107 protein-coding genes (2 of these 107 running past the window's edge) are annotated in these 113,952 nt (G+C 71.0%); 70 read left to right on the top strand and 37 right to left on the bottom strand.

What is annotated here, in order from left to right; genetic code table 11:
* From EER34_RS00800 to EER34_RS00775, 6 genes are all read left to right on the top strand, one after another.
* Positions 1-26, top strand: the 3' end of a protein-coding gene (locus EER34_RS00800) for an ABC transporter ATP-binding protein (protein ID WP_127472692.1). 1,708 nt of this gene lie to the left of the window's left edge; the window shows 26 of its 1,734 coding nt (coding positions 1,709-1,734); its start codon lies beyond the left edge, outside the window; the stop codon is at positions 24-26.
* Positions 23-2,068: an ABC transporter ATP-binding protein gene (locus tag EER34_RS00795; protein ID WP_127472691.1), complete on the top strand. Its 2,046-nt coding sequence runs from the start codon at positions 23-25 to the stop codon at positions 2,066-2,068. The genes EER34_RS00800 and EER34_RS00795 overlap by 4 nt, the downstream gene beginning before the upstream one ends.
* 51 nt (positions 2,069-2,119) lie before the next feature.
* Positions 2,120-2,938: a PP2C family protein-serine/threonine phosphatase gene (locus EER34_RS00790; RefSeq protein ID WP_240642056.1), complete on the top strand. Its 819-nt coding sequence runs from the start codon at positions 2,120-2,122 to the stop codon at positions 2,936-2,938.
* A 65-nt stretch (positions 2,939-3,003) separates the two neighbouring features.
* The gene (locus EER34_RS00785) at positions 3,004-5,856 is read left to right on the top strand and encodes an FtsK/SpoIIIE domain-containing protein (RefSeq protein WP_127472690.1); all 2,853 of its coding nucleotides are present in this window, start codon (positions 3,004-3,006) and stop codon (positions 5,854-5,856) included.
* A gap of 31 nt (positions 5,857-5,887) precedes the next feature.
* The gene (locus EER34_RS00780; protein ID WP_127472689.1) at positions 5,888-7,453 is read left to right on the top strand and encodes an APC family permease; all 1,566 of its coding nucleotides are present in this window, start codon (positions 5,888-5,890) and stop codon (positions 7,451-7,453) included.
* A 211-nt stretch (positions 7,454-7,664) separates the two neighbouring features.
* Positions 7,665-8,495, top strand: a complete 831-nt coding sequence (locus EER34_RS00775) for a serine protein kinase RIO (RefSeq protein WP_127472688.1) — start codon at positions 7,665-7,667, stop codon at positions 8,493-8,495.
* A 96-nt stretch (positions 8,496-8,591) separates the two neighbouring features.
* Here EER34_RS00775 and ald read toward each other — a convergent pair whose 3' ends face one another.
* Positions 8,592-9,707, bottom strand: a complete 1,116-nt coding sequence (gene ald / locus EER34_RS00770) for an alanine dehydrogenase (RefSeq protein ID WP_127472687.1) — start codon at positions 9,705-9,707, stop codon at positions 8,592-8,594.
* Between the two features lie 56 nt (positions 9,708-9,763).
* Positions 9,764-10,753 carry an asparaginase gene (locus EER34_RS00765; protein WP_127472686.1) on the bottom strand — a complete coding sequence of 330 codons (990 nt, stop codon included), beginning with the start codon at positions 10,751-10,753 and terminating at the stop codon, positions 9,764-9,766.
* Between the two features lie 51 nt (positions 10,754-10,804).
* On the opposite strand from EER34_RS00765, the gene EER34_RS00760 reads away from it, so the two are divergent.
* Positions 10,805-11,281 carry an OsmC family protein gene (locus EER34_RS00760; RefSeq protein ID WP_127472685.1) on the top strand — a complete coding sequence of 159 codons (477 nt, stop codon included), beginning with the start codon at positions 10,805-10,807 and terminating at the stop codon, positions 11,279-11,281.
* A 12-nt stretch (positions 11,282-11,293) separates the two neighbouring features.
* Here EER34_RS00760 and EER34_RS00755 read toward each other — a convergent pair whose 3' ends face one another.
* Positions 11,294-12,010, bottom strand: coding sequence for a lysophospholipid acyltransferase family protein (locus tag EER34_RS00755; protein WP_240642210.1), 717 nt, complete (start codon positions 12,008-12,010; stop codon positions 11,294-11,296).
* 192 nt (positions 12,011-12,202) lie between these two features.
* Between EER34_RS00755 and EER34_RS00750 the strand changes: the two genes are divergently transcribed.
* Complete coding sequence (locus EER34_RS00750) at positions 12,203-13,156, top strand: FKBP-type peptidyl-prolyl cis-trans isomerase (RefSeq protein ID WP_127472683.1); 954 nt, start codon at positions 12,203-12,205, stop codon at positions 13,154-13,156.
* 20 nt (positions 13,157-13,176) lie between these two features.
* Complete coding sequence (dxr, locus tag EER34_RS00745) at positions 13,177-14,268, top strand: 1-deoxy-D-xylulose-5-phosphate reductoisomerase (RefSeq protein WP_127472682.1); 1,092 nt, start codon at positions 13,177-13,179, stop codon at positions 14,266-14,268.
* Positions 14,269-14,338: 70 nt separating this feature from the next.
* On the opposite strand, the gene EER34_RS00740 is transcribed toward dxr, so the two are convergent.
* From EER34_RS00740 to EER34_RS00730, 3 genes are all read right to left on the bottom strand, one after another.
* Positions 14,339-16,003, bottom strand: coding sequence for a Mur ligase family protein (locus EER34_RS00740; RefSeq protein WP_127472681.1), 1,665 nt, complete (start codon positions 16,001-16,003; stop codon positions 14,339-14,341).
* 98 nt (positions 16,004-16,101) lie between these two features.
* The gene (locus EER34_RS00735; protein ID WP_127472680.1) at positions 16,102-16,815 is read right to left on the bottom strand and encodes a YcnI family copper-binding membrane protein; all 714 of its coding nucleotides are present in this window, start codon (positions 16,813-16,815) and stop codon (positions 16,102-16,104) included.
* Positions 16,816-16,919: 104 nt separating this feature from the next.
* Positions 16,920-17,504 (bottom strand): hypothetical protein, encoded by a 585-nt coding sequence (locus EER34_RS00730; RefSeq protein WP_127472679.1) that lies wholly within the window; start codon positions 17,502-17,504, stop codon positions 16,920-16,922.
* An 83-nt stretch (positions 17,505-17,587) separates the two neighbouring features.
* On the opposite strand from EER34_RS00730, the gene EER34_RS00725 reads away from it, so the two are divergent.
* From EER34_RS00725 to EER34_RS00715, 3 genes are all read left to right on the top strand, one after another.
* On the top strand, positions 17,588-18,934 hold the full coding sequence (locus EER34_RS00725) for a M50 family metallopeptidase (RefSeq protein ID WP_127472678.1): 1,347 nt from the start codon (positions 17,588-17,590) through the stop codon (positions 18,932-18,934).
* An 86-nt stretch (positions 18,935-19,020) separates the two neighbouring features.
* A complete protein-coding gene (locus tag EER34_RS00720) occupies positions 19,021-19,389 on the top strand; it encodes a YciI family protein (protein ID WP_127472677.1) in 369 nt (122 codons plus the stop codon).
* Between the two features lie 9 nt (positions 19,390-19,398).
* On the top strand, positions 19,399-20,655 hold the full coding sequence (locus EER34_RS00715) for an RNA polymerase sigma factor (protein WP_127472676.1): 1,257 nt from the start codon (positions 19,399-19,401) through the stop codon (positions 20,653-20,655).
* 6 nt (positions 20,656-20,661) lie between these two features.
* Here EER34_RS00715 and EER34_RS00710 read toward each other — a convergent pair whose 3' ends face one another.
* Both EER34_RS00710 and EER34_RS00705 read right to left on the bottom strand, forming a co-directional pair.
* Positions 20,662-22,599 carry an anthranilate synthase family protein gene (locus EER34_RS00710; RefSeq protein WP_127472675.1) on the bottom strand — a complete coding sequence of 646 codons (1,938 nt, stop codon included), beginning with the start codon at positions 22,597-22,599 and terminating at the stop codon, positions 20,662-20,664.
* Positions 22,600-22,773: 174 nt separating this feature from the next.
* Positions 22,774-24,009 carry a low temperature requirement protein A gene (locus EER34_RS00705; RefSeq protein ID WP_127472674.1) on the bottom strand — a complete coding sequence of 412 codons (1,236 nt, stop codon included), beginning with the start codon at positions 24,007-24,009 and terminating at the stop codon, positions 22,774-22,776.
* A 76-nt stretch (positions 24,010-24,085) separates the two neighbouring features.
* Between EER34_RS00705 and ispG the strand changes: the two genes are divergently transcribed.
* Positions 24,086-25,237, top strand: a complete 1,152-nt coding sequence (gene ispG / locus EER34_RS00700; protein WP_205791297.1) for a flavodoxin-dependent (E)-4-hydroxy-3-methylbut-2-enyl-diphosphate synthase — start codon at positions 24,086-24,088, stop codon at positions 25,235-25,237.
* Positions 25,238-25,261: 24 nt separating this feature from the next.
* On the opposite strand, the gene pcp is transcribed toward ispG, so the two are convergent.
* Entirely contained in the window at positions 25,262-25,903 is a 642-nt protein-coding gene (gene pcp / locus EER34_RS00695) for a pyroglutamyl-peptidase I (RefSeq protein WP_205791295.1), read from the bottom strand.
* Between the two features lie 88 nt (positions 25,904-25,991).
* Here pcp and EER34_RS00690 point away from each other — a divergent pair, with 88 nt between their 5' ends.
* From EER34_RS00690 to EER34_RS00675, 4 genes are all read left to right on the top strand, one after another.
* A complete protein-coding gene (locus EER34_RS00690; protein ID WP_127472673.1) occupies positions 25,992-26,822 on the top strand; it encodes an aminoglycoside phosphotransferase family protein in 831 nt (276 codons plus the stop codon).
* A complete protein-coding gene (locus EER34_RS00685) occupies positions 26,819-28,009 on the top strand; it encodes a benzoate/H(+) symporter BenE family transporter (protein ID WP_127472672.1) in 1,191 nt (396 codons plus the stop codon). Before EER34_RS00690 ends, EER34_RS00685 begins: the two co-directional genes overlap by 4 nt.
* Positions 28,010-28,114: 105 nt before the next feature.
* Positions 28,115-29,911, top strand: a complete 1,797-nt coding sequence (locus tag EER34_RS00680; RefSeq protein ID WP_127472671.1) for a proline--tRNA ligase — start codon at positions 28,115-28,117, stop codon at positions 29,909-29,911.
* A gap of 196 nt (positions 29,912-30,107) precedes the next feature.
* Positions 30,108-32,171: a PhoX family protein gene (locus tag EER34_RS00675; protein ID WP_240642055.1), complete on the top strand. Its 2,064-nt coding sequence runs from the start codon at positions 30,108-30,110 to the stop codon at positions 32,169-32,171.
* Between the two features lie 61 nt (positions 32,172-32,232).
* On the opposite strand, the gene EER34_RS00670 is transcribed toward EER34_RS00675, so the two are convergent.
* From EER34_RS00670 to EER34_RS00660, 3 genes are all read right to left on the bottom strand, one after another.
* Complete coding sequence (locus tag EER34_RS00670) at positions 32,233-32,760, bottom strand: pyridoxamine 5'-phosphate oxidase family protein (RefSeq protein ID WP_127472669.1); 528 nt, start codon at positions 32,758-32,760, stop codon at positions 32,233-32,235.
* A gap of 61 nt (positions 32,761-32,821) precedes the next feature.
* Positions 32,822-33,643: a DUF1206 domain-containing protein gene (locus EER34_RS00665; RefSeq protein ID WP_127472668.1), complete on the bottom strand. Its 822-nt coding sequence runs from the start codon at positions 33,641-33,643 to the stop codon at positions 32,822-32,824.
* Between the two features lie 48 nt (positions 33,644-33,691).
* On the bottom strand, positions 33,692-35,191 hold the full coding sequence (locus EER34_RS00660; RefSeq protein WP_127472667.1) for an alanine/glycine:cation symporter family protein: 1,500 nt from the start codon (positions 35,189-35,191) through the stop codon (positions 33,692-33,694).
* Between the two features lie 164 nt (positions 35,192-35,355).
* Between EER34_RS00660 and nusA the strand changes: the two genes are divergently transcribed.
* The 4 genes from nusA to rbfA all read left to right on the top strand — a co-directional run bounded on the left by nusA (position 35,356) and on the right by rbfA (position 40,088).
* Positions 35,356-36,345: a transcription termination factor NusA gene (gene nusA / locus EER34_RS00655; protein ID WP_127472666.1), complete on the top strand. Its 990-nt coding sequence runs from the start codon at positions 35,356-35,358 to the stop codon at positions 36,343-36,345.
* A 32-nt stretch (positions 36,346-36,377) separates the two neighbouring features.
* Positions 36,378-36,650, top strand: coding sequence for a YlxR family protein (locus EER34_RS00650; RefSeq protein WP_127472665.1), 273 nt, complete (start codon positions 36,378-36,380; stop codon positions 36,648-36,650).
* A gap of 77 nt (positions 36,651-36,727) precedes the next feature.
* Positions 36,728-39,526, top strand: coding sequence for a translation initiation factor IF-2 (gene infB, locus EER34_RS00645; protein ID WP_127474216.1), 2,799 nt, complete (start codon positions 36,728-36,730; stop codon positions 39,524-39,526).
* Between the two features lie 70 nt (positions 39,527-39,596).
* Positions 39,597-40,088, top strand: a complete 492-nt coding sequence (rbfA, locus tag EER34_RS00640) for a 30S ribosome-binding factor RbfA (protein ID WP_127472664.1) — start codon at positions 39,597-39,599, stop codon at positions 40,086-40,088.
* 84 nt (positions 40,089-40,172) lie between these two features.
* Here the strand turns inward: rbfA and EER34_RS00635 are convergent, their stop codons facing one another.
* Positions 40,173-41,039, bottom strand: coding sequence for an HhH-GPD family protein (locus EER34_RS00635; protein ID WP_127472663.1), 867 nt, complete (start codon positions 41,037-41,039; stop codon positions 40,173-40,175).
* Between the two features lie 73 nt (positions 41,040-41,112).
* Here EER34_RS00635 and EER34_RS00630 point away from each other — a divergent pair, with 73 nt between their 5' ends.
* Genes EER34_RS00630 through EER34_RS00620 form a run of 3 tightly spaced genes read left to right on the top strand, consistent with a single transcriptional unit; the run spans position 41,113 to position 43,051 of the window.
* Positions 41,113-41,799 carry a nucleoside/nucleotide kinase family protein gene (locus EER34_RS00630; RefSeq protein WP_127472662.1) on the top strand — a complete coding sequence of 229 codons (687 nt, stop codon included), beginning with the start codon at positions 41,113-41,115 and terminating at the stop codon, positions 41,797-41,799.
* Positions 41,799-42,686: a tRNA pseudouridine(55) synthase TruB gene (gene truB / locus EER34_RS00625; RefSeq protein WP_127472661.1), complete on the top strand. Its 888-nt coding sequence runs from the start codon at positions 41,799-41,801 to the stop codon at positions 42,684-42,686. Before EER34_RS00630 ends, truB begins: the two co-directional genes overlap by 1 nt.
* Complete coding sequence (locus tag EER34_RS00620) at positions 42,683-43,051, top strand: hypothetical protein (RefSeq protein ID WP_127472660.1); 369 nt, start codon at positions 42,683-42,685, stop codon at positions 43,049-43,051. The genes truB and EER34_RS00620 overlap by 4 nt, the downstream gene beginning before the upstream one ends.
* A 9-nt stretch (positions 43,052-43,060) precedes the next feature.
* On the opposite strand, the gene EER34_RS00615 is transcribed toward EER34_RS00620, so the two are convergent.
* Positions 43,061-44,101 carry a peptidoglycan DD-metalloendopeptidase family protein gene (locus EER34_RS00615; RefSeq protein ID WP_127472659.1) on the bottom strand — a complete coding sequence of 347 codons (1,041 nt, stop codon included), beginning with the start codon at positions 44,099-44,101 and terminating at the stop codon, positions 43,061-43,063.
* 160 nt (positions 44,102-44,261) lie between these two features.
* Between EER34_RS00615 and EER34_RS00610 the strand changes: the two genes are divergently transcribed.
* The 7 genes from EER34_RS00610 to EER34_RS00580 are packed head-to-tail and all read left to right on the top strand — an operon-like array spanning position 44,262 to position 50,219.
* Entirely contained in the window at positions 44,262-44,711 is a 450-nt protein-coding gene (locus EER34_RS00610) for a hypothetical protein (protein ID WP_127472658.1), read from the top strand.
* On the top strand, positions 44,708-45,667 hold the full coding sequence (locus EER34_RS00605) for a bifunctional riboflavin kinase/FAD synthetase (protein WP_127472657.1): 960 nt from the start codon (positions 44,708-44,710) through the stop codon (positions 45,665-45,667). The genes EER34_RS00610 and EER34_RS00605 overlap by 4 nt, the downstream gene beginning before the upstream one ends.
* Positions 45,664-46,437 carry a hypothetical protein gene (locus EER34_RS17370; RefSeq protein ID WP_164743409.1) on the top strand — a complete coding sequence of 258 codons (774 nt, stop codon included), beginning with the start codon at positions 45,664-45,666 and terminating at the stop codon, positions 46,435-46,437. The genes EER34_RS00605 and EER34_RS17370 overlap by 4 nt, the downstream gene beginning before the upstream one ends.
* Before the next feature lie 33 nt (positions 46,438-46,470).
* Complete coding sequence (locus EER34_RS00595; RefSeq protein WP_127472656.1) at positions 46,471-46,857, top strand: hypothetical protein; 387 nt, start codon at positions 46,471-46,473, stop codon at positions 46,855-46,857.
* Between the two features lie 43 nt (positions 46,858-46,900).
* The gene (gene deoC, locus EER34_RS00590) at positions 46,901-47,908 is read left to right on the top strand and encodes a deoxyribose-phosphate aldolase (protein WP_127472655.1); all 1,008 of its coding nucleotides are present in this window, start codon (positions 46,901-46,903) and stop codon (positions 47,906-47,908) included.
* A gap of 8 nt (positions 47,909-47,916) precedes the next feature.
* Complete coding sequence (locus EER34_RS00585) at positions 47,917-49,359, top strand: aldehyde dehydrogenase family protein (protein WP_127472654.1); 1,443 nt, start codon at positions 47,917-47,919, stop codon at positions 49,357-49,359.
* On the top strand, positions 49,356-50,219 hold the full coding sequence (locus tag EER34_RS00580) for an aldehyde dehydrogenase family protein (RefSeq protein ID WP_127472653.1): 864 nt from the start codon (positions 49,356-49,358) through the stop codon (positions 50,217-50,219). The genes EER34_RS00585 and EER34_RS00580 overlap by 4 nt, the downstream gene beginning before the upstream one ends.
* 106 nt (positions 50,220-50,325) lie before the next feature.
* On the opposite strand, the gene EER34_RS00575 is transcribed toward EER34_RS00580, so the two are convergent.
* Positions 50,326-51,042: an NRDE family protein gene (locus tag EER34_RS00575; RefSeq protein WP_127472652.1), complete on the bottom strand. Its 717-nt coding sequence runs from the start codon at positions 51,040-51,042 to the stop codon at positions 50,326-50,328.
* A gap of 48 nt (positions 51,043-51,090) precedes the next feature.
* Between EER34_RS00575 and coaBC the strand changes: the two genes are divergently transcribed.
* The 6 genes from coaBC to EER34_RS00545 all read left to right on the top strand — a co-directional run bounded on the left by coaBC (position 51,091) and on the right by EER34_RS00545 (position 58,755).
* Positions 51,091-52,317: a bifunctional phosphopantothenoylcysteine decarboxylase/phosphopantothenate--cysteine ligase CoaBC gene (gene coaBC, locus EER34_RS00570; protein ID WP_127474215.1), complete on the top strand. Its 1,227-nt coding sequence runs from the start codon at positions 51,091-51,093 to the stop codon at positions 52,315-52,317.
* Between the two features lie 79 nt (positions 52,318-52,396).
* The gene (locus EER34_RS00565) at positions 52,397-53,296 is read left to right on the top strand and encodes a glycerophosphodiester phosphodiesterase (RefSeq protein ID WP_127472651.1); all 900 of its coding nucleotides are present in this window, start codon (positions 52,397-52,399) and stop codon (positions 53,294-53,296) included.
* A gap of 88 nt (positions 53,297-53,384) precedes the next feature.
* Positions 53,385-54,041, top strand: coding sequence for a hypothetical protein (locus EER34_RS00560; RefSeq protein ID WP_205791291.1), 657 nt, complete (start codon positions 53,385-53,387; stop codon positions 54,039-54,041).
* 200 nt (positions 54,042-54,241) lie between these two features.
* A complete protein-coding gene (locus tag EER34_RS00555; RefSeq protein WP_127472650.1) occupies positions 54,242-56,398 on the top strand; it encodes a DEAD/DEAH box helicase in 2,157 nt (718 codons plus the stop codon).
* A gap of 106 nt (positions 56,399-56,504) precedes the next feature.
* Complete coding sequence (locus EER34_RS00550; protein ID WP_127472649.1) at positions 56,505-57,533, top strand: ATP-dependent 6-phosphofructokinase; 1,029 nt, start codon at positions 56,505-56,507, stop codon at positions 57,531-57,533.
* Positions 57,534-57,831: 298 nt separating this feature from the next.
* The gene (locus EER34_RS00545) at positions 57,832-58,755 is read left to right on the top strand and encodes an endonuclease domain-containing protein (protein WP_127472648.1); all 924 of its coding nucleotides are present in this window, start codon (positions 57,832-57,834) and stop codon (positions 58,753-58,755) included.
* A 253-nt stretch (positions 58,756-59,008) separates the two neighbouring features.
* Here the strand turns inward: EER34_RS00545 and EER34_RS00540 are convergent, their stop codons facing one another.
* Complete coding sequence (locus tag EER34_RS00540) at positions 59,009-61,132, bottom strand: S9 family peptidase (RefSeq protein WP_127472647.1); 2,124 nt, start codon at positions 61,130-61,132, stop codon at positions 59,009-59,011.
* A 187-nt stretch (positions 61,133-61,319) separates the two neighbouring features.
* On the opposite strand from EER34_RS00540, the gene EER34_RS00535 reads away from it, so the two are divergent.
* The 5 genes from EER34_RS00535 (at position 61,320) to EER34_RS17365 (ending at position 66,131) form a co-directional block, all read left to right on the top strand.
* The gene (locus tag EER34_RS00535) at positions 61,320-62,624 is read left to right on the top strand and encodes an inorganic phosphate transporter (RefSeq protein WP_127472646.1); all 1,305 of its coding nucleotides are present in this window, start codon (positions 61,320-61,322) and stop codon (positions 62,622-62,624) included.
* Entirely contained in the window at positions 62,621-62,950 is a 330-nt protein-coding gene (locus EER34_RS00530) for a peptidase (protein ID WP_127472645.1), read from the top strand. The genes EER34_RS00535 and EER34_RS00530 overlap by 4 nt, the downstream gene beginning before the upstream one ends.
* Positions 62,951-62,982: 32 nt before the next feature.
* Positions 62,983-63,948, top strand: coding sequence for a phosphodiesterase (locus tag EER34_RS00525; protein ID WP_420845956.1), 966 nt, complete (start codon positions 62,983-62,985; stop codon positions 63,946-63,948).
* Positions 63,949-64,082: 134 nt separating this feature from the next.
* Positions 64,083-65,555, top strand: coding sequence for an aspartate ammonia-lyase (locus EER34_RS00520; RefSeq protein WP_127472644.1), 1,473 nt, complete (start codon positions 64,083-64,085; stop codon positions 65,553-65,555).
* 108 nt (positions 65,556-65,663) lie between these two features.
* Positions 65,664-66,131 carry a DUF4190 domain-containing protein gene (locus tag EER34_RS17365; RefSeq protein WP_164743408.1) on the top strand — a complete coding sequence of 156 codons (468 nt, stop codon included), beginning with the start codon at positions 65,664-65,666 and terminating at the stop codon, positions 66,129-66,131.
* Between the two features lie 94 nt (positions 66,132-66,225).
* On the opposite strand, the gene EER34_RS00515 is transcribed toward EER34_RS17365, so the two are convergent.
* Positions 66,226-67,089, bottom strand: coding sequence for a fumarylacetoacetate hydrolase family protein (locus tag EER34_RS00515; protein ID WP_127472643.1), 864 nt, complete (start codon positions 67,087-67,089; stop codon positions 66,226-66,228).
* 64 nt (positions 67,090-67,153) lie between these two features.
* Here EER34_RS00515 and EER34_RS00510 point away from each other — a divergent pair, with 64 nt between their 5' ends.
* Together EER34_RS00510 and EER34_RS00505 are read left to right on the top strand one after the other, a co-directional pair.
* Positions 67,154-68,371 carry a PrsW family intramembrane metalloprotease gene (locus EER34_RS00510; protein WP_127472642.1) on the top strand — a complete coding sequence of 406 codons (1,218 nt, stop codon included), beginning with the start codon at positions 67,154-67,156 and terminating at the stop codon, positions 68,369-68,371.
* Positions 68,372-68,576: 205 nt separating this feature from the next.
* Positions 68,577-68,945: an FKBP-type peptidyl-prolyl cis-trans isomerase gene (locus EER34_RS00505; RefSeq protein WP_127472641.1), complete on the top strand. Its 369-nt coding sequence runs from the start codon at positions 68,577-68,579 to the stop codon at positions 68,943-68,945.
* Between the two features lie 66 nt (positions 68,946-69,011).
* Here the strand turns inward: EER34_RS00505 and EER34_RS00500 are convergent, their stop codons facing one another.
* Positions 69,012-69,659 carry an NAD(P)-dependent oxidoreductase gene (locus EER34_RS00500; RefSeq protein WP_127472640.1) on the bottom strand — a complete coding sequence of 216 codons (648 nt, stop codon included), beginning with the start codon at positions 69,657-69,659 and terminating at the stop codon, positions 69,012-69,014.
* Between the two features lie 116 nt (positions 69,660-69,775).
* Here EER34_RS00500 and EER34_RS00495 point away from each other — a divergent pair, with 116 nt between their 5' ends.
* Together EER34_RS00495 and EER34_RS00490 are read left to right on the top strand one after the other, a co-directional pair.
* Positions 69,776-70,726: an AraC family transcriptional regulator gene (locus tag EER34_RS00495; RefSeq protein ID WP_127472639.1), complete on the top strand. Its 951-nt coding sequence runs from the start codon at positions 69,776-69,778 to the stop codon at positions 70,724-70,726.
* A gap of 115 nt (positions 70,727-70,841) precedes the next feature.
* Complete coding sequence (locus tag EER34_RS00490; protein WP_127472638.1) at positions 70,842-71,408, top strand: YceI family protein; 567 nt, start codon at positions 70,842-70,844, stop codon at positions 71,406-71,408.
* A 28-nt stretch (positions 71,409-71,436) separates the two neighbouring features.
* Here the strand turns inward: EER34_RS00490 and EER34_RS00485 are convergent, their stop codons facing one another.
* Together EER34_RS00485 and EER34_RS00480 are read right to left on the bottom strand one after the other, a co-directional pair.
* Positions 71,437-72,432: a DMT family transporter gene (locus EER34_RS00485; protein WP_127472637.1), complete on the bottom strand. Its 996-nt coding sequence runs from the start codon at positions 72,430-72,432 to the stop codon at positions 71,437-71,439.
* A gap of 83 nt (positions 72,433-72,515) precedes the next feature.
* Entirely contained in the window at positions 72,516-73,826 is a 1,311-nt protein-coding gene (locus EER34_RS00480) for an MFS transporter (protein WP_276317239.1), read from the bottom strand.
* Positions 73,827-74,022: 196 nt separating this feature from the next.
* Here EER34_RS00480 and rpsO point away from each other — a divergent pair, with 196 nt between their 5' ends.
* The gene (gene rpsO, locus EER34_RS00475) at positions 74,023-74,292 is read left to right on the top strand and encodes a 30S ribosomal protein S15 (RefSeq protein WP_056121136.1); all 270 of its coding nucleotides are present in this window, start codon (positions 74,023-74,025) and stop codon (positions 74,290-74,292) included.
* A gap of 85 nt (positions 74,293-74,377) precedes the next feature.
* On the opposite strand, the gene EER34_RS00470 is transcribed toward rpsO, so the two are convergent.
* The 3 genes from EER34_RS00470 to EER34_RS00460 all read right to left on the bottom strand — a co-directional run bounded on the left by EER34_RS00470 (position 74,378) and on the right by EER34_RS00460 (position 77,210).
* Positions 74,378-74,875 carry an SRPBCC family protein gene (locus tag EER34_RS00470; RefSeq protein ID WP_127472636.1) on the bottom strand — a complete coding sequence of 166 codons (498 nt, stop codon included), beginning with the start codon at positions 74,873-74,875 and terminating at the stop codon, positions 74,378-74,380.
* A 77-nt stretch (positions 74,876-74,952) separates the two neighbouring features.
* On the bottom strand, positions 74,953-75,972 hold the full coding sequence (locus EER34_RS00465; protein WP_127472635.1) for an isopenicillin N synthase family dioxygenase: 1,020 nt from the start codon (positions 75,970-75,972) through the stop codon (positions 74,953-74,955).
* A gap of 98 nt (positions 75,973-76,070) precedes the next feature.
* A complete protein-coding gene (locus EER34_RS00460; RefSeq protein WP_127472634.1) occupies positions 76,071-77,210 on the bottom strand; it encodes an epoxide hydrolase family protein in 1,140 nt (379 codons plus the stop codon).
* 66 nt (positions 77,211-77,276) lie between these two features.
* On the opposite strand from EER34_RS00460, the gene EER34_RS00455 reads away from it, so the two are divergent.
* The 4 genes from EER34_RS00455 (at position 77,277) to efeB (ending at position 81,908) form a co-directional block, all read left to right on the top strand.
* Complete coding sequence (locus EER34_RS00455; RefSeq protein ID WP_127472633.1) at positions 77,277-78,260, top strand: helix-turn-helix transcriptional regulator; 984 nt, start codon at positions 77,277-77,279, stop codon at positions 78,258-78,260.
* Positions 78,261-78,347: 87 nt separating this feature from the next.
* Positions 78,348-79,355 (top strand): iron uptake transporter permease EfeU, encoded by a 1,008-nt coding sequence (gene efeU / locus EER34_RS00450; RefSeq protein ID WP_127472632.1) that lies wholly within the window; start codon positions 78,348-78,350, stop codon positions 79,353-79,355.
* Positions 79,352-80,581 carry an iron uptake system protein EfeO gene (gene efeO, locus EER34_RS00445; RefSeq protein ID WP_127472631.1) on the top strand — a complete coding sequence of 410 codons (1,230 nt, stop codon included), beginning with the start codon at positions 79,352-79,354 and terminating at the stop codon, positions 80,579-80,581. The genes efeU and efeO overlap by 4 nt, the downstream gene beginning before the upstream one ends.
* A gap of 1 nt (position 80,582) precedes the next feature.
* Entirely contained in the window at positions 80,583-81,908 is a 1,326-nt protein-coding gene (efeB, locus tag EER34_RS00440) for an iron uptake transporter deferrochelatase/peroxidase subunit (protein ID WP_127472630.1), read from the top strand.
* A gap of 28 nt (positions 81,909-81,936) precedes the next feature.
* Here the strand turns inward: efeB and EER34_RS00435 are convergent, their stop codons facing one another.
* Positions 81,937-84,057 (bottom strand): RecQ family ATP-dependent DNA helicase, encoded by a 2,121-nt coding sequence (locus tag EER34_RS00435; protein WP_240642053.1) that lies wholly within the window; start codon positions 84,055-84,057, stop codon positions 81,937-81,939.
* A gap of 59 nt (positions 84,058-84,116) precedes the next feature.
* A complete protein-coding gene (locus tag EER34_RS00430) occupies positions 84,117-85,316 on the bottom strand; it encodes an acyltransferase family protein (protein WP_127472629.1) in 1,200 nt (399 codons plus the stop codon).
* Between the two features lie 82 nt (positions 85,317-85,398).
* Here EER34_RS00430 and EER34_RS00425 point away from each other — a divergent pair, with 82 nt between their 5' ends.
* The 5 genes from EER34_RS00425 (at position 85,399) to EER34_RS00405 (ending at position 90,947) form a co-directional block, all read left to right on the top strand.
* Positions 85,399-86,853 (top strand): carboxylesterase/lipase family protein, encoded by a 1,455-nt coding sequence (locus tag EER34_RS00425; RefSeq protein ID WP_127472628.1) that lies wholly within the window; start codon positions 85,399-85,401, stop codon positions 86,851-86,853.
* Positions 86,854-86,864: 11 nt separating this feature from the next.
* The gene (locus EER34_RS00420) at positions 86,865-87,746 is read left to right on the top strand and encodes an alpha/beta fold hydrolase (RefSeq protein ID WP_127472627.1); all 882 of its coding nucleotides are present in this window, start codon (positions 86,865-86,867) and stop codon (positions 87,744-87,746) included.
* Between the two features lie 121 nt (positions 87,747-87,867).
* Positions 87,868-89,019, top strand: a complete 1,152-nt coding sequence (locus EER34_RS00415) for a N(5)-(carboxyethyl)ornithine synthase (protein WP_127472626.1) — start codon at positions 87,868-87,870, stop codon at positions 89,017-89,019.
* Positions 89,020-89,095: 76 nt separating this feature from the next.
* Positions 89,096-90,295: an LLM class flavin-dependent oxidoreductase gene (locus EER34_RS00410; protein WP_127474211.1), complete on the top strand. Its 1,200-nt coding sequence runs from the start codon at positions 89,096-89,098 to the stop codon at positions 90,293-90,295.
* 1 nt (position 90,296) lies between these two features.
* On the top strand, positions 90,297-90,947 hold the full coding sequence (locus EER34_RS00405; protein WP_127472625.1) for an FMN reductase: 651 nt from the start codon (positions 90,297-90,299) through the stop codon (positions 90,945-90,947).
* Positions 90,948-90,950: 3 nt separating this feature from the next.
* Here the strand turns inward: EER34_RS00405 and EER34_RS00400 are convergent, their stop codons facing one another.
* Both EER34_RS00400 and EER34_RS00395 read right to left on the bottom strand, forming a co-directional pair.
* Positions 90,951-91,814, bottom strand: coding sequence for a DNA/RNA non-specific endonuclease (locus EER34_RS00400; protein ID WP_127472624.1), 864 nt, complete (start codon positions 91,812-91,814; stop codon positions 90,951-90,953).
* Positions 91,811-92,425, bottom strand: coding sequence for a DedA family protein (locus EER34_RS00395; RefSeq protein ID WP_127472623.1), 615 nt, complete (start codon positions 92,423-92,425; stop codon positions 91,811-91,813). The genes EER34_RS00400 and EER34_RS00395 overlap by 4 nt, the downstream gene beginning before the upstream one ends.
* Positions 92,426-92,576: 151 nt before the next feature.
* On the opposite strand from EER34_RS00395, the gene EER34_RS00390 reads away from it, so the two are divergent.
* Entirely contained in the window at positions 92,577-94,547 is a 1,971-nt protein-coding gene (locus tag EER34_RS00390) for a GDSL-type esterase/lipase family protein (RefSeq protein WP_127472622.1), read from the top strand.
* Between the two features lie 34 nt (positions 94,548-94,581).
* On the opposite strand, the gene EER34_RS00385 is transcribed toward EER34_RS00390, so the two are convergent.
* The gene (locus tag EER34_RS00385; RefSeq protein WP_127472621.1) at positions 94,582-95,265 is read right to left on the bottom strand and encodes a response regulator; all 684 of its coding nucleotides are present in this window, start codon (positions 95,263-95,265) and stop codon (positions 94,582-94,584) included.
* Positions 95,262-96,521 carry a sensor histidine kinase gene (locus EER34_RS00380; protein ID WP_127472620.1) on the bottom strand — a complete coding sequence of 420 codons (1,260 nt, stop codon included), beginning with the start codon at positions 96,519-96,521 and terminating at the stop codon, positions 95,262-95,264. Before EER34_RS00380 ends, EER34_RS00385 begins: the two co-directional genes overlap by 4 nt.
* Positions 96,522-96,702: 181 nt before the next feature.
* Here EER34_RS00380 and EER34_RS00375 point away from each other — a divergent pair, with 181 nt between their 5' ends.
* Positions 96,703-98,154 carry a cation:dicarboxylate symporter family transporter gene (locus EER34_RS00375; protein ID WP_127472619.1) on the top strand — a complete coding sequence of 484 codons (1,452 nt, stop codon included), beginning with the start codon at positions 96,703-96,705 and terminating at the stop codon, positions 98,152-98,154.
* A gap of 46 nt (positions 98,155-98,200) precedes the next feature.
* On the opposite strand, the gene EER34_RS00370 is transcribed toward EER34_RS00375, so the two are convergent.
* Genes EER34_RS00370 through EER34_RS00360 form a run of 3 tightly spaced genes read right to left on the bottom strand, consistent with a single transcriptional unit; the run spans position 98,201 to position 99,320 of the window.
* The gene (locus tag EER34_RS00370; RefSeq protein WP_240642051.1) at positions 98,201-98,899 is read right to left on the bottom strand and encodes a YrhK family protein; all 699 of its coding nucleotides are present in this window, start codon (positions 98,897-98,899) and stop codon (positions 98,201-98,203) included.
* A 38-nt stretch (positions 98,900-98,937) separates the two neighbouring features.
* The gene (locus tag EER34_RS00365; protein WP_127472618.1) at positions 98,938-99,123 is read right to left on the bottom strand and encodes a hypothetical protein; all 186 of its coding nucleotides are present in this window, start codon (positions 99,121-99,123) and stop codon (positions 98,938-98,940) included.
* A gap of 14 nt (positions 99,124-99,137) precedes the next feature.
* Entirely contained in the window at positions 99,138-99,320 is a 183-nt protein-coding gene (locus EER34_RS00360) for a DUF5302 domain-containing protein (protein ID WP_127472617.1), read from the bottom strand.
* 335 nt (positions 99,321-99,655) lie between these two features.
* Between EER34_RS00360 and EER34_RS00355 the strand changes: the two genes are divergently transcribed.
* From EER34_RS00355 to EER34_RS00345, 3 genes are all read left to right on the top strand, one after another.
* Positions 99,656-101,950 carry a polyribonucleotide nucleotidyltransferase gene (locus tag EER34_RS00355; protein WP_127472616.1) on the top strand — a complete coding sequence of 765 codons (2,295 nt, stop codon included), beginning with the start codon at positions 99,656-99,658 and terminating at the stop codon, positions 101,948-101,950.
* Positions 101,951-102,229: 279 nt separating this feature from the next.
* Positions 102,230-103,270 (top strand): aldo/keto reductase, encoded by a 1,041-nt coding sequence (locus tag EER34_RS00350; RefSeq protein ID WP_127472615.1) that lies wholly within the window; start codon positions 102,230-102,232, stop codon positions 103,268-103,270.
* A 95-nt stretch (positions 103,271-103,365) separates the two neighbouring features.
* On the top strand, positions 103,366-103,968 hold the full coding sequence (locus tag EER34_RS00345; RefSeq protein ID WP_127472614.1) for a histidine phosphatase family protein: 603 nt from the start codon (positions 103,366-103,368) through the stop codon (positions 103,966-103,968).
* Between the two features lie 9 nt (positions 103,969-103,977).
* On the opposite strand, the gene EER34_RS00340 is transcribed toward EER34_RS00345, so the two are convergent.
* Positions 103,978-104,454, bottom strand: a complete 477-nt coding sequence (locus tag EER34_RS00340; protein WP_127472613.1) for a GNAT family N-acetyltransferase — start codon at positions 104,452-104,454, stop codon at positions 103,978-103,980.
* A 72-nt stretch (positions 104,455-104,526) separates the two neighbouring features.
* Between EER34_RS00340 and EER34_RS00335 the strand changes: the two genes are divergently transcribed.
* Both EER34_RS00335 and EER34_RS00330 read left to right on the top strand, forming a co-directional pair.
* Positions 104,527-105,345: a 4-hydroxy-tetrahydrodipicolinate reductase gene (locus EER34_RS00335; protein WP_127472612.1), complete on the top strand. Its 819-nt coding sequence runs from the start codon at positions 104,527-104,529 to the stop codon at positions 105,343-105,345.
* Complete coding sequence (locus EER34_RS00330; RefSeq protein WP_127472611.1) at positions 105,342-105,797, top strand: hypothetical protein; 456 nt, start codon at positions 105,342-105,344, stop codon at positions 105,795-105,797. Before EER34_RS00335 ends, EER34_RS00330 begins: the two co-directional genes overlap by 4 nt.
* Here the strand turns inward: EER34_RS00330 and EER34_RS00325 are convergent.
* The 4 genes from EER34_RS00325 to EER34_RS00310 form a co-directional block, all read right to left on the bottom strand.
* Entirely contained in the window at positions 105,794-106,723 is a 930-nt protein-coding gene (locus tag EER34_RS00325) for a TIGR01777 family oxidoreductase (protein WP_127472610.1), read from the bottom strand. The two genes, EER34_RS00330 and EER34_RS00325, sit on opposite strands and share 4 nt — an antisense overlap.
* Positions 106,716-107,141: an OsmC family peroxiredoxin gene (locus tag EER34_RS00320; RefSeq protein ID WP_127472609.1), complete on the bottom strand. Its 426-nt coding sequence runs from the start codon at positions 107,139-107,141 to the stop codon at positions 106,716-106,718. The genes EER34_RS00325 and EER34_RS00320 overlap by 8 nt, the downstream gene beginning before the upstream one ends.
* A gap of 122 nt (positions 107,142-107,263) precedes the next feature.
* Positions 107,264-107,806, bottom strand: coding sequence for a DUF4395 domain-containing protein (locus tag EER34_RS00315; protein WP_127472608.1), 543 nt, complete (start codon positions 107,804-107,806; stop codon positions 107,264-107,266).
* Positions 107,799-108,236 (bottom strand): TlpA family protein disulfide reductase, encoded by a 438-nt coding sequence (locus EER34_RS00310; protein ID WP_127472607.1) that lies wholly within the window; start codon positions 108,234-108,236, stop codon positions 107,799-107,801. The genes EER34_RS00315 and EER34_RS00310 overlap by 8 nt, the downstream gene beginning before the upstream one ends.
* Positions 108,237-108,388: 152 nt before the next feature.
* On the opposite strand from EER34_RS00310, the gene EER34_RS00305 reads away from it, so the two are divergent.
* From EER34_RS00305 to EER34_RS00275, 7 genes are all read left to right on the top strand, one after another.
* Complete coding sequence (locus EER34_RS00305) at positions 108,389-109,198, top strand: thymidylate synthase (protein WP_205791289.1); 810 nt, start codon at positions 108,389-108,391, stop codon at positions 109,196-109,198.
* Positions 109,195-109,707: a dihydrofolate reductase gene (locus EER34_RS00300; RefSeq protein WP_127472605.1), complete on the top strand. Its 513-nt coding sequence runs from the start codon at positions 109,195-109,197 to the stop codon at positions 109,705-109,707. Before EER34_RS00305 ends, EER34_RS00300 begins: the two co-directional genes overlap by 4 nt.
* A 10-nt stretch (positions 109,708-109,717) precedes the next feature.
* Positions 109,718-110,482: an SDR family NAD(P)-dependent oxidoreductase gene (locus EER34_RS00295; protein ID WP_127472604.1), complete on the top strand. Its 765-nt coding sequence runs from the start codon at positions 109,718-109,720 to the stop codon at positions 110,480-110,482.
* A gap of 53 nt (positions 110,483-110,535) precedes the next feature.
* Positions 110,536-111,513: a 4-hydroxy-tetrahydrodipicolinate synthase gene (dapA, locus tag EER34_RS00290; RefSeq protein WP_127472603.1), complete on the top strand. Its 978-nt coding sequence runs from the start codon at positions 110,536-110,538 to the stop codon at positions 111,511-111,513.
* Between the two features lie 79 nt (positions 111,514-111,592).
* Positions 111,593-113,269: a ribonuclease J gene (locus EER34_RS00285; RefSeq protein WP_127472602.1), complete on the top strand. Its 1,677-nt coding sequence runs from the start codon at positions 111,593-111,595 to the stop codon at positions 113,267-113,269.
* A 68-nt stretch (positions 113,270-113,337) separates the two neighbouring features.
* The gene (locus tag EER34_RS00280) at positions 113,338-113,832 is read left to right on the top strand and encodes a GNAT family N-acetyltransferase (protein ID WP_127472601.1); all 495 of its coding nucleotides are present in this window, start codon (positions 113,338-113,340) and stop codon (positions 113,830-113,832) included.
* A gap of 74 nt (positions 113,833-113,906) precedes the next feature.
* Positions 113,907-113,952, top strand: partial view of an FtsK/SpoIIIE family DNA translocase gene (locus EER34_RS00275; protein ID WP_127472600.1) — the start only. Its footprint extends 2,633 nt past the window's final position; only the first 46 of its 2,679 coding nucleotides appear in the window; the start codon lies at positions 113,907-113,909; its stop codon lies off the right edge, out of view.

Here is a 113,952-nt window from a genome sequence, read left to right as displayed (position 1 = left end):
AGCTCGCGGCGGAGGCGGCGGCATGAGCGGCGCGCAGCAGGGCGGCCCCCGGCGGATGCCGATGCAGCGCGGGCCCATGGGCCAGGTGGGCGGCGGCGAGAAGGCCCGTGACTTCGGGCCGAGCGCGAAGCGCCTCCTGGCGACGCTCCGCACCGACATGCCCGGGCTCATCGTCGTCCTCGTGTTCTCGGTGCTCTCCGTCGCGCTCTCGGTGATCGGCCCGAAGCTGCTCGGCAACGCGACCAACGTCGTGTTCGCGGGATACATCTCGCTGACGGTCCCCGCGGACATGACGAAGCAGCAGGTCGTGGACGGGCTGGTCGCCCAGGGCAACCAGGATCAGGCGAACATGGTCGAGGCGATGGATTTCGTGCCCGGCGCGGGCGTCGACTTCCGGCAGCTCGCCTGGATCCTCGGCGGCGTGCTCGCGGTGTACGTCTTCGCGAGCCTGTTCGGCTGGCTGCAGGCCCGGCTCCTCAACGGCATCGTGCAGCGTGCGATGCACCGGCTGCGGCTCCAGGTCGAGGACAAGATCCAGCACCTGCCGCTCGCGTACTTCGACAAGGTCCAGCGCGGTGAACTGCTCAGCCGCGTGACCAACGACGTCGACAACATCGGCCAGACGATGCAGCAGACCCTGTCGCAGGTCGTCATCTCGCTGCTCACGGTCGTGGGCGTCCTTGTGATGATGTTCCTCATCTCGCCGCTGCTCGCCGTGATCGCTCTCGTGACGATTCCGCTCACGATCCTGATCACGGTGCTCGTCGCGAAGCGCTCGCAGAAGCTGTTCGTCGCCCAGTGGAAGTCCACAGGCATCCTCAACGCACGAGTCGAGGAGACGTTCTCGGGCCACTCGATCGTCAAGGTGTTCGGTCACCAGCAGGAGGTCGAGGCGGACTTCCGCGCGGAGAACGACGAGCTCTACCGGGCGAGCTTCGGCGCTCAGTTCATCTCGGGCATCATCATGCCCGCGATGATGTTCATCGGGAACCTCGTCTATGTCGCGATCGCGGTCGTCGGAGGCCTCCAGGTCGCGGCGGGGCTGCTCTCCATCGGCGATGTGCAGGCGTTCATCCAGTACTCTCGCCAGTTCACCCAGCCGCTGAGCCAGCTGGGCTCGATGGCGAACCTGCTGCAGTCCGGTGTCGCGAGCGCGGAGCGGGTCTTCGAGCTGCTCGACGAGACCGAGGAGCAGCCGGACGACGCGACCGCGGAGACCGCGCCCGAGGAGGCGAGCCATCTCGCCTTCGAGGACGTCTCGTTCCGATACGTCGCCGACAAGCCCCTCATCGACGGGCTCTCGCTCACCGCCGAGCCGGGGAGCACCGTGGCGATCGTCGGACCCACCGGCGCCGGGAAGACGACTCTGGTCAACCTCATCATGCGGTTCTACGAGGTCGACGGCGGCCGCATCACACTCGACGGGGTCGACACGCGGGGCATGACCCGAGACGACCTCCGGGCCCGCACCGGCATGGTGCTGCAGGACACCTGGCTCTTCTCGGGGACGATCCGCGAGAACATCGCGTACGGACGACCGGATGCCACGGAGGAGGAGATCGTCTCGGCGGCCACCGCCGCCTACGTCGACCGCTTCGTGCACGCCCTCCCGGACGGCTACGACACGGTGCTCGACGACGAGGCCACCAACCTCAGCGTCGGCGAGCGCCAGCTCATCACGATCGCGCGCGCGTTCCTGGCCGATCCGCGTCTCCTCATCCTCGACGAGGCCACCAGCTCGGTCGACACCCGCACGGAGCTGCTCATCCAACGGGCCATGTCCCGGCTGCGCGAGGACCGCACCGCGTTCGTCATCGCCCACCGGCTCTCCACGATCCGCGACGCCGACCTGATCCTCGTCATGGAGGCGGGCGCGATCGTCGAGCAGGGCACGCACGACGAGCTGCTGCGGGTCAAGGGCGCGTACTGGCGGCTCTACAACGCGCAGTTCGAGGCCCCGATGGACGAGGAGATCCTCGAGGATGCCGTGGCGGTCGGGGCACCGGCGCCCGGCGCGTCGCGCGGGCCCGTCGCCGAGGACGCGGCCGAGGAACCCACTAGTATGTGAGGACGCGTCAGGCCGCCTGGTCTCGCGAAATCCGACCGGGAGGACAGGGGCGTGCCCGAGGTTTCCACCCAGTCGCGCACGGTGTCCGTTCCGGGCGGATCCCTCGAATTGACCTGGGCGGCGGTGACCGACACCGGCCGACGGCGCGAGGTCAACCAGGACGCCATGTTCGCGTCGTACCCCCTCTTCGTCGTCGCCGACGGCATGGGCGGGCACGTCGGCGGCGAGATCGCCAGCGCCAGCACCATCGAGCGGCTCACCACGGTCGCCGCGGAGGGCGTCGTGACGCCGAAGGCGATCGAGAAGGCGCTCGCCCGCGCCGTGAAGGACATCGCCTCCCACCCCGAGGCGACCGACGACGGCACCGGCACGACGCTGACCGGGGTGTACCTCGACACGAGCGGCGAGTCCGCGCACTGGGTCACCCTCAACATCGGCGACTCGCGCGTCTACCTCGTGCGCGACGGCGCGATCGTCCAGATCACCACCGACCACTCGGTCGTCCAGGAGCTCATCGCGTCGGGACGGCTCAGCCCCGAGGAGGCCGAGAACCACCCGTACGGGAACGTCATCACGCGGGCGGTCGGCCCGAGCGAGGGTGTGGCGCCCGACTACGTGCGGCTCGACGTCGCCGAAGGCGACCGGTTCGTGATCTGCTCGGACGGGCTCACGAAGGAACTCACCGACTACGGCATCCGCCACTTCCTCGACGAGAACGCCGACCCGGCCGATGCCGTCACGGCGATGCTCGACGCGGCGCTGGAGAACGGCGGCCGTGACAACATCACGATCATCGTCCTCGATGTGGGCTCCGTGGCCGGCGCGGCGGTCGTCGACGACGACGTCGACTCCTCCCCAGACCGCGTCTGACCCCACGGCTCCACCGGAGCCGGCACGCGGTGCACGGGCGCGCCGACGGCACGCTGGACTCAGGTGTGCGTTCCGCGACCCGCTCCTCCGCCTTCTCCGTGCCGACCGTCGACGACGTGCTCGACGCCGAACCCCTGACGCTCCCGCCGGCCTGGGCGGCGCCGCCCCGACCTCCGCTGCCGGTCGTCGCCTCGGTCGTTCCGGTGGTCGGAGCGGCCGGTCTGTGGCTGGTCACGGGGTCGATCCTGTCGCTCTGGCTGGCTGCCCTCGGTCCGCTGATCGCGGTCGCGACCATGGCAGATGCCGCCCGCAGCGCGCGCCGGGATCGACGGCGCCACCACGCCGACGCCGCCCGCGCCCGCGACGAGGCGCGGCGCGCCGTGACGGCGCGTCACGACGCCGAGCGGCGACGCGCGTGGGCCCGGCACCCCGACGTCTCGTCGTTCCTCTCCCGCGAGGGCGAGATCTGGCGCAGCACGCCGGGGCGCACCGACATGCTCGTGATCGGCGAGGGAGAGATGCCCAGCGCCGTGCGGATCAGCGGGGGAGAGGGCGATCCGGATGCCGCAGCCCTCCGCGCCCGCGCGATGACGCTGCCTCACGCGCCCGTCGTCGTCCCTGCCGCGCAGGGTGTCGTGGTCGTGGGCGGCGAGATCCTCGGAGCAGCCGTGCAGCGGGCGCTCGTCCTCCAGCTGTGCATGGCCGCGCCTCCGGGCGAGCTGTCGATCGCCGGAGCTCTCGGCGACGAACTCGCGTGGGCCGAGCGACTGCCCCATTGCGCGGTCGGCGCTCCGCGGCGGATGGCGCTCGTCGGCCCGGGTGAGACCGTGCCGGCCGACGCCGACCTCGCGATCGTCCGGCGGGCTCCGGGCGAGCCGCTGCCGCCGCGCTGCACGACGATCCTCACCGTGCGATCGCCCGATTCGGCGACGATGGAGCATGGCGGCGAGACCCTCCAGGTGCGTGTCGAGGCGGTCGCCCTCGATCAGGCCGCCGCCGTCGCATCCGAGCTCGCCGAGCGCGCTGAGCGGGCGCTGGGCATCCGCGCGCGCCGGGGTGGGCCGATCGCGCTCGGGCCACTGGTCAGCGCTCAGGCAGAGGCCCGGCCGGGAGGGCTCAGTGCGGTCATCGGCCTCGCCGGGCACGATCCGGCGATCGTCGACCTCGTCGCCGACGGCCCGCACGCCGTGGTCGCCGGCGTCACCGGCTCCGGCAAGAGCGAGCTGCTCATCACCTGGATCCTGTCGCTGTGCGGCACGCACTCCACGAGTGAGGTGACGTTCCTCCTCGCCGACTTCAAGGGCGGCACGGCGTTCGATGCGCTGGCCGCCGTGCCGCACGTGACCGGGGTGATCACCGACCTCGACGGCGCGGGCGCGCGGCGTGCGATCGAGAGTCTGCGCGCCGAGGTGCGCCGTCGGGAGGCGGCGATCGCGGGCGCCGGCGCCCGCGACATCCTCGATCCACGGGTCTCGCTGCCACGGCTCGTGATCGTCGTCGACGAGTTCGCCGCGCTCCTCGGCGACCACCCCGAGCTGCACGCGGTGTTCGCCGACGTCGCCGCGCGCGGGCGCGCGCTGGGCGTCCATCTGGTGCTCGGCACGCAGCGGGCGTCGGGAGTGATCCGCGACAGTCTCCTCGCGAACTGCCCGCTGCGCATCAGCCTGCGGGTGACGGACGCCGCGGACAGCCGCACGGTACTGGGGACCGACGATGCGGCGCTCCTCCCGGGCGGACCGGAGGGGCGCGGATTCGCGTTCCTGCGGGGCGCGGGCGACGCGACGCCGCGACCGGTGCGCATCGCGCTGTCGGACGAAGCCGACGTCGCGGTTGCTGCGGCGCGTGCGGGCGACGGTGCGCCGCGACGTCCGTGGCTTCCGGCGCTGCCGCGGCGCATCCCGCTCGACGACCTCCGCGCGCGAGCGGCCGGCGTCGACGAGATCCTCCTGGGGCTGGTCGACGAGCCGCAGCGCCAGCTGCAGCGCGTCGTCGGTCTGCGCAGGGCTGATCGTGCACTGCTGGTCCTCGGCGGTCCGGGGTCCGGAGCTTCGAGCACCCTCGACCTGGTGGAGTCGCAGGCGCCGGGCGCGATTCGCATCCCCACCGACCCCGAGGCGATGTGGGATGCGGTGGCCGCCCTCGCCGCCGTGCCCCCGCCCGCCGGCACCGTCGTCTGCATCGACGACCTCGACGCCGTCCCCGCGCGTCTGCCGCCGGATCACGCGCAGGTCGTCCTGGAGCGACTCGAGGAGATCCTCCGCCGCGCCGGCGCCGACGGCGTCCTCGTCATCGCGAGTGCCCACCGGATCCCGGGTGCGGTGTCGCGGCTGGCGGAGCTCTTTCCCAGACGACTGCAGCTGTCCTTCCCGACGCGCTCGGAGCACATCGCCGCGGGCGGCGATCCTGCCGCGTTCGACGGCGACGCACCACCCGGACGAGGCACGTTCGACGAGCTGGCGATCCAGGTGGGAATCGCTCCGCCGGTCCCTCCGGCGGAGCAGCGCCGGGCGCCGCAGTGGCATCCGACCGCACAGCTCACCGGGTTCGTCACGCGGCGTTCCCCCGCGGCGCGTGCGGCCCTCGCGGACTGGGAGGGGCGCGGCATCCGCACCGTCTCCGTCGACGGCTACGCGGCCGACGCGTCGATCGTGGCGGAGGGGCAGGTGGTGATCGTCGGCGAGCCCGACGACTGGCAGCGGCACTGGAGGCTCCTCGCCGACGCCCGGGGCGATCACGATCTCGTGGTCGACTCGTCGTGCGCCGCCGAGTTCCGGCTGCTGACAGGATCACGGGCGCTGCCGCCGTACTGCGAACCGGGCCGGGGGAGGGCATGGCTCGTCGCCCGCGGAGCCGAGGCCGTCCGCATCGTCCTTCCTTCGGCGCAAGTCCGGCCGATCCGTCACCCCCGCCACCCTTGACCCGCCCCTGGCGGCACCATAGCTTCGCTGTGTGGCTACAGCACCGATCGACCTCGAACGACCGTCAGGCAAGGGACTCGCAGCAGGGACGCTGGGACTCTGGGGCTCAACGGTCATCGGCCTCGCCTCGACCGCTCCCGTGTACTCGCTCGTCGCGACCCTCGGCTTCGTCGTGCTCGCCGTCGGCGCGCAGGCGCCCATCGCCTTCGTCATCGCGTTCATCCCGATGCTGTTCATCGCCTTCGCCTACCGCGAGCTCAACAATGCCGTCCCCGACTGCGGCACGACGTTCACGTGGGGCACCAAGGCCTTCGGCCCGTGGGTCGGCTGGCTGGGCGGGTGGGGCGTCGCGGTTGCGGGCATGGTCGTGCTCGCGAACCTCGCGCAGATCGCCGGCATCTACTTCTGGGCGCTCATCGACGGCATCGTCCGCACCTCGGAGGACGCGCTGCTGGCCGACAACGTCCCGCTCGTCACCGCGACGGGCGTGGTCTTCATCGCGGCGATGACGTGGGTGAGCTGGCGCGGCGTCGAGATCGGCGAGCGCATCCAGAACGTCCTGCTCGCTATCCAGTACGTCGCCCTCGCGATCTTCGTCGTCGCGGCGCTGTGGCAGTTCTTCGCCGGCACCGCCCCCGACCCGACCCCGTTCGACTGGGCGTGGTTCAACCCGTTCGCGTTTACCGAGTGGAGCGGATTCATCGAGGCGATCCTGCTCGCCCTCTTCATCTACTGGGGCTGGGACACGTGCCTCGCCCTCAATGAGGAGACCAAGGATCCGAAGCGCATCCCGGGCCGCGCGGCGCTGCTGACGACCGTCATCCTCCTCATCACCTACGTCGGCGTCACGGTGGCGGCGATGATGTACGCCGGGCTCGGCGAGACGGGCACCGGACTCGGCAACGAGGCGAACGCCGACGACTTCTTCCTCGCGATCAAGGATGGGCTCCTCGGCCCGGTCGGGTGGGTGCTGGTCGTGGCTGTGATGATCTCCGCGATCTCGTCCACCCAGACGACGATCCTCCCCACCGCGCGCGGCACGCTCGCCATGGCCGCCTACAAGGCGCTGCCGCGCAGGTTCGCCACCGTGCACCCGCGCTACAAGACTCCGTCGTTCTCCACCCTGGTCATGGGCGTCGTCGCGATCGTCTACTACGTCGGCATGACCCTCATCAGCGACAACATCCTGCAGGACTCGATCCTGTCGCTCGGGCTCGCGATCGCGTTCTACTACGCGATCACCGGGTACGCCTGCGTCTGGTACTTCCGTCGCGAGCTCTTCGCCTCGGCGAGGAACTTCTTCTACAAGTTCCTCTTCCCGCTCCTCGGTTCGCTCATGCTCACGTACGCGTTCATCCAGTCGGCGATCGACATGTACGACGTGGACTACGGCTACACCGTGCTGCTCGGCATCGGTGGCACGTTCGTCATGGGCATCGGAGCGCTCGCGTTCGGCGTGCTGCTGATGTTCCTGTGGTTCTTCTTCCCCCGCGCGAAGCCGTTCTTCCGCGGCGAGAGCCTCAACCGTGAGACACCCGTGCTCGTCCCCGAAGACCCTGCGGACTTCCCGCGATCCATCGACGGAGGCCTCGCCTGACGTCCCTCGACCAGAAGACGATCGCGTAACGGTTCGCGGGCTCGGGTTCCGCGTCCCCATAGGATGTCGCCGATCGATCATCCGACCGATCGCACCGGACCACAGAAGGGAGCACATGATGGCCGTTCCTGCAGCGCGCCCTGCCCGTATCCCTTCCCTCGAGGCCACCGTCTGACGATGTAGGTGGTCTCCGTTCCCGGAGCATCCCTACATGTCCTTCGACATCCCCTACGGCGTCTTCGACGCCGAACTGCAGTTCCTCGACGCCGAGCCCGGCGAAGGCCAGCGCTGGTCCACGTGGCCGGCCGCGACACCCACCGAACGCGGACCCGCGCCGCATCCCGCCTGGCTCGAGACATCGGCCGGCGCCTTCGACACCGAACTGGGCATCGTCAAGACGGGGAAGGAAGCCGACGTCTTCCTCCTCGAACGCGCCGTGCCGGGGAGCGACGGCTGCATCCTGGCCGCCAAGCGATACCGCGGCGGCGACCGGTCGGACTTCCACCGATCCGGCCAGTACGAGGAGGGGCGCCGGTATCGCAACTCGCGCGACGCGCGGGCCGTCTCGGGCAAGTCCTCCTACGGACGTCTCGTGGCCGCCTCCCATTGGGCCACGAACGAATTCGCCGCACTGTGCAGGGCGTGGGATGCCGGCATCCCGGTTCCCTATCCGGTGCAGCTGAGCGGCACCGAGCTGATCATGGAGTTCATCGGCGACGGCCGGACGGCGGCGCCGCGGCTCGCGCAGGGACGACTCACGCCGGAGGAGTGCGCGGATGCCTTCTCGCAGGTGCGGGCGATCCTCATCGGGTTCGCCCGCAGCGGCTTCGCGCACGGAGACCTCTCGGTCTACAACCTCCTCCGCCACGAGGGGCGCGTCGTCGTGATCGATCTCCCGCAGATCGTCGATCTCGCCGCGAATCCGAACGGCCTCGACTTCCTGCACCGCGACGTGGTCAACGTGTGCACGTGGTTCGAGCGCCGAGGGGTCGACGCCGACGCCGAGCGGCTGTTCGCCGAGCTCGTCGCGCAGCTGTGGTGAGGCGCGGCGCGGTCCGTCTCGCCGCCGCCGTCGTCCAGGGCACGGCGAACCGCCCACTCGACGGCCGGCGTGCGGCCGTCGAGCGGGCGGGACGAGTCAGGCGAGCACACCCTCCAGCGGAGCGAGCTCCAGCCCGTGCGCCGTGGCGACGCCGGGGTTGACCACGCGGCCGCCCATGGTGTTCAGCCCCGCCGCGAGCGCGGCATCCGCTCGGAGAGCGTCCTGCCACCCGCGGCGGGCGATCTGGCGGATGTAGGGGAGCGTCGCGTTCGTGAGCGCCGACGTCGACGTGTTGGGCACGGCGCCCGGCATGTTGGCGACGCAGTAGAACACGCTGCCGTGCACGGTGAACGTGGGGTCGGCGTGGGTCGTCGGACGGGTGTCTTCGAAGCATCCGCCCTGGTCGACCGCGATGTCGACGAGCACGCTGCCCGGCCGCATGCGCGACACCATCTCGTTGGTGACCAGCTTGGGCGCCTTCGCGCCGGGGATCAGCACAGAGCCGATGACGAGGTCGGAGTCGACGACCGCGCGGTCGAGGTCGAAGGGATTCGAGGCGGCCGTCTTCACGCGCCCCTGGAAGTGGTCGTCGAGGTGGCGCAGGCGCTGCACGTTGGTGTCGAACACCGTGACGTCGGCGCCCATGCCCACCGCGATGACGGCCGCGTTGGCGCCGGCGACGCCGCCGCCGATCACGGTCACGCGTGCGGGACGGGTTCCGGGCACACCCGACATGAGCAGCCCGAGGCCGCCCGCCGACCGCATGAGGGTTGCGGCGCCGACGGTCGGGGCGAGGCGGCCCGCGACCTCGCTCATCGGCGCGAGGAGCGGGAGGCCGCCGCCGGCGACCTGGACGGTCTCGTAGGCGATCGCGGTCACGCGGTCTTCGATCAGCCGATCGGTGAGCGGACGGTCGGCGGCGAGGTGCAGATACGTGAAGAGCACGAGGTCGTCGCGGAAGTACGCGTACTCGCTCGCGATGGGCTCCTTCACCTTCAGGAGCAGCTCGGCACGCGCCCAGACCTCGGCGGCGTCGTCGAGCAGCGTCGCGCCGGCCGCCTCATACTCGGCGTCCGGCATGGACGAGCCGACGCCCGCGCCGCGCTGGACGAACACCTCGTGACCTGCCGCGACGAGATCGTGAACTCCGGCGGGGGTCAATGCCACCCGGTACTCGTTGTTCTTCACCTCGGTGGGGACGCTGATCCTCATCGTGTGATCCTTTCCGCTCCGCCGTTGGAGCGCTCGGGCTCCTTGTGGGAGCGCCTCTAGAAAGCGGGGCGGATCGCCCCGACATCCTGCCCGCCGCCGGTGACCGACAGGGGAAGCTTCTGCATCGTCGCCGCGACGTCTGCGCCGGAGAGCGCTCCTGCGCGCTCGAGCAGCCGGAGCCCGACTGCGGTCGCGGCACGGCCGCTCCCGTCGAGCACCTTCAACGCGACGGTCGTGCCGTCGGGTGCGACCATCACCATGACGCCCTCGGCACCGCCCTTGGCGAAGACTCCGAGCTGCTCGTTCACGATGGTGTCGGGACGCCCGGGACCGTCGATCGTCCACGGATTCTCGCGCACCGCCTGGACGAGGGTGCCGGCGCTGCGGTGGAGGGCGAACGGCGACGTCGGCGAGGAGTTGCCGATGCGGTGGATGGCCCGCGCGAGTCCGAAGAGCGTCGTCGCGTAGACGGGGGCGCCGCAGCCGTCGATCGCGGTCGCGGCGGCCTTCTCGCCGAGCAGGCGCTCGACGACGTCGCGGATGTGGACCTGCAGCGGATGCTCGGGTGAGAGGTAGCCCGCCGGGTCCCACCCGTTGGTCACGCATGTGAGGAGCATCGCGGCGTGCTTGCCCGAGCAGTTCATGCGGATGCGGGAAGGCTCGCCGAGTTCGCGCACCAGTTCGTCGCGCGTCGCGGTGTCGCCGGGCCACGCCGCGGGGCAGTCGAGCGCGTCCTCGCCCAGTCCCGCGGCGGCGAGGATGTCGCGCACGGCGGCGACGTGGCGGTCGGTGCCGGAATGGCTCGCGGTCGAGAGTCCGAGGCGCTCGCCCTCGAGCGGCGCGCCGGCGGCGAGGCAAGCGAGGGCCTGAAGCGGCTTGAGGCTCGAGCGGGGGAGGATCAGCGCCGAGGGGTCGCCGAGCTTGGCGGCGATGGTGCCGTCGGCGGCGAGGACGATCGCGATCCCGGTGTGGCGGGATTCGATGAACCCGCTGCGGTCGACGACGGCGAGTTCAACGGCATCGGCTGCGGCGAAGGTCTGCGGCACCCGGCAAGCCTACCGCCGTCGCCGGACACCCCCACATGACAGACTGTGCACATGTTGGGTGAGCATCGATACTCCGTCCGGGCGACATGGACGGGAGATCGGGGCACCGGCACGTCCGGCTACCGCGATTACGACCGTGCCGTCTCGATCGAGATCGACGGAAAGCCCACGCTGCTCGCCTCGTCGGACAAGCCCTTCCGGGGCGATCCGACCCGGTGGAACCCCGAGGACCTGCTGCTCGCGTCGCTGAGCGAGTGCCATCTGCTCTCGTATCTGCACGCGTGCGTGCAGGCCGGCGTGGTCGTGGTCGGCTACGAGGACGACGCCTCCGGGCTCATGGTCGAGGACGGCCGCGGCGGAGGGGCGTTCTCCGAGGTGGTGCTGCGGCCGCGCGTGACCGTGGCGGACGCAGCGATGGTGGATGCCGCGACCGCCGCGCACGCCCAGGCGAACACCTGGTGCTTCATCGCGAACTCGGTGAACTTCCCGGTGCGGCACGAGCCGACGATCGAGGTCGCGGATTCGTGACGCCCGGGCGGGTCAGCGCCGCTCGTGCGGCAGGACCTGCTTGATCCGGTCGATCGGGTTCTGAGCCGGCGCCTCGTTGTAGGCGTTCGCGAGCTCCTGTCCCGACAGCGCGTGGATCGCGGCCATGATGTCGTCGGTCGCGAGTCGCCGTGCCTTGCCGGAATTCGCCGGTCCGTGATGGGACAGGTCGAGCGGCTCGCCGAACTTCACCGTGATGCGGTGCTTGATCGAGGGGACCTTCGCGCCGACCGGCATCACGTCGTCGGTGCCGATGAGGCCCACCGGAACGACGGGCGCTCCGGTCTGGAGCGCGAGGAAGGCGACGCCGGTGCGGCCCTTGTAGAGGCGGCCGTCGAGCGATCGGGTTCCCTCTGGGTACAGCGCCACGGCCTTGCCCTGCTCGAGGAGCTGCTTCTGCTGATCGAGCGCGTCGAGCGCCGCCTGGCCCGCGCCGCGCTTGACCGGGATGGCCCCGATGGCGGTGAAGAACTCGCGGGAGGCCCAGCCCTTGAAGCCCTCGCCGTCGAAGTAGCTCGCCTTGGCGAGGAAGTGGACCGGGCGCGGCGCGGCGACCGGGATGGCGATGGAGTCGAGGAACGACAGGTGGTTGCTCGCGAAGATCACCGGTCCGCTCTTGGGAACGAGCGAGCGCCCCTCGAGGTGCGGGCGGTAGAGGACCCGCGCAAGCGGGGTCAGGACGAAGCGGCCGAGGAAGTACGTCGCGCCCATCCGTGTGACCGGCGCCTCCGGCTCCTGAGGTGCATCGGCTGTCGCGTCGTCCGCGTCGGGCACCAGGTCGGAAGTCACCCGTCGAGGGTACTCCCGATTCCATTCCGGTATCGGCATGGTCGGTTCTCAGCGCAGACAGAGGAAAGATGCGAAAGGATGGTGGTTCCCCTTTCATCGACTCGAGGTACTCCCGTGCGCATTCGCCCGATCGCCGCCCTGTCCGTCGCCGCGCTGTCGGCCGTCCTGCTTGCGGGCTGCGCGGGTGCGGCGCCCGAAGCGTCGCCGTCGCCGACCGGCACCGGCTCCGCCGACCTGTGCGCCGCCGCCGCCCCGTCGGGTGCGGCATCCGAGTCCATCGAGGTCGACGGCGAGGCCGGCGAGCAGTCGACGGCGACCTTCCCCGCCCCCCTCGAGGTCGAAGAGCTGCAGAGCACGGTCGTGGTCGAGGGCGAGGGCGACCCGGTCGCCGCCGGCGACCTGGTGACGTACGCCCTGTCGGCGTTCAACGCCGAGACCGGCGAGGAGCTCGGCTCGTTCGGGTACGGCGACAGCCCCGTCCTCCCGCAGCAGATCTCGCCCGAGAACCCCCTCGGCCAGCTGCTCGGCTGCGCGACTCCCGGCACGCGCGTCGTCGCGACCTTCCCGGCGACCGAGGAGGCCGCTGCCGAGGTGTACATCGTCGACCTGCTCGAGGTCGTCCCGAGCGCCGCGTGGGGCGAGGAGCAGGATCCGGTCGACGGCATGCCGACCGTCGAGCTGGCCGAGGACGGCGCGCCGACCGTGACCCTGCCCGAAGGCGACATGCCGACCGAGTTCGAGAAGGCGACCCTGAAGAAGGGCGACGGGCCGGTCGTCGAGACCGGCGACGGCGTGCTCGTGCAGTACCACGGCGTCTCGTGGAACTCCGGCGAGGTCTTCGACCAGAGCTGGGGCGGCGCGCCGTTCTCGTTCACCGCGGGCAGCGGTGTCGTTCAGGGCTTCACGGACGCCGTCGTGGGCGAGACCGTCGGATCGCAGGTCATCGCCGTCCTGCCGCCGTCGGTCGCATACGGCGAGGGCGAGATCACCGACGCCGACCTGACCGGTCAGACCCTGGTGTTCGTGATCGACATCCTGGGCGTGCAGTCGGCGACAGCCGCCGAGTAGCCGCTCGCTAGGCTGGTCCGATGCGACGCGTCCTCGTCCTCGGCTCGACCGGATCGATCGGAACTCAGGCGCTCGACGTCGTGAGGGCCAATCCCGGTCGGTTCGAGGTCGTCGGCCTGTCCGCCGGATCGAACCGGGAGGCCCTTCAGGCTCAGGCCGACGAGTTCGGCGTCGACAGCATCGCGCTCGGTGCCGTCGAGGCCGAGCAGCTGGTCCGGGATGTCGAGGCCGACGTCGTGCTCAACGGCATCACCGGGTCGGTCGGGCTCGGCCCGACGCTGGCGGCGCTCGAGTGCGGGCGCACCCTGGCGCTGGCCAACAAGGAGTCGCTCATCGTGGGCGGCGACCTCGTCACCGCGATCGCGCAGCCCGGGCAGATCGTCCCCGTCGACTCCGAGCACTCCGCGATCGCCCAGGCGCTGCGGTCGGGGACGCGCGCCGAGGTGCGTCGTCTCGTGCTCACGGCCTCGGGAGGGCCGTTCCGGGGGCGCAGCCGTGACTCGCTCGCGGACGTGACCCCTGCCGAGGCGCTCGCGCATCCGACGTGGGACATGGGCCGGGTCGTCACGACGAACTCCGCCACCCTCGTCAACAAGGGCCTGGAGGTGATCGAGGCGCACCTCCTCTTCGGCGTGCCCTTCGCCGAGATCGAGGTCGTCGTGCACCCGCAGTCGATCGTGCACTCGATGGTCGAGTTCTCGGACGGCTCGACGATCGCCCAGGCGTCTCCTCCCGACATGAGGCTCCCGATCTCGCTCGGCCTGGACTGGCCGAACCGGGTCGCCGGTGTCGGGCGCCCGCTCGACTGGTCGGCCGCGACATCCTGGACCTTCGAACCGCTCGACGACGCGGCGTTCCCCGCGGTCCGGCTCGCCAAGCACGTCGGCCGGGCAGGGGGCACCTATCCGGCTGTGCTCAACGCCGCCAACGAGCAGGCCGTCGACGCCTTCCACGAGGGGCGCCTGACGTTCCTCGGGATCGTCGATGTCATCGAGCGCGTCGTGGACCAGCACGAGGCTCCCGGCGCGCTCACGCGGGAGTCGCTCGCGGAGGCGGAGCGCTGGGCCCGGCATGCCGCCGATCGCGCGATCGCCGCCGCATCCGCCCGCTGATCGGCATTCACCCGACGCATCGGGCGACCTCCGGGTGGGGCTCGCGACATGCGAGCCCCGGCCCGCAGGGTCAGGCGGCGGGGAAGACGGGTCGCTCGGGGTCGGACGCGGGAGTCTCGTCCTCGGGGTACGGGACGGGCCAATGCGGTTCGGGCACCGCCCAGCCGGCGCCGCGCAGGGCCCGGCGGGCGAGCTCGCGGGCGGAGTAGGGCGTGCGGACGCCCCGGATGTCGCGGTAGTCCTGGTGTCCGGGGCCCGCCCAGAGGATCGCGTCGCCGTCGCCCACGAGCGCGACCGCTTCGAGGATCGCGCGCTCGGGCGGTGAGAACTCGCGGATGTCGGCATCCGGCCGCGCGCGCCGCGCGCCCTCGAGCAGCGTGGCGCGGATCGAGTCGGGGTTCTCGTGACGCGGGTGGTGGTCGGTGATGACGAGGATGTCGCTGCCCTCGACGGCGGTGCGTCCCATGTCGTGGCGCTTGGTCGCGTCGCGGTCGCCGTCGGCGCCGAAGAGCATCACGACCTTGCCCGGCGTCACGCGACGGACAGCCGCGAGGGTCTTCTCGAACGCATCGGGGGAGTGGCCGAAGTCCACGTAGACCGCGGGGCCCTCCTCGCCCGACACGAGCTCCGTGCGGCCCGGCAGGTAGGCGTCGATGCGGCCACCGTCGAGCGCCTCGACCAGGCGCTCCCAGGAGTACCCGCCCTCGAGGATCATCACGATCGCGAGCCCTGCGTTGGCCGCCATGTGCCGACCGATCACCGGGACGAGTGTCGTGAGCGAGCGGCCGTCGCGGGACGTCAGACGGAACTCGGTGCCGACCGGGCGTTCGTCGAGGATCTCGACGACCCAGTCGGCCGCGGCCGCGGCATCCGGGTCCGAAGCCAGGGCGGGAGTGCCGACGGTGACCGTGGGGACCTGGCTGCGCGCGACGACCTCGGCGCCCTGGTCGGAGTCGATGCAGACGACGGCGCGACGAGAGCGGTCGGGGAGGAACAGCGGCAGCTTCGCCTCGAAGTACTCCCGCATATCGGCGTAGTCGTCGAGGTGGTCGTGCGTGAGGTTGGTGAAACCGGCGACATCGAAGACGATGCCGTCGACGCGCCGGCGACTGAGGGCCTGCGCGCTGACTTCGACGGCCACCGCCTCGACGCCGCGCTCCCGCATGAGGGCGAGGAGGGCGTGCATCTCGTAGGCCTCAGGGGTCGTCAGGCGCGACACGATGATCTGTCCGGCGATGTGGCGCTCGGCGGTGGAGGACAGGCCCGTCACCGCGCCCAGCTGCCCGAGGATGCCCTCGAGGATGTGCGAGACGCTGGTCTTGCCGTTCGTGCCGGTCGTGCCGAACAGGAGCGGCAGGTCGTCGCCGCGGCCGGTGCTGTACACCCACGCCGACAGATCGCCCAGCAGCCCGCGCGGGTCTTCGACGAGCACGACGGGCAGCCCGCTCGCGGCGGCGAGATCGGCTCCGGCGGCATCGGTGACGACCGCGACGGCACCCTTCTCGGCGGCCGCGGCGGAGAACTCCGCGCCGTGCCGGTTGACCCCCTTGACGGCGACGAACACGTCGCCGGGGCGGAGATCGGCGGTCGCGAGCGTGATGCCCGTGAGAGTCGTTCCGGTGACATCGCCGCGCACATCGACGCCGAAGCGCGCGGCCAGGTCGTCGAGGGCGTGAACGGGCGGCGCGTCCGGTCGGAGGACGGGGGGAAGGTTCGAAGGCGCGTCGGTCGGCATGGCGCATCCATCCTCTCATCCGGCCGGGCCGAAACCCACGCCGTCCACAGCGGACGGACCGGGGGGAGGGCGCCCGCGGCGGACGCCCTCCCGTCGGTTCAGGCCCTGCTCTTGCGGCCGCGCACGAGCACCACGGCCAGAGCCGCGATGCCTGCGGCGAGACCGCCCGCGGCGAGCCAGCGCGCCACCGGGTCCGCGGTGGCGGCTGTCGTCTCGGCCGCGGAGTGCTCATCGCCGCCCGCGGCGGAGGCGTCGTCGTGGCCGTGGCCCTCCTCGACCGCGATCGCCCCGACCTCGACGACCGGCGCCGGCGACTCGAGGTCGTGCGGGTCCTGGCCGTCCTCGGCGATCTCGGTCCAGGCGGTCTCGCCCTCCACGCAGGTCTGGGTGACCGGGAAGGCCAGCTGCGAGTCGGCGGCTGTCTCGTCGAACAGAACGTCCATCGAGACGGCGGCCTTCAGGCCGTCCTCGACCGGCGCGTCGCTGGTGAAGGTGACCTGGGTCGGCACGCCGTCGGCGGCCAGCTCGCGGGTGATCGTCCAGCCGCCCTGGACGATCGGAGTGGCGTTGCCGACACCATCGGGGATGTCGATCACGAGCGCGGTCGTGGGGGAGCCGTCGCAGCCGTGCGAGAACGCGAAGGTGAGCGTCTCGGTCGAGCCGGCGGCGGCCGCGCCCGGGTCGACGTGGACGTGCGCCGAGGCGGCGAGCGGCACGCCGACGGCGAGGGCGATGCCGGCGGCCGTGCCGAGGACGAGGCGACGCGAGCGGCGCGCGGGACGGACGGGGGACAGGGTGCGGGAAGCGTTCATCAGGAATCTTTCGTCAAGGTGCGCGCAGCGCGATCAGCGCTGCGCACGGGTACCGGAGACACCGGTCCGTGCGGGGCGAGGCGCGGACCGATCGGATGCCGCGGTCAGAGGGCCGCGATGACGGAAGACGGGGGACCGCGCCGGGAGACGTCCGAGAGGACGACGCCGAGCGAGCGGATGACGCGCGTGGTGACGGCCGCGAGGCGCAGGAGCACGACCGGCGCGGGGGCGGGGTCGCCGGCGCGACGGAGGATCGAGCGGATGCCCCGGCCCAGGGCGCGCAGCATCCGCTCTCCGCCGTAGAGGGCGAGCATCGTCGCCACCGCCGCGAGAGCGTGGGCGAGGAGCATGGGGATGTCGGGGAGGATGCCGGTCGCGGGTCCTGCCGAGGCGTCCAGTGTCGCGTGGTGCACGTGTCCGGTCGCCGCCGTCGGATCGACACCGGCCGTCAGGGCGAATGAGACGTGGAAGAGCGCCTGGGCCGCGAGCACGGACGTTCCGACCCGCCAGGCCGAGAGCCGGCGTCCGACGAGGGCGATCGCAAGGGGAGAGGCGAGGATGCCCAGCACGCCGACGAGCGCGGGCGCCGGGGCTCCGCCGCCGGCGAGGGTGTGGGAGGTCGCCGCGACGATCGTCGCGATCCATGCCGCCGCGGCGCCTCGCAGGGCGCGAACGTGGCGTGGGGTCACGGGATCCTCCTGATCCCCGAGCCTAGCGGGGCCGCGGACGCGGTCACGGCCAACTCAAAGCCCGACGCGGGTACCGTGTGGGTGTGGAAGCTCTCGCATTCGTCATCGGCGTCGTCCTCATGGTCGTGGGCCTCGCCGTGTCCATTGCGCTCCACGAGCTCGGCCACCTATGGCCCGCGAAGAAGTTCGGCGTGCGCGTCGGCCAGTACATGATCGGGTTCGGCCCGACGATCTGGTCGAAGCGGGTCGGCGAGACGCAGTACGGGTTCAAGGCCATCCCCCTGGGCGGCTACATCTCGATGGCGGGCATGTACCCGCCCTCGCCGAAGCAGCTCGCGGCTGCGGCATCCGGCCAGCGATCCGGGCGCGCGGCCGGCGGGTTCTTCGCGACGATGGTCCAGGACGCCCGCGCCGCCAACGACGAAACGCTCCTGAGCGAGGACGACGAACGCGTCTTCTACAAGCTGCCCGTGTGGAAGCGCGTCGTGATCATGCTCGGCGGGCCGGTCATGAACCTGCTGTTCGCGATCGTGCTGTTCGCGATCCTGCTGTCGGGGATCGGAGTGCAGAGCGCGACCACCACGGTGTCGAGCGTCAGCGAGTGCATCATCCCGGCCGAGGCCGACCGCACCGAGTGCCAGGCGTCCGACCCTGCCGCGCCGGCGGCGGCCGCGGGTATTCAGCCCGGCGACGTCCTCGTCGCCGTCGACGGCGAGCCGATCTCGACCTTCGCCGAGGCTGCGGCGCTGATCCAGGCGTCGCCTGGACAGGTCATCGCGGTGACCGTCGAGCGCGACGGCGAGACGCAGGACCTCACCTTGACGCCGGTCTCGGTGGAGCAGGCCGTCACCGACGCACGGGGCGAGCCGGTGCTCGACGAGAACGGTCAGCCGCAGACGGAGGAGGTCGGAATCGCCGGCATCCGTCAGGAGGTCGCCTACCTGCGCGAGCCGATCTGGGCCGCCCCGCAGATGGCGTTCGAGCGCGTCGGCGCGGTCGCCGGCATCATGTGGCAGATGCCGGTCAAGGTGTGGGAGACCGGAGTCACCCTCGTCACCGGTGAGGAGCGCGACCCGAACGGCCCGCTCAGCATCGTCGGCGCGGGGCGCCTCTCGGGCGAGGTCGCAGCCGCGGACGCCCCTGTCCTGAACCGCGTCGCCGGATTCCTCGAACTGCTCGCCGCGCTCAACATCGCGCTGTTCGTCTTCAACCTCATTCCCCTTCTGCCGCTCGACGGCGGGCACATCGCGGTCGCTCTGTGGGACGGCATCAAGCGGGTGTGGGCGAAGGTCTTCCACCGTCCGCCGCCGAAGCCGGTCGACGCCACGAAGCTGGTCCCGGTCACGTTCGTGGTCGTCATCGCGCTCATCGCGATGGGCGCCGTGCTGATCCTCGCCGACATTGTGAACCCCGTCTCGCTCTTCGGCTGACACCGAGTTTCGGCAGGACTGTCGAAATCGGTCTTGTCCATTCGCTGTGGGGATGAAACGGTTCCACTGACGAAAGGACCACGACCGTGAAGTACGTCCTGATGTTCACCAGCACACCCGAACTCGACGCCGCCGTGCCGCCGGAGCGCGCACAGGCCGTCTACGGCCGGATCTACCAGTGGTTCGCCGACAACGCCGAGCACATCGACGATGCCGGCGCCGAGCTTCAGCCGCTCTCCACCGCGACCACCGTCAAGCACGGCGGCGACGCACCCGTCGTGGCCGACGGGCCGTTCTCGGAGGCCAAGGAGGTCATCGGCGGGTTCAGCGTGATCGACGCCCCCGACCTCGACGCCGCCATCGCGATCGCGAAGACCTGGCCCGCTCTCGAACTGCCCGGTGTGGCGGTCGAGGTGCGGCCGATGGTCGTCGACTACAGCATGTTCGAGCAGTGAGCACGCCGGATGCCGCGACCGCACGCCGACGGCCCGGATGAGGGCGACGAGCGCGGCGGGGTCGCGGCATCCGATCTGCTCCTCGCCCGAGTCGTGCGAGAGGAGTCGGGGCGGCTCGTCGCGACCCTCACCCGCTCGTTCGGGAGCCTCGACGTCGCCGAGGAGGCCGTCAGCGAGGCGGTCGAGGAGGCGGTGCGCGAGTGGCGGGACCGGGGCATCCCGCCCAACCCGGGTGCCTGGCTCACGCAGGCGGCGCGCCACAACGCGCTGGACAGGATCCGGCGGGAGAAGGGCCTTCGCGAGAAGCTCGCGCTGATCGCCCCGGACCCCGCCGGCCGCGACGCGCCCGAGCCCGAGATCGACGACCGACTGCCGCTCCTGTTCGGATGCTGTCACCCGGCGCTCTCGGCCGAGGCGCAGCTCGCGCTGACGCTGCGCGCCGTGTGCGGGCTGACGACGGCCCAGATCGCGCGCGCGACGTTCAGCGCCGACACCGCGGTCGGCCAGCGGATCGTGCGGGCCAAGCGCAAGATCGGCGCCGCGGGGATCCCGCTGCGCATCCCCGAAGGCGTGGAACGCGCCGAGCGGCTCGACGTCGTGCTGACCATCGTCTCGGTCATGTACAGCGAAGCGCACCTGGTGGCGGGGCGGGATGCCGCGGCCGACCGCGACCTCGCCGATGACGCCGTCTGGCTCGCACGCGTCGTCTCCGCCGCGCTCCCCGCCGAGCCGGAGGCGCACGGACTGCTGTCGCTGCTGCTGTTCCATCGGGCGCGGGAGTCGGCGAGGGCCGTGGACGGCGAGCTCGTGCTGCTGGCCGATCAGGACCGATCGCGCTGGGACCGGTCGCTCCTCGCGGAGGCGCGCGGCGCGCTCGAGCGGGCGGCGCGGCTGCGCAGGCCCGGACGCTGGCAGCTGCACGCGGCGATCGCGGCGTGCCACGCGGATGCCGCGGACGCCGCGTCGACGGACTGGCTGCAGGTGATCACGCTCTACGACATGCTCCTCGCGTACGATCGCACGCCCGTCGTGCGCCTCAACCGTGCGGTCGCGCTGGCTCGGGTGGACGGGCCGGAGCCCGCGCTCGCCGAGGCCGACGCGCTCGAGGAGGCGCTGTCGCGATCGCACCTCTGGCACGCGGTGCGCGCGTCGCTGCTGCGCGACCTCGGGCGCGAGGACGAGGCGCTCGCCGCCGACCTGCGGGCCCTCGAGCTCACCGCGAACGAGGCCGAGCGGCGGCTCATCGCAGCCCGGCTGGCGCGCTGATCGCGCTCAGGCCCCCACGGGCTCGAGGGCATGGGAAACGAGGCGCTCGAGCGTCGTCATCCCGTCGCGCGACAGGATCGACTCGAGGTGCCCCTGCACCGACGCGTAGCCCGGCCCCCGCAGCGCGTACACGTCGCCGGTGACGGGATCCGCGGCGACCTCGGTCTTCCCGACGAGCGTGGTGCCCGACGGAACGCGCGCCGTGAACGTGTTGTAGAACCCGATGGAGGCCGGCATCCCGAACAGGTCGACGGTCTTCTGCAGACCCTGGTGCGGCGCAGCGAGCGGGGCGAGGTCGATCCCGAGCGAGTCGGCGAGGATCTGGTGGCTGAGGCACACCGCGAGGATCGGACGACCGGCGGCGCGGCGACGTGCGACGATCTGCTGCATCCGCCGCATGCGGGGGCTCGACGGGTCGCGGGGGTCACCGGGCCCCGGGCCCGAGACCACGAGCTCGGCGGTGTCGATCTGCTCGTCGGTCACCTCGCTCCAGGGTGCGATGCGGACGTCGAGCCCGAGGTGACGGAGCTGATGCGCGAGCATCGTCGTGAAGCGGTCCTCGGCGTCGACGACCAGGGCGGACCGTCCGGCGAACGGGCCGGCCGACTCCCGGCCCTGCGGATTGAGCCAGAACGACGCGAGGCGCGAGTTGCGGGACGCGAGCAGCGACGCGATGGCGGGATCGTCGGCGAGGAGCCGGGGCTCCGCGGCCGGGGCGTCCTCGTCGATCGCGACGGCCTGCTCCGCGGCGATCTCCCTCGCGATCGCGCCGATGGCGCCGAGCACGCCCGCGGCCTTGCCGTGGGTCTCGCCGACTTCGCCGTACGGATCGGAGTGGCGCACCAGCGTCGCCCCGACGGGCACGCGAAGGCGCCCGTCCTCGAGGTACGCGGTCCGGATCAGGATGGGAGCGTCGAGGTCGTGCGTGGGCTCGTCGGCCGCCGCCGCGGCTCCCGCCGGGAGGCGGGGGGTGAACAGGGCGGCGACCCCCGAGTAGTAGCCGCGCGGGGTGCGCTCGTGCCGGGTGATGACGGTGCACGCGTTCTGCATGGGCGACCCGGTGACGGTCGGGGCGAACATCGTCTCGCGGAGGATGTCGCGCGGATCGAGGCGGCTGCGCCCGCGCAGCACGTACTCGGTGTGCGTCAGGCGCGACATCTCCTTGAGGTGAGGACCGGTGATGCGCCCGCCGTCGGAGCAGACGGCGCTCATCATCTTGAGCTCCTCGTCGACCACCATGAAGAGCTCCTCGGTCTCCTTGGCGGACTCGAGGAACTCGGTCAGGGTCTCGGCTGTGGCACCGCCGGCCGGGTGGCGGAACGTGCCCGAGATCGGATTCATCGTCACGACGCCGTCACGCGCGCTGACGTGGGCCTCGGGGCTCGCGCCCACGGCGACGTGGCCGGGCGTCACGAAGGCGAAGGTCCAGTACGCGCCGCGCTCGTACTCGAGCAGCGCCCGGAACCACGTCAGCGCGGCTGTCGCCGGGTCGACGTCGACACCGGCGGTGAAGTCGCGACGGATGACGAAGTTCGCGCCCTCGCCTCGGCCGATCTCGTCGGCGATGACGCGCCGGACGATCTCGGCGTACGCCTCGTCGTCGATGTCGAACCCGGCATCGGTGAGCGGCACGGGTTCGGTCGGCAGCTGGGCGAGCGCAACGTCACGAGGGATCGCCGACCGGTCCGAGATCACGAGGCAGCGGAGGGGAGCACCGTCGTCATGGCATTCGAATCCCCGCTCGGTCACCTGCCGGAACGGCACGAGGGCGAGCACCTCGCGCGGCGCGCCCGAAGCATCGGTCAGCGGGATGTCCGCCAGCGCCGCCACGTCGACGACGTCGCCGGTGAGCACTTCGACGGTCGACGCGTCGCGGGCGATGAGGGCGAACGGGATGCCGCGCGCAGCGAGGTCGCGGAGGGGGAGATGGGCGAGCCCGGTCATGATCGGTCTTTCGTCGTGGGGGCGGTCGCCCTACGAAGAGAAAGACCGCCCCGAGGGCGGTCTGAGGTCGCGCGAACCCACCGCCTTATGCGGTGAGCCACCAGGTGAGGGTCGCGGACATGGGCCGAACCTACCACACGGGTGTTCGCCGCATCTTCCCGGTGACGGGCCGCATCACACGGCGTCGCGCTCGAGGACGGCCGCCTGATGCCGGTGGCCGACGGTCTCGTACCCCACGACGATGACGATCGGCGAGCACGCGGCGATCAACAGCGAGATGCCGATGCTCGCGCCCGCCCAGACGGCGAGCACGCTCAGCGCGAGCATCGCGACGGCGCCGAGGAAGAGCCAGACGTGGAACGGGTCGAACTCGCGCACGAGCAGCGAGTAGATCGTGAAGAGCGCCACCTCGAAGATCAGCAGCGGCACGGCCACGGTCAGCAGGGCGAACTCCGCGCCGACGTGCGCCTCGTGCGAGATGACGTTCGCCGCGACGTGGAGTCCGGCTCCCACGCCGACGATCGAGCCGAACAGGAACATGTGCCCATAGCCCCACACGAACCCGCGCCGCGGATGGCGCGCGAGGACGGGACCCGACGGCAGCATGAAGTACACCCACCACATCGCGAAGGCGAGGGTGGTTCCGCCGAGGGCGACGAGCGCGGCCTCCAGCGTCCACTCGTGGAGCACCTCGACGACGGCGGAGATCGCGAGGATCGTGCCGAGGATGACCTCGCCCAGGGTGATGATCACGAGCAGGCCGTAGCGCTCGGCGATGTGGTGCGGATGCCAGGGCGTCCGCCCGAAGCGACGTTCGGCGAAGTAGGGCCCGGCGAGCTCGAAGAGCGACAGCAGCGTCGTGAAGAAGAACGTCACCGGAAGGGAGAGGTTGAGGAAGATGAGCGCGACCCACCCCACCTGGGCGATCGAGATGTTCACGACATAGGCGAGACAGGTCTTCCGACGCGCGGGGTCGTGCTTCGCGGCACGGAGCCACAGCGCGATCGTGGCGACGCGCATCACGACGTAGCCGGCGACCATCACCCCGTTGTCGACGTGCTCGCCCTCCTGGATCGAGTGGAAGAACGGCGGGAGCCCGAGCGCGAGGATCAGCACGCCGAGCATCTCGATGAGCGTGGCGATGCGGAAGAAGATGTCGTCGTTGTCGTAGGCGGACGCCAGCCACGAGTAGTTGATCCAGGCCCACGACACGGCGAACGTGGCGAATGCGAAGGCGATGATCGCGTTGACGGTGTCGCCGAGCTCGAGCAGATGCGCCGTCTGGGTGCCGGCCTGGCTGAACGCCACCACGAAGGTCAGGTCGAAGAGCAGCTCGAGGGGAGTCGCCGCCCGGTGGCGCTCGTTCGGGTCGCGACCGGTCATCCGTGTGAGGCGGTGGCTCATGCTCATGGCCGCCAAAATACACGGCCCGCGGCATCCGCTTCGTTCACAGCCTCGACGTGCGGACGCCGCGTAGGCTGGGGGCGTGCCAGCAGTCAACATCGGGATGCCCAAGGTCCCCGAAACGCTCGCCCCCCGTCGCAAGACCCGCCAGATCAAGGTCGGCAAAGTGCTCGTGGGCGGGAACGCGCCCGTCAGCGTGCAGTCGATGACGACGACGCAGACGACGAACATCAACGCCACGCTGCAGCAGATCGCCGAGCTCACCGCCTCGGGATGCGAGATCGTGCGCGTGGCTGTGCCGCACCAGGACGACGCCGACGCGCTGAAGATCATCGCGATGAAGAGTCAGATCCCGGTGATCGCCGACATCCACTTCCAGCCCCGCTACATCTACACCGCCATCGACGCCGGGTGCGGCGCGGTGCGCGTGAACCCGGGCAACATCCGTGAGTTCGACGGGAACGTCGGGCAGATCGCCGCTGCCGCGAAGGCCGCGGGGGTGTCGCTGCGCATCGGGGTGAACGCCGGTTCGCTCGACAAGCGCATCCTCGCGAAGCACGGGAAGGCGACGCCCGAGGCGCTCGTCGAGAGCGCCGTCTGGGAGGCGTCGCTGTTCGAGGAGCACGACTTCCACGACTTCAAGATCTCGGTGAAGCACAACGACCCGGTCGTGATGGTGAAGGCGTACCGTCTGCTGGCCGAGCGCGGCGACTGGCCGCTGCACCTCGGTGTGACCGAGGCGGGTCCCGCCTTCCAGGGCACGATCAAGAGCGCCACGGCGTTCGGCATCCTGCTGTCGGAGGGCATCGGCGACACCATCCGCGTCTCGCTGTCGGCGCCGCCGGCCGAAGAGGTCAAGGTCGGCCACCAGATCCTGCAGTCGCTGAACCTCCGCGAGCGCAAGCTCGAGATCGTCTCGTGCCCCTCGTGCGGTCGCGCCCAAGTCGACGTCTACACCCTCGCCGACAACGTGACCGAGGGCCTCAAGGACATGACCGTGCCGCTGCGCGTCGCCGTCATGGGATGCGTCGTCAACGGTCCCGGCGAGGCGCGTGAGGCCGACCTCGGCGTGGCCTCGGGCAACGGGAAGGGCCAGATCTTCGTCAAGGGCCAGGTCATCAAGACGGTGCCCGAGGCAGAGATCGTCGCCACCCTCATCGAAGAGGCGAACCGGATCGCCGACGAGATGGGCCCGGATGCCCCGGTCGGCACTGCGCAGGTGCTGACGAGCTGATCCGCGGTCGGCCGCTGCGGCCGGTCAGGAGATCGTCCCCCCGCTGATGCGGGAATCCTCCGTCGTGCGGATGCTCGTGCGCACCGCGATCTCGAGCGCTCGGGCGATGTCGGCGAGCGGCAGGGCCGCGGCATCCGGCGACGGCGCATGCTCGGCCGACCACGGGACGTGGATGAAGCCCGCCCGCATCGCGCGGCGATCTGCCGCGAGGTGCAGCGCGCGGAAGAGCACGTGATTGCAGACGAACGTCCCCGCCGAGTGGGAGACCTCGGACGGGATGCCCGCCGCTGCGATGTCGTGTGCGATCGCCTTGACCGGCAGCGTCGCGAAGTACGCGGCCGGAGCGCCCTCGATGCTCGGCTCGTCGATCGGCTGCGAGCCGGCGTTGTCGGGGATGCGCGCGTCGATGAGGTTGACGCCGACGCGCTCGACCGAGACGACCGCCCGGTTCCCGGCGAGGCCTGCGGCGATGACGACGTCGGGGGAGTGGTCGGCGACGAGGCGGGCGAGCTCCGCCTCCGCGCCGGCGAACGCGACGGGCAGGATGGCGGTGATCAGCGCCTCGGCGCCGTCCCACCGCCCCCGGACGATGTCGACGGCGTCGCCCGACGGATTCGCGGTGTCGCCGCCGAAGGGCTCGAATCCGGTGAGGAGGATCGTCGTCATCCGTCCAGGCTACGGCGCGGAGTGCGCACGGGCCGGTCGGCGACGGGTGGCCCGCTGTGCGGCCGGTCGCCGCCGCTAGACTCGGGCGATGCCCGCGCTCACCTCGGATCAGACCGCGGTGTTGACGTCGTGGCTCCGTCGGTTCGAGATCGTCGAAGACCTGAGCTGGGGGCAGACGGACACCGTGGTGCTCCACGTCGACACTCCCGACGGGGAGCGCATCGTCAAGGCCGGCGGGCCGGCGAACCACCACATCCTCCGCGAGCTCCAGGCGCACGACGGAGCGACCGACGCGTGGGTCGCGGAGGGCCGCGCCGCCCGGCTCCGGCACGCCGACGCCTCCCGGCGGATCCTGGTGCTGGACTACCTCCCCGGCGTGCTGGCCGGTGCCACCGCCGCGGCGCTCGATCCCGACGTGCACCGTCAGGCGGGGGCTCTGCTGCGGCAGTTCCACGATGAGTCGTCGCATGACGGCGACGCGGCCGAGGAGGCCGCGGCACGCCGAGCCGTCGCGTGGCTCGACTCGCCGCACCGCATCGACGCGGAGACGGAGCGGCGGCTCCGCGAGGCGCTGAGCGCGGCATCCCCCGAGATCCCTCCGGCCGTGCCCACCCACGGCGACTGGCAGCCGCGGAATTGGCTCGTCGACGACGGCGTCGTGCGGGTGATCGACTTCGGGCGGTTCGGACTCCGGTCGGCGGTGACGGACTTCGCGCGTCTCGCGTCGCAGGAGTGGCTCACCAGCCCCGCTGCCGAGCGCGCATTCTTCGAGGGGTACGGCGACGACCCGCGCACGCCCGAGCACTGGCGCCTCGTGCGGCTGCGCGAGGCGATCGGCACTGCGGTGTGGGCGCACCAGGTGGGCGCTGAGGAGTTCGAACGACAAGGGCACCGCATGATCGCGGAGGCGCTGGCATGACCGGGGTCCACGCGACCGACCCGCTGTCCCGGCCGATCACGGCCGGGATCGTGACTGCGCTCGTCGGATTCACGAGCGCGTTCGTCGTCGTGCTGACGGGACTCCGTGCCGTGGGCGCGACGCCTGCGCAGGCGGCGAGCGGGCTCCTGACCGTGTGCGTCACGATGGGGCTCGGCTCGCTCATCCTCGCCTGGAGATACCGGATGCCGATCACCGTCGCGTGGTCGACGCCCGGCGCCGCGCTGCTCGCCGCCACGGGCGTCGTCGAAGGCGGCTGGCCCGCGGCCGTCGGTGCCTTCCTCGTCGTCGGCGCTCTGATCGTGCTGACCGGACTCTGGCCGCACCTCGGACGACTGATCGCCCGCATCCCGCCCTCCATCGCGCAGGCAATGCTCGCCGGGGTGCTGCTGCCGCTCTGCCTCGCACCGGTCACGGGCATCGTGGTCAACCCGTGGGGCGTCGTGCCGGTCGTGCTGACGTGGCTCGTCTTCGCACGCCTCGCGCCCCGCTGGGCGGTGCCGCTCGCGTTCGTCGCGGCCGCGATCGTGGTGGGCGTCTCACTCGCGCAGGAAGGGGCATCCGTCGACCCGGCCCTGCTGCTGCCGCACGTCGAGCTCACGATGCCCGCCTTCACGCTCGGGGCGCTCGTCAGCATCGCGATCCCGCTCTACATCGTCACGATGGCGTCGCAGAACGTGCCCGGTGTCGCGATCATGCGCAGCTTCGGATACGAGGTGCCGTGGCGGCCCGCGATGCTCGTCACCGGGATCGGCACCGCAGTCGGCGCGACGGCCGGCGGCCATGCCATCAACCTCGCGGCCATCAGCGCGGCGCTCGCCGCAGGCCCCGAGGCCGACGCCGACCCGAAGCGGCGGTGGGTGGCCGGCGTGTCCACCGGCGTGGCGAGCCTCGTCCTCGGCGCGGCATCGGCGGCGTTCGCCGCGCTCGTGCTGCTCGCGCCCGAGGCGGTGATCCCGGCGGTCGCCGGAGTGGCGCTGTTCGCGGCGTTCGGCAATGCCGTGCAGCAGGCGATCGACGATCCGGGGGAGCGGATGCCGGCAGTCGTCACGTTTCTCGTCGCAGCGTCCGGCGTCGCGATCCTCGGGGTGAGCGCCGCGTTCTGGGCGCTCGTCGCCGGCCTGGTGGTGCGCACCGTGCTCCATGCGGGGCGGCGTCGCATCTCCTGACGCGCGGGCCGCGGCATCCCACCGCCGATCTCCCTCCCCCGGGGAGCTTCCCGCGAGGACTCGCCCTCGCTCGGCGGCTTCGCCACGCCTCTAGACTTGACCCTCGTGGTCACCCGTCTCTCACACTTCTTCCTCCGCACGCTCCGCGAGGACCCGGCCGACGCCGAGGTCACGAGCCATCGCCTGCTCGTCCGCGCCGGGTACATCCGGCGCAACGCCCCGGGCATCTTCGCGTGGCTGCCGCTGGGCCTGAAGGTCAAGGCGAAGATCGAGAAGGTCATCCGCGACGAGATGGCCGCGGCCGGCGCGTACGAAGTGCACTTCCCCGCCCTGCTGCCCCGTGAGCCCTACGAGGCGTCGGGTCGGTGGGAGTCCTACGGCGACGGAATCTTCCGCCTCCAGGACCGCAAGGGGGCCGACTACCTCCTGGCTCCCACGCACGAGGAGATGTTCACCCTCCTCGTGAAGGACCTGTACTCGTCGTACAAGGACCTGCCGCTGGCGATCTATCAGATCCAGGACAAGTACCGCGACGAGGCCCGTCCCCGCGCCGGCCTCCTGCGGGGCCGCGAGTTCACGATGAAGGACGCGTACTCGTTCGACTACACCGATGAGGGGCTGGATGCCTCGTACCAGCGTCAGCGCGACGCGTACGAGCGCATCTTCCAGACGCTGGGCCTGGAGTACGTCATCGTGCAGGCCGACAACGGGCTCATGGGCGGCGCCCGCTCCGAGGAGTTCCTCCACCCGACCGCGGTGGGCGAGGACACCTTCGTGCGCTCGTCCGGCGGGTACGCGGCGAACGTCGAGGCATACACGACGACGGTGCCCGCGGCGATCCCGTTCGACGGGCTCGGCGACCCGGTGATCTTCGACTCGCCGAACACGCCGACCATCCAGACGCTCGTCGACCACTCCAACGCGCACCTCGACGCTCCCGCGCCCGGTGTCGCCGGTCCCTCGACGGACGGCGTGACGGAGTGGACGGCGGCGCACACGCTCAAGAACGTCGTGCTCGCCCTCACCCACCTCGACGGCACGCGAGAGCTCGTGATCATCGGCGTCCCCGGCGACCGCGACGTCGACGACAAGCGCGTCGAGGTCGCCTTCGCACCCGCCGTCGTCGAGCCGGCGACGGAGGCCGACTTCGAGCGGAACCCGCTGCTGGTCAAGGGGTACATCGGCCCGTGGTCCGAGACCGGCCCGGTCCTCGGCGAGGAGTCGGCAACCGGCATCCGCTACCTGCTCGACCCGCGCGTCGTCGACGGCACGGCGTGGGTCACCGGCGCGAACATCGATGAGAAGCACGTGCACACCCTCGTCGCCGGACGCGACTTCACCGCGGACGGCTTCGTAGAGGTGGCCAGCGTCCGTGCGGGCGACCCGGCGCCGGACGGCTCCGGCCCCGTCGAGCTCGCCCGCGGCATGGAGATCGGACACGTCTTCCAGCTCGGCCGATTCTTCGCCGAGACCCTCGGCCTCAAGGTGCTCGACGAGAACGGCAAGCTCGTCACCGTCACGATGGGCTCGTACGGCATCGGCGTCACCCGCATCCTGGCGATCATCGCCGAGCTCAACAACGACGACAAGGGGCTCATCTGGCCGGCGTCGGTGGCGCCGTTCGACGTGCACGTCGTCGCGACCGGCCGCGAGCCCGTCGTGTTCGACGTCGCCGAGCAGCTGTCGGCGCAGCTCGAGGCATCCGGTCTCGACGTCCTCTACGACGACCGGCCCAAGGTGTCGCCCGGCGTGAAGTTCGGCGACGCGGAGCTCGTCGGCGTGCCGCAGATCGTGATCGTCGGACGCGCCGCGGCCGAGGGCCAGGTCGAGCTGTGGGACCGCCGCACCGGCGACCGCGAGACCGTGACGATCGCCGACGCGGTGGAGCGCCTGCGCCGCTGACCGCAGAACGCGGCAGCGGATGCCGCGACCCAGGTCGCGGCATCGGCGTGTTCGGCGTACCCGGCGGCTGACCGACCCTGCGGACGCCGGGATGAGCGCGTTCTCATCTGGCCGATGCCCGCCGTTCACCTCCGCGTCGCCGCGATGTACCCGCCCGGGACGATGCTGGCGCAGTCGCATCCAGGGAGGGCACATCGTGACCATCATCGAGAACAACCGCCGTTCGCTTCCGCTCGCGGAGCACGCGCGAGGCAAGCGCCTGGGGGTGACCTGCCAGCTGAAGTGCGCGAACGCGTGCACCAGCCCCGAGTGCAACACCTCGGGCAACAAGACCTTCCAGGAGGTGGCGCACGCCGCCCTCTCGCGCCGGGCGCTGCTGGGCCTCGGAGCAGCCGGAGCGGTCGCGATCGCGGTCGGCGCCGCCGGCGGACAGGCGCCCGTCTCGGGGGCCGCCGCCGCAGGCGCCGCAGGACCGGGTGCGGCGTTCGGACGACCCGGCCGCGCCGGTCTCCGGTTCGAGCCGATCGCACCGGTGGCGTCGAGTGTCGACGCGTTCACCGTCCCCGAGGGCTTCACGTGGGAGCCGATCATCCGCTGGGGCGATCCCCTGTTCAAGAGCGCCCCGGCGTTCTCGCTCGCGGCGCAGACGCCCGAGGCGCAGGCGCTCCAGTTCGGCTACAACAGCGACTACCTCGACATCCTCGCCGACCCGAGCGGCAGGACCGGCGTGCTGGTGAACAACCACGAGTACGTCAACCCGAACATCATGTTCCCCCCGACCGCCGATGCTGCAGAGCTCCGCCGCCGCGGCGACATCTACAAGGCCGCGCAGGGCATGTCGGTCGTCGAGATCACCCGCCGCCGCACCGGCGAGCCCTGGTCGTACGTCGTGGGCGGCAGGCGGAACCGCCGGATCACCGTCGAGACGGTCTTCGAGCTGACCGGTCCGGCAGCGGGAAGCGACCTCGTCAAGACGGCGGCCGACCCCGAGGGCCGCTGGGTGCGCGGCACGCTCGGCAACTGCGCCGGTGGCACCACGCCCTGGGGCACGATCCTGTCGGGCGAGGAGAACTTCAACGGCTACTTCGCGTGGGCCGCGAACACACCTGCCCAGAAGCGCTACCAGTCGACCGCGTCCACCTCGACGTCCACCGGGTGGGAGACCTACGACCCGCGCTTCAACGCGCACGATCCCGGCTACGTGAACGAGCCCAACCGATTCGGCTACATCGTCGAGATCGACCCGCAGGACCCCTCGTCCACGCCGCGCAAGCACACAGCGATGGGACGCTTCAAGCACGAGGGCGCGAACGTCATCGTCGCCGAGGACGGCCGCGTGGTCGCCTACATGGGCGACGACGAGCGCAATGACTACCTCTACAAGTTCGTGTCGAAGAACCGGATCTCGGGCTCGCGCAAGAAGAACCTGACGCTCCTCTCGGAGGGCGACCTCTTCGTCGCCAGGTTCTCGGGCGACTCGCCCGCGGCCGAGATCACCGGGACCGGCGCGCTGCCCGCGGACGGGAAGTTCGACGGCCGCGGCATCTGGATCCCGCTCACCAAGAACGGCAGGAGCGTCGTCCCCGGCTTCACGATCGAGGAGGTGCTCGTCCACACCCGCCTCGCGGCCGACGCCGTCGGCGCCACCAAGATGGACCGCCCCGAGGACGTCGAGCCCAACCCGAAGACGGGCAAGGTGTACCTCGCCCTCACGAACAACTCGGCACGGTCGGCGGCGACGCTCGACGAGGCGAACCCGGTCACCGGCAACCGCTACGGCCACGTCATCGAGATGACCGAGACCCGTGGTCAGGCCGGGACGACCTTCGGGTGGAGCATCCTTCTGCTCTGCGGCGATCCCGCCGTCTTCGCGAACTCGTACTTCGCGGGATTCCCGAAGGAGCTCGTCTCGCCGATCTCGTGCCCCGACAACGTCGCGTTCGACTCTGCGGGCAACCTCTGGATCTCGACGGACGGCGCCCCGAGCACGATCGGGTACAACGACGGCCTCTTCCTCGTGCCGCTGACCGGTCCGGACCGCGGTCACGTGCAGCAGTTCCTCTCGGTGCCACGGGACGCCGAGACGTGCGGACCGGTCATCCACGACCGGGAGGGCCTGGTCTTCGTCGCCGTCCAGCACCCCGGCGAGGGCGGCACCGTGGCCGCGCCGACGTCGCTCTTCCCGGACTACGGCTCGAGCGCTCTCGGCGACGTGCCGAACGCCCCACGGCCCTCGGTCGTGCAGGTCTACCGCCGCTGAGCACACCGGCGATCCGAGGGCGGCACCGGCGCGGACCGGTGCCGCCCTCGTCCGCTCGGGCTCAGCAGCTGACGCGGCCGTGGCGCATCATGTCGTCCGGAGTGCCGCGGGTCACCAGGGCCTTCAACATTCCGGCGGCCATCACGACCTTGCCGTGTCGCGGCTCCCAGAATTCGCACTCCGCCGGAGTCACCCGCAGCAGGGCGATCCCCGGCGTGCCCAGCCCGTCCTCGAACCAGATGTCGAGATCGGGGGTGTAGAGCTCCTTCATCATCGCCTCGTCGTGGACGACGACGGCGTGGCCCGCGACGGACACGTACCGGTGGCCCTTGGCGTCGATGTAGGCCAGGCCCACGTCGTGCCCCGGGTCGGCCTGCGCCTCGGCGACCTTCTTGGTGTCGTCGAGGGTGAAGAACCAGATGTCGCCGTCGTCATCCATCCGCCGCGTGCTCATCGGCCTGCTCACGAGGTTCCCGGCGGGGTCCTGCGTCGTGAGCATCGTGAAGTCGATGTCCTCGACGAGCTCCTTCACCCTCGCGATCGCATCGAGGCCGGTGACCTCTTCGGGCTCTGTCTGTGTCTCGGTCATGCTCCGACGCTCCCCGCCGTCGCGGGCGCGCGACAGGGGATTGACAAGACGGATGCCCGCCTCACATCCGCGCGTAGCGAGCGCGGGCCACGGTGAACACGCCGTAGGCGATGAATCCCGCCCCGACGATCCCGACGAGCACCGGGCCGAGGGCGAGGGCGAGCAGGGCATCGATCGCGCCGTCGATGCCGCCGGCGGTCTCGGCATCCGCCCGCATCGCGGCGATGAGCAGCAGCACCCCGACGATCGCGAGGGCCACGCCCTTGGCGACGAACCCGACGACGCCCAGGACCGTCACCGACCGACCCACCGCGCCGTCCGGGATGTCCATGCGGTTGCGGAAGCTGCGGAGGAAGCCCATCGAGATGAACGCGACCCCGCCGATGCCGATGCCGACGCCGATGAGGGCGAGGACGATCGGCCCTCCCGGAACGACCAGCAGGCCGCGGCTGGCGGACTCCGCCGCCTCTTCGGCGTCGGGCCGCGCACCGAGCGCGACGGCGGCGGCGATGACCCCGAGCGCGAGGAAGACGAGCGCCTGGCCCCACTCGGCGGCACGACGCCCCCACTTCCGCGCCGCGCCCTTCACATCGCCCGAGAGATCACGGGCGAGGATGCCCTCGGCGGTATGCCAGAGGCCGAGCGCGCACAGCGCGATCGCGATGAACAACAGGAGCACGAAGCCGAGGGCGGCCCCGGCGACGGCCTTGAGCGCCCCCGCCTGGTCGCCCTCCCCGCGACCGCCCAGCGCGATGACGAGGACGATCACCCCGATCAGGACGTGGACGACTCCGTTCGCGACGTACCCGGCGCGCGCGAACGCCTCGAACACCGCGCTGGACTCCGCCTCGCGGGCGACGGACTTCGCAGCGGGCCCCGGCATGAGGCCAGCCTAGGTCGCCGTGCGCGCACGGCCGGCGGGGTTGCGCGGTCAGGCGTCCTTGTGCAGGTGGTCGCGATGCTTCTCCGACTGCCGCCGCTTCGTCTCCACGTCGATCGGGCCGGTCACCGACAGCTCGTCCTCCCAGAGCTCGATGCCGCGGACGCCGGGCAGGCGGTCCCGTGTGAACACCGGGTCCCGTCCGCTGCGCCTCTGCGCGGTGTAGTCGCTGAGCAGCTTGAAGGCGATCCCCGACAGCAGCGCGATCGCGATGAGATTGGTGAGCGCCATGAGTCCCATGACGCCGTCGGCGAAGCTCCAGACGAGATCGGCGCCCGCGACGGAGCCGGCCAGGACTGCGGCGACGACGAGCAGGCGGTAGCAGACCAGCACCCACGGTCGACGCGTGATGAACTCGATGTTCGACTCGCCGTAGTAGTAGTTGCCGAGGATGGAGGAGAAGGCGAGCAGGAAGATGATGACCGTCAGGACGATGTTCGACCACTCGCCGAGCGTGCTGACGAGTGCGCCCTGAGTGAGCCCGATGCCCTTCGTCGCGTTGGACAGGTCGGGCACCGAGACCAGGATGATGAACGCGGTGATGGTGCAGACGAGGAAGGTGTCGAAGTACACGCCGAGCGTCTGCACCAGGCCCTGCTTGACGGGGTGCGTCACCGCCGCGCTCGCCCCTGCGTTGGGCGCCGAGCCGAGGCCGGCCTCGTTGGAGAACATCCCGCGCCGGACGCCGGTGAGGATGATGTAGCCCAGCGCAGCGCCGACGACTTCGTCGTACCCGAAGGCCGACGTGAAGATCTCCGCGAACACCGCGGGAAGACGGTCGACGTGGAGTGCGACCACCACGAGTCCGAGGAGGAGGTACAGCAGCGCCATCGCGGGTACGAGGGTCTGGGTCACGGAGGCGATGCGGCGCACGCCGCCGAAGACGACGAGAGCCGTGAGAGCGGCGAGCAGCGCACCGACGACCCAGGGGAGCCACGCGCCGGCCTCGCCGACCGTGGCGGTGACGGTGGCCGAGATCGTGTTCGCCTGCAGCGAGCTGAATGCGAACGGGAAGCAGACGATGAGGATCACCGCGAACAGGATGCCCATCCAGCGCGCGCCGAGACCGCGCTGCATGTAATACGCGGGTCCGCCGCGGAACTGGTCGCCGTCGCGCGTCTTGTAGAGCTGGGCGAGCGAGGACTCGATGAAGCTGGAGGCTCCGCCGATGAAGGCCATCACCCACATCCAGAACACCGCGCCCGGTCCGCCTAGCGCGATCGCGGTGCCCACGCCGGCGATGTTGCCGACGCCGACCCGCGATGCGGCTGAGATCGTGAAGGCCTGGAAGGCCGAGACCGACTGCGGCTCGCCGTCCGCGGTCCGGGGGGTCTTATCGGTCAGGGTGCGGAACATCTCCGGCACCAGGCGGAACTGCACCACGCCCGAGCGCACGGTGAAGTAGACGCCGAGGATCACCACCACCGGCAGCACCACCCAGGTCCACAGGTTGTCGCCCCACGTCACCAGCCACTCGTTCACGGAATCCATGCGCTCAGTATGGCCGGGTGCCCTCGCCGCGCACAGCAGCGCCGCCGGTGGTCTTCCCGTCCGCGCCGCCAGGCTGTTCCCAGCGTCGGCGGCTGTGGCATCCGGTAACGTTAGAGGGTTCCGGCGGCTGGATGCGTCGGTGAGAGCTGAATACGGAGGCCAGAGTGGACATCGATCTCGGATTGCTGCGGACCGTCGAGCGTGAGAAGGAGATCCCCTTCGACGAACTCGTGAGGATCATCGAGCAGGCGATTCTGACGGCCTACGCCAAGCACACTTCGCCCACGGGCGAGCTTCCCGAAGGCGCGCGTGCCGAGCTGGACCGCAAGACCGGCCACGTCGCCGTGTTCATCCCACTCGTCGACGACGAGGGCGCCGTCATCGGCGAAGAGGAGAGCACGCCCGAGGACTTCGGCCGCATCGCGGCCTTCGCCGCGAAGCAGGTCATCAGCCAGCGCCTGCGCGACATCGCCGACGACGCGGTGCTGGGCGAGTTCCGCGGCAAGGAGGGCGACATCGTCGCCGGCGTCGTGCAGCAGGGACCCAACCCCCGCATGGTCCACGTCGACCTCGGCAGCGTCGAGGCGATCCTTCCCCCCGAGGAGCAGGTCGCAGGCGAGGAGTACGCTCACGGATCGCGCCTGCGCGTGTACGTGACGTCGGTGTCGAAGGGCACCAAGGGGCCTCAGATCACGGTGTCGCGCACGCACCCGGGGCTGGTTCGCAAGCTGTTCGCGCTCGAGGTGCCCGAGATCGCGGCGGGTCTCGTCGAGATCGTGTCGCTCGCGCGCGAGGCCGGACACCGCAGCAAGATCGCGGTCAAGGCCAACGACCCGACGATCAACGCCAAGGGCGCCTGCATCGGCGAGCTCGGCCGTCGCGTCCGCGCCGTCACGGAGGAGCTCAGCGGCGAGAAGATCGACATCGTCGACTACGACCCCGAGCTCGCGAAGTTCGTCGCGAACGCCCTGTCGCCGGCGAAGGTCACGTCGAGCTTCATCCTGGATGCCTCGAGCAAGGCCGTCCGCGCCCTGGTGCCCGACTATCAGCTCTCGCTCGCGATCGGCAAGGAGGGCCAGAACGCACGTCTGGCCGCCAAGCTGACCGGCGCGAAGATCGACATCCAGCCCGACAGCATCCTCGAAGAGGGCTGAGCCGGAGCGGGCCCGCAGCCGCTGGGTGTAAGATGGATGCCGTACGAACGTGCGTCGGATGCCGCACGCGTGCTCCCCGGTCCTCCCTCCTCAGGGTGGTCTCCATCGATTCCGTCCTCGTCCTCGACGAGCGTGCGGTGATGCCGGGACGAGGCGCGTGGGTGCATGAGACGAACGAATGCGTGGATGCCGCGATCCGGCGCCGCGCCTTCGTGCGGGCATTGCGTGTGTCAGGCCCGCTTGACACGCAGACCATCGAGAAACGGCTGAATGGCTATGGAAACAAAGTGAACGGCTCGAAATGAGTCCCGTCCGCGACTAACGGTCTGCCCTGCCTGGGTGGACCCCAGACAGGAGAATTGTGGCAAACGCCAAACCACGCGTGCACGAGATCGCGTCCGAACTCGGCGTCGACAGCAAGGTCGCCCTTGCGAAGCTCAAGGAGCTCGGCGAGTTCGTGAAGAGCCCGTCGTCCACCATCGAGCCCCCCGTGGCTCGCAAGCTCCGTGCCGCCCTCGAGGCGGACGGAAGCGCGAAGCCGGCCGGTGACGCCAAGCCGGCTGCTCCGGCGCGCCCCGCCGGCCGTCCCGGCCCGGCACGCCCGGCCGCCCCGTCGGCTCCGGCTCCGGCCGCTCCCGCGGCGCCCGCCGCACCTGCGGCTCCCGCAGCGAAGACTCCGGCCCCCGCTCCGACTCCGGCACCCGCACCGGCCCCCGCCGAGGCGCCCGCCGCTCCCGCTGCGGCTGCCCCTGAGGCTCCCGCTGCCCCGGCGGCTCCCGCCGAGACGGCGCCCTCCGCCGGCCCGAAGCCCGGTGCGCCCACCCCCGGCGGCCCGAAGCCCGGCGGCGCGGCTCCGCGTCCCGGCAACAACCCCTTCGCCTCCTCGCAGGGCATGGGTCAGCGTCCCGCCGGCCCGCGTCCGGGCAACAACCCCTTCGCGTCGGCGCAGGGCATGGGCCAGCGCCCGACGCCCGGCAACATCCCGCGTCCCCAGGCTCCGCGTCCCGGCGCCCCTCGTCCCGGCGCTCCGCGTCCGGGCGGCGCGGGTCGTCCCGGCGGCGGCGGCGGCCGTCCCGGCGCTCCGTTCCAGCAGCGTCCCGGCGGTCCCGGTCGTCCCGGCGGCGCCGGCGGCGGGTTCCAGCGTCCCGGCGGCGCTCCCGGTGGAGCGCCTGCGGGCGGCTTCGCGGGTCGTCCCGGCGGCGGCGGCGGTCGTGGCCGTGGCCCCGGCGGTGGCACCGCGGGTGCCTTCGGCAAGGGCGGCGGCAAGTCGAAGCAGCGCAAGTCGCGTCGTGCCAAGCGGCAGGAATTCGAGATGCGGTCGGCGCCGGTCGTCGGCGGCGTCAACGTCTCGCGCGGCAACGGCGAGATCATCCGCATGCGCCGCGGCGCATCGATCGCCGACTTCGCGGACAAGATCGAGGCCATCACGGGCTACACCGTGCAGCCCGGCACGCTCGTCACGATCCTCTTCAACCTCGGCGAGATGGCCACGGCCACCGAGTCGCTGGACGAGGCGACGTTCGAGGTGCTCGGCGCCGAGCTCGGCTACAAGATCCAGATGGTCTCGCCCGAGGACGAGGACAAGGAGCTCCTCGAGGGCTTCGGTCTCGACCTCGACGCCGAGCTGGAGGCCGAGAGCGAGGACGACCTCGAGATCCGTCCGCCGGTCGTGACCGTCATGGGTCACGTCGACCACGGTAAGACCCGACTGCTCGACGCCATCCGCCAGACCAACGTGGTCGCGGGCGAGGCCGGCGGCATCACGCAGCACATCGGTGCGTACCAGGTCTGGACCGAGCACGACGGCATCGAGCGCGCGATCACCTTCATCGACACCCCGGGCCACGAGGCGTTCACCGCCATGCGCGCCCGTGGTGCGCAGGTCACCGACCTCGCGATCCTCGTGGTCGCCGCCGACGACGGCATCATGCCGCAGACGGTTGAGGCGCTGAACCACGCCCAGGCGGCGAACGTGCCGATCGTGGTCGCGGTCAACAAGGTGGACAAGCCCGACGCCAACCCCGCCAAGGTGCGCCAGCAGCTCACCGAGTACGGTCTGGTCGCCGAGGAGTACGGCGGCGACGTGATGTTCGTGGACGTCTCGGCTCGCCAGAACACCGGCATCCAGGAGCTCCTCGACGCCGTCCTGCTGACGGCCGACGCGGGTCTCGACCTCACGGCGAACCCGAACAAGGACGCCCGCGGTGTCGCGATCGAAGCCAAGCTCGACAAGGGCCGCGGTGCCGTCGCGACGGTGCTCATCCAGTCCGGAACGCTTCGCGTCGGCGACGCGATCGTGGCCGGCACGGCCTACGGCCGCGTGCGCGCCATGGCGGACGAGAACGGCGACCCGGTCCTCGAGGCCGCGCCCTCGCGTCCGGTCCAGGTGCAGGGTCTCAACTCGGTGCCGCGCGCCGGCGACACGTTCATCGTGACCGAGGAGGACCGCACGGCCCGCCAGATCGCCGAGAAGCGCGAAGCAGCCGAGCGCAACGCCCAGCTGGCCAAGGCCCGCAAGCGCATCTCGCTCGAGGACTTCACCCGTGCTCTCGAGGAGGGCAAGGTCGAGTCGCTCAACCTCATCATCAAGGGTGACGTGTCGGGTGCCGTCGAGGCCCTCGAGGAGTCGCTCCTCAAGATCGAGGTCGACGACTCCGTGCAGCTGCGCATCATCCACCGCGGTGTGGGTGCCATCACCGAGTCGGATGTGAACCTGGCGACGATCGACAACGCGATCATCATCGGCTTCAACGTCCGTCCCGACACGAAGGCGCGCGAGCGCGCCTCGCGTGAGGGCGTCGACACCCGCTTCTACTCGGTCATCTACAACGCGATCGACGACGTGGAGCAGTCGCTCAAGGGCCTGCTCAAGCCCGAGTACGAAGAGGTCCAGTCCGGCGTGGCCGAGATCCGCGAGGTGTTCCGCTCCTCGAAGTTCGGCAACATCGCCGGTGTCATCGTCCGCAGCGGAACGATCACGCGCAACGCCAAGGCGCGGGTCATCCGCGACGGCGTGGTCCTCGCCGACGGTCTGGCCATCGAGTCGCTGCGCCGGTTCAAGGACGACGTCACCGAGGTCCGCACGGACTTCGAGGCGGGTATCGGCCTCGGCAAGTACAACGACATCCAGATCGGCGACGAGATCGAGACCACCGAGATGGTCGAGAAGCCTCGCGGCTGATCGCAACCGGTGAGGGGCGCCACGGTGCGCAACGGCGGCGTGCGCCCCTCACCTGTCGAAAGGAACGGACATGGCCGGCGAACGTCAGGCACGTCTGGGTGACCGCATCCGCGTGATCCTCGCCGAAAGGCTCGAGAAGGGTCTGCGCGACCCCCGACTCGGATTCGTCACGATCACGGATGTGCGCGTGACGGGCGATCTGCAGCATGCGTCGGTGTTCTTCACGGTGCTCGGCACCGCAGAGGAGCGCGAGGCATCGGCGGCGGCTCTTCGGTCGGCGACCGGGATGCTGCGCTCCGAGGTGGGCAAGCACCTCAACGTGCGCCTCACCCCGTCGCTCGAGTTCATCCCCGATGCGATCCCCGAGAACGCCGATCACATCGCGGACCTCCTCCGCGAGGCCCGCGAGCGCGATCAGGCCGTCGCGGGGCTCGCCTTCTCGGCGACGTACGCCGGCGACGCCGATCCGTACGTCAAGCCGCGCGAGTTCGAGGCCGAGGACGCGGACGAGGTCGATCTCGACCTCGATGCCGAGCCGGCCGCGGAGCGCGACCAGGCCTGAGCGCCCGCAGCAACCACGCCGCGAGGGCAGGATGATCCGCACCACGGATCTGTCCTGCCCTCGCGTTTGCGCGGTGCGAGCTCGTCAGCGGGGCAGCCGCAGCGTGCCGCCGGATGCCTCGGCCAGTCCATCGGCGATGAGCGAGTCGACGGCTCGGTCGCGCTGCAGCGGGTCCGGCCAGTCGGGCAGGACATCGGCGAGGGCGACGGCGTGGGCCGCGGCATCCCGGAGCAGCTTCAGCACCGCCCCGCGGGCCTGACGATCGCTGCCCTCGTAGCGCGCCTGGCGGCGGCGCTCGTCTCCCGTGTCGGGGTAGCCTCCGGCGCGCCACGCGCACCGGTCCGCGATCGGACAGTCCTCGCACCTGGGCGCCCGCGCTGTGCAGACGGTCGCGCCCAGCTCCATCGCCGCGGCGTTCACCACGGCCGACTCGGCGTCGCCGGCCGGCAGGATCGCGTCCATCGCCGCGAGGTCGCGCCGCGCCGGGGGGCCCGGCTGCGAACGGCCGTCGACGGCGCGGGCGAGAACGCGCCGGGTGTTGGTGTCGACGACAGGATGCCGGTCGCCGTACGCGAAGACCGCGACCGCGCGGGCGGTGTAGTCGCCGATGCCGGTGAGAGCGAGGAGGGCGTCCACGTCGCGCGGAACGACGCCGTCGTGCCGGTCGCGGATCTCGACCGCGGCTCGGTGCAGCCACAGCGCGCGACGGGGGTAGCCCAGGTTCGCCCATTGGCGCACGGCGTCGGCCGGAGCATCCGCCGCCAGCGCAGCCGGGGTCGGCCAGCGCACGAGCCATGCCTCCAGATGCGGGACGACGCGGCTCACCGGCGTCTGCTGGAGCATGAACTCGCTCACCAGGGTGCCCCACGCGCCGAACCCGGGCCGACGCCACGGGAGATCTCGCGCGTGATCGCGATACCACGCGATGAGCGGGGCGGCGAGGTCGGGCACGCGTTCGAGCCTAGGCGGCCCGGCGACGTGCCGGGGCGGGTTCCGCCCGCCCGCCCGGCCGTAGGCTGGATGCATGCGTCTGCCGATCACCCCCGCCACCACGCTGTGGCGCGAACTCCGCGACGAGGTGCGGCACCTCTATGGCGGCGGGCGCGTCATCGTCGCCGTCGACGGTCGCGACGGCGCGGGCAAGTCGACCTTCGCCGACGGTCTGGCCGAGGTGTTCGCGGAGGCCGGTTCGGCGGTCTACCGCGCGAGCATCGACGGTTTCCACCGTCCGCGGGCGGAGCGGTACGCACGCGGGCGCCGCAGTCCAGACGGCTTCTACCGTGACTCGTACGACTACGCGACGTTCCGACGGGTGCTCATCGACCCTTTCCTGGACGGCGTGCAGACCTCCGGAGCGGCCGGATTCCAGCTGGCGGCGTTCGACGTCGTGCGCGACGCGCCCGTCGAGTCGCAGTGGGTAACGGCGCCCCGCGACGCGGTGCTCGTCGTCGACGGGATCTTCCTCCACCGGCCGGAGCTGCGTGCCCTGTGGCACTGGTCGGTGTGGCTCGACGTCCCCGAGACCGTGGCGTTCGCGCGCATGGCGATCCGAGACGGCAGCGACCCCGACCCCGCGGCGCCCGCGAACGCCCGGTACCGCGAAGGGCAGGAGATCTACGTCCGCGATGCGCGGCCGGAGCTCGCAGCATCCGCCATCGTCGACAACAGCGACCTCGCCGAGCCTCGTCGCGTCTACCGGGACTTCTGCTGATGGCGGCTCCCGGCATCCTCCTCGTCGACAAGTCCGGAGGCATGACCTCGCACGATGTCGTCGCGCGTGCGCGGCGTGCGCTGGGCACGCGCAAGATCGGCCACGCCGGCACCCTCGACCCGATGGCCACCGGCCTGCTCGTGCTCGGCGTCGAGGGCGCCACACGGCTGCTGACGTTCGTCGTGGGCCTCGACAAGACGTACGAGGCGACGATCCGTCTCGGCGTCGCGACCGACACCGACGACGCCGACGGCCAGGCGGTGTCGTCGGCGGATGCCTCGTCGCTCGTGCCGTCGCGCATCGTCGACGAGATCACGAAGCTGACCGGTCGCATCTCGCAGGTGCCGAGCACGTACTCGGCGATCAAGGTCGACGGCCGTCGCGCCTACGACCTCGCTCGCGCGGGAGAGCAGGTCGAGCTGAAGGCGCGGGAGGTGACCGTGTCGCGCTTCGACGTCGTCGCGGAGCGACGGGAGGGGGCCGTCGTCGACCTCGACGTCGTCGTCGACTGCACGAGCGGAACGTACATCCGCTCGCTCGCCCGCGACCTCGGAGCGGCACTCGGAGTCGGAGGGCACCTCACGGCGCTCCGCCGCACCCGGATCGGGCCCTTCGAGGTCGCCGGTGCCGCCCCCGCGGATGCTGTCGCCGACGCGCCGCTGCTCACCCCCGCCGTCGCGGCGACGGCGGTGCTCGGGCGCCTCGACGTGTCCGCGGACGAGGCCAGGGACCTCCGCCACGGCAAGCGCCTCGCAGGGGCGGCCGACCGGCTGGAGGCGAACCCGACCGCGGCGATCGATCCCACCGGCGTCCTCGTCGGCGTGGTGGAGAAGCGCGGCGACGATGTGAAGAGCGCCATGAACATGCCCGAGGAGGCCGCCCGATGATCCTGTGGTTCACGATCGTCCTGATCGTCGTGGCCGTCGCCGCCGGACTGGTGTGCATCGTCGCCGGACTCGCCGGTCGCCGCCCGAGCGACCTCACTGTCGGCGCCCTCGCTCTGATCGAGCTGCTCCTGGTCGCCCAGATCGTCATCGCCGTCATCGCGCCGCTGGCGGGGAACCCGCCCACCGGGAGCGCGCTGGAGTTCTGGGTCTATCTCGTGTCTGCGGCGCTCCTGCCCGTGGCGGGGGTCGGCTGGGCGCTCGTCGAACGCAGCCGGTGGAGCACGGTGATCATGGGGATCGCCGCCCTCGCCGTCGCCGTCATGGTGTGGCGCATGCACGTGATCTGGACGGTCCAGCTCGCGTGACGTCGTCGCTCAGCGCTTGACGATGTAGGCGGAGTGCACCCAGCCGGTCTTGCCGAGGTAGACGACCTTCCGCCAGACGCCGCTCGACGCCAGGATGGCGCCGACGTTCGCGCCCTGCGGGATCAGGAGGATGCGAGGCGCTGCCGTCGACGGGGTCGTCCGCAGGTTCAGGAGAGCGGTGGTCTTGTACGTGGAGGTGACGGCGGGGGCCGGTGCCGGGGCCGGCGCCGGGGCGGCCGGCTTCACCGATGTCACGTAGCTCGAGGAGACCCATCCCGACGCGCCGCCGATGGTGACCGGGATGAACCCCGACGTGACCCGTCCAGGGACATGGACCATGCCGGTCCCCTTCGGGAGCAGGCGCAGCGTCGGGTGCGACGTCGACGGTCCGGTGCGGAAGTTCACGCTCGTCGTGGTGTAGTACGTGCACGTGGCGGGCGCGGGCTTCGCCGTGACCTGGGTCGCGCCCGCGTACAGGTCGACACCGCGCGCCTTGAGGAACGTCGCGGGGTTCTCGGCCGCGGCGGAGCTCGCGCCGGTGCGCCAGAGCTCGAGGTGCAGATGGTTCCCCGACGAGACGCCGCTGCTGCCCACCTCGCTGATGCGCTGTCCCGCGGTCACTGTCTGTCCGACCTTGACGCGCGTCGTCGCCGACCAGATGTGCATGTACTTCGAGGTGTACGTCACGCCGCCGATCGAATGCCGCACCGCGATGTAGCCGGCGCGCGAGGTTGTGCCGCTCACGGTGGCGGTGACGACTCCGGGCGCGATCGAGTAGATGGGTGTCCCCGCCTTGGCGGCGAGGTCGACGCCGTAGTGGTAGGTCGACGCGCCGGGCAGCGGGATGCAGCGCGGGCCGAAGTACGACGACACGACGTACGTCTTCGCCGCCACCGGTGACCGGAATGTCATGGCCGCCGCGGTCGCGACGGAGGTGGCCGGCGTGAGCGCCCGAGGTTTCGGCGCGGCGATCGCCGAGGGCGCGAAACCGCCGACGACGAGGGCGGCGGCCGTGATGGTCGCCAGGCAGGCGGAACGGATCGATCGCATGATGTGTTCTTCGCAGTGAGGGCGGACAGAGATGCGGTTCGGGTTCCGTGCTGTGAATGCTGTCACTTATCGGGGCGCCTGTCCACCATTGGGACTGGTGTGACGTATGGGATTCGGATGCGGCCGACGGTTTCGGCGCCGCAACTAAGATTGAGACGCCATGACACCCCCCGCCCGTCCCCGCCGCCGCATGACCGGAATCGGCCGAGTTCTCGTCGTCGTCTACGCGATCATGGCGCTCGCCGCCACCGGCCGCTCCTTCGTCCAGATCGTCCAGCGCTTCGACGAGGCCCCGCTCGCCTACACGCTCTCGGCGATCTCGGCCGTCGTCTACATCGTCGCGACTCTGGCCCTCGTCTTCGCGGGGTCACGCGGCTGGTATCTGGTGGCGTGGATCGCCATCGTGTTCGAGCTCGTGGGCGTTCTCGTGATCGGCACCCTGACGTTCGTGCTCCCCGAGCTCTTCGCCCACCATACGGTGTGGTCGTGGTTCGGCAGCGGATACCTCTTCGTGCCCCTCGTGCTGCCGTTCTTCGGACTCTGGTGGCTCGTCACGCACCGTCCGGCGGATCCGGTCGCCGTCGCCGAGCCGGCGGCGGTCGCGTCGTGATCGTCTTCCACGATCCTGCGGAGGTGCCCGCGGGATTCGGTCCTTCGGTCGTCGCCATCGGCAAGTTCGACGGCGTCCACACCGGTCACCGCGCGGTGATCGACCGGGCACGGGTGGACGCCGCTACCGGCGGCGCGCGCGTGGTGGCGGTCACGTTCGACCGCAATCCGCTGGCGCTCCTGCGCCCCGAGCTCTGTCCCGAGAACCTCATCGGGGTGCACCAGAAGCTCCAGCTCCTCGCCGAGACGGGCGTCGACGCCACGCTGATGCTGCGGTTCGACCAGGAGCTGGCCGACCTCTCCGCCCGCGAGTTCGTCGAGCACGTGCTCGTCGGAGCGCTCGAGGTGCGGACGGTGCTCGTCGGACTCGACTTCCGGTTCGGCCGCGGGGGAGCGGGCGACCCCGAGCTCCTCGCGGAGCTCGGCCGCGAGTTCGGCTTCGACGTCGATGTGGTCGACGACGTGCGCGCGATCGAGGCCGGAAGACGCGTGTCGTCGTCGTGGATCCGGGAACTGCTGTCGGCGGGCGACGTCGAGACCGCGGCGAAGCTGCTCGGGCGCGCACCGTCTGTATGGGGCGAGGTCGTGCACGGGCTGAAGCGGGGCCGCGAGCTGGGCTTCCCCACGGCGAACCTCGCGGCGGATTGCGAGGGATTCGTCCCGGCCGACGGGGTCTACGCCGGCTGGCTCATCGACGAGTCGCCCGCCGAGGGGCTGCGCACCGGCATCCGCTATCCGGCTGCGATCAGCGTCGGCACCAACCCGACGTTCGATGACGTGCCGGTCCGGCAGGTCGAGGCGTACGTGCTGGACGAGACGGGTCTCGACCTGTACGGCCACCGCGTCGAGATCCGATTCACGGCCAGGATCCGCGGTATGGTCGCGTTCGAAGGCATCGACGCCCTCGCCGTGCAGATCGCCGACGATGTGGCGGAGGTCCGGAGGATCCTGACATGAACGAGGCCGATCACCGCACACGCCGCCCAGGACGCGGGCTTCGGCGGGTGATCGTCGCCATCGCGATCGTGTCGTTCGCCATCGCCGCGATCAGCGGCATCGTGGTCCTCCTCGGCGCCGACATCGGCGACACCGGATGGCGGGTGCTCGCCTCGACGGCGATCATCGGCGCGTTCAGCATCGCCGTGCTCTGCTGCGCGTCGCTCATCGGCCGGCGACTGCAGGCCTTCGGAGTCGCCGGCGCGGTGATCGCGATCCTCGCCGCCGGGCTCTCGGTGTGGTTCGTCTGGTACCGCGGTCCGAGCGACGACGCCGCGTGGTGGGAGCCGCTGCTCAAGGTGCTCATGACGCTGATCGCGGCATCCGTCGCCTTCGCGCTCGCGTCGCTCCTGCTGCTGCTCGCGGACCGTCGACGGCCCGCGGTGCGGATCAGCCTGACGATCACGCTCGCACTGTTCGCCGTGGTGCTCGGGCTCATCGTCTACAACATCTGGCGTCCGGCGGAGATCGACTACGAGGTGTACCAGCGCTGGATCGGGATCACGTCGATCCTCGCGGCGCTCGGCGCCGTGGTCGTGCCCGTGATCTCGATCTTCCTGCGCGACTCCGATGCCGCCGTCACGCTCTCGCCCATCGCGGTGGCGAGGCTCGAAGAGGAGGCCGCCCGACGCGGGCTCGCGCCGGACGCGCTCGTCGACGTCCTGCTCGCGGAGGCATCGCCCGCGGGGCCGCCCATCGCCGATCCGGAGCCCGCAGGCACCGAGCCGTAGACCGCTCCGGCCGTCGCCTCTACGATCGGACGCGTGGACGCCACCGATCTGCTCTCGGCCGCGGCCGAGTCCGCAGCCGCCAACCCGGTCAACCTGTGGGGCGCGCTCGGATGCGCCGTCGCCTACTCCGCCTCGCTGCTCGCCACGCTCGATGCGTTCGCCGACCTGATCCTCGCGAGGGGCGACTCGCCGGCGGGCCGACTGACCGCCGGGGTAGGCTTGAAGTTCGCGTCCAAACTCGCGGCCGCGGCGATCGCGGTGATCGCAGCGGGGATCGTGCTGGCCCTCGACGACAACTGGTTCGCGTTCGCGAGCCTCACCATCGCATTCGTGGTGGTCGTCGGGATCGGCGTGATCGTCCTGCTGAGGCACTCGAGGCCTGCGGCCGATGAGCGGACAGCGACGCGCGCGAGCGGGTGAGGCATCCTCGCCCTCGCCCACGCCACACGACAGAGGGAGCACCATGAGCCGGACCGACCTGCAGACACTGCCCGAGCGGGCTGTCGCGCTGCTCGGCGGGGAGCCCGACGACACCACGCTGCGCCGCTACCTCCACGGCCTTCCCGGCGTCGACGCCGTGGGCCTGGAGCAGCGCGCGGCAGGACTCGGGACCCGATCGATCAAGACCACGTCGAAGGCGTGGGCGCTCGACAGGATCATCGAGCTCATCGACCTGACGACCCTCGAGGGGGCCGACACCCCGGGCAAGGTGCGCTCGCTCGTCGCGAAGGCACTGAATCCGGATGCCTCCGACCCGACCTGCCCGCGCGTGGCGGCGGTGTGCGTCTACGGCGACATGGTGCCGTACGCGGTCGAGGCGCTCGGCGCCGCGCACGGCGACCCCGACGAGGGCGGCGTGAGCGTCGCAGCCGTGGCGACCGCGTTCCCGAGCGGACGCTCGTCGCTGGAGATCAAGCTCGCCGATACGGCCGATGCCGTCGCGGCGGGCGCCGACGAGATCGACATGGTCATCGACCGGGGTGCATTCCTCTCCGGCCGCTACGGCCTGGTGTTCGACCAGATCGCCCGCGTGAAGGAGGCGTGCCGTCGCGAGGACGGAACGTACGCCTCGCTCAAGGTGATCCTCGAGACCGGCGAGCTGAACACCTACGACAACGTCAAGCGCGCGTCGTGGCTGTCGATCCTCGCAGGCGGCGACTTCATCAAGACGTCGACCGGCAAGGTGCAGCCTGCGGCGACGCTGCCGGTCACCCTGCTGATGCTCGAGGTCGTGCGCGACTGGCACCGTGCGACCGGCGAGAAGGTCGGTGTGAAGCCGGCCGGCGGCATCCGCACCTCCAAGGACGCCATCAAGTACCTCGTCACGGTCGCCGAGACCGTCGGCGAGGAGTGGCTCCAGCCGCACCTGTTCCGGTTCGGAGCCTCCAGCCTCCTCAACGACGTGCTGCTCCAGCGACAGAAGCTGACGAGCGGGCACTACACCGGCGCCGACTACGTGACGATCGACTGAGGACGAACATGAGCTTCCTGGAATACGCACCCGCCCCGGAGTCCCGGGCGATCCTCAACCTGCGCGACGAGTACGGGCTGTTCATCGACGGCGAGTTCCGCCCCGGCGGCGGCGAGTCCTTCGCGACGATCTCGCCCGCCGACGAGAAGCACATCGCGACCATCGCGACGGCCAGCGAGGCGGATGTCGATGCCGCCGTCGCCGCCGCACGTCGCGCGTACGACAAGACGTGGTCGAAGATGAGCGGCCGCGACCGCGGCAAGTACCTCTTCCGCATCGCCCGCCTCGTGCAGGAGCGCGCCCGCGAGCTCGCCGTCGCCGAGAGCCTCGACAACGGCAAGCCGATCAAGGAGAGCCGCGACGTCGACGTGCCCCTCGTGGCCGCGTGGTTCTTCTACTACGCCGGCTGGGCCGACAAGCTCGACTACGCGGGGCTCGGCGCCGACCCGAAGGCGCTCGGCGTCGCGGGCCAGGTCATCCCGTGGAACTTCCCGCTGCTCATGCTCGCGTGGAAGATCGCCCCGGCGCTCGCCGCGGGCAACACCGTCGTGATCAAGCCTGCCGAGACGACGCCGCTCTCGGCGCTCATCTTCGCCGAGATCCTGCAGCAGGCCGACCTGCCGCCGGGTGTCGTGAACATCGTCACCGGGGCCGGGTCGACCGGTGCGGCGCTGGTGCGGCATCCCGACGTGAACAAGGTCGCCTTCACCGGATCCACCCCGGTGGGCCGCGAGATCGCGAAGGCCGTCGCCGGCACCGACAAGAAGCTGACGCTCGAGCTCGGCGGCAAGGCCGCGAACATCGTGTTCGAGGACGCGCCGATCGATCAGGCCATCGAGGGGATCGTCAACGGCATCTTCTTCAACCAGGGCCACGTGTGCTGCGCCGGCAGCCGCCTGCTCGTGCAGGAGTCGATCCACGACGAGGTCGTCGATCGGCTCAAGTCGCGCCTGTCGACGCTGCGCCTCGGCGACCCGCTCGACAAGAACACCGACATCGGCGCCATCAACTCGCGCGCGCAACTCGACCGCATCCGCGAGCTCAGCCGCATCGGCGAGGAGGAGGGCGCGGTCCGGTGGAGCGCCGACTGCGTCATCCCCGACAACGGATTCTGGTTCGCGCCGACGATCTTCACGAACGTCCAGGCCAGCCACCGGATCGCGCGGGACGAGATCTTCGGGCCGGTGCTGTCGGTGCTCACCTTCCGCACGCCCGCCGAGGCCATCGAGAAGGCCAACAACACCCCGTACGGCCTGTCTGCCGGCATCTGGACGGACAAGGGCTCGCGCATCCTCGCCGTGGCCGACCGTCTGCGCGCGGGCGTCATCTGGGCGAACACGTTCAACCGCTTCGACCCGTCGAGTCCGTTCGGCGGCTACAAGGAGTCCGGCTACGGCCGCGAGGGCGGCCGCCACGGCCTGCTCGCCTACCTGAAGGGAGCACGCGCGTGAGCAAGCGTCTGACCGTGCCGAAGACCTACAAGCTCTACATCGGCGGGAAGTTCCCCCGCAGCGAGTCCGGCCGCACCTATGAGGTCGTCTCGGCCAAGGGCGACTTCCTCGCGAATGCGGCGCTCGCCTCCCGCAAGGACGCCCGGGATGCCGTCACCGCCGCGCGCGGGGCCGTCAAGGGCTGGGCGGATGCCACGGCCTACAACCGCGGCCAGGTGCTCTACCGAGTCGCCGAGATCCTCGAGGGCCGCAAAGCCCAGTTCGTGGACGAGATCGTGCAGCAGACCGGGGTATCGGCATCCGTCGCCGCGGCCGAGGTCGACGAGGCGATCGACCGCTGGGTCTGGTACGCCGGGTGGTGCGACAAGTTCGGCCAGGTCGCCGGCAACGGCAACCCCGTCGCCGGCCCGTACTTCAACATCTCGGTGCCCGAGCCCACCGGTGTCGTCGCGGTCGTCGCGCCGCAGGACACCGCCCTCGTCGGTCTCGTGTCGGTCATCGCGCCCGCGCTGGTGTCGGGCAACTCGGTGGTGGCCCTGGCGTCGCAGCGCTTCCCGCTGTCGGCGATCAGCCTTGCGGAGGTGCTCGCGACGAGCGACGTGCCCGGGGGAGTCGTGAACGTCCTGACCGGGTCGCCGGCCGAGATGGCGCCGTGGCTCGCGTCGCACCCCGACGTGCACGGGCTCGACCTCGCCGGCGCCGGCGAGCTCGACTGGGTCGACCTTCAGATCGCCGCGGCGGAGACGCTCACGCGCGTCCTTCCGCCGGAGCAGGGGTCGGATGCCGCGGCCCCGAGTCTCGAGCGGATCGCGGCGTTCACCGAGACGAAGACGGTGTGGCACACGAAGAGCCTGGTCTAGCGGGGTCGGCGGCGCTCGGGGGCGCGTCGACGGTCCGACGCCCCGAGCCGCCGCGCGTGCCGAGCGGGCAGGACGCCCCGAACCCCCGCCCGGGGTGCTGGCGGGTTCAGCTCAGGTCGAGCCCGCCCCAGCGGCCGGGCTCGTGCAGCTCCCCGTAGGCGACCTCGACGCCCTCGGCCGACACCGAGGCGACGCACGCCAGCAGCGACAGCGTGGGGTAGCCGTACGGGCGGTTGTCGCGGATGATCGCCCGGTCGTCGGTACTGCCGAGCTCCGTCGACCTCTCGAGCACGTCGACCCACGGCTCCCACCACCGCTCACCCTCGGCGGGGGGCGCGTCGCGGAACTCCTCGAGCCACCGCGCGATCCGCGGCGTCGCGGGATCGTCGACGTCGTCGTGGGCGATCATGTGCGTACCGGGCGTCAGGTCGACGGCCCTGAGGGCGTCGCCGTCCCACGTCAGCACGCGCGCCGACGAGGCATCCACCTCGACAAGGTTGAAGCCGTGCGTGCGCGGCTGCGCCGTGGGGGAGCGCCCGGCGACGGACTCGAGCACGATGCCGCCGCGCGAGACGAGCTCGGACTCCGGCGTGGTGGAGACGTCGGCGCGGTTGAGCAGCACCGACAGCCGCCGGGTCTCCGGATCGGCGGCGAGCCATGCGCCGCCGGCGCGCACGTCGCGCACCCCGACCACGCCGTCGTGGGCCTCGGGCCACCACCGGCCGAGCGGATTCCAGGGCCGATCCGGGTCTTCGTCGCGGATCGCGAGCACGCGCGCCGGCTCATCCGCCGATTCGGGGATGCGGATGACGACGGTGCACATCTGGAGCTCTCCTGCCTGAGTCGATCCCGGTCGTGCCAAGATCGGATGGTGTTCGTCGTGGTCGGAGTCACCGGTGGCATCGCCGCCTACAAGACGGTGCACCTCGTGCGCCTCCTCGTGAAGGAAGGCCATGAGGTGCACGTCGTGCCGACGGACGACGCCGTGCGCTTCGTGGGGCTGCCGACGTGGGAGGCGATCAGCCGTCATTCCGTGACGACCTCCGTCCACGACGACGTGGCTCGTGTCCGCCACGTCTCGCTCGGCCAGTCGGCCGATCTCGTGATCGTGGCGCCCGCGACCGCGAACACCCTGGCGAAGATGGCCACCGGCCTGGCGGACGACCTTCTCGGAACGACCCTACTCGCCACCACGGCACCGGTCGTCGTGGCTCCGGCGATGCACACCGAGATGTGGCGGCATCCCGCGACCATGGCCAACATCGCGACCCTGCGCGCCCGCGGCGTGATCACCGTCGGCCCCGCCGACGGCGAGCTCACCGGCGGAGACAGCGGCCCGGGGCGGATGTCGGAGCCCGAGGACATCGTGGCGGCGGCGCTCGCCGCAGCGGGCGCCCCCGAGGCCGACCTCGCGGGACTCCGTGCCGTTGTCACGGCAGGCGGCACCCGGGAGCCGATCGACCCCGTCCGCTTCATCGGCAACCGGTCCAGCGGCAAGCAGGGGGTCGCTGTGGCGCTCGCCGCGGCGGACCGCGGCGCCGACGTCGTGCTGATCGCGGCGTACGTCGACGAGGGGGTGCTGGGAGAGGCATCCGCCCACCCCCGTGTCCGGGTGGTGCGGGCGGGCACAGCGGCAGAGCTCGCGGCCGCGGTCGGCCACGAGGCCGGCGAGGCCGATGCGATCGTGATGGCCGCCGCCGTCGCCGACTACCGGGTGGCGGACGTGTCGGAGGCGAAGCTGACCAAGGATGCCGCGGCCGGGCCGGGCGTCACCCTGCACCTCGTCGAGAACGACGACATCCTGGCAGGCCTCGTGGGTGCCCGGCGCGAGGGTCAGACCGTCGTCGGATTCGCGGCCGAGACTCCTGGAGAGGGCGAGACGCTGCTCGACCGCGGCCGCCGCAAGGCGGCGCGCAAGGGCGCGGATCTGCTGGCCGTGAACCAGGTCGGCTGGGCGCAGGGCTTCGAGGTCGACGAGAACGAGGTCATGATCCTCGACGCGTCGGGCGGGGTGGTCGCGACGCCGCGCGGGTCCAAGCGCGAGGTCGCCGATGCGCTCTGGGACGCGGTGCGCGAAAACCGGGGGAAAACTAAGTAACGGAAAGGTAACGGCGCATGTAGAGTGGTCCGCACCCACGTCGACGGAGACGTGGAGCAAGACCCGGAGGACATGCCCGATGCCCCACTCCGCGGCATCCGATCGCGCCGGCGACCGGATCCACTCCCTGCTCGTCGTGTGCGTGCTCGCTGTCGCGAGCCTCGTCATCGCGTTCCTCGGCGCCGGCCCCGCGCGCGTCAGCGCGACCGAGCTGCTGGGCGACCCGCGCACCCCCGGAGACGCCGCGTTCATCGCGAGCCATCGCGGCGGGGGTGCGACCGCGCCCGAGAACACCCTGCCCGCAGTGGCCGCCGCGCTGGCCGACGGGTTCGGCTACGTCGAGGTCGACGTCGCGCTGACCTCCGACGGGCACCCCGTCCTGATGCACGATTCCAAAGTCGATCGCACGACGGACGGCGCGGGGCGCCTCGCCGACCTCTCGTTGGCCGAGGTGCGCCGTCTCGACGCCGGGGCATGGTTCGATCCGCTCTACACGGGCACGCGGGTCCCGACGCTGGCGGAGTTCCTCGACCTCCTCGACGACTCGGGCGGGCGGGCGATCATCGAGCTGAAGGGCACGTGGGACGCCGCAGCCGTCGACCGTGCGCTGGACGAGGTGGCGGCACGTGATCTCGAGCGCCGCATCGCGATCGCGAGCTTCGACGCGCGCACGCTCGCGCTGTCGGCTGCCGGCTCGGAGGTCGTGTCGCGGCTGCTGATCCTCAAGCACGTGCCGAAGGACGTCGTGACGGCGACGGAGCAGGCGGGGGTGCGGGGGATCATCGTCGATCGCAAGGCGGTGCTCGCCCGGCCGGAGATCGTCGACCAGCTGCACGAGGCGGGTGCCCGCGTGGTCGTCTACACGCTCAACAAGGACGCTCAGTGGGATGCCGTGACCGCGCTGGGCGTGGACGGCATCGTCACCGACGACCCGCACATGCTGTCCGAGTGGCAGAACACCTACGCCGACCACGGCTGACGCCGCGTCTCGGCGCGTTCGCTCGCGGGAGCACGGCGCGCGTCGTACTGTCGTACGGGCGAGATCGCTCGAGCCGGGGGAGGACCGCATGCCGCACGACCGTCGACACCGCACACTCCGAGCCCTCATCGGGGCCGTGGTGCTGATCGCGGCCGCCGCACCGATGGTCGGGTGCCGGCCGGAGCCGGCGCCGACCGGCAGTGCGACGTCGACTCCCTCGCCCAGCCTGTCGACGCCGGCTCCCACGCCCACGGCGACGCCCACTCCGACCCCCACCGAGCCGCCCGCGGACGCGTTCGCCGTCCCCGCCGCCTGCGAGGACATCTACTCGCCCGCGATGATCGACGCACTCGACGAGGCGAATCCTCCGCTCAACGACCCCGGTGTGACGATGCTGTCGACGCAGGACGTCGACCTCATCGAGATCATCGAGAGCGGCGCCCCGACCATCCGGTGCTCGTGGGGCACGCCGGGCGAGTTCGGCCTCGCCACGAACGTCACCGTCGTCGACGCCGACCAGGCGGTGTTCGTCGGGGATCAGCTGACCGCCGCCGGCTTCGGCTGCGAGAGCCTCGGCGAGGGGACGGTCTGCCGTATCGAGCAGAAGGGCGTGACGCTCGACGACGAGGAGTACATGAGCGGCGAGACGCACTACGTCGGGGGAGGCGGGTGGGTCTCGACGTCCTGGATCAACTTCGACCCGGACGGCTACACCGAGGACATCGTCGCGACCCTCTGGGGCTGACGGGCCCCGTTCCGCTAGACTGGCACCAGGGAATCCTCTGGGGATGCCGCAGCTCGCTGAAGCGAGTGCCCGCGGCCGCCGGGGAGATCATCCCGTCCCGCGTTCGCGACGGCGCCCGCGCCGCCCGCGGGAGCACCGCAGAACTTCGGTCTTGCACCGATCATCGCCGGCACTCACCGGCATTCACGCTCAGGAGGAGCATGCCGCCCACGGCACCCGCCCAGACGTCCGCTCAGCGACGCCGGAAGACCTCTTCCGCCCGCCGCGACGACGAGGCGCCCATCATCCCGATCCTCGCGCGCAAGGTGCGCGAGGTCGAGGCCAAGGCCCAGCGCGGCAAGCTCGGGCCCACCAACCGTGTCAAGTTCCAGGTCATCGCGTTCCTGGTGCGCGAGGAGCGTGCCCGCGTCAAGGGCGACCCGACGGTCGCCGACGCCGCGCGCTCCGAGCTGCTGAAGCGGCTCGACGGTGTCGCGACGATCCTGGCGAAGACCGCGGCCCGCGACACCTCGCTCATCCAGCTGCTCGAGGTCGACCAGGCCACGTCGCCGGTCGCGCGTCGCATGCGCCGCGACTGGCTGCTCGAGTCCGGCGCCGAGCTGCCGCCGGACGAGCTCATCATCACCGACGTGCAGCCCGTCTCCGCACCGGTCGTTCCGGCGGCTCTTGCCGAGCGTCAGGTGATCCCGCCGCAGGTCGAGGCGCGCCGTGAGGCGAATCCCTTCCTGCCGCCCGACCTCAGCGTCCGCGCGCCCAAGGAGACCCCCCGCCGCCGGCTCGACGGGTGGGAGCTCATGGGCCCGCTCTACAAGGCGTTCGAGATGGGCGCCGGCGGCGGCGCCGCGTCGATGGATCTGCCGCCCGTGCCGGAGTTCGACCGTCTCTCGCCCAAGGGCCTCGAGATCATGGTCCACCAGTCGCGCTTCCTCGAGTCGGTCCGCGCGGGCCACCGCACCTTCCTCCTCGCCGACGAGCCGGGCCTCGGAAAGACGGCCGAGTCGGTGCTCGCGGCATCCGTCGCGGGAGCCTATCCGCTCCTCGTCGTCGTGCCCAACGTCGTCAAGATGAACTGGGCGCGCGAGGTCGAGCGGTGGACGCCGCAGCGCCGCGCGACCGTCATCCACGGCGACGGTGAGGGCATCGACGCGTTCGCCGACGTCTTCATCGTCAACTACGAGATCCTCGACCGCCACCTCTCATGGCTCAGCTCGCTGGGTCTCAAGGGCATGGTCGTCGACGAGGCCCACTTCATCAAGAACCTCACCTCCCAGCGCTCGCAGAACGTTCTGGCGCTCGCGACGCGCATCCGGGAGCAGGTCGCCGATCCGCTCCTGCTCGCGCTCACCGGCACGCCGCTGATCAACGACGTCGAGGACTTCGACGCGATCTGGCGCTTCCTCGGGTGGACCAACGGCGAGAAGCCCGGCCCGGTCCTCATGGAGCGACTCGACGAGACCGGCCTCACGCCGGCCGACAAGGCGTTCTATCCGGAGGCGCGCGAGGCCGTCATCTCGATGGGCATCGTGCGACGCCGGAAGAAGGATGTCGCGGCCGACCTGCCCGACAAGCTCATCGCCGATCTGCCCGTCGAACTCGACGACGAGTTCGGCCGGTCGATCCGGCAGGCCGAGCGCGAGCTCGGCGAGCGTCTCGCCGCGAAGTACCGGCGCATCATCGAGGCCCGTGGCGACCGGGGCCTCGCCCCGGGCGAGATCGACGCAGACATCGTCCGCCTCATCGCGCACAACGAGCTCGAGGAGTCGAAATCCGCGGGCGCCGGCAGCGAGAACGTGTTCACGATGGTGCGCAAGATCGGTCAGGCCAAGGCGCTGCTCGCCGCGGACTATGCGGTGCAGCTGCAGCGCTCGGTCGGCAAGGTCGTCTTCTTCGCGAAGCACATCGACGTGATGGACGCCGCCGAGGCGCACTTCGCGGGCGCGGGTCTCAAGACGATCTCGATCCGCGGCGATCAGACCACCTCGGTGCGGCAGCAGGGCATCGACGCGTTCAACAGCGACCCGTCGGTGGGGATCGCGGTCTGCTCGCTCACTGCGGCCGGCGTCGGCCTCAACATGCAGGCCTCATCGAACGTCGTGCTCGCCGAGCTGTCGTGGACGGCCGCCGAGCAGACTCAGGCGATCGACCGCGTGCACCGCATCGGTCAGGACGAGCCCGTGACGGCATGGCGCATCATCGCCGCGCACACGATCGACACCAAGATCGCCGAGCTCATCGACTCCAAGCAGGGACTCGCAGCGCGCGCCCTCGACGGCGAGGCGGTCGATCCGCAGTCGAGCGACTCGGTGCAGCTGTCGGCGCTCATGCACCTGCTCCGTCAGGCGCTCGGCGGCGACTGACCCGGCCGCCGCCCTCGGCGTGTGACAGTGCGGGTCCTCCCGCACTAATGTCGGGGGAGGCAGCGTCGCCGACCCTCTTCTTCACCCGACAGCGAGGAACACAGCTATGAAGATCGGCATCCTGACCAGCGGCGGCGACTGCCCCGGACTGAACGCGGTCATCCGCGGCGTCGTGCTCAAGGGAACGACGACGTACGACCTCGAGTTCGTCGGCATCCGCGACGGCTGGCGCGGTGTCGTCGACGGCGACTTCTTCCCGCTCACGCGGCACGAGGTCAAGGGCCTCTCGAAGGTCGGCGGGACGATCCTGGGCACGAGCCGCACCAACCCGTACGAGGGCCCCCGCGGCGGTGCGGAGAACATCGCGAAGACGATGTACGGCCACCGCCTCGACGGCATCATCGCGATCGGCGGCGAGGGCACCCTCGCGGCGGCGAATCGCCTCGCCAACGACGGCATCAACGTGCTCGGCGTCCCCAAGACGATCGACAACGACCTGCGCGCGACGGACTACTCGTTCGGCTTCGACACAGCCGTGAACATCGCCACCGATGCCATGGACCGCCTCCGCACCACCGGCGACTCGCACCAGCGCTGCATGGTCGCCGAGGTCATGGGCCGCCACGTCGGCTGGATCGCCCTGCACGCCGGCATGGCAGCGGGCGCGCACGCGATCTGCATCCCCGAGGTTCCGATGTCGATCGACGAGATCGCATCGCTCGTCTCGCGCGCCCACGACCGCGGTCGCGCGCCGCTCATCGTCGTGTCGGAGGGCTTCACACTCACCGGCATGGACGAGGCCTTCAGCGACAAGGGCCTCGATGCGTTCAACCGCCCGCGCCTGGGCGGCATCAGCGAGGTCATCGCGCCCGAGATCGAGCGCCTGACCGGCATCGAGACCCGGTCCACGGTCCTCGGGCACATCCAGCGCGGCGGATCGCCGTCCGGATTCGACCGCGTCCTCGCGACTCGCCTGGGACTGCACGCGGCCGACGCGGTGGTCGACGGCGCGTGGGGACAGATGGTGGCCATGCGCGGCACGGACATCGTCCGCGTGCCGTTCGCCGAGGCGCTCGGCGAGCTCAACACCGTTCCGCTCTACCGCTACGAAGAGGCCGCGGCGCTCTTCGGCTGAGCCTCGGAGTGAGCGGATGCCTCGGCCGAGGCATCTGCCCCCGTCATGTCCCGGTTTGCCCGCTTCATGTCCCGGTTTGCCCGCTTCATGTCCCGGTTTGCAGCGGTATCGCTGCGCCATTGCGGAACAGATTGGGACACGGCGAGGTGAGGGTGGGGGTCCTCCTCAGCCCGGGCCGAACGCGACGGTCCGGGGAGTGAGGGGTGGGGGTCCTCCTCAGCCCGGTCCGAACGCGACGGTATCCACAGATGAGGGCGACCGATCATCGCCGCGGACTCCGGCGGTTCACTCTGGCGAGGTGCCGCGCCTCCCCGAACCCCTCCCTGAACATCTGCCGACGGTGTTCTCGGTCGCCGAGGCGATCGATTCCGGCGTCGCGCGCGGGCGGCTCCACCGCGCCGACCTTCGCACCCCGTTCCGCGGGGTGCGGGCATCCCGCGACCGCGGCGCCGACGGATCATTGCTGGCCGCCTGCCTCGAATACGCGCCGCGTCTGAAGCCGTGGCAGTTCTTCAGCCACGAGACGGCGCTCGGCCTGATCGGGGCCCCGATGCCGGAGTGGCCGCACCGGCCGACGATCCATGTGTCGGCACATCGCCCCGCACGGGAGCCGCGGACGGAGGGAGTCCGGGGACATCGGCTGCAGGTCCGTGAGTCCGCTGTCCAGAGCAGCGAACACGGTCTTCCGATCGAGCACCCGGTGCGGGCATGGCGTCAGGCAGGGATGAGTTGGCGGCTCGACGACCTCATCGCCGCGGGGGACTTCCTCATCGCGGGGCACGTGCCGCGCGCGGCGGTCGATGACCTGCGGACCGAGATCGAGGTGATGGGCGATCTCCGCGGCGGGCTGCTCCGTCGGGCGCTGGCGTCCGTGCGGCCGCGAACGAGGTCGCCGCGCGAGACGAGGCTGCGCCTGCTGATCGTCCGCGGAGGGCTCCCCGAGCCGGAGACCGGGTGGGTTCTGAGAACGATCGGAGGGCGCCCGATCGCCGAGCTGGACCTCGCCTACCCCAGATGGCGGGTCGCTGTCGAGTACGACGGCCGTGTGCACGCCGAGAATGCCGTCCAGTTCGCGAAGGACGCCGATCGATGGGATCGTATCCGCGCAGAAGGCTGGCACATCGTTCGGATCCTGAATCACCACATGAGAGGTTCGGGAGCGACAGCGCTGCACAAGGTTCACGAGGCTCTGGCCGAGGCCGGTTGGCGCACGGGGCGCTGACCCCCCCCGGGCATCCCACAGTCCGCTGACCGCCCGGGCATCCCACAGTCCGCCGTCTCTCCCGCCCGCTGCGTCACACCGCGATGCACCGGGCAATCCCGGCCGAGATCTGCACCGCCCCGCCTGTCGTGTCCCGCTTCCGCTCGGTATTGCCCCGGCATAGCGAGACCAACTGGGACACGAGCCGGACGAAGTGGGACATGCGCCGAGGACTGAGCGGATGCCTCGGCCAGAGGCATCCGCTCACCGCAGGTCAGACGTCGGCGACGCCGAGCACCTCGAGCAGCCAGGCCAATTCGAACGCGCGCTCGCGCCAGGCGTTGTAGCGTCCACTCACGCCGCCGTGACCGGCGACCATCTCGCACTTGAGCAGGGCGTCGGCCCCGACCTCGCGGAGGCGTGCGACCCACTTCGCCGGCTCGACGTAGAGCACGCGCGTGTCGTTGAGCGACGTCACGGCGAGGATGCGCGGGTACGCGACATCCGTGCGCACGTTCTCGTAGGGCGAGTACGACTTCATGTAGGCGTACACGTCGGCGTCGTGCAGCGGGTCGCCCCACTCGTCCCACTCGATCACCGTCAGGGGGAGCGACGGATCGAGGATGGTCGTCAGGGCATCGACGAAGGGGACGTCGGCCAGGATGCCGGCGAACAGCTCCGGGGCGAGGTTCGCGACCGCGCCCATCAGCAGTCCGCCGGCCGACCCGCCCTCGGCGACCATGCGGTCGGCCGTGGTGTATCCGTTGTCGATGAGGTGGAGCGCGCAGTCCACGAAGTCGGTGAACGTGTTGCGCTTGGCGAGGAGCTTCCCGTCCTCATACCACTGGCGTCCCATCTCGCCGCCGCCGCGCACGTGCGCGACCGCGAACACCACGCCGCGGTCGAGCTCCGACAGGCGGGGCACCGACAGGCCGGGCTCGATCGAGTGCTCGTAAGAGCCGTAACCGTAGAGGTGCACGGGTCGTGGCGCGGCGCCGGCGTCGCCGAACGAGCGCTTCCAGACGAGTGAGATCGGGATCTGCGTGCCGTCCTGCGCCGTCGCCCAGACTCGCGCCTGCGCGTAGTCCTCGGGGTCGTAGCCGCCGAGGACCGGCTGGCGCTTGCGCAGCAGGAGGTCGCCGGTGGCGACGTCGTAGTCGTACACGGTGCCGGGGGTGACGAACGAGCCGTAGCCCAGACGAAGCAGCGGCGGCGCCCACTCCGGGTTGCCGCCCGAGCCGACCGCGTACAGCGGCTCGTCGAACTCGATCTCGCGCACCTCGCCGCTCGCATAGTCGAGCATGCCGAGCCGGGGGAGTCCGCCGCGTCGGTAGCCCACGACGCCCCAATCGCGGAACGTCGACACCCCGAGGAGGCGGTGTCCGGGACGGTGCGGGATCACGACCTCGCGTGCTCCGGAGGGATCGGATGCCGCCACCCGGACGAGCTCGAAGTCCAGGGCGCCGTCGTTGTGGAGGACGAAGAGCACGTCCTCGCCGTCGACGACCGCGTGCGCCGCCTCGTACTCGACGCCCTCCGTGCGCGGCCAGACCACGCGCGGCGCACTCCGGAGGTCGGTGGCGTCGACCAGCCACTCCTCGCTCGTGATGGACGAACCGATCTCGATCACGAGGAACCGGTCGCTGCGGGTGAACCCGGCGCCGACCCAGTAGCGCTCGTCGGGCTCGTGGAAGAGCTTCGCGTCGCTGTCGACCGGGGTGCCGAGCTCGTGCAGCCAGACGGTGTCGGGGCGCCACGCGTCGTCGACCGTCGTGTAGACGATGAACCGGCCGTCGGGCGAGAACGTCGCCCCGGCGAAGGTGTCCGGGATCTCGTCGGGCAGCTGCTCGCCGGTGGCGAGGTTGCGAACGCGCACGGTGTAGCGCTCGTCGCCGGCGACGTCGACGCCGTAGAGCATGAGCGTGCCGTCGGTCGAGATCTCGAAGCTCCCGAGCGAGAAGAACTCGTTCCCCTCGGCCTCGACATTGCCGTCGAGCAGGACCTGCTCACCGGGCACCTCGGTGTCGGGCGAGAGCTCGGGCGGCGTCCAGTCGTCGGCCGACGCCAGCGGGGCGCGGCACTGGATGCCGTACTGCTTGCCTTCGACCGTGCGGCCGTAGTACCACCACGCACCGCGTCGGGTGGGCACCGAGAGGTCGGTCTCGAGGGTGCGGCCCTTGATCTCCTCGAAGATCCGCTCCCGCAGAGCGTCGAGGTGGGCGGTGCGGCCGCGGGTGTACTCGTTCTCGGCTTCGAGGTGGGCGATGACCGCCGCATCCTCCTTGGCGCGGAACCATTCGTACCGGTCTTCGACGTCGTCGCCGTGATGGCTCCGGACGACCGGGCGCGGGTCGGCGATGGGGGCGGATGCTGCGGCGGGGGTGTCGTGGACGGTCACGGGTCCACGCTAGCCCGCGTCGGCCGGCGACGGGCGGGGACGGGTCCCTGTCGAGTTGACCGGAGGGCAGGGCGGTGTAAGGATTCTTCTGGCCGGTTGCCGGTTCCTGAACTCAAGGTGAACTGTTCGTTCGTCACGCCGATCCCGTCGGCACTCCTCTCCACATCCTCATTACGGAAAGCGAACGGTGGAATCCGCAACCCTCATCATCGTGCTGGTCATCGCACTCGCGCTGTTCTTCGACTTCACGAACGGTTTCCACGACACGGCCAACGCGATGGCGACGCCCATCGCGACGGGCGCGCTCAAGCCCAAGACGGCGGTGCTCCTCGCCGCGCTGCTGAACCTCGTCGGCGCCTTCCTGTCGACAGAGGTGGCGCAGACGATCTCAGGCGGCATCATCAAGGAATCCGAGATCTCGTCGTCGATCTTCCCTGAGATCATCTTCGCCGGCCTCATCGGCGCGATCACCTGGAACATGCTCACGTGGCTGCTCGGCCTGCCCTCGTCGTCGTCGCACGCGCTCTTCGGAGGCCTCATCGGCGCCACCATCGTCGGCGTGGGCGTCGCGGCGATCGACTTCGGCGTCGTGATGTCGAAGGTCATCCTCCCGGCGTTCATCGCACCGCTCACGGCCGGGATCATCGCGTTCACGGCGACGAAGCTCGCCTATGCGATCACGCGTCGCTACGACGCCAAGCCCGACGGCCGCGACGGCTTCCGCGTCGGCCAGATCTTCACCTCGTCGCTCGTCGCCCTCGCCCACGGCACCAACGACGCGCAGAAGACGATGGGCATCATCACGCTCCTGCTCATCACCTCCGGATTCCAGTCGGCGTCGAATCCCGAACCGCAGACCTGGGTCATCTTCGCCTGCGCGATCACGATCGCCCTCGGCACCTACATGGGCGGCTGGCGGATCATCCGCACGCTCGGCAAGGGGCTCACCGACGTCAAGCCCGCGCAGGGATTCGCGGCGGAGAGCTCGACCGCCTCCACGATCCTCGCCTCGAGCGCGCTCGGATTCGCGCTCTCGACCACCCAGGTCGCCTCGGGCTCCGTGATCGGGTCGGGGCTCGGGCGACGCGGCTCGCAGGTGCGCTGGCGCACGGTCGGCCGCATCATGATCGGCTGGATCCTCACGCTGCCCGCCGCCGGCGCGGTCGGCGCCGTGGCCGCCCTCATCGTCGTGTGGTTCCCGTTCTGGGGCATCATCATCGACGCCGTCATCGCGGTCCTCATCATCCTCGCCCTCTTCCTGCGCTCGCGCCGCGACTCGGTCACCGCCGCCAACGCGATGAGCGAGGTCGCCGACTCGGGCGCTGCCGTCAAGGTCAAGCGCAATCCGCCGCCGACCCGCCGCCAGCGCGCGATCGCCCGCGAAGAGGCGAGACTGCGCGCGGCGCAGGAGGCGGCGGCGAAGAAGGCCGCGAAGTCGGCCAAGGCCGCCGAGCGATCTTCACGCGGCCCGAAGAGCGGGGGTCAGCCGTGAGCATCGACTGGTTCGCATTCGTCCAGGTCTTCATCGCCGCGTTCATCTCGGCGACCGTCGTCGTGAGCGCGTACGCCCTCGGCCTGCGGCTGCTCGTCCGGGCGGGTCGGGCGCCCGTCGTCGCCCCGGCCGAGTTCACCGATGCCATCACCGTCATCTCCGAGAAGGAGGCCCGTCGCGCCGAGAAGGCGGCGGCCAAGGCGGCGAAGAAGAGTCCGCTGACCGACGGGCAGAAGCGGTTCGCGCTGGTCGGCGCCTACGCGTCGTTCGGCGTCGCGGGCGCCGCGGTGCTGGGCGGGCTGCTGCTCATCGTCTTCAACCACTGAGCGCAGTCCGCACAGGGTCGTAGGCTGAGGAAATGGTCGCGATGCCCTCCTCAGCCGCCGCGGACGCATCGTCCGGAGCCCCCGGCCCCGTCGCATCCGTTCCCGTCCGATTCGGTCAGTACGCTCCCGCGCGGCGCACCCTGCTGCACATCAGCGACACTCACCTCCTCGCGGGCAACCGCGCTCTCGGTGGGCGCTTCGACACGGCAGCCAACCTCACCCGCACCCTCGAGGCGGCCGAGGCCACCGGCATCCGGCCGGACGCGATCGTCTTCACGGGCGACCTCACCGACCTGGGCGAGCCCGCGGCGTATCGCGCGCTGCGCGAGGCCGTCGAGCCGTTCGCCGCACGCCTGGACGCTCCGGTCGTCTGGGTCGCCGGCAACCACGACGAGCGCACGGCGCTGCGCCGTGACCTGCTCGACCTGACGCCGACCGAGGAGCCGGTCACGGGAGTATGGGACCTCGGCGGGCTGCGGCTCGTCGCCCTCGACTCCACCGTGCCCGGCTGGCACCACGGAGACCTCGACCCCGAGCAGCTGCAGTGGCTGCGGAGCATCCTGGCGACGCCCGCGCCGCTCGGCACGATCATCGCCCTCCACCATCCGCCGCTGCCGTCGCACGTCCCCCTGTTCGACATCCTCGAGCTTCGTGATCAGGGGCGCCTGGCCGAGATCATCGCCGGCACAGACGTGCGCGCGATCCTCGCCGGTCATCTGCACTATTCGACCAGCGGCACCTTCGCGGGCATCCCCGTGAGCGTCGCGGCCGCGACCTGCTACACGATGAACCTCGCACGACCCGCCGCCGAGGTGAACGGCATGGATGCGGGCCAGTCGTTCCACCTGGTCCACGTCTACGACGACGCCATCACCCACGCGGTGGTTCCCGTCGTCGATGCGCCGACCGGCGACTTCTTCTCGGCGGAATGGGTGGAGCGGATGTCGCGGCTCACGCCCGAGGAGCGACTCGAGGCGTTCTCGCGCAAGCGTCCGTGATCCCCGCACCGTAGACGTTCTGTACAGCTTCGATGTCGCGATGTACCCCGCGTACATCCGCGCGACGGGCGGTCCGCGCGTAGGGTGAAGGCATCCCCTCACACAGCCGTGACCAACCCACAAGGACTCACACCATGGCCCTGGACGCAATGACGCGCACCCGTACCGAGACCGACTCCCTGGGATCCCTCGAGATCCCCGCCGACGCGTACTGGGGGATCCACACCGCCCGCGCGCTGGAGAACTTCGAGATCTCGAAGCGGCCCATCTCGGTCTACGCCGACCTGGTCCGCGCCCTCGCGATGGTCAAGCAGGCCTCCGCCCGCGCGAACCGCGACATCGGCGTGCTCTCCGCCGAGAAGGCGGACCTCATCGACCGCGCCTCGCAGCTCGTGATCGACGGCGAGCACCACGACCAGTTCGTGGTCGGCGTCATCCAGGGCGGCGCCGGCACCTCGACCAACATGAACGCGAACGAGGTCATCACCAACATCGCGCTCGAGCTCGCCGGTCGCGAGAAGGGCGACTACGCGTTCCTCTCGCCCATCGACGACACCAACCGCAGCCAGTCCACCAACGACGTCTACCCGACGGCGATCAAGGTCGGTCTCGGTCTCGACCTGCTGACGCTCCTGGACGAGCTCGACCTGCTGCGGCGCGCGTTCCTCGCCAAGGCGGTCGAGTTCCACGACGTGCTGAAGGTGGGGCGCACGCAGCTGCAGGACGCCGTGCCCATGACTCTCGGGCAGGAGTTCCACGGATTCGCCACGACCCTCGGCGAGGACCACAGCCGCCTGAAGGAGAACGCCTACCTCCTCTACGAGATCAACATGGGCGCCACGGCCATCGGCACGGGCATCACGACCCACCCCGACTACAGCAACGCCGTGCTCGCGCACCTGCGCGAGATCAGCGGGCTCGACCTCGACCTGGCGACCGACCTCGTCGAGTCGACGAGCGACACCGGGGCGTTCATGTCGTTCTCGTCGTCGCTCAAGCGCAACGCGATCAAGCTGTCGAAGATCTGCAACGACCTGCGACTGCTGTCGTCGGGGCCGCAGGCGGGTCTCGGCGAGATCAACCTGCCGCCGCGCCAGGCGGGATCGAGCATCATGCCCGGCAAGGTTAATCCCGTCATCCCCGAGGTCGTGAACCAGATCGCGTTCGCCGTCGCCGGCGCCGACCTCACGGTGACGATGGCCGTGGAGGGCGGGCAGCTCCAGCTCAACGCCTTCGAGCCCGTGATCGCGCATTCGATCTTCCAGTCCATCACCTGGATGCGACGCGGGATGCACACGCTGCGCGTCAACTGCATCGACGGCATCACGGCGAACCGCGAGCGTCTCGGGGCGATGGTCGGGGCATCCGTCGGCGTCATCACGGCGCTCACACCGTTCATCGGCTACGCCGCCGCGGCCGCGCTCGCCAAGACCGCACTGCTCACCAAGCGCAATGTCGCCGATCTGGTCGTCGAAGCCGGGCTGATGTCGCGCGAAGAGGTCACGAAGCAGCTCTCGCCGGCCCGACTCTCGGGCCTCGAGGCGATCACGGCCGCGATCCCCGTCGTGCTCCCCACGGAGAGCCCGGCGACGCCCGAAGAGGGCTGAACGGGTCCACGCCCGCGTCGGCGCGGCGATTGTCGGCGTCCGCGCCGACCGCTAGCGTCATGCATGTCCGTGAGACATGAATGCTCCGAGCACCCAGAGAGGACGATCGTGACCGATCAGAACCCCGGCGCCGCGCCGCCGCCCTACGACCCCGCACAGGGGGCCACTCCGCCGCCTGCGGCTCCCGCACCCGACGCGCCACCGGCGTACGGCACCGCCCCGGCGTACGGCGCCGCACCGACCTATGGCGCAGCGCCCGCCTATGGTGCGCCCGCCGCCGTCGACCCCGGCAAGACGATGGGGATCGTCGCACTGGTGGCGGTCTTCTTCATCTCGATCCTGGGCCTGATCCTCGGCTACGTCGCGCGGTCGCAGAGCAAGAAGGCCGGCTTCTCGAACACCCCCGCGAAGATCGCGATCATCCTGGGCTGGATCTTCCTCGTCCTGTCGATCATCGCCGTCATCGCGCTGATCGTGATCGCCTTCGCCGCAGCCGGAAGCATCGCAGAGCTGTGCCGCGGCATGGATCCCGGCGTGTACACGACCGACACGGGCGTCACCGTCACCTGCCCGTGACCCCGGGGCGGCCGACGCATCGCGCCGGTCGCCGCCCCACGCATCGGAGCCGCACGGTCCTTCGGGACCGTGCGGCTCCGCCGTTCTCGGGGCGTCAGCCGAGGATGCGACAGTGGGTCGTGAGCTCGCCGATGCCGTCGATGCCGACGGTCACCGTCGATCGGTCGCGCAGGAAGACCTGCGGGTCGCGCGAGTACCCGGCGCCGCCGGGGCTCCCGGTGGAGATCAGCGTCCCCGGGAGCAGGGTCACCGACTTCGACAGGTGGGAGATGAGGGTCGCGACGGTGCGGACCATCTGGCCGGTCGAGGCATCCTGCATCGTCCTGCCGTCGAGGACCGTCCAGATGTGGAGGTCCTGCGGGTCGGGGATCTCATCCGCCGTGACGACGAACGGGCCGGTCGGCGTGAAGCCGTCGAACGACTTGCAGCGCGACCACTGGGCTTCCGAGTACTGGATGTCGCGTGCGGTGATGTCGTTGACCACGGTGTAGCCCCACACGTGGTCGAGGGCGTCGTCGGCCGACACGTCCTTCGCAGGCGTGCCGATGATCACTCCGAGCTCGGCCTCGTAGTCGATGGACTCGCTGAGCGATCGCGGCCACGTGGTCGTGGCGTCGTGGCCCGTGAGCGAGTTCGGCCACAGCACGAACACGGTGGGGTTCGAGTCGGTCTTGAGCCCGAGCTCGCTGGAGTGGGCGGCGTAGTTCAGGCCGATCGCGAGGATCACCGGGGGAGCGAGCACGGCCGATGCGTAGCGCTGCCCGCCGAGCGGATGCCGCGACCCGCCGTGCGCGGTCTCGCGCACGCGCGCGAGCAGCGCGTCGCCCCCGGCGATGAGCTCTTCGAGGCGGCGAGGCGCCCCGTCGAACAGCTCGTCGACGAACACCGCGTGCTCGCCGTCCACGAGGACGAGCCGAGGGTCGTCCGACCCAGGCGGGATCACATGGGCGAAGCGCATTCCTCCAACCTACCGGCCGTGGCGCCGCCCGATCGGGCCGCGCGTGCACCCTTAGGCTGTGCGCATGACGCTTGACCCGGGGGACGCGAGCGCGCGCCCGTCCCTGACGCCGCCCGAATTCCCGTCCGCACTCGCGCAGCCGCGGCACGCGGCGCCCGCGGTGATCCCCGCAGCGACGACGTCGCCGGCGGCCATGCCCGTCGCTCCGCGGCGCGGACGGACTGCGCCGATCTGGATCGGCGGCGTCCTCGTCCTCGTCCTCGTCGCGCTCGTCGGCTACTTCCTGAACGCGCTCGGGCCTGCGGCATCCCTCATCGGCATGGTGCTGGCACTCATCCCGCTGGCAGGTGTGCTCCTCGCGGTGCGGATCGTCGACCGGTGGGAGCCCGAGCCGCTCAATCTGGTCATCTTCGCCGTGGCCTGGGGCGGGATCGCCGCCGTGGGCATCGCCCTGGGTGTCGACCTCGTGCTCTCGTTCGTGTTCGGCTCGGCGTCGACGCCGGAGAGCGAGGCGGTATCCGCGATCATCCAGGCGCCGATCGTCGAGGAGTTCGGCAAGGGACTCGGCGTCTACATCATCTTCCTCGCCGCGCGACGCGCGTTCGACGGGCCGGTCGACGGCATCGTCTACGGCGCGCTGATCGGCGCCGGGTTCGCCTTCACCGAGAACATCCAGTACTTCGCCGTCAGCTTCCTCGAGGGCGGAGCGGCCGACACCACCGTGACGTTCTTCATGCGCGGCATCCTCTCGCCCTTCGCCCACGTGATGTTCACGAGCGTCACCGGATTCGCCCTCGGCCTCGCGGCGCGCCGCGGAGCCACCGCCGGACGGGCTATCGGACCGTGGGTGCTCGGCATGATCGGGGCGACGACGCTCCATGCGCTCTGGAACGCGTCGGCCGTGCTGGGCGACTTCTGGGCGCTCTACGTGACGCTGCAGGTGCCGCTGTTCGTCGGCTTCATCCTCGGGGTCATCGCGCTGCGCCGGGAGGAGTCGCGGCTCACCCGCCGTCGCCTGGGCGAGTACGCCGAGGCGGGCTGGTTCACGCCGCAGGAGGCCGACATGCTCGCGACCGGCGCCGGGCGGAAGGCGGGGCTCGCGTGGGCGGGCACGCTCCGCGGCGATCGAACGGTCCTCATGAAGGGCTTCATCGCGGACGCCACCGCCCTCGCCGCGGCGAGGCAGCGCGCGATCACCGGCCGCGACCCTCACGCGGCGGAGGACGAGCGCGTGCTGCTGCAGCGCACGACCGCCGCGCGCGCCGCTCTGTTCGCGCCGTAGGGCGCAGGTGACTCCCTCGACGGAACGGGGCGGTGCCGGCGGCGGGCGAAGCATGCCCGCACAAGACTCAGCGCTCGGTGCCGCGGCGATGCCTGCGTGACTACCGAGCGCTGAGTTGGTCTGCCCCCAGGATGCCGGGGGCCTCCTGAGCGTGTCAAGACCCTCTCGCGTTGACCCGGGCGACCGGCTCGGGTTGGATGGAACCATGACTGACGACCGCACCAAGCCCGAATTCGACGCCCCCACCGGCCCCGCGCCCGCCGACCTCGTCATCCGCGACATCATCGTGGGCGACGGAGCCGAGGCCAAGCCCGGCGACACCGTCACCGTGCACTACGCCGGAGTCGAGTTCGAGTCGGGCGAGGAGTTCGACTCCTCCTGGAACCGCGGCGAGAGCATCCAGTTCCCGCTCCGCGGCCTGATCCAGGGCTGGCAGGACGGCATCCCGGGCATGAAGGTCGGCGGCCGCCGCGAGCTCGTGATCCCCCCGCACCTCGCCTACGGACCGGCCGGCGGCCACTTCCTCGGGGGCAAGACGCTCGTCTTCATCATCGACCTCATCGCGGTCGGCTGATCTCGCACGACACGATCGAGAGGGGCGGATGCTGCGGCATCCGCCCCTCTCGCCGTCTTCCGGCGCTCAGCCCGAGACCGAGACGGTCTCGCCGATCATCGTCCGCTGCTCGACGAGGTCCGCGTGCACCTCGGCGACGCCGCGTCGTGCGACCTTCCGCACCCGCGTGCGGCCGTCGGTCGACACGAAGTGCGCGGGGGAGTCGTCGTCGGTGAGGTAGACGGGCTGCACGATCGTCCAGTCGAGCTCGGAGCCGCGCAGCGCCATCTCCTGCAGCTCCGTGTCGAAGATCTGCGGCTTGATCATCAGCGCGAAGAGAACCCGGTCGAAGAAGCCGAGCAGGTCGCGCGTCGCGCCGACGCCGTACGAGGACTGCACGATCACGCGCCGCACTCCTGCTTCGCGGGCAGCGCGGATGAGCTCGGTCGTGGCGCGCGAGCGCACGTCGTCGGGTGTTCCCTGGGCGCCACGTAGGCGCACGCGAAGCGTGGGCTCGGCGATCCCGAGCGTGACGACGACGGCGTCGTGCCCCGGTAGCACGCGGTCGAGCGTGGCGCGGTCGGTCGCGTCGCCGTCCACCCGCTCGAGCCCGGGTCGTGCGGTGAGGGAGGATGCGCCCCGGGCGAGCGCCGTCACGCGGTGGCCGCGCTCGAGCAGCGCGTCGCAGACGGCGCGGCCGGATCCGCCGGAGGCGCCGATCACCAGGATGTTCATGGGAATCTCCGTTTCATTGAGTCGAGTTCGTGCGTTGATCCCGACTCTGGCATCGACGCTCTGGATGATCTATCGTCATCTGTACGCATTCCATGATCGAACGTCCAGGAGTCGCGATGAGCATTCCGATGCCGTGGGGGAACGAGGATCCCCTGACCGACGCGCTCTACCAGCTGCGGATGCGGGGCGCGTTCTACTCCTGGACGGAGGTCGCCGGCTCGGCAGCGGTCTCGATGCCGCAGTTCCCCGACACGCTCAGCTTCCACATCGTCTCCCGCGGCACGGCATACCTCGAGGTCGATGGAGAAGAGCCCCGGCGCCTGGACGCCGGAGCCCTCGCCCTCGTGCCGCGCGGCATCGGCCATCGCGTCGCGACCGAACCCGGCGCTCGCGTGCGGGGCCGGGCCGACCTGCTCCCGCAGACCATGCTCGGAGAGGCCTTCTCGGTGCTCCGGCTCGGGCCGGAGGGTGAGGGGGCGCCGCTCGCGATGCTGTGCGGGGTGGTGGCGTTCGATTCCCCGGCCGTCCACGACATGCTCGCCGTGCTCCCCGCGATCGTGCAGGTCGACTCCGGCCGCCATCCCGTGATGGCCGCACTCCTGCCCCTGCTCGCGGGCGAGCTGCGCGACCCGCGGCCGGGGGGCGAGGCGGTCGCCACGCGCCTCGCGGACGTCCTGGTCGTCGAGACCGTGCGCGCGTGGCTCGCCGATGAGCCCGATTCGGTCGGCGGATGGCTCGCCGCGCTGCGCGATCCGCAGCTCGGATCGGCGATCGCCGCGATCCACCGCGAGCCCGGGCGTCCCTGGACACTGGCCGAGCTCGCGCGCCTCGCGGCGATGTCGCGCTCCGCGTTCGCCGCGCGCTTCACGGGCGTGGTGGGGACGCCCGCGATGACCTACGTCACTGCCTCGCGCATGCGCGCGGCCCGCGCGATGCTCGCGAGCGGGCGGAGCGTCGCGGCGGTCGCGTCAGCACACGGCTATGGATCGGAGGCCGCGTTCAGTCGTGCCTTCGCACGCACCACGGGTGAGACCCCGGGGCGCGTCCGTCGTGCCGTCGTGGCGTGAGGCCGCGGCATCCGCTCGAGAATTGTGCATTCAGGGGAATAGATCCTCGCGCACCTCGTGTTGGACCCGGTATGCCCGTCACCCAAGGCGGCATCCACCGACACGAAGGATCACCATGACGAACACCACCACGACCCTCGACATCCCCGGCTACAAGACGGGCACCTGGGTGCTCGACCCCGCACACAGCGAGGTCACGTTCAGTGTGCGCCACATGATGATCTCGAAGGTGCGCGGCACGTTCGGCATGAAGAGCGCCACGCTCGTCGCCCCCGAGAACCCCCTCGATGCGCAGGTCGAGGCCAGCGTCGACGTCACCTCCGTCGACACGAAGGACGAGGGCCGCGACAACCACCTCCGCTCGGCCGACTTCTTCGACGTCGAGAACCACCCCACGATGGAGTTCCGCTCCACCGGCGCCCGGGTCGAGAACGGCGACTTCCTCGTCGACGGCGACCTGACCATCCGCGGCATCACCAAGCCGGTGACCTTCGACTTCGAGTTCGGCGGCTTCGGCGTCGACCCGTGGGGCAACTACAAGGCCGGCGCGACCGCCAAGGCCGTCGTCAACCGCGAGGAGTTCGGCCTCACCTGGAACGCCGCCCTCGAGACCGGCGGCGTGCTCGTCGGCAAGGACATCACCATCACCCTGGACCTCCAGGGCGCGCTCCAGCAGGACTGACCCTGTGCCGGCACCCGAAGCCGGCGGATCAGCGCGATGGAGAAGGGGCGGATGCTGCGGCATCCGCCTCTTCGTCGTTCCGGCGCCGGCGCCGCAGGCGGTCCTGCGCGAGGAGGATGCCGAGGAAGACGATCAGCGCACCCACCGGCTCGTTCCAGCTGAGGCGCTCGCCGAGGATGATCGCGCCGAGCACGACTCCGACGAGCGGAGTGATGTACGTCACCGTCGACGCCCGGGTCGGGCCCCACGCGCGGACCGCGTTCTGGTTCCAGATATAGGCGACGCCCGTGCCGAGGCACCCGAGCAGCACGACGCTCACGATGATCCACGGGTTCAGCTGCACCGGGGTGAGGACGAGGACCGGCGTCAGCACGGCCATGATCGCCGCGGCGATGCCGATGTTGAGGAACGAGAACATCAGAGCGCTCATGCCGGTGTTCGACACGAACTTGCGCATGTACGCGAGGCTGAAGCCGTAGCAGGCCGTCGCGCCGAGGATCGCGAGCTGGGCGACGAGGCTCTGCGAGAGGTCGAGTCCCTGCCACGGGCCGATGATGACGACGACACCCAGGATGCCGAGGCCGATGCCGGCGACCTGCAGCGGCTTGAGCCTCTCGACGCGGAAGAGCAGCCCCGCCATGATCGCGGTCATGATGGGCGTCGTGGCGTTGTAGATGCTGGCGAGTCCCGACGTGACGTGCTGCTGCGCCCACGAGAACAGCAGGAACGGCACGACGCAGAACGACACCGCGAGCACCGTCATGTGCCCCCAGATCTTCAGCCGCCCGGGAAGCGCCTCCCGACGGATCAGCACGAACAGCCCGAGCGCGAGCGCGCCGAGGATGAGTCGCGACCACGCCACCTGCGCGGGCGAGATGCCGTCGAGGGCGACCTTCATGAACAGGAAGCTCGAGCCCCACACGACCCCGGCGAGGGTGAACTGGACGGCGATCGAGAGCTGCGACGTCCCGGCGGCGGGAGCGTCGGCGGGCGCGGGCGCCGTAGTCGTGGAGGCGGTGGACACGCGGCGACTCTACGCCGGGCATCCGACCCCGCAGGCCGCCGCGGAATGCGACGTCCGAAATCCGCCGATGTGCGGCCGTCCGGCTACGGTGTCGGGTCCTCGGCGTCGTAGGCGCGGAATCGCGGGCTCAGCCGCACCAGGAACGCGACGAGCCCGATGATCACGAAGCCGCCGAGCAGGGGAGGGAACCACAGCGCGGTGAGCGTCGCGAGCGTGCCGGCGTAGAGGGCGCCGAGGCGCGGTCCTCCGGCTACGACCACGATGAAGATGCCCTGGAGGCGGCCGCGGATGGCGTCGGGGACCGCGGCCTGCACCATCGTGTTTCGGAAGATCGAGCTGACGTTGTCGGCCGCGCCGGCCACCGCGAGCGTGGCGCACGCCGCGACGATGAGCACGAGATTGGGGGATGCCTCGTCGACCACGACGGGGGCGAACCATCCGAGCGCCGCGGCGCCGAGGACCAGGCCGAGCGCGGCGATCGCCGCGCCGTACACGAGGATCGCCCGCTCGATCCCCAGGCCGTGACGCCGCACGCGCCCCACGGGGCCGGAGAACAGGCTCGACAGGAACGCGCCCGCGGCGATGGCGGCCGTGAGGATGCCGGTCGTGATCGGGCCGCCGCCGAGGAGGACGGCGCCGATCGCGGGGAACAGGGCGAGGGGCTGGCCGAACGTCATCGCGACGATGTCGAGCAGGAACTGCAGGCGGATGTTCGCCGCGCGCTTGAGGAACCGCGCGCCGTCCTTCAGGGACTCGAGCCCCGGGCGCGCGACGACGCCCTCGGGGACCAGGCGGGGGAGCGTCCACAGGCCGAGGAAGAGCGACAGCATGAGCAGGACGTCGAGGGTGTACGTCCAGGCGTAGCCGACGAACGCGACCATCACCCCCGCCAGGGCGGGTCCGGCCATGACCATGATCCCGACGGTGATGCCCCCGAGAGCGGATGCCGCGGGCAGCAGCTCGCGGGGGAGGAGCCGGGGCACGATCGCCTGACGCGTGGCCATCACGATCGAGTTCGCCGACGAGTTGACGATGCTGAGCACGTACAGCCACCACACCGTCTCGAGCTGCCCCCACGCCAGCACGGCGAGCAGCACGGTCGAGCCGAAGGTGACGGTGGCGGCGACGAGCGCGACCGTACGGCGATCGAAGGCGTCCGCGAGCATCCCGCCGTACAGTCCGGCGATCACCATCGGCACGAGTCCCGCGACCGCGATCATGGCGACGGCGAACGTCGAGTCGGTCAGCTCGTACATGTGGAGCATGATCGCCACGATCGTGAGCTGGCCGCCGAGGCCTGCGAGGGTCGATCCGATCCACATCCTCGCGAACGCAGGGCTCGCCGTGAACGGGCGCAGATCGATGAAGTGATCGCGTCGCAGACGCGCCCTCACCGGGCGCGTCCGGTGGGCAGGGGGTGGGGCATCCTTCGAGGCTAACCCGGCCGCGGGAGTGCGAGGCACGGTCGTTCGCGTGGGGGTCGCGGGGGCTGGTAGACTCTTGAGGTTGCCGTTTGATCGGCCGCGGATAAAGAGAGCTCACGCATCAGGCGTCGAGCGCCGCGCAATGACCAGGAAGGGGATCCCATCTATGCCACTCGAATCTGACGCTAAGAAGGCGATCATCGAAGAGTACGCGACGCACCCCGGTGACACCGGATCCCCCGAGGTGCAGGTCGCGATGCTGACGCAGCGCATCAAGGACCTCACCGAGCACCTGAAGGAGCACAAGCACGACCACCACTCGCGTCGTGGCCTGTTCCTGATGGTCGGTCAGCGTCGTCGTCTCCTGGGTTACCTCCAGGACATCGACATCAACCGCTACCGCTCGCTCATCGAGCGCCTCGGCCTTCGTCGATAAGGCAGAGCGAACCAGCGTTCAATCGCGCAGAGAACTTCTTGAGAAGGCCGTCCCAGGTGTGGGGCGGCCTTCTTCGCGTCTGCGGTCAGGCCGGTCGCTCGACGAGCGAGGCCATCTTCTCGAGGCACTGCTCGAGCCCGTTCGCGGAGAGGTCGCGCGCATCGGCCGTGAAGTACCCGTGCTCGACCATCTCGAGCAGCGTCCGGCCGTCGCCGAGGTCGGCGAGCACGACTTCGTGGTGGTTCTCGTCGGGCACGCCCGGCGGAACGCCGGCTTCGGCTGCCGAGATCGGCCGCCCCTCGGCGTCGCAGAACCGGTGGACGTAGCGCAGAAGCGTCGGGGCCACGGCATCCGTGATGTCCCACCGGCTGTGGTGCTCGGAACCGCCCCACTCGGCCGGCGCCCTCATGGTGACGACGATCGCGCCACCCGGGCGCACATCGGCCTCGGCGCGCGGGCAGGTGAAGCCATGCGGACCCCACCACTCGCGGAGGTCGTCGGGCGTCGTCCAGGCGCGCCACACGCGCTCGATGGGCGCGTCGAACTCGCGGGCGACTTCGACGTCGAACGTCTGATCCGGCATGGGGCCTCCTCCGTCGGCGGACGATCCCACTATGGCGTCACCGCCGCGCCGGCTCCACCCCTGTGCGTGCCGGGTCGTCAGACGGTCGCCGAGCGTGCGGCGACGAGATCGGCGTGGTGGATCTCGGCCACGTCGGGATGCGCACGCAGCCGCGACTTCAGGGCGTTCTCGCCGTAGAGCGCGTGGATCGGGTTCGCCGGGTCTCGCGTCACTCCGCGCGCCTCGGCCGCCAGCTCCGCCGGCAGCTCGATGAGCGGCAGGCGCTTGTCGAGGGCCGGGTTGAAGAAGAAGGGCACCGAGATGCGGTCGTCGGGGTAGCGGGGCGAGATCACGCGGTGCTTCGTCGCGATGAGGTACCCCTGCGTCGCGTACTCGAGGAGCTCGCCGATGTTGACGACGAACGCGCCCGGCACCGGTGGGGCGTCGACCCACTCACCGTCGCGCTCGACCTGCAGGCCTCCCTTGCCGGGCTCGACCCACAGCAGCGTCAGAACGCCGGAGTCCTTGTGCGCGCCGACTCCCTGTTGCGGCGTCGGGTCCTCCTTGCCCGGGTACCGGACGATCTTGATGAGCGTCGACGGTTCGCCGAAGTGCTCGTCGAAGTAGTTCTCCGCAGCGCCCAGCGACAGTGCCCACGCGCGCAGCAGCTTGCGCGCGACGCCCGACAGGTGGTCGTGCCACTCCGACACCACCTCGCGCAGCTCGGGCTGGGCGTCCGGCCACAGGTTCGGTCCGACGAGACGGAAGAAGTCGGCGGCGCCGGTGTCGGCGACGGCCTCGCGCTCCGGCCCGATGTCGATCTGCTCGCGCCAGTCGACCTTGCCCTGGGTGCGCTCGCCGCCGATGCGCGTGTACCCGCGGAAGTGCGGGCTCTTGACGTTCTCGATCGCGAGCTTGTCCGCCTCGGGAAGGGCGAAGAAGTCGCGCGCGGCCCGGTGCAGGCGCGCCTCGAGCGCCGGCGAGATCCCCGTTCCGGTCAGGTAGAAGAACCCGACGTCGTGGGTCGCCGCACGAAGGTCGTCGCGGAATCGGGAGGCCGCCTCGGGGCCTTCGTCGAGCTGCGACAGATCGAGGATCGGCAGGTTCAGGTCGCTCATGACCCGAGAGTAGGCGGATGCCTCGGCATCCGCTCGTTTGTTGCAGTGGGTTAAGCGGGCGGGGCGCGCGGTCGAGCCGAGCGCCCCGCCCGCCGGGTTCACTCCGGGGCGAAGAAGGCCCGGATGTCGCTGACGACGACCTCGGGAACCTCGAGCGCGGCATAGTGGCCGCCGCGCTCGAAGCGGCTCCAGTGCACGATGTTCGCGTTGTCTCGCTCGGCGAAGACCCTGATCGTCTGGAAGTCGTCGGCGAACACCGCGACGCCGGTGCGGGCCTCGCTCACACGCGGCTCGGCCTCCGCGAGCGCGTTCTCGCGGTACGCGCGGCTCATGCCTGCCGACGCGTTCGCGAACCAGGCGACGGACACCTCGGTGAGGATCGCGTCGAGGGGCACGAGGCTCGTGCCGTTGCCGAACGAGTTGAACAGCTCGGAGTAGGCGAGGAGGGCGACCGGCGAGTCGGACAGCCCCGCCGCGATCGTCTGCGGCCGTGATGCGTTCATCGTGTTGTAGCCGCCGACCGACTGGAACCACTGCATGTGCTCGAGTCCGGCGTAGTCCTGCGGCTCGAGCTTCTCGAACTCGGCCGGGTCTCCCGACGGGAAGGAGAACAGCTGCAGCACGTGCAGGCCGAGGAAGCCCTCCGGGGCGAGCAGGCCCAGCTCCCGCGCGACCATCGCGCCGTTGTCGCTGCCGTGGATGCCGTAGGAGACGTAGCCGAGGCGGCGCATGAGCACGTCGTACGCCGCAGCGACCCGTGCGGTCGTCCAGCCGGCCTCGGTGACAGGCTGGCTGAACCCGAACCCGGGGGCGTCGGGGATGACGACGTCGAAGGCGTCCTCCGCCCGGCCGCCGTGGGCGACGGGGTCGACGAGCGCACCGATCATGTCGAGGTAGTCGACGAACGAGCCCGGGTAGGTGTGGGCGAGCAGCAGCGGCGTGGCGCCCGCGTGGGGCGAGCGGACGTGAACGAAGTGGAACGTCTGGCCGTCGATCTCGGTCGTGAACTGCGGGTGCTCGTTCATGCGCGCCTCCGCGGCGCGCCACTCGAACCCCTCGCGCCAGCGCTCGACCGCGTCGCGGAGATACGAGGTCGGTGTGCCCGACTCCCAGTCGTCGGCGGGTGCGGCCTGGGGCAGACGGGTCCGCGCGAGGCGGGAGAGGAGATCGTCCAGGTCGGCCTGAGCGATCTCGACGCGGAAGGGGCGGATCTCGGTGGAGGCGGTTGCGGTGTTCATGTCTTCGACATTACGGTCGATATAGGTACGTTTTCTTCCTGTTAACGAGAGGGCACGGAAAGTCTCTTGGCGGACACCTCTGCGCGCATGCTCGCCCTTCTCGCCCTGCTCCAGACCCGCCGCGACTGGAGCGGACCGGAGCTCGCCGGGCGCCTCGACGTGTCACCGCGAACCATCCGCAACGACGTCGAGCGGCTGCGCGCGCTCGGGTACCCCGTCGATGCGACGCGCGGTCGTGCCGGTTCGTACCGGCTCGGCGCCGGCGGAAAGCTCCCGCCGCTGCTGCTCGACGACGACGAAGCCGTCGCGATGGCGATCGGCCTGCGGGTGGCGACGGGGGTGGCGGGGATCGAGGATGCCGGAGCCCGCGCCCTGGCAAAGCTCCTCCAGGTGCTTCCCCCGCGCTTGCGGCCGACGGTCGACGCCGTCGGCGCGAGCGTGGACCGCGGCCCCGAGAACATCGACACGGACGCGCCCGATCCCCAGGTCGACCCGCGCACGCTCGGCGTCGTCGCGCAGGCCGTCCACGACGGGGAGTGGATCCGATTCGACTACCGCGGCGAAGCGCGCCGCGTCGAGCCGTACCGGGTGCTCAACTGGCAGCGCCGGTGGTACCTCGTCGCGCGCGACCCCGAGTCGGGCGAGTGGGAGACGTTCCGGCTCGACTGGGTCGAGCCGCGGATGCCGACCCGCCGCCCCTTCGCGCCGGTGCCGCTCCCGGGGGGCGACTACACCGCGTTCGCGCTGCGCACGATCGCCGCGAGCGGGTGGAAGGTGCATGCGCGGCTGCGGATCGCCGCGCCGGCCGACCGGGTGGTCGCCCGGATCAACCCCACGGTGGGTGTCGTCGAGGCGGTCGACGCCGAGACGTCCATCCTGGTCACCGGGGCCGACAGCCTCGAGACGATCGCGGCGTACATCGGGATGCTCGGCATGGACTTCACCGTGGACTCACCGGACGCGCTGCTGCCGCACCTGCAGCACCTGGCCGACGTCTACCTGCGGGCGAGCGGCGTCACGGAGTGGACAGCATCCGGACGAATCGGGTAGCTTCGAAGGTAAGGCTTACCTCATACCCGTGACGTCTCCGGTGACGCGACGGTGGGCCGCACCTCCCCGAACGAAGTTGGATCCCCGTTGCTCGCTACGCTCCTCATCGGCCTGCGCGAAGGCCTCGAAGCCGCGCTGGTCGTGGGCATACTCGTCGCCTACCTGACGAAGCTCGGACGACGCGACGTCCTGCCGCGGATGTGGGCGGGAGTCGGTCTCGCCGTCGCCCTGGCACTGCTGATCGGCGCCGTCCTCACGTTCGGCGCCTACTCGCTGACGTTCGAGGCGCAGGAGCTCCTCGGCGGAACGCTGTCGCTGCTCACCGTCGCGATGGTCACCTGGATGATCTTCTGGATGCAGCGCACCGCGCGCACCCTCAAGCGCGCGCTCGAGGGCGACATCGACCGCGCCCTCGCGACGGGCGGGCTCTGGGGGATCGTCGTCATCGGCTTCGTCTCCGTCGCGCGCGAGGGCGTCGAGACCACGCTCCTGCTGTGGTCGATGGTGCAGTCGTTCGGCGATGCCCCGAGTGCGCTCCTCGGCGCCCTGCTCGGTCTCGCCGCCGCCGTCCTGCTCGGCTGGCTGCTGGCGCGAGGGATGCTGCGCCTCGACCTGCGCCGGTTCTTCACCTGGACGGGCGCGTTCCTCATCATCGTCGCCGCCGGCGTGCTCGCGTACGGCATCCACGACCTGCAGGAGGCCGGCGCGCTCCCGGGCCCCTTCACCGACGCCGCTCCGATCGACGCCGCAACCGGACTCGTCGCGATCGGCTGGGCGGCCTTCCCGTTCGGCTGGGCCTTCGACCTCAGCGCGGCGATCCCGCCCGGCGGCCCCCTCGCCGCGATCCTGCAGGCGACCGTCGGCTTCATGCCGCGCATGTCGTGGCTGCAGGTCGTCGCCTGGGTGCTCTACGTCGCGATCGTCGGCGGGCTGTGGGCGCGCCGGCAATTCCGTCCGGCGCCGTCTCGGGTCCTCGCCCGACCCGCGCCCACCGCCGATCGCGAGGCCGCGTTCGTTCCCGAGGCCCTCGTTTCCGAGGCGCTCGTCCCCGAGACCACCGTCGTCCCCACGACTCCACGGCAAGGAGCCACATGACCACGCTTCGACTCCCCGCGGCGATCGCCGCCCTGACCGTCGGCACGCTCGCGCTCGCCGGCTGTGTAGCCAAGGCCGACGCCGCGGCATCCGACGCCCTCGCCGTCACCTCCACCGCCGACGGCTGCGAGGTCTCCGCAGGCGCCGCGAAGAGCGGCACGCTGGCCTTCGACGTCGAGAACACCGGGGACGAGGTCACGGAGTTCTACCTGCTCGCCGACGACGGGCTCCGCATCGTCGGTGAAGTCGAGAACATCGCGCCCGGGGCATCCCGCACGCTCACCGTCGTGGCGCAGCCCGGCGAGTACTTCACGCTGTGCAAGCCGGGCATGGTCGGCGACGGCGTCGGCAAGACCGCGTTCTCGGTCACGGGCGAGGCCGTCGCGATCGACGGGCCCGACGCCGAGCAGAAGCAGCAGGCCGTCGACCTGTACGCGGCGTTCGTGAAGGATCAGGTCGGCCAGCTGCTCCCCGCCGTCGAGACGTTCGCCGCGGCGTACGAGTCCGGCGACGACGCGGCCGCGCGGGAGCAGTTCCCGCAGGTGCGCGCGTACTACGAGCGCATCGAGCCGGTCGCCGAGGCGCTGGGCGACCTCGATCCGCGCATCGACTACCGCGAGGTCGACGCCGTCGCGGAGGGCCTCGACTGGACCGGGTTCCACCGCATCGAGAAGGACCTGTGGGTTCCCGCCGAGGACGCGCTCAACGCCGACGGCGAGACCCCGGCCTGGCAGGACTGGGCGCCGTCCGCCGAGGACGAGCGCGCCGCGTTCGGAGACCAGCTGATCGCCGACGTGCAGGAGCTGTACGACTACGTCCACTCCGCCGACTTCCAGACCGCGCTCGACGAGCAGGGCGTCGCCGGCATCTCGAACGGCGCCATCGCGCTGCTCGACGAGGTCGCCACCGGCAAGATCACCGGTGAGGAGGACTGGTGGTCGGGCACCGACCTGTGGGACTTCGCGGCCAACGTGGAGGGCTCGAAGATGGCCTTCTCGCTCGCTCGCGACTTCGCCGCGTCGAAGGGCGACGCGGGCGAGGCGCTCGTCGCCGACATCGACGCCGGCTACACCGAGCTCGAGACCGCGCTCGCGGCGCACGGCTCGCTGGCCGATGGCTTCGTCGCCTATACGGCGCTGACCCCCGACGACAAGCGCGAGCTGACAGACCTCATCAACGCCCTCGCCGAGCCGCTGTCGCAGCTCACCGTGACCGTCCTGGAGTGACATGATCCGTCCTGACGACACCTCATCGACGAGCCTGGCGCACGACGCCGGGCCGGTCGAGGCGTCCGCCGGCGTCTCGCGGCGCGGGCTCCTCGGCCTCGCCCTGGGGGCCGGCGCGGCCGGTCTCGCCGTCGGCGCCGCCGCGGGAGCGACCGCGGGCGTCGCCGTGGGGCGGGCGAAGGAACGGGATGCCGCGGCATCCGTCTACGACTTCTACGGGGCGCACCAGGCAGGGATCACGACCCCGGTGCAGGACCACCTGCACTTCGCATCGTTCGACATGATGGCACGCACCGACCGCGATGACCTCGTCACGCTGCTGCAGGACTGGTCGTATGCCGCCGCGCGCATGACCCAGGGGCTCGACGTGAGCGCGTCCGGCGCCGTCGGCGGATCGCTCGAAGCACCGCCCGACGACACCGGCGAGGCGCTCGGGCTCCCGGCGAGCGGCCTGACCATCACGTTCGGGTTCGGTCCCACCCTGTTCGAGCTCGACGGCGCGGACCGCTACGGCATCGCGGGGCAGCGCCCGGCCTCGCTCGAGCGGCTCCCGGCGTTCCTCGGCGACGATCTGAACCCCGACGCCTCGGGGGGCGACCTGTGCATCCAGGCGTGCGCCGACGACCCGCAGGTCGCCGTCCACGCCATCCGCAACCTGAGTCGCATCGCGTTCGGCCGGGCACGGCTGCGCTGGTCGCAGCTCGGCTTCGGCCGCACCTCGCGGACGACGGTCGGGCAGTCCACGCCGCGCAACCTGTTCGGGTTCAAGGACGGCACCGCCAACATCCTCGCCGACGACCGGGCGGCGCTCGACGACCACGTGTGGGTCGCGGCATCCGACGAGCCGGTCTGGATGGCCGGCGGCTCATACCTCGTCGCGCGCAAGATCGCCATGCTCGTGGAGACGTGGGACCGTGTGCGCCTGTCGGAGCAGCAGTCGATCATCGGACGCGACAAGGGGCAGGGTGCGCCGCTCTCGGGCGGCAGCGAGTTCACCGAGCCCGACTTCACGGCGACGGATGCCTCGGGCGCGGCCGTCATCCCCGCGGCGAGCCACGTGCGGCTCGCCCATCCCGACACGAACGGCGGCGTCCGGATGCTGCGGCGGGGCTACAACTTCGTCGACGGCAACAACGATCTCGGCAGGCTCGACGCGGGGCTGTTCTTCCTGTCGTTCCAGCGCGACCCCGAGCAGTTCGTGCGGGTGCAGCGGTCTCTGTCGAGCGATGTGATGAACGAGTATCTCCGTCACGTCGGATCGGGGATCTGGGCGGTTCCTCCGGGCGTCGCGCCGGGGTCGTTCGTCGGCGCGGGGCTGTTCGCCTGACGCGCCTCCACCGAGGTGCTCGCGGCGGCTAGGCCCGTGCCGCCAGCGCGAAGGGCAGCACCGGGCCGGCGCCTGCCTGGCGCAGCCGGCGCCCGGCGACAGTCATCGACCAGCGGCTGTCGACGAGGTCGTCGACGAGCAGCACCGGAGCGCCCTCGAGCCCTGCGAGCGCACCCGCGAGCGCCGGACCCACGGCGAAGCTGTCGGCCACACCCGCCAGCCGATACGCGCTGTTGCCGCCGGCGCCGCCGGGACCGGTGCCGGTGAGCTCGAGCGCTCCGAGGAGGGGAAGACGGCCGACCTCCGCGATCGTGCGGGCCAGCGAGGCCACCAGCGTCGGGTGCGCGCGGGACGGCATCGCGATCACCGCCGCCGGCCGGGTCTCCCAGCCCCAGTCCGCGAGCACGCGGACGCACGCTGCCGCCATCGCGGGCGATACCGTCGCGTCGGGCGCCCCGGGCGCGAACAGAGCGCGCAACGGCCCGCCCCACCCGAGGTCGGTGAGCCGTGCGAGGGCCCTGCCCGGCTCGAGTCGCTCGCCCGGGGCGATGTTGCCGCGCAGGTCGATCCCGAGGCGGATCATGCCGCTGGGCCACTGGGCGCGCGGCTCGACCAGCACGCCCACGCGGTTCATCGCGGCGTCGGCGGCCGCGGTCGTCTCGGGGGAGAGATCGGTCGGATACCAGGCCTGCGTGCAGTTGTCGCAGCGACCGCACGGTGCGGCGGCCGGATCGTCGAGCGCCCGCTGCAGGAACTCCATGCGGCATCCCGACGTCGTCTCGTACTCGATCATGGACTGCTGCTCGCGCGTCCGCGCCTCCGCGATGCGCCCGTACCGTTCCGCGTCGTAGGTCCACGGCGCCCCCGTCGAGAGCCAGCCGCCCTGCACGCGGTCGACCGCGCCGTCGACGTCGAGCACCTTGAGGAGCAGCTCCAGCCGGCTGCGACGGATGTCGACCCGGGCCTCGAGCGCGACGGTCGAGAGGGGACCTCCCTCGTGGGCGAGCTCGTCGAGCACCGCCTTCGCCTTCCCCTCGTCGGGCATCGACGATGTGGCGAAGTACTGCCAGATCGCCTGGTCCTCCGGTCCGGGGAGGAGCAGGACGTCGGCCCGCGCGGTCGCGCGCCCCGCGCGGCCGACCTGCTGGTAGTACGCGACGGGCGTCGACGGCGCCCCGAGGTGGATGACGAACGAGAGGTCGGGCTTGTCGAAGCCCATGCCGAGCGCGCTCGTGGCGACCAGGGCCTTCACCCGGTTCTCCTTCAGCAGCCGCTCGGACTCCTCCCGCTCGGCGGTGTCGGTCTGCCCGGTGTACGCCCTCACCTCGTGGCCGGCTTCGCGCAGCAGGCGCGCGGTGTCTTCGGCCGCCGAAACGGTGAGCGCATAGATGATGCCGCTGCCCGGAAGGTCGCCGAGGTGGCTGAGCAGCCACGCCAGGCGGGTCGCGGCATCCGGCAGCCGGAGCACGCCGAGGCGCAGCGACTCGCGTGCGAGGGGCCCGCGGATCGTCAGCACCCCCACCCCGCCGGCGCCGAGCTGCTCTTCGACGTCGTGCACGACACGTTCGTTCGCGGTGGCCGTCGTGGCCAGCACCGGGACGCCCACGGGCATGCCGGCGATGAGGTCGCGCAGGCGCCGGTAGTCGGGCCGGAAGTCGTGGCCCCAGTCGGAGATGCAGTGCGCCTCGTCGACGACGAGCAGGCCGACGCGCGCCATCAGAGCAGGCAGCTGCTCATCGCGGAAGCGCGGATTGTTCAGACGCTCGGGGCTGACCAGGAGCACGTCGATCTCGTCGTCGCCCAGGCGGGTGAGGATGCCGGCCCACTCGAGGGGATTGGCCGAGTTGATGCTGGCCGCGCGCACGCCCGCCCGCTCGGCCGCCGCCACCTGGTCGCGCATGAGGGCGAGCAGCGGCGAGACGAGGATGGTGGGCCCGGTGCCGCGGCGACGCAGCAGCAGCGTCGCGACGAAGTAGACCGCCGACTTGCCCCATCCCGTGCGCTGCACGACGAGCGCTCGGGCGCGCTGCTGCACGAGCGTCTCGATCGCCTCGAACTGGCCGTCGTGGAACGAGGCGTCGTCTCGGTCGACCAGTCGGCGCAGCGCTGCAAGGGCCTCGTCGCGCAGGTCGGTGGTGTCGTCGCTCACCCCGTGACCGTACAGGGCGTCGCCGACGTTCGGAGACGCGCCGACGTCGCTGTGGTCGCTCACCCGTTCTGGCGCGGATCGGCGTGCGTCCGCGGCGGCTTCGGCTGCTCACGCGGGCGGCGGGAGCCCGTCGGGTCGCTGCGACGGCCCTCGCGACCGGCCAGCGTACGGTCGGCGAACAGCCAGCCGGGCCGAGGTTCGACGAGGGGGCGGAACACCGTGCGCACCGGCCGGGTCGCGAGGCCCAGGGCGATGAGCACAGATGCGACGATCACGATGGGCAGCCACAGCCAGGTGGGCTCGAGGTCGCGCAGGATCCCGGACTCGCGGAACGGATACAGCACGAAGGAGTGCAGCAGGTAGACGTACATCGTGTACTGGCCGAAGTGCGTCCACCAGTGCGTCCCGAGGGGGAGAAGCGCGAAGAAGGCGGCGCTGAGCACGATCGCGACGACCATGAGCGCGAGCCGCACACCGCCGGCCCACCACTGCGTGCCGCCGAGCGCGGCGTAGTTGTCGTCGTAGAAGAGCCACTCGCGCAGGTTCATCGCGCGCCAGTCGTCGACGAAGAACCAGGCCGCCCAGCCGGCGAGCGCGAAGAGGCCGATCGCGGCCAGCGTCGCCCCCCAGCGGCGCCGCGCGAGGAGCCCGAGCCGCTCCACGACGTCGTGCTCGCGCAGCCACCAGCCGAGGGTGAAGAACGGGAGGAGCCCGAGCGTCCGCGAGAGCGAGAAGGTCGAATCGATGTTGGGCAGGTAGCCGGCGCCGACCGAGATCAGCACCGTCCACAGCAGCGGCCAGCGCAGGAGCGCCAGGTAGGGCAGCACCAGCCGGAAGATGCCGAGCGCGAGGAGGAACCACAGCGTCCAGGACGGCTCGGTGATGTTCGGGTTGGCGCGGCCCTCGACGAGCCATTTCGTCAGCGTCCAGAGGCCCTCGAAGATGACATACGGCAGGAGGATGTCGGTGACGACGCGTGCCATCTGCCGGCGGCTCGGCGGATCCGACTTGGAGAAGTAGCCCGAGATGATCGCGAACGCCGGCATGTGGAACGCGTACACGAGCAGGTAGAGCCCGAGCGCGATGTCGGAGTCGTAGGTGAGCCGCTGCACCGAGTGCCCGAGCACCACGAGCACGATGCAGGCGAAGCGGGCGTTGTCCCAGAACGGAACCCGTCGCTTGACGCGCACGGCGCCCGTGCTCCCGGTGGGCGGGGAAGCGGGGGATGCCGCGCTCGCGGCGTTCGCTGGATCGGTCATGGCGCGAAGCCACCCTATCCTGGGGGTCTCGGCCGTCGTCAGCGCGGCGCCGAGAACCCGCGACGTCGCCGAGGAGCACCGAATGCCCGATTCCCCCGTCCTGTCGGTCTCGAGCGGGCTCGTGCGGGGGGTGAGAGAGGACGGGATCGACCGGTTCCTCGGCATCCCGTACGCGGAGCCGCCGGTCGGCGAGCAGCGCTTCTGCGCTCCGGCCCCTCGGCAGCCGTGGGAGGGGGAGCGGGATGCCTCGGCCTTCGGCCCGACCGCGCCCCAGGCCGTCTATCCGCCGACGCTCGCCCCGTACCTGCCGACGGTCGAGGTCGCGGGCGACGACGTCCTCACGGTGAACGTCTGGACGCCGTCGGATCGCGCCGAGCGCGGGCCCCTGCCCGTCCTCGTGTACGTGCACGGCGGCGCGCTCAGCCGCGGCTCGGCTGCGCTCCCGGGCTACGACGGCACGACGTTCGCGCGTCACGGCATCGTCTTCGTGTCGGTCCAGTACCGGCTCGGCCAGGAGGGCTTCGGGGTGCTCGACGGCGTGCCGCAGAACCTCGGCGTGCTCGACCAGCAGGCGGCGCTGCGCTGGGTGCGCCGCGAGATCGCCGCATTCGGGGGCGATCCGGGCCGCGTGACGGCGATGGGGCAGTCGGCCGGCGCGAACACGCTCACCGCGCTGCTCGCGCTTCCCCACGCCGCGGAGCTGTTCGACCGCGCGATCCTTCAGAGCGGTCCGCTGGTCGCCCAGCCGCCGAAGAAGGCGAGCCGGATGACACGTGCGATCGCGAAGCGTCTCGGCGTCGCGCCCACGCGGGCGGGGTTCGCCGCCGTCGCACCGGCGGACCTCGTCGCGGCACAGACGGAGGTGGCGGCCGGCGGGTCTCCGCTCGGACGCGGGCCGACCGTCGCGCTCGCGATCGGCGGCGCGGCCGTGCCGGTGAACCCGCTCGATTCGCTGCTCGCCGGCGCGGGACGCGGCATCCCGGTGCTGATCGGCTCCACCAGCGAGGAGTACCGTCTCTGGTTCGTCCCCGGCGGCGCGATCGATCGCATCACCGCCGCCACGCTCGCCCTGGCGCGCATGGCGGCGCGCGTGCCCAAGCGGGTGCTCGAGGCACATCGCCGAAGAAGCCCCGACGCGTCGCCCGGTCAGCTGCTCGGCGAGGTGATGACCGACGTGCTGCTGCGCGGCCCGATCACGCGGTTCGCCGACAGCCGAACGGACCGCGGCGCGCCGACGTGGGTGTACGAGTTCCGGTGGCGAAGTCCCGTCGACGGCCTCGGCGCCGCGCACGCCATGGAACTCGGGTTCGTGTTCGATCTCCTCGACACGCCGGACGCGATCGCGCTCGGCGGACCGGACGGTCCGCGTGCGCTCGCCGACGCGATGCACGGCGCGTGGGTGTCGTTCGTGATCGAGGGCGACCCCGGGTGGGAGCGCTGGTCGTCCCGGCGCCCGGTGCAGGCATTCGACGCCGACGGCGGTCACATCGACTACGCGCCGAGGCAGGATGAGCTCGCAGGGCTCCCGGAGGGGTAGTCTTCCGCGCGATGACAACGATCGACGACGCTCTCGCGAAAGACCGCGCCATTGCCGACATCGACTGGCGCGTGTTCCCCGAGGGGACGGTCCACGACATGTTCGCCGCGCCGAGCGGCGACCTGGCGCGGGTGCGCCTCGGCGACCCCGACGCGCCCCGGGTCCTGCTCGTCTCCGGCGTCGCGGGGTCGAAGGAGGACTTCGTCCTCCTGTTCCCGCTCTTCGCCGCAGCCGGCTACCGGGTGGAGTCGTACGACCTGGCGGGCCACTACGGGTCGGTCGACGCGGGCCCGCAGAACCTCGACCCGCCCCGCGAGCACTACGACTACCGGCTCTTCCTCGACGACTTCATCGCCATCCTCGAGGACGGCGCCGCTCCCGTGCACGTCCTCGGCTACAGCTTCGCCGGCCTCCTCGCCGAGCTCGCCCTCGTCGAGCGCCCCGACCTGTTCGCGAGCATCACGCTGATGGCCGCCCCGCCGGCGACCGGCCAGGTCTTCCGGGGGGTCAAGCACATCGGGCCGATCTCCGACATGCCCCCGCACCGCGCCGCCGGGCTCATCCTGTGGGGGATCCGCTACAACCTCAACCGCACGCCGCCGCTGCGGATCGCGTTCGTGCGGGAGCGGATGGCGGTCACCCAGCGGCCCGTGATCGACGACGTGGTGGGACTCATGATGGCGACTCCCGACTTCGCCGACGAGGTCGCCGCGACCGGCATCCCGAAGCTCATCGCGGTGGGCGAGTCCGACCTGTGGCCCACCGAGCAGCACGCGGAGTACGCCGAGCGGATCGGCGCGCACGTCGCGGTGTACCCCACGGGCCACGCGCCGTGCGAGACCGCGCCGCACCAGCTGGTGCGCGACATGCTCGCGCTGTTCGCCGAGGCCTGATCGAGCGGATGCCGCGGCCCGGCGGCGCCGCGAGGTCCACGGTGTGATCCATGCCGGCGATGCCGGGTGTAGCGTCGGGATCCCGGGGACTCACCTGCCCTCCGCACGGAACGAGGCCACGATGTCCGCTGCTGCTCTGACGCTCGGCGTGATCGGCACGTCTCTCAAACCCGACGAACGGCGGGTGCCCATCCACCCCGCTCATTTCGAGAGACTCCCGGGCGACCTGCGCGAGCGGGTCATCCTCGAAGCGGGATACGGCGAGCGTTTCGGCGTCGCCGACGACGAACTGCGTCCGCTCGTGGGGCGGATCGCCTCGCGCGAGGACGTCATCGCGACCTCGGACGTGGTCCTGCTGCCCAAGCCCCAGCTCGACGACCTCCGCCGTCTCCGCGACGGTCAGGTGCTGTGGGGCTGGCCGCACCTGGTCCAGGACGAGGCGATGACCCAGCTCGCGATCGACAAGCGGCTGACGGTCATCGCCTTCGAGGCGATGAACCATTGGGGGACGGACGGCGCATTCGGGCTGCACGTCTTCCACATCAACAACGAGCTCGCCGGATACTGCTCGGTGCTGCATGCGCTGCAGCTGTGCGGCTCGACCGGCGACTACGGCCGGCGCCTCACGGCCGTGGTGATCGGCTTCGGTGCGACGGCCCGCGGGGCGGTGACCGCGCTGCGCGCGCACGGCGTGCACGAGGTGCGCGTGCTGACCAACCGGCGGACGGCCTCGGTGGCCTCGCCCATCCATGCGGCGCACATCATCCAGTTCGACCACGACGACGAGCCCTACCTCAGTGAGGTGATCACCGACGACGGGCGCGTGCCGCTGGCGCCGTTCCTCGCCGAGAGCGACATCGTGGTGAACTGCACGCTGCAGGATCCCAACCGTCCGCTCCTCTACCTGCGGGAGAGCGACCTCGGCGCGTTCCGTCCGGGGAGCCTCATCGTGGACGTCTCGTGCGACGAGGGGATGGGCTTCGAGTGGGCGCGACCGACCTCCTTCCACGACCCGATGTTCACCGTCGGCGACACGATCAACTACTACGGCGTGGACCACAGTCCGTCGTACCTGTGGAATTCCGCCAGCTGGGAGATCAGCGAGGCGCTTCTCGGGTTCGTGCCCGTCGTGATGGGCGGCCCGGCCGCGTGGTCGGAGAGCGAGACGATCGATCGCGCCACCGAGATCGCCGCCGGCGTCGTCAGGAACCCCGCGATCCTCGAGTTCCAGCGACGGGATTCGGCATTTCCCCATCGGATCGGAATATCCTGACGCAAGCCGCGTTGCATGAGATACATTCACATGCATAGAAAACGCGAGGAGCGACGTGAACGACATCACACCCCAGATGCAGTTCGGCATCTTCACGGTGAGCGACATCACCGAGGACCCGACGAACGGCACCACGCCGAGCGAGGCGGAGAAGATCCGCAACGCCATCACCGTCGCCAAGCACGCCGAAGAGGTCGGGCTCGACGTCTTCGCCCTGGGCGAGCACCACAACCCGCCGTTCTGGTCCTCCTCGCCCACGACCACCCTCGCGTACATCGCCGCGCAGACCGAGCGCCTCATCCTGTCGACCGCCACGACGCTCATCACCACGAACGACCCGGTGAAGATCGCGGAGGACTTCGCGATGCTGCAGCACGTCTCGGGGGGCCGCGTCGACCTGATGATCGGCCGCGGCAACACCGGACCCGTGTACCCGTGGTTCGGCAAGGACATCCGCCAGGGTCTGCCGCTCGCGATCGAGAACTACAACCTGCTGCACCGCCTGTGGCGTGAGGACGTCGTGGACTGGGAGGGCCAGTTCCGCACGCCTCTGCAGGGCTTCACGTCGACTCCGCGGCCGCTCGACGGTGTCGCGCCGTTCGTGTGGCACGGCTCGATCCGCACCCCCGAGATCGCCGAGCAGGCCGCCTACTACGGGGACGGCTTCTTCGCGAACAACATCTTCTGGCCCAAGGAGCACTACCAGCGCCTGATCGCCCTGTACCGGCAGCGGTACGCGCACTACGGCCACGGCACGCCCGAGCAGGCGATCGTCGGCCTCGGCGGCCAGGTCTTCATGGCCGCGAAGTCGCAGGATGCCGTCAGTCAGTTCCGTCCGTACTTCGACAACGCCCCGGTCTACGGCCACGGGCCGTCGCTCGAGGACTTCAGCGAGATGACCCCGCTCACCGTCGGGTCTCCGCAGCAGGTCATCGACCGCTACGCCGCGATGCGCGACTACTACGGCGACTACCAGCGCCAGCTCTTCCTCATCGACCACGCCGGCCTGCCGCTGAAGACCGTGCTCGAGCAGCTCGACATCCTCGGCGGCGAGGTCGTCCCGGTGCTCCGCAAGGAGCTCGCCGAGAACCGCCCGGCCGACATCCCGGACGCCCCGAGTCACGCGAACCTCGTGAAGGCGGCGTATGGGGACGCGGCACCCCGCCAGGCCGTTCCCGGTGCGAACCGCGGCGACAACCTCGTCGGCGACAGCCCCTACCGCGACACGCCCGCTCCCGCGGGCGCTGCATTCGGCCTCGGCCGCAAGGAGGCGTGACATGACCACGGCAGCACGGCGCATCGCCGTCATCTCGGCCGGGCTCTCGAACCCGTCCTCCACCCGTCTCCTCGCCGACCGGCTCGCCGCGGCGACCGCGAAGCAGCTCGCCGAGCGCGACATCGAGGTGAAGGTCGACGTGTTCGAGCTGCGCGACTACGCGCACGACATCACGAACAACCTCCTCACCGGGTTCGCGCCGCCGGCGCTCGAGTCGATGGTCAACGCCGTCGTCTCGGCCGACGCGGTCATCGCCGTGACGCCGATCTTCTCGACGAGCTACTCGGGGCTGTTCAAGTCGTTCATCGACGTGCTCGATCCCGACGCGCTGACCGGCAAGCCGGTGCTCATCGGCGCGAACGCGGGCACGGCCCGCCACTCGCTGGCGATCGACTACGCCATCCGGCCGCTGTTCACGTACCTGCACGCCGAGCCGGTCTCGACGGGGGTGTTCGCGGCATCGAGCGACTGGGGCGCCGCGGGCGACCAGGTCGCGCCGCTCGGCGAACGCGTCGATCGAGGCGCGCGGGAGCTCGCCGAGGCGATCGCCCGGCGCGAACCGGCGAAGAACGACGACCCGTTCGATCCGGCGAACTATCTCGGCGAGGGGCGTTCGTTCGGCCATCTGCTCGGCGGTCTCGCCGGCGAGTAGGCGTCAGCCCAGCACCACATCGTCCGCTGCGCGGAGGGGGAGCCACGCGTCCTCTCCGCGCAGCGTCGTCGGCTGCAGCACGTCGGCATCGACCAGCGGGCCGAGATCCACACCCGTGAGGGCCTCGATGTCGGCGATCGGCACCTGGAACGTGCGGTACGCACCGAGGCGCTGCACGGCGACGACACCCTGCGCGTCATCGATGAGATCGGACTGGTCGAGCACGAACCCGGCGGCCTCGAGCCGCGGCATCCCGTCTTCACCCTCGGACGCCCATGCCGCCACCTTGAAGAAGCGGCGCGGGATGCCGACACCCCGGTAGGGCGGATCGTCGGCGGCGAGCACCGGAGCCGTGAAGACGCTGACGCGCCGATCGGTCGTGTCGGCGTACTCGAGCACGTGGTCCTCGAGTCCGAGCCAGAGCTCTTTCGACTGGTTGAAGGCACCCGCCTGCGGCGCGGCGTTCGCGTACGAGAAGGTCGCCTCGGTCGCGGCGCGGGCCTCGGCGACCGTGCCCCATCCCGGATCGCGGCGTCGCACCAGATGGCCCCTGTCGAGGTCGTTGTCGGCGTAGACCGCCGGCCCGGTCTGGTCGGATGCCGGCACGCGCGGGTCGAGCTCCCATTCGCCGGTGCGGGGGAGGTCGCGCAGCGTCGCGCCGTCGATGTTGACGCCGGTCATGGCCGCGAGGCGGCGCACCGGGTCGAGCAGCACGGTGAACCGGGGGTACGGCAGGTCGTGGAGGCGCGCACCGCCGACCGGCCGGGGAAGGGGGACGGGGATGCCGAGGAAGCCGTCGTCGTATCCGGCCGGGGTCGCGTCTGCCACGCGTCCATCCTGGCGTGCACCGCCGACGCCGAGGGTCATGCCTCGGGCTCCGCCTGCGTGTCTCGGCGGCGCCAGACCCGCGAGAGCACCGCGTCGAGAGCGAGTCCCAGCGCGACTGCGACGACGATCGACGCGATGACGGCCACGGCCGGGCCGCCTGGAAGGATCCGGGCGACGACCGCGCCGATGAGCGCCTGGTAGGCCGCCCACGCGCACGCCGCGACCGCGACGATCGCGGCGTACCGGGGCGCGGGAACGCGGGTCGCACCGGCCACGATGTTGACCGCGAGACGGGCGAACGGGATGAAGCGCGCGGTGAACACGACCGCGCCGGCGCTGCGATCGAGGCGTGCCCGCGCCCATGCGAACGCCGACCGTGCGCGAGCGGTGCGCATCCATCGCCAGCGCTCGAGCCCGACCGTGCGTCCGACGACGAAGCAGCAGACGTCGCCCGCCATCGCAGCGACCGCGGCGACGGCGATCACCGCGGCGAGCGGCGGCGACCCCGTGGTGACCGACAGAGCGCCGAACGCCGTGACGGCGGCCTCGCCCGGCACGACGACGAGGAACGCATCGCCGAGCACCAGGACGAACAGCAGCGGCAGCGCCCACGGCCCCGCGGCGAGCTCGGCCAGCAGCTGCTCGGTCACGCCCCCTGGCTACCAGGTCCCGGTGAACGCCCGGCGAACGCGCGTCGCGAGATCGTCGGGCAGGTGACGCCCCGGCGTGGATCGGGTGAACACTCGTGGCGGAACGCCGGTTCGCGGCATCCGCCGGGCGCTGCCCGGTCACGCTGGAGCCGTGAGAGTCGCGCTGCTCGCCGAATCGTTCCTGCCACACATGAACGGGGTGACGGGTTCCGTGCTCCAGGTGCTGCGCCACCTCGCAGCCGAAGGGCACGAGACCCTCGTCATCGCCCCTCGAGCCGGAGCGGTCGACGGCGACCTCCACGGCGCCCGCACCGAGCTGCTGCGCTCGGTGCCGCTGCCGGGGTATCCCGACGTGCGGGTGGTGTTCGCGCGCGCCGCCCGCCTCACGTCGATCCTCCGCGACTTCCGACCCGACGTGATCCACCTGGCGTCGCCGTTCGTCCTGGGGTGGCAGGGGCTCGCCGCCGCGGACGCGCTCCGCGTGCCCGCCGTGGCCGTCTATCAGACCGACATCGTGGCGTACGCGCGGAAGTACGGGATGCCGCATGCCACCGCACTGGTCGGGCGCCACGTCTCGCGGCTGCACCGCCGCGCCACGATCACGCTCGCGCCGTCGTCCTCGGCGATGCGCCAGCTCGACGAACTCGGGGTGGACCGGCTGCGTCGGTGGGGCCGCGGCGTCGACAGCGTCCGTTTCGCCCCCGACCGCCGCAGCGAGCCCTGGCGAGCGAGGATCGCCCCGGGCGAGACCGTGATCGGCTACGTCGGTCGCCTCGCACCCGAGAAGCAGGTCGAGGACCTCGCGGCGGTCGCCGACCTGCCCGGCACGCGCCTGGTCATCGTCGGCGACGGTCCGTCGCGTACCGCCCTCGAGCGGATGCTTCCCCGCGCCGTCTTCCTCGGCCACCTCGACGGCGGCGCGCTGGCTGAGGCCCTGGCGAGCTTCGACGTCTTCGTGCACACCGGCGAGAGCGAGACCTTCGGGCAGACGATCCAGGAGGCGCTCGCGAGCGGGGTGCCGGTGGTGGCGACCGGCGTGGGCGGTCCGGTCGACCTCGTGCGCTCGAGCATAGACGGCTGGCTCTACCGCCCCGGAGACCTGCGCGACCTGCGCGAGCGCGTCGTCGATCTCGTCGGCGACGAGGGCAAGCGGCGCGCGTTCGCGGCATCCGCGGGTGAGTCCGTGCGCCATCGCACGTGGGAGGCGCTCTGCCGCCAGCTGGTCGGGCACTACGAAGACGCGCGGACGCTGCGGCCCATCGACGACGCGCTGCTCCAGCGGGCCGCCACCCGGCCCGGGGCGCCCCCGACGCCGCCCGCCGTGCGCCCGCGGTGGTCGCGCTACGTCGCCCTCGGAGACTCGCTGACCGAGGGCCTGTGCGACACCTCGCGCATGCCGGAGGGACAGCATCGCGGCTGGGCGGACCGGCTCGCCCAGCTGCTCGCGCACGAGAGCGCCGCGGCGGAGCCTCTGCGCTACGCGAACCTCGCCGTCCGCAGCCGCCGCGTGCGGGACCTCGCCGAAGAGCAGCTTCCGGCCGCCCTCGCGCTGAGACCCGACCTGGTCTCGATCCTGATGGGCGCCAACGACCTCGTCGGGGGCCCGGTCGACATCGCGGCGCTCGCCGCGGAGGTCGAAGCCTCCGTTCGCACCCTGAGGAACGCGGGAATCGACGTGCTGCTCGTCACGCCGTTCCTGCCGCGCCGGAGAGCGGCAGCGCTGCTCGCGCGGCGGTTCGCGGCGTTCGCGTCCGAGCTGCGACGCGTGGCGGCCGACACCGGCGCGATCCTGCTCGACATGGAGTCCCTGCCCGCGATCGGCGACCTCGAGCTGTGGGCATCGGATCGCGTGCACCTGCGCTCCCGCGGACACCGATTCCTCGCCTACCGTGCGGCCGATGTGCTGGGCGTGCCCGATGCCGAGGCCCTCGGCGGGCTCGATGCGGCGCTCCATGTCGACGACGACCCGGTCGCGCAGGGCACGTGGCTGCGACGCGACGTGCTGCCGTGGGTATGGCGCCGCCTCCATGGGCGGAAGGCGGGCGACGGCCTCGCGCCGAAGCACTCCGGGTACGTCGTGATCGGAGGGCGCGGCGACGTCCGGTCCCGCGCGCGCACCTGAGGCTCCGACCCGTTCGGTTCGGCGCCCGGACCCCTCAGACTCCGTCCCGCCAGACGTACTCCGACTCCGGCCGCCCGGGACCGCCGTACCGGGGCGAACGCACGACCCGCCCGGCCTCGACGAGGTGCTCGAGGTAACGCCGGGCGGCGACCCGAGACATCCCGAGCCGCCCGGCGGACTCGACGGCCGACACCGGGCCGTGCGTCCGCACATCGGCCGTCACCTTGGCCAGAGAGTCGGCCGACAGCCCCTTCGGGAGGGCGACGGGGACAGAGGGGCGGAACGCTCCGAGGAGCGCGTCGATCTCGGACTGGGTCGGCGCCCCGGCAGCCTCGGCCGCGCGCCGACGATATTCGCGGTACTGCTCGAGCCGCTCGCGGAAGACGCTGAACGGGAACGGCTTCACGAGGTACTGGGATACGCCGAGGCTGACCATCTGTCGGACCACATCGGCGTCGCGGACGCCGGTGATCGCGATGACGTCGACGTCGGACCCCCGGGAGCGGATGTGCCGGAGGACGTCGAGCCCGGTGCCGTCGGGCATCGTCACGTCGAGCAGCACGAGGTCGATCTCAACGGGTCGATCGAGGATCGCCGCGATCGCCGCCCTCGCCCCGGTGCACTCGGCCGTCACCCGGAATCCCTCGAGCCGCTCCACGTACGTCCGGTGGAGCTCGAGCGTCAGGGCGTCGTCGTCCACGAGGAGCACGCCGGTCACGGCTGCCTCGCCGGGAGTGTCACCGTGAACGTCGTCGGTGCGGGAGTGATCGAGACCTGGCCGCCGGCGTCCTCCACGATGGAGCGCACCAGGGCCAGGCCGATGCCGCGGCCGTCCGCGCCCGCCGGCTTCGTGGAGAACCCGTGTTCGAACACGCTCTCCCGCAGGGCGTCCGGGATGCCGGAGCCGCTGTCGGACACCACGATCCGCAGCGCGTCGTGCGCGGCCGGCTCGAAGGCGATGCGGACCCAGCGCGGGGGCTCGCCCGACGCCGCGGCGTCCAGGGCGTTGTCGATGAGATTGCCGACGACCGATACGGCGTCGACGGGGGAGAGGACGCTGCGCGGCGCGGCGGGATCGATCTCGGCGCTCCAGTCGACGCCGTGCTCGCGGGCCTGCGCGGCCTTGCCGAGCAGCAGCGCGCCCACGGTGGGGTCGCCGTCGCGGCGCGCGGCGACCTGGTCGACCAGCGCCTGGCTCTGCCGGGAGGTCTCGGTGAGGATCTCGATCGCCTCCCGCGTGCGGCCCAGCTCGAGCAGCGACACAGCGGTGTGCATGCGATTGCCGTGCTCGTGGGTCTGCGCTCGGAGCGCCTCGCCGAGGGTGCGCACGGATTCATACGAGGCGACGGCGTCACGGATGCTTCCCGCCGGCAGATCGCCGGCGAGGCGCCGAGTGGTGCGCCGCGCGAGGATGGCGCCCGCGAGTCCGGCGACGAGTACGGCGAGCGCGATGACGATCACGAACGGGAGCCGCGGGAGCAGGTCGGAGGCGATGCTGCCGACGGTGCGGCCCACCGACACCCAGCCGACGACCGTCCCGTCGCGCTCCACCGGGACGATCGTGCGCACGGACGGGCCCAGCGTGCCGGTGAACTCCTCGGTGAGGGACGAGCCGTCGGCCGGGATCGTGCCGAGGTACGGGCGGCCGATCTCGGCGGTGTCGCGGTGGGACACCCGGATGCCGTCCGGCGTCATGATCGTGACGAAGTCGACGCCGGCGGCGGACATGATCGCCTCGGCGAGCGGCTGCAGGCTGGTCGCCGGATCCTCCTCGGACAGCGCCGCGGCCACCGAGGGCGTCACGGCGATCGACGTCGCCACGCCCCGGGTGACCTCCTCGGCCTCCGCCCGGGCGGATCGCTGGGCGTCGAGCACGAGGAGCAGGGCGAGCACCACGACCAGCACGACCACCCCCGCCGCGACGGCGACGAAGACGACCGAGGCGGCGCTGACCCGGCGGGCATCTGCGGGCATGCGACCTCCTCGTGGCTGCGCTGCCTCCATCCTCGCCCGTCGACGACGATCTCGGGCCAGGCGTCCTGCGACCAATACGACCACAACTCGGCGGCGCCGGGGGCAGGCCGCACGCTGGGGGCCATGACCGACCCATTCGGGATCGGCGCGAGGACAGCGACTGTTCACTCAGGAGGCGATGATGGCTCTTTCGACCCGGACGACTTCGTTCACCCTTCCCGGCTTCAACTGGCGCCGTGGCAAGCAGGCATGGGACAAGCACACGTGGCTCTACGTCGCGGTGATCGCGGCGGTGGTGCTGGGTGCGGCGGTGGGCCTCCTGTGGCCCGAGGTCGGGCAGGCGATGAGGCCGTTGGGCGTCGCCTTCGTCAGCCTCATCAAGATGATGATCGCGCCGATCATCTTCTGCACGATCGTCGTGGGCGTCGGCTCGATCGCCAAGGCGGCGACCGTCGGCAAGATCGGCGGGCTCGCGCTGCTGTACTTCATGGTGATGTCCACGTTCGCGCTCGCGATCGGACTCGTCGTCGGCAACATCCTCCACCCGGGCGAGGGCCTCAACATGGCGAGCGCCACCTACGAGGCCACCGCCGAGGCGAAGACCACCGAGGAGTTCATCCTCGGGATCATCCCGACCACGTTCTTCTCGGCGTTCACCGGCGAGAGCGTGCTCCAGGTGCTGTTCATCGCGCTGCTCGTCGGCTTCGCGCTCCAGCAGATGGGTGCCAAGGGGCAGCCCATCATGCGTGCGGTCAAGAACCTGCAGGCGCTGGTGTTCCGCATCCTGGGCATGATCCTGTGGCTGGCCCCGCTCGGCGCGTTCGGGGCCATCGCGGCCGTCGTCGGCGACACCGGGATCGCCGCGATCTGGAGCCTCGGACTGCTCATGGTCGCCTTCTACATCACCTGCATCGTGTTCATCGTCGGCATCCTCGGGACCCTCCTCTACGCCGTCACCCGGGTGAGCATCTTCAGCCTGGTGAAGTACCTCGCCCGCGAGTACCTCCTCATCGTGGGCACGTCGTCCTCGGAGTCGGCGCTGCCCCGTCTGATCGCGAAGATGGAGCACCTCGGGGTCTCCAAGCCCGTCGTCGGCATCACCGTGCCGACCGGCTACTCGTTCAACCTCGACGGCACGGCGATCTACCTGACCATGGCGTCGCTGTTCATCGCGAGCGGGATGGGCGCCCCGATGTCCATCCCCGAGCAGATCGGCCTGCTGGTCTTCATGATCATCGCCTCCAAGGGCGCGGCGGGCGTCACGGGCGCCGGCCTCGCGACACTGGCCGGGGGACTCCAGGCGTACCGTCCTGACCTGGTCAACGGCGTCGGGGTCATCGTCGGCATCGACAGGTTCATGTCGGAGGGCCGGGCCCTGACGAACTTCACCGGCAACGCCGTCGCGACCGTGCTGATCGGATCGTGGACGAAGGAGTTCGACGCGGTGCGCGCCCGGCGTGTGCTCGCCGGTGAGCTGCCCTTCGACGAGAACACGCTCTCGGGAAGCGACCACGACGGGATGTCCGAGTCGCCCGACGCCGTCGGCGTCCAGGGACTCGAGGAGGCCGCCGTCGCGGAGGCCGACGCGAAGGAGCAGCGCGCACGGGACCGCGAGGCCCAGCTCATCCGCTGATGCGGACGGCTGCGTGGATGCCGTCAGTGAGCGGGATGCCGCGCGATCAGGCCGACGGACGGCGCCGCAGTCGCTTCAGGATGTCGCCGTGGTGGATGGTCCGGCGCGAAAGGATGGCAGCGGTGAAGAAGCAGAGGGCGCCGACGGCGGTCCCGATGTTCGTCCACTGTTCGCTGACCATGTCGCCCGTCGCCGGCACGACGAATGCGGCGATCGCCGACACCCCGAAAGCCACCGAGCCGAGCATGTTGAGCCCGGTGCCGTGCCATGTGCGGGCATCCCGATCCCACAGGCGCTCCCGCCCGCGGGTCGCCTCGACGGCGAGGAAGCTCGACACGAGGAACGCGATCGACCCCCAGAAGTCGGGCCGCCAGCCGACACCGACGGCATCGGGGCGTGCGATCGCCGCGATCAGCGCCGCCGCCGTGGAGACGTTGAAGGCCAGGGTGCCCGCGAACTGGATCGCCGCGGACCACCAGTCCGCCCGATCGGGGCGGTTCGTGTGCTCGCGGGGCGGACGGCGGCCGCTCAGGAGCAGCTGGATGAGCGCGGCGGACGTGAAGAAGATCGAGCCGGCGAAGAACGTGAGGTTCGTCCATACCGCGCCCGCCCAGTCGGCGTAGAGCGGAAGCGCGCCCGCGAAGAAGCACAGCGAGCCGATCGCGAATCCGTAGGCCTCGCGGCGCAGTCGTCGCACGCGGTCGGGCACGGCTTCGGACGCGCGCGCCGCAGCGTCGCCCGTCACAGCCCCGGCACCCTCCGGGGGCCGGGATGCGCCATCGCTCACGCTCCGGGGTCGATCTCGCCGGACTCGATCGCCGACTCGCGCTCTTCCAGGTCGAGCTCGTCGACCTGCTCCTCGACGGATTCCATCGGGTCGAGCGTCGCGGGCGGCAGCTCGAACTCGGTGTCGTCGTCGAGCGGCACGTCGCGCTCGTCGTCGGGGATCCGCTCTCGGAAGTCGCTCATGCCGGCCTCGATCGTCAGCCGCTCTTGCGGCGGAACTCGCGCTTGGTCACTGCGCCGTGCGTGCCGTGGATCGAGGAGTCGCCGTCGAGGTGCGATTCGCCTTCCCGGTGCTGCGAGTTCTTCTTGTCCAGTGCTTCCTTGAACTTGCGCTTCATCTCATCGGATGCCGCGCCCGCCGGCTTCTCGTCGGTGCTCATGACTCCCACCCTACGCACGCCCGGCGACGATGTCATCGCCGATCCGCGCAAGCCCTGCCTCGGATAGGGCCGGGACGGGTCGCACTGGTAGGATCGGAAAGGTTGCCCCCGGGCATCCGCTCAATTCAACATGAGCTCACGGAGCAGGCCGGCAGCTAGCTGGTCCCCTGTGGTGGTCTCCTCGTCGCGTCCGCGCCGGGTGGATTTCTACTGGTGGCCAGTGCTGGCGCGATCCGCGGCAATCGCCGCGCGCCGAGATCTGCCTGTTCCTGCTCCTTCGCGAAAGCTCGCGCACCACACGGGTGCGCGAGTGAAAACAAAGAAGGAGAGACCTCTTGGAAGGTCCAGAAATCACCGCCGCAGAAGCCGTCCTCGACAACGGACGCTTCGGCACCCGCACCGTCCGGTTCGAGACCGGGCGACTCGCGCAGCAGGCACAGGGTGCCGTCGCCGCGTACCTCGACGAGGAGACGATGCTCCTCTCGGCCACCAGCGCCGGAAAGCACCCGCGCGAAGGCTTCGACTTCTTCCCGCTCACCGTCGACGTCGAAGAGCGCTCGTACGCCGCGGGCAAGATCCCCGGCTCGTTCTTCCGCCGTGAGGGACGCCCCTCCACCGAGGCGATCCTCGTCTGCCGTCTCATCGACCGCCCGCTGCGCCCGTCGTTCGTCGACGGTCTCCGCAACGAGGTCCAGATCGTGGTGACGGTCCTCTCGATCGCGCCCGGCGAGTTCTACGACGCGCTCGCGATCAACGCGGCGTCGCTGTCGACCCAGATCTCCGGTCTGCCGTTCTCCGGCCCGATCGCCGGTGTGCGCCTCGCGCTCATCCCGGGCCACGGCGAGAACGCCGACCAGTGGATCGCGTTCCCGACGGTCACCCAGCTCGAGGAGGCCGTGTTCGACCTCATCGTCGCCGGCCGCGTCATCACCGACGCCGACGGCAACGAGGATGTCGCGATCATGATGGTCGAGGCCGAGGCCACCGAGGGTTCGTGGAACCTGATCAAGGGCGGCGCCACCAAGCCGAACGAGCAGGTCGTGGCCGAGGGCCTCGAGGCCTCGAAGCCCTTCATCAAGCAGCTCGTCGCCGCGCAGAACGTCGTCGCGAACACCGCGGCGAAGGAGATCAAGGAGTTCCCGGTCTTCCTGCCGTACAGCCAGGAGACCTACGACTTCGTCGCGCACCGTGCGTACGACAAGCTCGTCCCGATCTACCAGATCGCCGACAAGATCGAGCGCCAGAACGCCGATGACGAGCTGAAGGACGCCGTCAAGGCGGAGCTGCTCGCCGCCGTCGAGTCCGGCGAGCTGCAGGCCGTCGCGACGCTCGAGTTCTCGGCCGCCTACAAGTCCGTCACGAAGAAGATCGTCCGCGGCCGCATCCTCGCCGAGGGCGTCCGCATGGACGGTCGCGGCCTGGCCGACATCCGTCCGCTCGACGCCGAGGTGCAGGTCATCCCACGCGTCCACGGCTCGGCCATCTTCCAGCGCGGCGAGACCCAGATCCTGGGCGTCACCACGCTGAACATGCTCAAGATGGAGCAGCAGATCGACTCGCTGTCGCCCGTCACGCACAAGCGGTACATGCACCACTACAACTTCCCGCCCTACTCGACCGGTGAGACCGGCCGCGTCGGAAGCCCGAAGCGTCGCGAGATCGGGCACGGCTTCCTGGCCGAGCGCGCCCTCGTGCCGGTGCTGCCCAGCCGCGAGGAGTTCCCCTACGCGATCCGTCAGGTGTCCGAGGCTCTCGGCTCCAACGGATCGACGTCGATGGGCTCCGTGTGCGCCTCGACCCTGTCGCTGCTCAACGCCGGTGTGCCGCTGCGCGCCCCGGTCGCGGGCATCGCGATGGGCCTCGTTTCCGACGAGGTCGACGGCCAGACGCGCTACGCCGCGCTGACCGACATCCTCGGCGCCGAGGACGCCCTGGGCGACATGGACTTCAAGGTGGCCGGCACGAGCGAGTTCGTGACCGCGATCCAGCTCGACACGAAGCTCGACGGCATCCCGTCGTCGGTGCTGACTGCCGCGCTGCAGCAGGCCCACGAAGCGCGCCTCACGATCCTCGGTGTGCTCAACGCCGCGATCGACGGCCCCGACGAGATGGCTCCGACGGCTCCGCGCGTGATCAGCGTGCAGATCCCGGTCGACAAGATCGGCGAGCTCATCGGCCCCAAGGGCAAGACGATCAACGCCATCCAGGACGAGACCGGCGCGCAGATCTCCATCGAGGAGGACGGCACCGTCTACATCGGCGCGACCGACGGCCCCTCGGCCGAGGCCGCCCGCGCCCAGGTCAACGCGATCGCCAATCCCACCAACCCGGAGGTCGGCGAGCAGTTCCTCGGAACCGTCGTGAAGATCGCGACGTTCGGCGCGTTCATCTCGCTCCTTCCCGGCAAGGACGGCCTGCTGCACGTCAGCGAGGTCCGCAAGCTCGCCGGCGGCAAGCGTGTGGAGAACGTCGAGGACGTCCTCGGCGTCGGCCAGAAGCTGCTCGTCAAGATCACCAAGATCGACGACCGCGGCAAGCTCTCGCTGGAGCCCGTGCTCGAGGAGTCGGCCGACCAGGAAGGCCGCGCCGCGGCCAGCGAGGGCCCGGGCGACGCCCCGGCCGAAGGCTGATAGCCGCTGACAGCACTGTCCGGATGCCCGTCCCCACCTTGTCGGAGGGGGCGGGCATCCGTCATTGTGACCCGGATCGCCACGGAAAGTCCCCCGAATGGGGGACAAGCGGATGCTCCTCGCCGCGCCGTGATGAAAGCGTTATGTAATATTTACCGACAGTACGCGTCAGCGGGCAGGGGATTGTCCGGACTGTCCTACCCTCATAGATACGCGCCGGGGGGTGCGGAACAGGCGATCACGAAGCCTCCATCGGGAGGCGGCGTGAGGGGGTGACACATGGGTTTCTTCGGCGTTGACTCGACGCTCTCCTCACCGAGCCCGGATGCCGCCCCCGCCGTGGCACCCGGTGTCCACCCGTCGGCCCCCATTCCGGTCCAGGGCCCGCCCGTCGGGCAGAACGTGCGCGTCGCGCTCGGCGACAGCGGGATCGACGTGTTCCCGCTCATCCTCGGCGGCGCCGAGTTCGGCTGGAACGTCGATCTCGAGTCCAGCCACGACATCCTCGACAGCTACGTCGAGCTCGGCGGCAACGCGGTGCACACCTCCGACAGCTTCGCCGCAGGGCGCAGCGAGCACATCATCGGCCAGTGGCTGCACTCCCGCGGCCTTCGAGAGGACGTGGTGCTCGCGGTGCGCATCGGCGGGCACGCCGACAACCCCGGGCTCGGACCGGTGAATCTGATCCGCGCGGTCGAGGCATCCCTCACCCGGCTCCGTACCGACCGCATCGACGTGCTCTATCTCGATGCGACCACCGACTCGACGTCGGCTCTCGAAGACACCCTCGCCACCGCCGAATGGCTCGTCGAGGCGGGCAAGGTGCGGGCCCTCGGTGCGATCGGCTACACGGCCGCGCAGCTCGTCGAGGCGCGGATCTTCTCGTCGGCCGGCTTCCCTCGGATCAGCGTGCTCGACGTGCCCTTCAACGTCCTGCGCCGCCATGAGTTCGACTCCGATCTGCGTCTGGTCGCCGGCGCGCAGGGCATGGCGGTCACCCCGTCGCACGCGCTCGAGCACGGGTTCCTCGCCGGGCGCCAGCGCACCCGCCTGCGCGGCGCGCTGTCGGTTCGCGGCGCCCAGCTCGCCGCGAACCTCAACCGACGCGGCAGTCGCACGCTGCGCGCGCTCGATGCCGTCGGCACCGAGCTGGGCGTGCCGGACGCCGCCGTGGCGGTCGCCTGGCTCCTGGCGCAGAAGCTCGTCACCGCCCCCATCGTCAACGCCTATGCGCCTCAGCACGTCGAGGAGCTCGTGCAGGGCGTCGGGGTGCGCCTCAGCCGCGCGCAGCTGTCCGACATCGCCCGCGCGTCCGAATAGGTCAACCGGCCGCCGAGGCCCGGCCGTGATCATTCCGTGACGTAGGCTGGGTGAGTGTCCCGTCGGGGCACGCGACCCCCGACGGAGTGAGCTGCGTGACGCACTACATCTACCTCGTGCGACATGGCGAGCACCAGGATGCCGAGCACGGACTGGTCGACGGCCGCCTGTCTCCGCGCGGGCGGCGTCAGGCCGCGCTCCTCGCCGATCGGCTGTCGGGGGTGCCGTTCGACGCCGTCTGGCACTCGCCGCTCGAGCGCGCGAGCCAGACCGCGCAGGCCGTCAGAGAGCGGATGCCCTCCCTCGCGCCGGAGCCCTCCGCGCTGCTGTTCGACTGCGTGCCGACGGGCATGACCGAGGACACGCCCTCCGCGTACGAGCCGTTCTTCGGCTCCGTCACCGAGGCCGAGATCGAGGCCGGCGGCGCGCAGATGGCCGACGCCACGAGCGAGTTCCTGGTGCGCAAGCGCGGCGAGGTCCACGAGCTGATCATCACGCACAACGTCGTCATCGCCTGGTTCGTGCGCGAGGTCCTCCAGGCGCCCGAATGGCGTTGGATGACGCTCAACCAGGCCCACTGCGGTCTGACCGTGATCGCCCAGAAGCAGGGGCGTCCGTGGACGCTGCTCTCGCACAATGACATGGCGCACCTGCCGTTCGAGCTGCGCACCGGTCTCCCCGAGGTCTACCCGGTCTGACGCACCGACTCAGTCGAGCGTCTTGCCGTACCAGCGGCTCGCGTTCGGGTTGTCGTTGTAGGGCTCGATCGACTCGAACCCGGATCGGGCGTAGAGAGCGCCGGCCGCCTCGAGCGAGTGGTGGGTGTCGAGCACGAGCTCGCGAGCGCCGAGCTGACGAGCGCGCGCCTCGAGACCGTCGAGGAGCACCCGACCCCAGCCGCGACCGCGTGTCTCGGGGCGGAGGTAGAGGTGCTTGACCTCGTAGCGCGTGCCGTGCGGGCCGTCGGGGATCAGACGGATGCCGCCGCAGCCGACCGGCCGGCCGTCCTCGTCCTCCACGACGAGGAACACCCCGGCCGGGGGCACGAACGCCGCGGGCTGCGGGAAGGTCGTGGTGTAGACGGCGTCCTGCGCGGCGAAGCCGACCGCGCGAGAGCGGAAGTACTCGGCCAGCAGCTCGTGGGCGTCCGGGGCGTCGACGGGGGATTCGCGAAGGCTGGCCACCCCTCCAGCGTAGGACGCGCGCTCGCCCGCCCGCGCCGGGGCGCGGCATCCCTCCCGCCTAGGATGGAGCGCATGACGACGCGCGTGGCCATCGTGGGCGGCACCGGCAAGCTCGGTGGGATCATCCGCGAGGTGGTCGAGCACGAAGACGGCTTCACCGTTCACGCGACGCTGTCGTCACGGTCCGAGCTCGACGAGCTCGACGGCGCCGACCTGGTCGTCGACGCCTCGACCCCCGCCGTGTCGATCGACGTCGTGCGCGCGGCCGTCGAACGGGGCATCAATGTGCTCGTCGGCACCTCGGGCTGGTCCGCCGAGCGGATCGCCCTCGTGCGCCCTCTGGTCGATGCTGCCGGCACGGGCGCCGTGTTCATCCCGAACTTCTCGCTCGGCTCGGTGATCGGCTCGGCTCTCGCAGCCGCCGCCGCGCCGTTCTTCCCGTCGATCGAGATCGTCGAGGCTCACCGCGAGACGAAGATCGACTCGCCGAGCGGCACCGCCGTGCGGACGGCCGAGCTCATCGCGGCCGCACGCGCCGCGGTCGGTCCGGTCGAGTCGCCGCACGTCGATCAGCGGGCGCGCGGCCAGCAGGTCGCCAGCGTGCCGGTGCACTCCCTGCGCCGACCCGGGGTCATGGCCCGGCAGGAGACGATCCTCGCCGGCGCGGGGGAGTCGCTCACGATCACGCACGACACGATCGAGCCCGCCCAGGCGTACGGTCCCGGCATCCGCCTCGCCCTCGCCGCCGCGCGCGAGGCCCGAGGCGTCGTCGTCGGCCTCGACAGCTTCCTCGACATCGGCATCCGGCCGCCCGGCGCCGTGCCCGGCGAGACCCGCCCGATCGACGAGGGCGGCGTCCCGGGGCAGGTCGCGCGGGCCACCGGCGCATGAGCGCGCGCATCGGCGTCGCCGTGATGGCGGCGCTCCTCGCCCTGTACATCGTGCTGGTCGGCCAGCGCGCCTGGCTGCTGCTGACCAGCGGTGACCCGGTCGGCGTGCTCATGGGCGTCGGACTCGTCGCGCTGCCTCTCATCGCGGGCTGGGCGCTCGGGCGCGAGCTCTGGTTCGGGGTGAGGGCCGAGCAGGTCGGCCGACGCCTCGCGGCCGAAGGGGCCCTGCCCGACGAAGAGGTGGGAGTGCGCCCGAGCGGCCGTGTGGTGCGCGCCGACGCCGACGCGGTCTTCCCGGCGTTTCGCGACGACGTCGAGTCCCATCCCGATGACTGGCGCGCCTGGTACCGACTCGGGCTGGCCTACGACGCGGCCGGCGACCGCCGCCGCGCGCGCGATGCCGTCCGCCGGGCGATCCGCCTCGAGGGCGCCGAACGCCGCGGCCGCGCCTAGCCGGCGGCGGGCACCGCCGCGGCGACGGCGTCTTCGACGCCGGTGTGACGGAAGGCGAAGCCGGACGCCTCGAGTGCGACCGGCCGGACGTCGGCGTCCGTCGTCAGGAGCGCTTCGGTGGCGTCCGGTCCGAGGACGAGTCGCATGCCCCATACCGGCGCGCGCAGCAGGAACGGGCGATTCATCCGCACCGCGAGGGCGAATCCGAGGTCGTTCGCGGTGGCGCGCGTCGGGCCGGTCAGATTGACGGGCCCGGCGATCTCCGAATCGATGACGTGGCGGATGGCTCGCACCTCGTCGTCGAGCGAGATCCACGGCCACACCTGCGTGCCGCGGCCGATCGGTCCGCTGACTCCGAGCTTCGTCAGCAGCAGAAGGGGCTTGAGGACCCCGTCCTCGTGGACGATGGGCGCCGTCCGCGCAAGTGCGACGCGCGCATGGTCGCCGGCCGCGAGAGCCGCTGCCTCCCATTCGCCGCACAGGTCGGCCAGGAAGTTCTCGCCGCGGGGGGAGCGCTCGTCGAGCGTGCGCCCGGGTGCGGAGCCGTAGTAGCCGACCGCCGACGCAGAGACGAAGGCCGGGGCATCCGTCCCCAGCGAGCGCACCGCTCGCGCGATCGCCTGCGTCGGCGTGATGCGCGACCACAGCAGGGTGTTCTTGTAGTGGGCCGTCCAGGGGAACCGGCCGATGCTCGCGCCGTTGAGCCCCACGACCGCGTCGGCGCCGTCCAGGACGCCGGGGTCGAGCGGGGTCGTGTCGGTGAGCCACTCGACCTCGTCCGGCGCCTCGGGGGGTCGTCGCACCAGCGTCGTGACCGCCACGCCGTCGGCGCGCAGGCTGTCGACCAGGGCCGAGCCGATCAGACCCGATGCCCCTGCGACCACGACCCGGCGGGCGCCGGGTCGCCGTGTCGCGGGTTCAGGCAAGCGTCGCCTCGATGGTGATCTCGACGCCCGCGAGGGCCTGCGAGACGGGGCATCCGGCCTTGGCGGACTGGGCGAGGCGTTCGAACTCCTCGGGGTCGAGCCCCGGCACGACCGCGTTGACGTTCAGGTGGCTGCCGGTGATGCCCGTGCCGGGCTTGAAGGTGACCGAGGCCGTCGTGTCGATCGACTCGGGCGGGGTGCCGTTCTCGGCGAGGGCGAGGGAGAACGCCATGCTGAAGCACGACGAGTGGGCGGCGGCGATGAGCTCCTCCGGCGTCGTCACCGATGTGGACCCCTCGCTGCGCGCCTTCCAGTTCACGTCGAACGTGCCGAGACCGGACGAGACGAATGTCACCTCGCCGGACCCGTCGAAGAGCCCGCCGTGCCAGGCGGTGGTGGCTTCGCTCGTGACGGTCATGGGGGCCTCCCTTTCGGCGCGCCCGCACGCCGGGCGCCTCGCCGTCAGCCTAACGGCGCGGGATGCCGCGGCGCGATGGGTCGGCGGGCCGGAGAGGTCGTCCGGCGGGGGTCAGGCGGGGGTCAGGCGGCGGCCGGACGGGCGCGGCCGATGAGGCCGATCCGCTGCAGCACGAGGTAGAGCATGCAGCCGAGGCATACGCCGAACGCGGCGTTGAGGAAGGCCGCGACGAACGCCATCGCCGCGGCGATCGTGAGCGCCCACGGCACGCCGAACAGGTGCAGGATCAGCCCGATCCCGACGACGAGGAGGCCGACACCCTGCGCGAACCGGGGCGGGCGCGGGTCTTCGAGCTCCTTCGGGGGAGCGAGGCGCGGGGTGACGACCTTGCGGTACAGCACTCCCCAGGGGGCCGTGCGGGGCGACAGCACGCCCCACAGGAACAGCAGAGCGATGACGAGGAGCAGGAGGAACGCGGGGTCGAGGATGCGCTGCGCCACGGTCGCCTGCGAGATCGCCCATCCTGCGGAGCCGGGCGCCGCCGACAGCCCTGTCAGGCTGAGGAACACCGCGACGAGCAGCAGCGCCGACGTGATGCCGGCCGCGAAGCGAGGACCCCGGGGGTCGATTCCACGGGGTGCCGGGGCATCCGCTCGTTCAGACATTCGCGTCCTCCGCCAGGAGCCGGTTCAATTCGAGCTCGAGCACGTCGCGGCTCGGGGTTCCGCCGAAGCGGGTCTGCACGACGCCGTCACGATCGAGCACGAGCGTGGTCGGGGTCTGCAGGATGTGGAAGTGCTTCGCGATGTCGGGCCGGTGGGTCAGGTCGACGTCGAGGTGACGCACGCCGTCGCGCCCGTCCGCGATCGAGGACAGGGTGCGATGAACGCCGGGGCAGCGGGCGCACATCTCGGTGCTGAACTGCAGGAGCGTGGCGACTTCGCCGAGTCCGTCGGCGCCCAGACGCTGCGGTTCGACGACCTCGTGCGGGATGTGCCGCTGGGGCCGCGACTGGCTCCAGCGCAACCACACGCCGACGGCCACCGTGACCGCGAGGAGCGCGGTGATGGCGATGAGGGCGGTGACCAGGTTCACAACTGATCAGGCTATCTCTGTTCACCTGAATAGAGCCCGGATGCCCGAATATGACGTTCCGGGCGTAACAGAGCCGAGTGGGCGAGGGCGCGGTGGCGCGCGTCCGCGAGCCGGGGGTCTGGGGCGGAGCCCCAGAAGGTATCGTGGCAGCCGTGACGACGGCGATCCCCACCCCCTACGAGGACCTCCTGCGAGACGTGCTCGAGCACGGCACCCACAAGGACGATCGCACGGGCACCGGCACGACCAGCTCGTTCGGGCGCCAGATCCGCTTCGACCTTTCAGAAGGCTTCCCGCTCATCACGACGAAGCGGGTGCACTTCAAGTCGATCGCCTACGAGCTGCTGTGGTTCCTCCGCGGCGAGTCGAACGTGCGCTGGCTGCAGGAGAACGGCGTGACGATCTGGGACGAATGGGCAGACGCCGAGGGCGAGCTCGGGCCCGTCTACGGTGTTCAGTGGCGCTCGTGGCCGACGCCCGGCGGCGCGCACATCGATCAGATCTCGCTCGTGCTCGACCAGATCCGCGCGAACCCCGACTCGCGGCGCCTGCTGGTGTCGGCATGGAATCCCGCCGACATCCCCGACATGGCGCTCGCACCGTGCCACGCGCTGTTCCAGTTCTACGTCGCCGACGGAAAGCTGTCGTGCCAGCTCTACCAGCGCAGCGCCGACCTGTTCCTCGGCGTCCCTTTCAACATCGCGTCCTACGCGCTGCTCACGCTCATGGTGGCCCAGCAGGCCGGCCTCGAGCCGGGCGACTTCGTCTGGACGGGCGGCGACTGCCACATCTACGACAACCACGTCGAGCAGGTCCGCGAGCAGCTCACCCGCACGCCGTACCCGTACCCGACCTTCCGATTCGCGAGGAAGCCGGATTCGCTCTTCGACTACACGTACGAGGACTTCGTGATCGAGGACTACCAGCACCACCCGGCGATCCGCGGGGCGGTCGCGGTATGACCGCACGCATCGGCCTGGTCTGGGCCGAGGCGAAGGGCGGCGTGATCGGCGCGGGCGGCGGCATGCCGTGGCACGTCCCCGAAGACCTCGCGCACTTCAAGGCTGTCACGTCGGGTTCGCCCGTCGTCATGGGCCGAAAGACGTGGGAATCGCTCCCCGAGCGATTCCGTCCGCTGCCCGGCCGGCGCAACATCGTCGTGACGCGCGGCGAGGACTGGTCCGCCGACGGCGCTGAGCGAGCGGCGTCGCTCGGCGCGGCGCTGACGGCGGCGACGGATGCCGAGCCCCCGGAGTGGGTCTGGATCATCGGCGGCGGCGAGCTGTTCCGCGAGGGCATCGCGGCCGCAGACCGGCTCGAGGTGACCGAGCTCGACCTCGCGGTCGACGGCGACACGTTCGCCCCCGATCGCTCGGGGTGGCGTGTCGCCGAGATCGAGCCCATCGACGGATGGCACACGTCGAGCAGCGGCATCCGCTATCGGTTCCTCACCCTCGCCCGCGCGTCCTAGGCTGTCGCGCATGGCGAAGACGGCTTTGATCACGGGCGCGAGCTCGGGCCTCGGGGCGGAGTACGCACGGCAGCTCGCGGCGAAGGGCGCCGACCTCGTGCTGGTCGCACGCGACCGCGACGCGCTCGACGAACTGGCGCGGCAGCTGCGCGCCACGCACCGCGTAGCGGTCGAGATCATGGCCGTCGACCTGCTCAAGCCACGCCAGCGGGGCAAGGTCGAGCAGCGTCTCGCCGACGAGTCGCGACCGATCGAGATCCTCATCAACAACGCCGGGTTCGGCCTGCCGCTGGCGTTCGAGCGCAACGACATCGACGACGAGGTGCGGCACCTCGATCTCCACGTCGAGGTGCCGATGCGCCTCACCCATGCGGCGCTCGCTCCGATGCTGGCGCGCGGCCACGGGCGGATCCTCAACGTCGCGTCCGTCGCGGCGTTCATCCCGCGGTCGACGTACGGTGCGTGCAAGGGCTGGCTCGTGAGCTTCAGCCGGTGGGCGAACCTCCGCTATGCGCCGCGCGGAGTCACGGTGACGGCGGTCTGCCCGGGCTATACGCACACGAACTTCCATGAGCGGATGGGTCTCGCGCCGGGCAAGGAGGGCGTGGCCGACCTCATGTGGCTCGATGCCCGGGTCGTCGTGGCCGAGTCCCTGCGCGACGCAGGACGCCGCAAGGCGGTGTCGGTGCCGTCCTGGCGCTACAAGGCGCTGACCACGATCGCCCGCTTCGCGCCGCCTTCGCTCGCGGCGCGGATCGGTGAGAGCGGTCGCTGATCGCCGCGCGGCCGGCGGCGGCGCGGGACGCGGCATCCCGATAACCTGAAGGCATGACGCATACGGGCAATCCTTTCGGACAGGTGCTCGTCGCGCTCGTCACTCCGATGACGGCCGACGGCGAGGTCGATTGGCCCGCGGTCGAGAAGCACATCGACGACGTCATCACCGCGGGAGCCGACGGCATCGTCGTCACGGGCACCACGGGCGAGACGTCGACCCTCACCGATGCCGAGAAGATCCGACTCGTCGAGGTCGGCAAGGATGTCGCGGCCGGCCGCGCACGGATCATCACCGGCGGCGGCTCCAACGAGACCGCGCACGCGATCGAGCTCTACAAGGCCAGCGAGCAGGCCGGCGCCGACGGCATCATGATCGTCACGCCGTACTACAACAAGCCGACGCAGGCGGGCATCCTCACGCACTTCCGGCTCGTCGCGGACGCCACCGACCTGCCGGTGATCCTCTACGACATCCCGGGGCGCACGGGCGTGCCCATCCGCTACGAGACGATCCTGCGCCTCGCGAAGCACCCGAACATCCTCGCGATCAAAGACGCGAAGGGCGACTTCAGCGAGGTCAGCCGGGTGCTGAACCAGACCGACCTGATGTACTTCTCCGGCGACGACGCCAACGTCCTTCCGCACCTCGCGATCGGCGCGACCGGTCTCATCGGCGTGACGGCGAACATCGCCGCTCAGCCGTACCGGGTGATCGTGGACGCCGTGAATCGCGGCGACCTCGCGGCGGCGACCGCCGCGCACATGCAGCTCGAGCCGCTCGTGCGCGCGGTCATGACCCACGTCCCCGGCACCGTCTCGGCGAAGTACATCCTGCACGGCCTCGGCCGCATCGGGAGCCCGCGCGTGCGCCTGCCCCTGGTCGGCCCCGAGGAGTGGGAGGCCGCGAAGATCGAGGACGAGCTCGCGCTCGTCACCGACGTGCCCGGCGCCGACTTCTCCAACTTCCGTCCCGACCGCAACGCCGCTGCCGGCGGCGCCCTGCCGAAGGTGTCCGGCACCACGAGATGACAAACGCACGCCGCCGCGCCGTGAACGGGCGGCGGTGTGACAAGCGAGGGGATGCCGCGGCATCCCGAGGAGGCTGACCATGCCCACCACCCCGTTCGATCCGCCCGCCCTCGAGCCGGGGACGCTGCGGGTCACCCCGCTCGGCGGTCTCGGCGAAGTCGGCCGCAACATGACCGTGTTCGAGTACGGCGGCAAGCTGCTCATCGTCGACTGCGGCGTGCTCTTCCCCGAGGAGCACCAGCCCGGCGTCGACCTGATCCTGCCCGACTTCGAGCCGATCAAGGGCCGCCTCGACGACATCGTCGGCGTGATGCTCACGCACGGTCACGAGGACCACATCGGCGCGGTGCCGTACCTGCTCAAGCTGAAGGCCGACATCCCGATCGTCGGCTCGGGGCTCACGCTCGCCCTGACGGAGGCGAAGCTCAAGGAGCACCGCATCAAGCCGTACAGCCTGACGGTGACCGAGGGGCAGCGCGAGAACCTCGGGCCGTTCGAGCTCGAGTTCATCGCGGTGAACCACTCCATCCCCGACGCGCTCGCCGTCGCGATCCGCACGCCCGCCGGCCTCGTGCTGGCGACCGGCGACTTCAAGATGGACCAGCTGCCGCTCGACGGCCGCCTGACCGACCTGCGCGCGTTCGCCCGGCTCGGCGAGGAGGGCGTCGACATGTTCCTCGTCGACTCCACGAACGCCGACGTTCCCGGCTTCACGCCCCTCGAGCGCTCGATCGGTCCGGTGCTCGACCAGGTGATCGCCAAGGCCCCGCGCCGCGTCATCGTCGCGAGCTTCTCCAGCCACGTCCACCGCGTGCAGCAGGTGCTGGATGCCGCGGCCGCCCACGGGCGCCGGGTGGCGCTCCTCGGGCGCAGCATGCTCCGCAACATGACGATCGCAGAGGACCTCGGCTACCTCAATGTCCCCGAGGGCGTGCTCATCGACTACAAGAAGGCGCGCGACCTGCCCGACGACCGGATCGTCTACATGTCGACCGGATCCCAGGGCGAGCCGATGGCCGTGCTCAGTCGCATGGCGAACCTCGACCACGCGATCGAGCCCGGTGAGGGCGACACCGTGATCCTGGCGTCGAGCCTCATCCCGGGAAACGAGAACGCCGTCTACCGCGTCATCGACGGACTGACGAAGCTCGGTGCGAACGTGGTCCACAAGGGCAACGCGAAGGTGCACGTCTCGGGCCACGCCGCCGCCGGCGAGCTGCTGTACTGCTACAACATCCTCAAGCCGAGGAACGTTCTGCCGATCCACGGCGAGTACCGGCACCTGATGGCGAACGCGCGTCTCGCGCAGGACACCGGGATCGACCCTGAGCGGACGATCCTCGCTGAGAACGGGACCGTCATCGACCTCAAGGACGGCGATGCGCGCGTGGTCGGCCAGCTCGATCTCGGCTTCGTCTACGTCGACGGCTCGACCGTGGGCGAACTCACCGACGCCGACCTGAAGGACCGCCGCGTCCTCGGCGAGGAGGGCTTCATCTCCGTGATCGTCGTGGTCGACGCCTCGACGGGCAAGATCATCTCCGGCCCCGAGATCCACGCGCGCGGCTTCGCCGAGGACGACGCGGTGTTCGACGCGGTCAAGCCGAAGATCGCCGCGGCGCTGACCGAGGCGGCGAAGAGCGGTGTGCGCGACCAGCACGCGCTGTCGCAGATCGTCCGTCGCACCATCGGGCGCTGGGTGAACCAGTCGCTCCGGCGTCGCCCGATGATCGTGCCGCTCGTCATCGAGGCGTAGCGGGAGAGCGGATGCCTCGCCCCGACACACGGGACGAAGCATCCGCTCGCCGTCGCTAAACTCGCGGCATGCCCGCCTCGTTCAGCGTCCGCCCCGCCACGCAGGCCGACGGCGCGTTCCTGGGCGACATGGTCGTGGAAGCGGCGAACTGGCGCCCCGGCGCCGCTCGTCCCAAGCACGAGCTGATCACCGGCTCGGACCACAGCCGGTACGTCTCGGGGTGGATGCAGCCCAGCGACGCGGGCTTCATCGCGGAGGACGCCAACGGCGCCCCGATCGGGGCCGCCTGGTACCGGATGCTGTCGCGCACCGACCCCGGTTTCGGCTACATCGGCACCGGCGTGCCGGAGCTCATCATCGGCGTGCGCCCCATCTGGCGCGCCCACGGCGTCGGCCGGGCCCTGCTCCAGCGCCTGTGCGATAACGCGCGCACGCAGGGCTTCGCACGCATCAGCCTGAGCGTCGAACGCGGCAACTTCGCCTCGACGCTGTACCGCAGCGAGGGCTTCGCCGTGGTCGAGGCCGGCCACGGGCGCGACACCATGGTCAAGCGCCTGCGCTGACGGGAGGCGTTCCAGCGCGCCGTTGTGCCGCGTGGTTCCGCGGAAAAGTCGGAGGCGCGGCTTACCGTGGAGGAATGGCCAGGAGCACCAGCCCGACCAAGAGCGGTCGCACGCCGTCGC

It is taken from the genome of Microbacterium sulfonylureivorans (assembly GCF_003999995.1).
In the GTDB taxonomy this organism is placed as follows: Bacteria; Actinomycetota; Actinomycetes; order Actinomycetales; family Microbacteriaceae; genus Microbacterium; species Microbacterium sulfonylureivorans.
This window is presented reverse-complemented; position numbering and strand designations above follow the sequence as displayed.

Coding starts and splice junctions, on each gene's coding strand:
- EER34_RS00795 (WP_127472691.1), top strand. CDS start 23: ATGAGCGGCGCGCAGCAGGGCGGCCCCCGGCGGATGCCGATGCAGCGC.
- EER34_RS00775 (WP_127472688.1), top strand. CDS start 7,665: ATGTCCTTCGACATCCCCTACGGCGTCTTCGACGCCGAACTGCAGTTC.
- ald (WP_127472687.1), bottom strand. CDS start 9,707: ATGAGGATCAGCGTCCCCACCGAGGTGAAGAACAACGAGTACCGGGTG.
- EER34_RS00760 (WP_127472685.1), top strand. CDS start 10,805: ATGTTGGGTGAGCATCGATACTCCGTCCGGGCGACATGGACGGGAGAT.
- EER34_RS00755 (WP_240642210.1), bottom strand. CDS start 12,010: ATGGGCGCGACGTACTTCCTCGGCCGCTTCGTCCTGACCCCGCTTGCG.
- dxr (WP_127472682.1), top strand. CDS start 13,177: ATGCGACGCGTCCTCGTCCTCGGCTCGACCGGATCGATCGGAACTCAG.
- EER34_RS00740 (WP_127472681.1), bottom strand. CDS start 16,003: ATGCCGACCGACGCGCCTTCGAACCTTCCCCCCGTCCTCCGACCGGAC.
- EER34_RS00735 (WP_127472680.1), bottom strand. CDS start 16,815: ATGAACGCTTCCCGCACCCTGTCCCCCGTCCGTCCCGCGCGCCGCTCG.
- EER34_RS00715 (WP_127472676.1), top strand. CDS start 19,399: ATGCCGCGACCGCACGCCGACGGCCCGGATGAGGGCGACGAGCGCGGC.
- EER34_RS00710 (WP_127472675.1), bottom strand. CDS start 22,599: ATGACCGGGCTCGCCCATCTCCCCCTCCGCGACCTCGCTGCGCGCGGC.
- EER34_RS00705 (WP_127472674.1), bottom strand. CDS start 24,009: ATGAGCATGAGCCACCGCCTCACACGGATGACCGGTCGCGACCCGAAC.
- pcp (WP_205791295.1), bottom strand. CDS start 25,903: ATGACGACGATCCTCCTCACCGGATTCGAGCCCTTCGGCGGCGACACC.
- EER34_RS00690 (WP_127472673.1), top strand. CDS start 25,992: ATGCCCGCGCTCACCTCGGATCAGACCGCGGTGTTGACGTCGTGGCTC.
- EER34_RS00685 (WP_127472672.1), top strand. CDS start 26,819: ATGACCGGGGTCCACGCGACCGACCCGCTGTCCCGGCCGATCACGGCC.
- EER34_RS00670 (WP_127472669.1), bottom strand. CDS start 32,760: ATGACCGAGACACAGACAGAGCCCGAAGAGGTCACCGGCCTCGATGCG.
- EER34_RS00665 (WP_127472668.1), bottom strand. CDS start 33,643: ATGCCGGGGCCCGCTGCGAAGTCCGTCGCCCGCGAGGCGGAGTCCAGC.
- EER34_RS00660 (WP_127472667.1), bottom strand. CDS start 35,191: ATGGATTCCGTGAACGAGTGGCTGGTGACGTGGGGCGACAACCTGTGG.
- EER34_RS00650 (WP_127472665.1), top strand. CDS start 36,378: ATGGATGCCGTACGAACGTGCGTCGGATGCCGCACGCGTGCTCCCCGG.
- rbfA (WP_127472664.1), top strand. CDS start 39,597: ATGGCCGGCGAACGTCAGGCACGTCTGGGTGACCGCATCCGCGTGATC.
- EER34_RS00630 (WP_127472662.1), top strand. CDS start 41,113: ATGCGTCTGCCGATCACCCCCGCCACCACGCTGTGGCGCGAACTCCGC.
- truB (WP_127472661.1), top strand. CDS start 41,799: ATGGCGGCTCCCGGCATCCTCCTCGTCGACAAGTCCGGAGGCATGACC.
- EER34_RS00620 (WP_127472660.1), top strand. CDS start 42,683: ATGATCCTGTGGTTCACGATCGTCCTGATCGTCGTGGCCGTCGCCGCC.
- EER34_RS00615 (WP_127472659.1), bottom strand. CDS start 44,101: ATGCGATCGATCCGTTCCGCCTGCCTGGCGACCATCACGGCCGCCGCC.
- EER34_RS00610 (WP_127472658.1), top strand. CDS start 44,262: ATGACACCCCCCGCCCGTCCCCGCCGCCGCATGACCGGAATCGGCCGA.
- EER34_RS17370 (WP_164743409.1), top strand. CDS start 45,664: ATGAACGAGGCCGATCACCGCACACGCCGCCCAGGACGCGGGCTTCGG.
- deoC (WP_127472655.1), top strand. CDS start 46,901: ATGAGCCGGACCGACCTGCAGACACTGCCCGAGCGGGCTGTCGCGCTG.
- EER34_RS00585 (WP_127472654.1), top strand. CDS start 47,917: ATGAGCTTCCTGGAATACGCACCCGCCCCGGAGTCCCGGGCGATCCTC.
- EER34_RS00575 (WP_127472652.1), bottom strand. CDS start 51,042: ATGTGCACCGTCGTCATCCGCATCCCCGAATCGGCGGATGAGCCGGCG.
- EER34_RS00565 (WP_127472651.1), top strand. CDS start 52,397: ATGCCCCACTCCGCGGCATCCGATCGCGCCGGCGACCGGATCCACTCC.
- EER34_RS00560 (WP_205791291.1), top strand. CDS start 53,385: ATGCCGCACGACCGTCGACACCGCACACTCCGAGCCCTCATCGGGGCC.
- EER34_RS00555 (WP_127472650.1), top strand. CDS start 54,242: ATGCCGCCCACGGCACCCGCCCAGACGTCCGCTCAGCGACGCCGGAAG.
- EER34_RS00550 (WP_127472649.1), top strand. CDS start 56,505: ATGAAGATCGGCATCCTGACCAGCGGCGGCGACTGCCCCGGACTGAAC.
- EER34_RS00525 (WP_420845956.1), top strand. CDS start 62,983: ATGGTCGCGATGCCCTCCTCAGCCGCCGCGGACGCATCGTCCGGAGCC.
- EER34_RS00520 (WP_127472644.1), top strand. CDS start 64,083: ATGGCCCTGGACGCAATGACGCGCACCCGTACCGAGACCGACTCCCTG.
- EER34_RS00515 (WP_127472643.1), bottom strand. CDS start 67,089: ATGCGCTTCGCCCATGTGATCCCGCCTGGGTCGGACGACCCTCGGCTC.
- EER34_RS00510 (WP_127472642.1), top strand. CDS start 67,154: ATGACGCTTGACCCGGGGGACGCGAGCGCGCGCCCGTCCCTGACGCCG.
- EER34_RS00505 (WP_127472641.1), top strand. CDS start 68,577: ATGACTGACGACCGCACCAAGCCCGAATTCGACGCCCCCACCGGCCCC.
- EER34_RS00500 (WP_127472640.1), bottom strand. CDS start 69,659: ATGAACATCCTGGTGATCGGCGCCTCCGGCGGATCCGGCCGCGCCGTC.
- EER34_RS00495 (WP_127472639.1), top strand. CDS start 69,776: ATGAGCATTCCGATGCCGTGGGGGAACGAGGATCCCCTGACCGACGCG.
- EER34_RS00490 (WP_127472638.1), top strand. CDS start 70,842: ATGACGAACACCACCACGACCCTCGACATCCCCGGCTACAAGACGGGC.
- rpsO (WP_056121136.1), top strand. CDS start 74,023: ATGCCACTCGAATCTGACGCTAAGAAGGCGATCATCGAAGAGTACGCG.
- EER34_RS00470 (WP_127472636.1), bottom strand. CDS start 74,875: ATGCCGGATCAGACGTTCGACGTCGAAGTCGCCCGCGAGTTCGACGCG.
- EER34_RS00465 (WP_127472635.1), bottom strand. CDS start 75,972: ATGAGCGACCTGAACCTGCCGATCCTCGATCTGTCGCAGCTCGACGAA.
- EER34_RS00460 (WP_127472634.1), bottom strand. CDS start 77,210: ATGAACACCGCAACCGCCTCCACCGAGATCCGCCCCTTCCGCGTCGAG.
- efeO (WP_127472631.1), top strand. CDS start 79,352: ATGACCACGCTTCGACTCCCCGCGGCGATCGCCGCCCTGACCGTCGGC.
- efeB (WP_127472630.1), top strand. CDS start 80,583: ATGATCCGTCCTGACGACACCTCATCGACGAGCCTGGCGCACGACGCC.
- EER34_RS00430 (WP_127472629.1), bottom strand. CDS start 85,316: ATGACCGATCCAGCGAACGCCGCGAGCGCGGCATCCCCCGCTTCCCCG.
- EER34_RS00425 (WP_127472628.1), top strand. CDS start 85,399: ATGCCCGATTCCCCCGTCCTGTCGGTCTCGAGCGGGCTCGTGCGGGGG.
- EER34_RS00420 (WP_127472627.1), top strand. CDS start 86,865: ATGACAACGATCGACGACGCTCTCGCGAAAGACCGCGCCATTGCCGAC.
- EER34_RS00415 (WP_127472626.1), top strand. CDS start 87,868: ATGTCCGCTGCTGCTCTGACGCTCGGCGTGATCGGCACGTCTCTCAAA.
- EER34_RS00410 (WP_127474211.1), top strand. CDS start 89,096: ATGCAGTTCGGCATCTTCACGGTGAGCGACATCACCGAGGACCCGACG.
- EER34_RS00405 (WP_127472625.1), top strand. CDS start 90,297: ATGACCACGGCAGCACGGCGCATCGCCGTCATCTCGGCCGGGCTCTCG.
- EER34_RS00400 (WP_127472624.1), bottom strand. CDS start 91,814: ATGACCCTCGGCGTCGGCGGTGCACGCCAGGATGGACGCGTGGCAGAC.
- EER34_RS00380 (WP_127472620.1), bottom strand. CDS start 96,521: ATGCCCGCAGATGCCCGCCGGGTCAGCGCCGCCTCGGTCGTCTTCGTC.
- EER34_RS00375 (WP_127472619.1), top strand. CDS start 96,703: ATGGCTCTTTCGACCCGGACGACTTCGTTCACCCTTCCCGGCTTCAAC.
- EER34_RS00365 (WP_127472618.1), bottom strand. CDS start 99,123: ATGAGCGACTTCCGAGAGCGGATCCCCGACGACGAGCGCGACGTGCCG.
- EER34_RS00360 (WP_127472617.1), bottom strand. CDS start 99,320: ATGAGCACCGACGAGAAGCCGGCGGGCGCGGCATCCGATGAGATGAAG.
- EER34_RS00350 (WP_127472615.1), top strand. CDS start 102,230: ATGGGTTTCTTCGGCGTTGACTCGACGCTCTCCTCACCGAGCCCGGAT.
- EER34_RS00335 (WP_127472612.1), top strand. CDS start 104,527: ATGACGACGCGCGTGGCCATCGTGGGCGGCACCGGCAAGCTCGGTGGG.
- EER34_RS00330 (WP_127472611.1), top strand. CDS start 105,342: ATGAGCGCGCGCATCGGCGTCGCCGTGATGGCGGCGCTCCTCGCCCTG.
- EER34_RS00320 (WP_127472609.1), bottom strand. CDS start 107,141: ATGACCGTCACGAGCGAAGCCACCACCGCCTGGCACGGCGGGCTCTTC.
- EER34_RS00315 (WP_127472608.1), bottom strand. CDS start 107,806: ATGTCTGAACGAGCGGATGCCCCGGCACCCCGTGGAATCGACCCCCGG.
- EER34_RS00300 (WP_127472605.1), top strand. CDS start 109,195: ATGACCGCACGCATCGGCCTGGTCTGGGCCGAGGCGAAGGGCGGCGTG.
- EER34_RS00295 (WP_127472604.1), top strand. CDS start 109,718: ATGGCGAAGACGGCTTTGATCACGGGCGCGAGCTCGGGCCTCGGGGCG.
- dapA (WP_127472603.1), top strand. CDS start 110,536: ATGACGCATACGGGCAATCCTTTCGGACAGGTGCTCGTCGCGCTCGTC.
- EER34_RS00285 (WP_127472602.1), top strand. CDS start 111,593: ATGCCCACCACCCCGTTCGATCCGCCCGCCCTCGAGCCGGGGACGCTG.
- EER34_RS00280 (WP_127472601.1), top strand. CDS start 113,338: ATGCCCGCCTCGTTCAGCGTCCGCCCCGCCACGCAGGCCGACGGCGCG.